General features: G+C 36.6%; 118 protein-coding genes, 1 pseudogene and 1 riboswitch (1 of these 120 cut by a window edge). Of the genes and pseudogenes, 34 read left to right on the plus strand and 85 right to left on the minus strand.

The annotated features are described in order from the left end of the window. A pseudogene (locus BK581_RS20245) lies at window positions 1-248 on the minus strand (helix-turn-helix domain-containing protein); the annotation flags it as partial. A 170-nt stretch (window positions 249-418) separates the two neighbouring features. Between BK581_RS20245 and BK581_RS02820 the strand changes: the two are divergent. After that, window positions 419-1132 (plus strand): class I SAM-dependent methyltransferase, encoded by a 714-nt coding sequence (locus tag BK581_RS02820; RefSeq protein WP_078576733.1) that lies wholly within the window; start codon window positions 419-421, stop codon window positions 1130-1132. Window positions 1133-1211: 79 nt separating this feature from the next. Here the strand turns inward: BK581_RS02820 and BK581_RS20410 are convergent, their stop codons facing one another. After that, on the minus strand, window positions 1212-1340 hold the full coding sequence (locus BK581_RS20410; protein ID WP_276327415.1) for a hypothetical protein: 129 nt from the start codon (window positions 1338-1340) through the stop codon (window positions 1212-1214). 159 nt (window positions 1341-1499) lie between these two features. On the opposite strand from BK581_RS20410, the gene BK581_RS02825 reads away from it, so the two are divergent. From BK581_RS02825 to BK581_RS02865, 9 genes are all read left to right on the plus strand, one after another. Then, window positions 1500-1778 carry a hypothetical protein gene (locus BK581_RS02825; RefSeq protein WP_078576734.1) on the plus strand — a complete coding sequence of 93 codons (279 nt, stop codon included), beginning with the start codon at window positions 1500-1502 and terminating at the stop codon, window positions 1776-1778. Between the two features lie 243 nt (window positions 1779-2021). Further along, window positions 2022-2303 carry an HPr family phosphocarrier protein gene (locus BK581_RS02830; RefSeq protein WP_078576735.1) on the plus strand — a complete coding sequence of 94 codons (282 nt, stop codon included), beginning with the start codon at window positions 2022-2024 and terminating at the stop codon, window positions 2301-2303. Window positions 2304-2610: 307 nt separating this feature from the next. After that, window positions 2611-3828, plus strand: coding sequence for an MFS transporter (locus tag BK581_RS02835; RefSeq protein WP_095995522.1), 1218 nt, complete (start codon window positions 2611-2613; stop codon window positions 3826-3828). Then, window positions 3794-4354, plus strand: coding sequence for a TetR/AcrR family transcriptional regulator (locus BK581_RS02840; RefSeq protein ID WP_078576736.1), 561 nt, complete (start codon window positions 3794-3796; stop codon window positions 4352-4354). Before BK581_RS02835 ends, BK581_RS02840 begins: the two co-directional genes overlap by 35 nt. Window positions 4355-4802: 448 nt before the next feature. Continuing rightward, window positions 4803-5615 (plus strand): adenosylmethionine decarboxylase, encoded by an 813-nt coding sequence (gene speD, locus BK581_RS02845; RefSeq protein ID WP_078576737.1) that lies wholly within the window; start codon window positions 4803-4805, stop codon window positions 5613-5615. 47 nt (window positions 5616-5662) lie between these two features. Beyond that, complete coding sequence (locus tag BK581_RS02850; RefSeq protein ID WP_078576738.1) at window positions 5663-6421, plus strand: Cof-type HAD-IIB family hydrolase; 759 nt, start codon at window positions 5663-5665, stop codon at window positions 6419-6421. 62 nt (window positions 6422-6483) lie between these two features. Continuing rightward, complete coding sequence (locus BK581_RS02855) at window positions 6484-7125, plus strand: M50 family metallopeptidase (RefSeq protein ID WP_169837504.1); 642 nt, start codon at window positions 6484-6486, stop codon at window positions 7123-7125. 127 nt (window positions 7126-7252) lie between these two features. Next, entirely contained in the window at window positions 7253-7666 is a 414-nt protein-coding gene (locus tag BK581_RS02860; protein ID WP_169837506.1) for a DUF2203 domain-containing protein, read from the plus strand. 119 nt (window positions 7667-7785) lie between these two features. Beyond that, entirely contained in the window at window positions 7786-8193 is a 408-nt protein-coding gene (locus tag BK581_RS02865) for a DUF4395 domain-containing protein (protein WP_078576741.1), read from the plus strand. A gap of 35 nt (window positions 8194-8228) precedes the next feature. On the opposite strand, the gene BK581_RS20415 is transcribed toward BK581_RS02865, so the two are convergent. After that, window positions 8229-9113 carry a peptidoglycan-binding protein gene (locus BK581_RS20415; protein ID WP_211273949.1) on the minus strand — a complete coding sequence of 295 codons (885 nt, stop codon included), beginning with the start codon at window positions 9111-9113 and terminating at the stop codon, window positions 8229-8231. Window positions 9114-9634: 521 nt separating this feature from the next. On the opposite strand from BK581_RS20415, the gene BK581_RS02875 reads away from it, so the two are divergent. Continuing rightward, window positions 9635-10393 carry a GTP pyrophosphokinase gene (locus BK581_RS02875; protein ID WP_078576743.1) on the plus strand — a complete coding sequence of 253 codons (759 nt, stop codon included), beginning with the start codon at window positions 9635-9637 and terminating at the stop codon, window positions 10391-10393. 46 nt (window positions 10394-10439) lie between these two features. After that, window positions 10440-10895: a DUF5392 family protein gene (locus BK581_RS02880; RefSeq protein WP_078576744.1), complete on the plus strand. Its 456-nt coding sequence runs from the start codon at window positions 10440-10442 to the stop codon at window positions 10893-10895. A gap of 123 nt (window positions 10896-11018) precedes the next feature. Here BK581_RS02880 and BK581_RS02885 read toward each other — a convergent pair whose 3' ends face one another. Then, on the minus strand, window positions 11019-11384 hold the full coding sequence (locus tag BK581_RS02885) for a DUF4183 domain-containing protein (protein ID WP_078576745.1): 366 nt from the start codon (window positions 11382-11384) through the stop codon (window positions 11019-11021). Window positions 11385-11705: 321 nt separating this feature from the next. Here BK581_RS02885 and BK581_RS02890 point away from each other — a divergent pair, with 321 nt between their 5' ends. After that, window positions 11706-11984, plus strand: coding sequence for a DUF4183 domain-containing protein (locus BK581_RS02890; RefSeq protein ID WP_078576746.1), 279 nt, complete (start codon window positions 11706-11708; stop codon window positions 11982-11984). A 550-nt stretch (window positions 11985-12534) separates the two neighbouring features. Here BK581_RS02890 and BK581_RS02895 read toward each other — a convergent pair. The 9 genes from BK581_RS02895 to BK581_RS02935 form a co-directional block, all read right to left on the minus strand. Then, the gene (locus BK581_RS02895; RefSeq protein WP_078576747.1) at window positions 12535-13677 is read right to left on the minus strand and encodes a Ger(x)C family spore germination protein; all 1143 of its coding nucleotides are present in this window, start codon (window positions 13675-13677) and stop codon (window positions 12535-12537) included. Then, entirely contained in the window at window positions 13670-14788 is a 1119-nt protein-coding gene (locus BK581_RS02900; protein WP_078576748.1) for a GerAB/ArcD/ProY family transporter, read from the minus strand. Before BK581_RS02900 ends, BK581_RS02895 begins: the two co-directional genes overlap by 8 nt. Before the next feature lie 36 nt (window positions 14789-14824). Then, a complete protein-coding gene (locus BK581_RS02905; protein WP_078576749.1) occupies window positions 14825-16231 on the minus strand; it encodes a spore germination protein in 1407 nt (468 codons plus the stop codon). Window positions 16232-16430: 199 nt separating this feature from the next. After that, window positions 16431-18893, minus strand: coding sequence for a DNA topoisomerase IV subunit A (gene parC / locus BK581_RS02910; RefSeq protein ID WP_078576750.1), 2463 nt, complete (start codon window positions 18891-18893; stop codon window positions 16431-16433). Window positions 18894-18896: 3 nt separating this feature from the next. Further along, entirely contained in the window at window positions 18897-20873 is a 1977-nt protein-coding gene (gene parE / locus BK581_RS02915) for a DNA topoisomerase IV subunit B (RefSeq protein ID WP_078576751.1), read from the minus strand. A gap of 309 nt (window positions 20874-21182) precedes the next feature. After that, window positions 21183-21593 carry a CoA-binding protein gene (locus BK581_RS02920; protein WP_078576752.1) on the minus strand — a complete coding sequence of 137 codons (411 nt, stop codon included), beginning with the start codon at window positions 21591-21593 and terminating at the stop codon, window positions 21183-21185. A gap of 20 nt (window positions 21594-21613) precedes the next feature. Beyond that, a complete protein-coding gene (locus BK581_RS02925) occupies window positions 21614-22036 on the minus strand; it encodes a universal stress protein (RefSeq protein ID WP_078576753.1) in 423 nt (140 codons plus the stop codon). Window positions 22037-22827: 791 nt separating this feature from the next. Next, window positions 22828-22896 (minus strand): YjcZ family sporulation protein, encoded by a 69-nt coding sequence (locus tag BK581_RS20545; RefSeq protein WP_078579832.1) that lies wholly within the window; start codon window positions 22894-22896, stop codon window positions 22828-22830. 195 nt (window positions 22897-23091) lie between these two features. Then, window positions 23092-23949 (minus strand): S1 family peptidase, encoded by an 858-nt coding sequence (locus tag BK581_RS02935; RefSeq protein WP_078576754.1) that lies wholly within the window; start codon window positions 23947-23949, stop codon window positions 23092-23094. A gap of 193 nt (window positions 23950-24142) precedes the next feature. Between BK581_RS02935 and BK581_RS02940 the strand changes: the two genes are divergently transcribed. Both BK581_RS02940 and BK581_RS02945 read left to right on the plus strand, forming a co-directional pair. Further along, complete coding sequence (locus tag BK581_RS02940; protein ID WP_078576755.1) at window positions 24143-24454, plus strand: hypothetical protein; 312 nt, start codon at window positions 24143-24145, stop codon at window positions 24452-24454. 23 nt (window positions 24455-24477) lie between these two features. Then, the gene (locus BK581_RS02945; RefSeq protein ID WP_078576756.1) at window positions 24478-24783 is read left to right on the plus strand and encodes a hypothetical protein; all 306 of its coding nucleotides are present in this window, start codon (window positions 24478-24480) and stop codon (window positions 24781-24783) included. A gap of 52 nt (window positions 24784-24835) precedes the next feature. On the opposite strand, the gene rlmN is transcribed toward BK581_RS02945, so the two are convergent. From rlmN to sda, 4 genes are all read right to left on the minus strand, one after another. After that, entirely contained in the window at window positions 24836-25918 is a 1083-nt protein-coding gene (rlmN, locus tag BK581_RS02950) for a dual-specificity RNA methyltransferase RlmN (protein ID WP_078576757.1), read from the minus strand. Window positions 25919-26172: 254 nt separating this feature from the next. Next, window positions 26173-27405 carry an arginine deiminase gene (locus tag BK581_RS02955; protein ID WP_078576758.1) on the minus strand — a complete coding sequence of 411 codons (1233 nt, stop codon included), beginning with the start codon at window positions 27403-27405 and terminating at the stop codon, window positions 26173-26175. Between the two features lie 207 nt (window positions 27406-27612). After that, window positions 27613-27786, minus strand: coding sequence for a YozQ family protein (locus tag BK581_RS02960; protein WP_078576759.1), 174 nt, complete (start codon window positions 27784-27786; stop codon window positions 27613-27615). Window positions 27787-27882: 96 nt separating this feature from the next. Further along, the gene (sda, locus tag BK581_RS02965) at window positions 27883-28089 is read right to left on the minus strand and encodes a sporulation histidine kinase inhibitor Sda (RefSeq protein WP_078576760.1); all 207 of its coding nucleotides are present in this window, start codon (window positions 28087-28089) and stop codon (window positions 27883-27885) included. Between the two features lie 22 nt (window positions 28090-28111). Then, window positions 28112-28194: riboswitch (cyclic di-GMP riboswitch) on the minus strand. Between the two features lie 625 nt (window positions 28195-28819). Between sda and BK581_RS02970 the strand changes: the two genes are divergently transcribed. Then, complete coding sequence (locus BK581_RS02970) at window positions 28820-29425, plus strand: 3'-5' exonuclease (protein WP_169837508.1); 606 nt, start codon at window positions 28820-28822, stop codon at window positions 29423-29425. 107 nt (window positions 29426-29532) lie between these two features. Continuing rightward, a complete protein-coding gene (locus BK581_RS02975) occupies window positions 29533-30015 on the plus strand; it encodes a glutathione peroxidase (protein ID WP_078576762.1) in 483 nt (160 codons plus the stop codon). Window positions 30016-30127: 112 nt separating this feature from the next. Here BK581_RS02975 and BK581_RS02980 read toward each other — a convergent pair whose 3' ends face one another. From BK581_RS02980 to BK581_RS03005, 6 genes are all read right to left on the minus strand, one after another. After that, complete coding sequence (locus BK581_RS02980; protein ID WP_078576763.1) at window positions 30128-31849, minus strand: DUF2207 domain-containing protein; 1722 nt, start codon at window positions 31847-31849, stop codon at window positions 30128-30130. A 273-nt stretch (window positions 31850-32122) separates the two neighbouring features. Beyond that, window positions 32123-32551: a bactofilin family protein gene (locus BK581_RS02985; RefSeq protein ID WP_078576764.1), complete on the minus strand. Its 429-nt coding sequence runs from the start codon at window positions 32549-32551 to the stop codon at window positions 32123-32125. Window positions 32552-32560: 9 nt separating this feature from the next. Beyond that, the gene (locus tag BK581_RS02990) at window positions 32561-33508 is read right to left on the minus strand and encodes a peptidoglycan DD-metalloendopeptidase family protein (protein WP_078576765.1); all 948 of its coding nucleotides are present in this window, start codon (window positions 33506-33508) and stop codon (window positions 32561-32563) included. 307 nt (window positions 33509-33815) lie between these two features. Continuing rightward, entirely contained in the window at window positions 33816-34943 is a 1128-nt protein-coding gene (locus BK581_RS02995; RefSeq protein WP_078576766.1) for an MGDG synthase family glycosyltransferase, read from the minus strand. A 391-nt stretch (window positions 34944-35334) separates the two neighbouring features. Beyond that, the gene (locus BK581_RS03000) at window positions 35335-36222 is read right to left on the minus strand and encodes a diacylglycerol/lipid kinase family protein (RefSeq protein ID WP_078576767.1); all 888 of its coding nucleotides are present in this window, start codon (window positions 36220-36222) and stop codon (window positions 35335-35337) included. Between the two features lie 30 nt (window positions 36223-36252). Beyond that, complete coding sequence (locus BK581_RS03005) at window positions 36253-36900, minus strand: lysophospholipid acyltransferase family protein (protein WP_078576768.1); 648 nt, start codon at window positions 36898-36900, stop codon at window positions 36253-36255. Window positions 36901-37020: 120 nt separating this feature from the next. On the opposite strand from BK581_RS03005, the gene BK581_RS03010 reads away from it, so the two are divergent. The 3 genes from BK581_RS03010 to BK581_RS03020 all read left to right on the plus strand — a co-directional run bounded on the left by BK581_RS03010 (window position 37021) and on the right by BK581_RS03020 (window position 39888). Further along, window positions 37021-38112, plus strand: a complete 1092-nt coding sequence (locus BK581_RS03010) for a class II aldolase/adducin family protein (RefSeq protein ID WP_078576769.1) — start codon at window positions 37021-37023, stop codon at window positions 38110-38112. Between the two features lie 35 nt (window positions 38113-38147). Next, the gene (locus BK581_RS03015; RefSeq protein ID WP_078576770.1) at window positions 38148-39377 is read left to right on the plus strand and encodes a zinc-dependent alcohol dehydrogenase; all 1230 of its coding nucleotides are present in this window, start codon (window positions 38148-38150) and stop codon (window positions 39375-39377) included. A gap of 313 nt (window positions 39378-39690) precedes the next feature. Then, window positions 39691-39888, plus strand: a complete 198-nt coding sequence (locus tag BK581_RS03020) for a cold-shock protein (protein ID WP_078576771.1) — start codon at window positions 39691-39693, stop codon at window positions 39886-39888. A gap of 390 nt (window positions 39889-40278) precedes the next feature. Here the strand turns inward: BK581_RS03020 and BK581_RS03025 are convergent, their stop codons facing one another. The 8 genes from BK581_RS03025 to BK581_RS03060 all read right to left on the minus strand — a co-directional run bounded on the left by BK581_RS03025 (window position 40279) and on the right by BK581_RS03060 (window position 45198). Further along, window positions 40279-40692: a VOC family protein gene (locus tag BK581_RS03025; protein ID WP_078576772.1), complete on the minus strand. Its 414-nt coding sequence runs from the start codon at window positions 40690-40692 to the stop codon at window positions 40279-40281. 3 nt (window positions 40693-40695) lie between these two features. After that, window positions 40696-41199, minus strand: coding sequence for a GNAT family N-acetyltransferase (locus tag BK581_RS03030; RefSeq protein ID WP_078576773.1), 504 nt, complete (start codon window positions 41197-41199; stop codon window positions 40696-40698). Between the two features lie 85 nt (window positions 41200-41284). Next, a complete protein-coding gene (fosM, locus tag BK581_RS03035) occupies window positions 41285-41707 on the minus strand; it encodes a FosM family fosfomycin resistance protein (RefSeq protein WP_078576774.1) in 423 nt (140 codons plus the stop codon). 420 nt (window positions 41708-42127) lie between these two features. Beyond that, window positions 42128-42490 (minus strand): VOC family protein, encoded by a 363-nt coding sequence (locus BK581_RS03040; RefSeq protein WP_078576775.1) that lies wholly within the window; start codon window positions 42488-42490, stop codon window positions 42128-42130. A gap of 174 nt (window positions 42491-42664) precedes the next feature. Further along, window positions 42665-43141: a GNAT family N-acetyltransferase gene (locus BK581_RS03045; RefSeq protein ID WP_078576776.1), complete on the minus strand. Its 477-nt coding sequence runs from the start codon at window positions 43139-43141 to the stop codon at window positions 42665-42667. Window positions 43142-43624: 483 nt separating this feature from the next. Continuing rightward, entirely contained in the window at window positions 43625-43978 is a 354-nt protein-coding gene (locus tag BK581_RS03050) for a VOC family protein (protein WP_078576777.1), read from the minus strand. 383 nt (window positions 43979-44361) lie between these two features. Further along, complete coding sequence (locus BK581_RS03055) at window positions 44362-44589, minus strand: hypothetical protein (RefSeq protein WP_078576778.1); 228 nt, start codon at window positions 44587-44589, stop codon at window positions 44362-44364. Between the two features lie 93 nt (window positions 44590-44682). Beyond that, a complete protein-coding gene (locus tag BK581_RS03060; RefSeq protein WP_078576779.1) occupies window positions 44683-45198 on the minus strand; it encodes a D-glycero-alpha-D-manno-heptose-1,7-bisphosphate 7-phosphatase in 516 nt (171 codons plus the stop codon). Window positions 45199-45493: 295 nt separating this feature from the next. Between BK581_RS03060 and BK581_RS03065 the strand changes: the two genes are divergently transcribed. Then, the gene (locus tag BK581_RS03065) at window positions 45494-46474 is read left to right on the plus strand and encodes a Gfo/Idh/MocA family protein (protein WP_078576780.1); all 981 of its coding nucleotides are present in this window, start codon (window positions 45494-45496) and stop codon (window positions 46472-46474) included. Between the two features lie 43 nt (window positions 46475-46517). Here the strand turns inward: BK581_RS03065 and BK581_RS20420 are convergent, their stop codons facing one another. The 10 genes from BK581_RS20420 to BK581_RS03110 form a co-directional block, all read right to left on the minus strand. After that, window positions 46518-46646 carry a hypothetical protein gene (locus BK581_RS20420; RefSeq protein ID WP_257821034.1) on the minus strand — a complete coding sequence of 43 codons (129 nt, stop codon included), beginning with the start codon at window positions 46644-46646 and terminating at the stop codon, window positions 46518-46520. A gap of 119 nt (window positions 46647-46765) precedes the next feature. Beyond that, the gene (locus tag BK581_RS03070; RefSeq protein ID WP_078576781.1) at window positions 46766-48001 is read right to left on the minus strand and encodes a DUF418 domain-containing protein; all 1236 of its coding nucleotides are present in this window, start codon (window positions 47999-48001) and stop codon (window positions 46766-46768) included. A 37-nt stretch (window positions 48002-48038) separates the two neighbouring features. Continuing rightward, window positions 48039-48761, minus strand: a complete 723-nt coding sequence (locus BK581_RS03075; protein WP_078576782.1) for an HAD family hydrolase — start codon at window positions 48759-48761, stop codon at window positions 48039-48041. 523 nt (window positions 48762-49284) lie between these two features. Then, window positions 49285-50556 carry a 2-oxoglutarate dehydrogenase complex dihydrolipoyllysine-residue succinyltransferase gene (gene odhB / locus BK581_RS03080; RefSeq protein ID WP_078576783.1) on the minus strand — a complete coding sequence of 424 codons (1272 nt, stop codon included), beginning with the start codon at window positions 50554-50556 and terminating at the stop codon, window positions 49285-49287. Continuing rightward, entirely contained in the window at window positions 50556-53414 is a 2859-nt protein-coding gene (locus BK581_RS03085) for a 2-oxoglutarate dehydrogenase E1 component (RefSeq protein ID WP_078576784.1), read from the minus strand. Before BK581_RS03085 ends, odhB begins: the two co-directional genes overlap by 1 nt. Window positions 53415-53719: 305 nt before the next feature. Next, complete coding sequence (locus BK581_RS03090) at window positions 53720-54880, minus strand: aminotransferase A (protein ID WP_078576785.1); 1161 nt, start codon at window positions 54878-54880, stop codon at window positions 53720-53722. Window positions 54881-55018: 138 nt separating this feature from the next. Next, window positions 55019-55534: a hypothetical protein gene (locus BK581_RS03095; protein WP_078576786.1), complete on the minus strand. Its 516-nt coding sequence runs from the start codon at window positions 55532-55534 to the stop codon at window positions 55019-55021. 26 nt (window positions 55535-55560) lie between these two features. Further along, window positions 55561-56742 (minus strand): alpha/beta hydrolase, encoded by a 1182-nt coding sequence (locus BK581_RS03100; protein WP_245828862.1) that lies wholly within the window; start codon window positions 56740-56742, stop codon window positions 55561-55563. Between the two features lie 271 nt (window positions 56743-57013). Then, entirely contained in the window at window positions 57014-58135 is a 1122-nt protein-coding gene (locus BK581_RS03105) for a D-alanyl-D-alanine carboxypeptidase family protein (RefSeq protein ID WP_078576787.1), read from the minus strand. A gap of 136 nt (window positions 58136-58271) precedes the next feature. After that, window positions 58272-58952, minus strand: a complete 681-nt coding sequence (locus BK581_RS03110; protein ID WP_169837510.1) for a DUF4397 domain-containing protein — start codon at window positions 58950-58952, stop codon at window positions 58272-58274. Window positions 58953-59094: 142 nt separating this feature from the next. Here BK581_RS03110 and BK581_RS03115 point away from each other — a divergent pair, with 142 nt between their 5' ends. Further along, the gene (locus tag BK581_RS03115) at window positions 59095-60783 is read left to right on the plus strand and encodes an ABC-ATPase domain-containing protein (protein WP_078576789.1); all 1689 of its coding nucleotides are present in this window, start codon (window positions 59095-59097) and stop codon (window positions 60781-60783) included. A 116-nt stretch (window positions 60784-60899) separates the two neighbouring features. Here BK581_RS03115 and msrB read toward each other — a convergent pair whose 3' ends face one another. The 6 genes from msrB to BK581_RS03145 all read right to left on the minus strand — a co-directional run bounded on the left by msrB (window position 60900) and on the right by BK581_RS03145 (window position 65872). Then, entirely contained in the window at window positions 60900-61328 is a 429-nt protein-coding gene (gene msrB, locus BK581_RS03120; RefSeq protein WP_078576790.1) for a peptide-methionine (R)-S-oxide reductase MsrB, read from the minus strand. Then, entirely contained in the window at window positions 61325-61864 is a 540-nt protein-coding gene (gene msrA, locus BK581_RS03125; RefSeq protein ID WP_078576791.1) for a peptide-methionine (S)-S-oxide reductase MsrA, read from the minus strand. The genes msrB and msrA overlap by 4 nt, the downstream gene beginning before the upstream one ends. Before the next feature lie 317 nt (window positions 61865-62181). Further along, window positions 62182-63075: a fructosamine kinase family protein gene (locus BK581_RS03130; protein WP_169837512.1), complete on the minus strand. Its 894-nt coding sequence runs from the start codon at window positions 63073-63075 to the stop codon at window positions 62182-62184. A gap of 226 nt (window positions 63076-63301) precedes the next feature. Then, on the minus strand, window positions 63302-64231 hold the full coding sequence (locus BK581_RS03135) for a dipeptidase (RefSeq protein WP_078576793.1): 930 nt from the start codon (window positions 64229-64231) through the stop codon (window positions 63302-63304). A gap of 21 nt (window positions 64232-64252) precedes the next feature. Beyond that, the gene (gene fumC / locus BK581_RS03140; protein ID WP_078576794.1) at window positions 64253-65641 is read right to left on the minus strand and encodes a class II fumarate hydratase; all 1389 of its coding nucleotides are present in this window, start codon (window positions 65639-65641) and stop codon (window positions 64253-64255) included. A gap of 42 nt (window positions 65642-65683) precedes the next feature. Next, on the minus strand, window positions 65684-65872 hold the full coding sequence (locus tag BK581_RS03145) for a hypothetical protein (RefSeq protein WP_078576795.1): 189 nt from the start codon (window positions 65870-65872) through the stop codon (window positions 65684-65686). Window positions 65873-66038: 166 nt separating this feature from the next. On the opposite strand from BK581_RS03145, the gene acsA reads away from it, so the two are divergent. Continuing rightward, window positions 66039-67754: an acetate--CoA ligase gene (gene acsA / locus BK581_RS03150; RefSeq protein WP_078576796.1), complete on the plus strand. Its 1716-nt coding sequence runs from the start codon at window positions 66039-66041 to the stop codon at window positions 67752-67754. A 202-nt stretch (window positions 67755-67956) separates the two neighbouring features. Here acsA and BK581_RS03155 read toward each other — a convergent pair whose 3' ends face one another. The 7 genes from BK581_RS03155 to BK581_RS03180 all read right to left on the minus strand — a co-directional run bounded on the left by BK581_RS03155 (window position 67957) and on the right by BK581_RS03180 (window position 76707). Next, a complete protein-coding gene (locus tag BK581_RS03155) occupies window positions 67957-69717 on the minus strand; it encodes a S8 family peptidase (RefSeq protein ID WP_078576797.1) in 1761 nt (586 codons plus the stop codon). 426 nt (window positions 69718-70143) lie between these two features. Further along, entirely contained in the window at window positions 70144-70692 is a 549-nt protein-coding gene (locus BK581_RS03160; RefSeq protein WP_095995523.1) for a DUF420 domain-containing protein, read from the minus strand. A 273-nt stretch (window positions 70693-70965) separates the two neighbouring features. After that, window positions 70966-72231: an L-lactate MFS transporter gene (locus BK581_RS03165; protein ID WP_078576799.1), complete on the minus strand. Its 1266-nt coding sequence runs from the start codon at window positions 72229-72231 to the stop codon at window positions 70966-70968. 625 nt (window positions 72232-72856) lie between these two features. After that, window positions 72857-73027, minus strand: coding sequence for a hypothetical protein (locus BK581_RS20010; RefSeq protein ID WP_169837514.1), 171 nt, complete (start codon window positions 73025-73027; stop codon window positions 72857-72859). 53 nt (window positions 73028-73080) lie between these two features. Next, window positions 73081-74301, minus strand: coding sequence for an MFS transporter (locus BK581_RS03170; protein WP_245828863.1), 1221 nt, complete (start codon window positions 74299-74301; stop codon window positions 73081-73083). Between the two features lie 469 nt (window positions 74302-74770). Next, window positions 74771-75631: a patatin-like phospholipase family protein gene (locus BK581_RS03175; RefSeq protein ID WP_078576800.1), complete on the minus strand. Its 861-nt coding sequence runs from the start codon at window positions 75629-75631 to the stop codon at window positions 74771-74773. A 224-nt stretch (window positions 75632-75855) separates the two neighbouring features. Further along, a complete protein-coding gene (locus tag BK581_RS03180) occupies window positions 75856-76707 on the minus strand; it encodes a DegV family protein (protein WP_078576801.1) in 852 nt (283 codons plus the stop codon). A gap of 218 nt (window positions 76708-76925) precedes the next feature. Between BK581_RS03180 and BK581_RS03185 the strand changes: the two genes are divergently transcribed. Together BK581_RS03185 and BK581_RS03190 are read left to right on the plus strand one after the other, a co-directional pair. Beyond that, the gene (locus tag BK581_RS03185) at window positions 76926-77576 is read left to right on the plus strand and encodes a deoxynucleoside kinase (protein WP_078576802.1); all 651 of its coding nucleotides are present in this window, start codon (window positions 76926-76928) and stop codon (window positions 77574-77576) included. Between the two features lie 22 nt (window positions 77577-77598). Then, complete coding sequence (locus tag BK581_RS03190) at window positions 77599-78270, plus strand: deoxynucleoside kinase (protein WP_078576803.1); 672 nt, start codon at window positions 77599-77601, stop codon at window positions 78268-78270. Window positions 78271-78373: 103 nt separating this feature from the next. On the opposite strand, the gene BK581_RS03195 is transcribed toward BK581_RS03190, so the two are convergent. The 4 genes from BK581_RS03195 to BK581_RS03210 all read right to left on the minus strand — a co-directional run bounded on the left by BK581_RS03195 (window position 78374) and on the right by BK581_RS03210 (window position 81234). Then, on the minus strand, window positions 78374-79279 hold the full coding sequence (locus tag BK581_RS03195; protein WP_078576804.1) for a hypothetical protein: 906 nt from the start codon (window positions 79277-79279) through the stop codon (window positions 78374-78376). A 485-nt stretch (window positions 79280-79764) separates the two neighbouring features. Continuing rightward, window positions 79765-80505 carry a twin-arginine translocase subunit TatC gene (gene tatC, locus BK581_RS03200; protein WP_078576805.1) on the minus strand — a complete coding sequence of 247 codons (741 nt, stop codon included), beginning with the start codon at window positions 80503-80505 and terminating at the stop codon, window positions 79765-79767. 75 nt (window positions 80506-80580) lie between these two features. After that, the gene (gene tatA / locus BK581_RS03205) at window positions 80581-80766 is read right to left on the minus strand and encodes a twin-arginine translocase TatA/TatE family subunit (RefSeq protein ID WP_078576806.1); all 186 of its coding nucleotides are present in this window, start codon (window positions 80764-80766) and stop codon (window positions 80581-80583) included. 96 nt (window positions 80767-80862) lie between these two features. Then, window positions 80863-81234, minus strand: coding sequence for a hypothetical protein (locus BK581_RS03210; RefSeq protein ID WP_078576807.1), 372 nt, complete (start codon window positions 81232-81234; stop codon window positions 80863-80865). A 499-nt stretch (window positions 81235-81733) separates the two neighbouring features. Here BK581_RS03210 and BK581_RS03215 point away from each other — a divergent pair, with 499 nt between their 5' ends. Next, complete coding sequence (locus BK581_RS03215; RefSeq protein WP_078576808.1) at window positions 81734-82786, plus strand: toxic anion resistance protein; 1053 nt, start codon at window positions 81734-81736, stop codon at window positions 82784-82786. 24 nt (window positions 82787-82810) lie between these two features. Beyond that, window positions 82811-83743 (plus strand): hypothetical protein, encoded by a 933-nt coding sequence (locus tag BK581_RS03220; protein ID WP_078576809.1) that lies wholly within the window; start codon window positions 82811-82813, stop codon window positions 83741-83743. An 85-nt stretch (window positions 83744-83828) separates the two neighbouring features. Here BK581_RS03220 and BK581_RS03225 read toward each other — a convergent pair whose 3' ends face one another. Further along, the gene (locus BK581_RS03225; protein WP_078576810.1) at window positions 83829-84581 is read right to left on the minus strand and encodes an anti-sigma factor domain-containing protein; all 753 of its coding nucleotides are present in this window, start codon (window positions 84579-84581) and stop codon (window positions 83829-83831) included. Then, window positions 84582-85322 carry an RNA polymerase sigma-I factor gene (gene sigI / locus BK581_RS03230; protein WP_095995524.1) on the minus strand — a complete coding sequence of 247 codons (741 nt, stop codon included), beginning with the start codon at window positions 85320-85322 and terminating at the stop codon, window positions 84582-84584. A 574-nt stretch (window positions 85323-85896) separates the two neighbouring features. Here sigI and BK581_RS03235 point away from each other — a divergent pair. Beyond that, the gene (locus tag BK581_RS03235; protein WP_169837516.1) at window positions 85897-86865 is read left to right on the plus strand and encodes a DUF2777 family protein; all 969 of its coding nucleotides are present in this window, start codon (window positions 85897-85899) and stop codon (window positions 86863-86865) included. A gap of 86 nt (window positions 86866-86951) precedes the next feature. Here BK581_RS03235 and BK581_RS03240 read toward each other — a convergent pair whose 3' ends face one another. The 4 genes from BK581_RS03240 to BK581_RS03255 form a co-directional block, all read right to left on the minus strand. Further along, entirely contained in the window at window positions 86952-88514 is a 1563-nt protein-coding gene (locus BK581_RS03240) for a PH domain-containing protein (protein WP_078576813.1), read from the minus strand. Continuing rightward, window positions 88507-88989: a PH domain-containing protein gene (locus BK581_RS03245; RefSeq protein WP_078576814.1), complete on the minus strand. Its 483-nt coding sequence runs from the start codon at window positions 88987-88989 to the stop codon at window positions 88507-88509. The genes BK581_RS03240 and BK581_RS03245 overlap by 8 nt, the downstream gene beginning before the upstream one ends. 39 nt (window positions 88990-89028) lie before the next feature. Next, entirely contained in the window at window positions 89029-89241 is a 213-nt protein-coding gene (locus BK581_RS03250) for a hypothetical protein (protein WP_078576815.1), read from the minus strand. Between the two features lie 175 nt (window positions 89242-89416). Next, on the minus strand, window positions 89417-90541 hold the full coding sequence (locus BK581_RS03255) for a conserved virulence factor C family protein (protein ID WP_078576816.1): 1125 nt from the start codon (window positions 90539-90541) through the stop codon (window positions 89417-89419). Window positions 90542-90683: 142 nt separating this feature from the next. Here BK581_RS03255 and BK581_RS03260 point away from each other — a divergent pair, with 142 nt between their 5' ends. Beyond that, window positions 90684-91415: a metallophosphoesterase family protein gene (locus BK581_RS03260; protein WP_078576817.1), complete on the plus strand. Its 732-nt coding sequence runs from the start codon at window positions 90684-90686 to the stop codon at window positions 91413-91415. Window positions 91416-91645: 230 nt separating this feature from the next. On the opposite strand, the gene BK581_RS03265 is transcribed toward BK581_RS03260, so the two are convergent. Then, window positions 91646-92062, minus strand: coding sequence for a TlpA disulfide reductase family protein (locus BK581_RS03265; RefSeq protein ID WP_078576818.1), 417 nt, complete (start codon window positions 92060-92062; stop codon window positions 91646-91648). A gap of 22 nt (window positions 92063-92084) precedes the next feature. Then, the gene (locus BK581_RS03270) at window positions 92085-92381 is read right to left on the minus strand and encodes a thioredoxin family protein (RefSeq protein ID WP_078576819.1); all 297 of its coding nucleotides are present in this window, start codon (window positions 92379-92381) and stop codon (window positions 92085-92087) included. A 182-nt stretch (window positions 92382-92563) separates the two neighbouring features. On the opposite strand from BK581_RS03270, the gene BK581_RS03275 reads away from it, so the two are divergent. Further along, window positions 92564-93808 carry a YeeE/YedE family protein gene (locus tag BK581_RS03275; RefSeq protein ID WP_078576820.1) on the plus strand — a complete coding sequence of 415 codons (1245 nt, stop codon included), beginning with the start codon at window positions 92564-92566 and terminating at the stop codon, window positions 93806-93808. A 182-nt stretch (window positions 93809-93990) separates the two neighbouring features. On the opposite strand, the gene BK581_RS03280 is transcribed toward BK581_RS03275, so the two are convergent. Further along, entirely contained in the window at window positions 93991-94185 is a 195-nt protein-coding gene (locus BK581_RS03280) for a hypothetical protein (RefSeq protein WP_078576821.1), read from the minus strand. A 52-nt stretch (window positions 94186-94237) separates the two neighbouring features. Continuing rightward, the gene (locus BK581_RS03285; protein WP_078576822.1) at window positions 94238-94810 is read right to left on the minus strand and encodes a cysteine hydrolase family protein; all 573 of its coding nucleotides are present in this window, start codon (window positions 94808-94810) and stop codon (window positions 94238-94240) included. Window positions 94811-94981: 171 nt separating this feature from the next. Here BK581_RS03285 and cbpA point away from each other — a divergent pair, with 171 nt between their 5' ends. Then, window positions 94982-95611: a cyclic di-AMP binding protein CbpA gene (gene cbpA / locus BK581_RS03290; protein ID WP_078576823.1), complete on the plus strand. Its 630-nt coding sequence runs from the start codon at window positions 94982-94984 to the stop codon at window positions 95609-95611. Between the two features lie 64 nt (window positions 95612-95675). Here cbpA and BK581_RS03295 read toward each other — a convergent pair whose 3' ends face one another. The 3 genes from BK581_RS03295 to BK581_RS03305 all read right to left on the minus strand — a co-directional run bounded on the left by BK581_RS03295 (window position 95676) and on the right by BK581_RS03305 (window position 97138). Beyond that, window positions 95676-96137, minus strand: a complete 462-nt coding sequence (locus BK581_RS03295; protein WP_078576824.1) for a TcaA NTF2-like domain-containing protein — start codon at window positions 96135-96137, stop codon at window positions 95676-95678. 68 nt (window positions 96138-96205) lie between these two features. After that, window positions 96206-96571, minus strand: coding sequence for a YppE family protein (locus BK581_RS03300; RefSeq protein WP_078576825.1), 366 nt, complete (start codon window positions 96569-96571; stop codon window positions 96206-96208). A gap of 42 nt (window positions 96572-96613) precedes the next feature. Then, window positions 96614-97138, minus strand: a complete 525-nt coding sequence (locus BK581_RS03305; RefSeq protein ID WP_078576826.1) for a helix-turn-helix domain-containing protein — start codon at window positions 97136-97138, stop codon at window positions 96614-96616. A 177-nt stretch (window positions 97139-97315) separates the two neighbouring features. Here BK581_RS03305 and BK581_RS20425 point away from each other — a divergent pair, with 177 nt between their 5' ends. Beyond that, on the plus strand, window positions 97316-97450 hold the full coding sequence (locus BK581_RS20425; protein WP_257821072.1) for a hypothetical protein: 135 nt from the start codon (window positions 97316-97318) through the stop codon (window positions 97448-97450). Window positions 97451-97606: 156 nt separating this feature from the next. Here BK581_RS20425 and BK581_RS03310 read toward each other — a convergent pair whose 3' ends face one another. Then, entirely contained in the window at window positions 97607-98578 is a 972-nt protein-coding gene (locus tag BK581_RS03310) for a DUF2515 family protein (RefSeq protein ID WP_169837517.1), read from the minus strand. Window positions 98579-98731: 153 nt separating this feature from the next. Here BK581_RS03310 and recU point away from each other — a divergent pair, with 153 nt between their 5' ends. Next, a complete protein-coding gene (gene recU, locus BK581_RS03315; RefSeq protein ID WP_078579835.1) occupies window positions 98732-99343 on the plus strand; it encodes a Holliday junction resolvase RecU in 612 nt (203 codons plus the stop codon). A 40-nt stretch (window positions 99344-99383) separates the two neighbouring features. Beyond that, a complete protein-coding gene (locus tag BK581_RS03320) occupies window positions 99384-101984 on the plus strand; it encodes a penicillin-binding protein 1A (RefSeq protein ID WP_078576828.1) in 2601 nt (866 codons plus the stop codon). Between the two features lie 297 nt (window positions 101985-102281). On the opposite strand, the gene BK581_RS03325 is transcribed toward BK581_RS03320, so the two are convergent. The 13 genes from BK581_RS03325 to BK581_RS03385 all read right to left on the minus strand — a co-directional run. Further along, window positions 102282-102800, minus strand: a complete 519-nt coding sequence (locus tag BK581_RS03325) for a YpoC family protein (protein WP_078576829.1) — start codon at window positions 102798-102800, stop codon at window positions 102282-102284. Next, complete coding sequence (gene nth / locus BK581_RS03330) at window positions 102797-103462, minus strand: endonuclease III (protein ID WP_078576830.1); 666 nt, start codon at window positions 103460-103462, stop codon at window positions 102797-102799. Before nth ends, BK581_RS03325 begins: the two co-directional genes overlap by 4 nt. 3 nt (window positions 103463-103465) lie before the next feature. Continuing rightward, entirely contained in the window at window positions 103466-104191 is a 726-nt protein-coding gene (locus tag BK581_RS03335) for a DnaD domain-containing protein (RefSeq protein ID WP_245828864.1), read from the minus strand. 324 nt (window positions 104192-104515) lie between these two features. Then, the gene (gene asnS / locus BK581_RS03340; protein ID WP_078576832.1) at window positions 104516-105805 is read right to left on the minus strand and encodes an asparagine--tRNA ligase; all 1290 of its coding nucleotides are present in this window, start codon (window positions 105803-105805) and stop codon (window positions 104516-104518) included. Between the two features lie 206 nt (window positions 105806-106011). Further along, complete coding sequence (locus BK581_RS03345) at window positions 106012-107193, minus strand: pyridoxal phosphate-dependent aminotransferase (RefSeq protein ID WP_078576833.1); 1182 nt, start codon at window positions 107191-107193, stop codon at window positions 106012-106014. Between the two features lie 42 nt (window positions 107194-107235). Further along, window positions 107236-107808 carry a cell wall elongation regulator TseB-like domain-containing protein gene (locus BK581_RS03350; RefSeq protein ID WP_078576834.1) on the minus strand — a complete coding sequence of 191 codons (573 nt, stop codon included), beginning with the start codon at window positions 107806-107808 and terminating at the stop codon, window positions 107236-107238. 10 nt (window positions 107809-107818) lie between these two features. After that, window positions 107819-107992: a YpmA family protein gene (locus BK581_RS03355; protein ID WP_078576835.1), complete on the minus strand. Its 174-nt coding sequence runs from the start codon at window positions 107990-107992 to the stop codon at window positions 107819-107821. A 76-nt stretch (window positions 107993-108068) separates the two neighbouring features. After that, the gene (locus BK581_RS03360) at window positions 108069-109373 is read right to left on the minus strand and encodes an amidohydrolase (protein WP_078576836.1); all 1305 of its coding nucleotides are present in this window, start codon (window positions 109371-109373) and stop codon (window positions 108069-108071) included. After that, complete coding sequence (dinG, locus tag BK581_RS03365) at window positions 109370-112225, minus strand: ATP-dependent DNA helicase DinG (RefSeq protein WP_169837520.1); 2856 nt, start codon at window positions 112223-112225, stop codon at window positions 109370-109372. Before dinG ends, BK581_RS03360 begins: the two co-directional genes overlap by 4 nt. Window positions 112226-112489: 264 nt before the next feature. Continuing rightward, window positions 112490-112873, minus strand: coding sequence for an aspartate 1-decarboxylase (gene panD, locus BK581_RS03370; RefSeq protein ID WP_078576838.1), 384 nt, complete (start codon window positions 112871-112873; stop codon window positions 112490-112492). A gap of 21 nt (window positions 112874-112894) precedes the next feature. Next, window positions 112895-113755, minus strand: a complete 861-nt coding sequence (panC, locus tag BK581_RS03375; protein WP_078579836.1) for a pantoate--beta-alanine ligase — start codon at window positions 113753-113755, stop codon at window positions 112895-112897. Next, entirely contained in the window at window positions 113755-114597 is an 843-nt protein-coding gene (panB, locus tag BK581_RS03380) for a 3-methyl-2-oxobutanoate hydroxymethyltransferase (RefSeq protein ID WP_078576839.1), read from the minus strand. Before panB ends, panC begins: the two co-directional genes overlap by 1 nt. 410 nt (window positions 114598-115007) lie before the next feature. Continuing rightward, a protein-coding gene (locus BK581_RS03385) for a biotin--[acetyl-CoA-carboxylase] ligase (RefSeq protein ID WP_078576840.1) crosses the window boundary here: on the minus strand, window positions 115008-115343 show its end. It continues 627 nt past the right edge of the window; only the last 336 of its 963 coding nucleotides appear in the window; its start codon lies beyond the right edge, outside the window; its stop codon occupies window positions 115008-115010.

Raw genomic sequence — 115343 nt, forward strand, 5'->3', positions numbered from 1 at the left:
TTTCTTTTTAACAGGTCAATTTCGCTCATATCCTCTGATCCTTTTCCATACTTATACTGCTTTCCAGCAGGTTGAGCTAATCGTTGTTCTTCTCCTTTTCTATACCATCTCATCCAAGTCTTAATCTGTGTTTTATTTTTAATGCCAAAGCGTGCCATCAATTCTTTATTCGTATACTCTCCTGTTAACTTTAATCGAATAACCTCTTTTTTTATTTCTTCTGGATAAACATTATTTTTTCGGCCCATAAGAAAAACACCTCCAAATTTGTCGTTAAGTTTATATACGACTATGGGGGTGTTTTTTCCTTGTCTCATTTAATTAGGTCACTCTATTTTTTCTCTCCGAAGGTTTTTTTCTTATAGGCGCACGTTTTTAGTTTATTCGGAATAACGTTACAGAAAGGAGGGAAACCCTGATGATGCATGTAACATATGTGGATATGCTCGCAGCCTTAGCCATCGATTCTGCTCATCCAGGTGGAGAAGCCATGACAGAGGAAATGATAGCTCATGAAGCTTTTGAAAAATCACATCGTTTGTTAGACATTGGATGTGGTACTGGTAAAACGGCTTATCGTTTAGCTAAAGCGCTTAATAGTCAAATTGATGCTGTAGATAATCATCCTAATATGGTCATGAAAGCCTCTAAACAGTTAGAAGACTTTTCGAATGTAACCGTTCATCAAGCATCCATTGAACATCTTCCTTTTCCTAACGCTGTATTTGACGGCATTATATCTGAGTCAGTATTCGCCTTTTGTGACACAAAAAAAGCTTTTAAGGAATGTTATCGAACATTAAAAAGTGGCGGCACATTGTATTTAAATGAAATGTGTTTAATACATCCAGTTGAACCTGCTGATTATGAAAAGATACAAACTTTTTACACCTTATCTGGCATACGCACAGTCAATGAATGGATTGATGAGGTGATACAAGCTGGATTTGTGAACACAGAGTTAATTGAGGCAAAAGAGATCGCGATGGTAGCTAATAAAACACCGTATGAAGTACAATTGACGCCAAATATCGATTTACATTACTTAGATATACTTGATGAGCATGAAAAACTCATAAAAAAATATAAAAATCATCTAGGCTATATCGTCATTCGGTGTCTAAAAGTGTGATGTGACCTATTTGCCGGTTATGGCTACCTCATACCTTCACACGTGGGGACTAGCTTTAACTCGCATACTGTAGTCAAGCTTAGGCTTGAGTTGGCTTTTTATAGCATTCTAACTGCTTAATTTTTCTGAAAGTAATCAGAGAAAAAGTGCTCGTAAGAATAAGTATTAATTCATGTTCTTCTCCTCTATTATCAGTAATCGATTTCACTAAAACGCCTCCCTTAACTGTAATGTTTTACTATTATAACGTGTTAGCTGTATTGTTTTTTCATATTCTTTCAATAAATTGAACGTCATCAGCCCAATCATCAAAAAAAGCAATGAATACACTATGTTAGACATCATTAAGAAGGAGGGCAATTAAAACATGGAAGAGAAGGTTAGTAAGAAGCAGACGCAACAGAAAGGTGAAAAGCTTACAGAAACACAACCCCTACAAGAAGAAAAAGAACAACCAATCTTACGAAGAGATCCTTGGTCAGACTTTCTGTTTGGTGCACGAGTTCCCTTACCTGAAGATAAACCACAGGAGGAAGTGCAGCCAACAAAATTGGAATCTGAGCAACCTAAATCTGAAGATGATAAGAGAAGTTCCGAAAAAAAGACAGATGATTCACCCACTCCTCCTCGCTTTTCATGGATATAAATAAGCTCCCATTCATAGGCTTAAATTAAGCTTGAGAAAATCATCTCAAGTTTAATTTTTTTGTAGGGAGGTACTCAAACCTGATATTAGAAAGATCATATAATAAAAGTATGCCATTGTATCGTACTTGATGTTAGTAACAAAAAAAGCGATAAATTATCTAACAAAATAACCCGTTAACGTTCGAATTGCTAGTAATATATTAGCCAACAGAACGCTATACGAGTCATAAGGAGGTTAACGATGAAACTCTCAAAGGACATTCAGCTTAATGAGCCATTTAACATGTCCAAAGTTTTAAAACTCGTCCAGCTATGTAGTACGTTTAGCAGTGATATTTATATTCACAAAAATATGACAGCTTATAACTCAAAATGCGTTCTTGGAACTGCTAACATCATTATCAGTATGAAGGAAAAAGATCATTTTTTTATCACTGCAGATGGCTCAGATGCAAAAGAAGCACTCGATCAAGTGGGAGCATTTTTTGAAAAAACAGGTGCAGAATCACCGGTCAAAGTGTAAAGACTTTCACTAATCATTAAGTGATGACGACCGGGATACATCCTAGTGATTAAGAAAGGCTCTCACGATTGTGAGAGTCATTTTTTCAAACCAAAATGAATTTTAATAAAAGGGCTTAGAATCCGATTATCACTACGATAATCGGATTTTTCAGTTCGATAAGGCAGTTTTTCCCTCGCTAACTGTCGTCATTCTGACGAAAGTCATATAAAAAAATAAAAATACAACGATATAAAACACTTTACATCTGACATAAGTCAGATATAATAAATGATGTATTCACATTATTTATTAGGAGGAAATACAAGTGACACATACAAATAATAAAATATGGACGTTATCATTCGTGTTTGTGGTAATCTCCAACTCATTGGTATTTATGATCTTCGAAATGTTATTACCTACCCTGCCGTTATTTGTTACCGAAATAGGAGGTGGAGCTAGTCAGGTTGGTTTAGTCACTGGTATATTCACACTATCAGCTATACTAACCCGACCATTTGCAGGCTTACTTGCAAGTAAAATAGATAAAAAATTCTTATTAGTTTTAGGGATTTTAATTAACGCCCTTGCAACAGGTGCCTATTATCTTTCAAGTGATATTAGTACGTTGTTAATTATTCGCTTAATGCACGGTGCGGGTTTTGGTCTCGTTACTACCTATTTCGCAACTCTTGCAGCTGAGATAGTACCTAAAGAACGTCGTGGAGAGGGAATTGGTTATTTTGGTGTAGGAGAGACGGTTGCAATATCCGTTGGTCCAATGCTAGGAATTATGACACTAGAACTTTATGACTTCCAAAGGTTATTTTTAGGGGGTATGGCGGTTTTACTATTAGCCGTTGTAATGGGCGTTTTCGTAAAAAGAGCACCAGAAGGTAAAAAATTAGACAAACAATCAAATGTTAAAGTGAAAATAATGGAAAGAAGAGTGTTTTACCCAGCCATTCTTATTTTTTTAGTAGGGATAGCTGCTGGTGGTATTATGTCATTTTTCTCATTATATGCTATTGAAAAGGACTTTTCTCAAGTGGGGTTATTTTTCTTTGTTATTGCATTAGCAAGCTTTATTATTCGGCTCATTTCCGGAAAACTTTTTGATTTATTCGGACCAACTATTATCTTAATTCCAGGGTCTATTTTTTCAATTATTGGTTTGAGTATATTATATGCAGCTAATAGCGATTTTACTTTCTTTATGGCTGCTACATTTTATGGTTTTGGTTTTGGTGCGCTATTACCTGCAATTCAAACTTGGTGCATAAATTTAGTAGATGAGCATGAACATGAAGATGCTATGGCAACTTTCTTTAACTTTTTCGATTTTGGTATAGGTGGAGGTTCTCTAATACTTGGTTTAGTGGCAGCAGCTACATCTTATCAAGCAATCTATATTGTGACCATATTAGTATATATTTTATTTTTTATGATGTATGTGGTTTACTTAATAGTGAAAAAGCAACAGCAACCTAAAGAGTTGGGAGGTCTATATGGCGAAAGAAAAAATCAAGCAAGTAGCCATTAAACATTTCTATAAATATGGGTATGAGGGAGTGAAGATGTCACAAATTGCAGAAGAGTCCGGTATAAGGAAACAATCGCTTTCTTACCATTATCCTTCGAAAAGAGAATTGTTTACAGACATTTATAGTGATGTTATAGAAGAAGAAATAGTGTTTACACAACAATATTTTAAAAATTTATCAAACATACCTTCAAAAGATATTCTTTATAGGTTCTTAAAGGATATGAAGCTACGAGCACACGATAAGCCAAATTCGTCTTTTTTACAAGTAGTTTCCTTTTCTACACCATTAGAAATTGAATCTTTTGTTTCTTCACATTATCTATTATATTTTAATTCTTTAAAAACAGAGATTAGAAAAGTTTTTGAGAAAGAACTATTCAACTATACACCTGATGAGTGTACGGTAAGTTTCCTTATATTATTCGATGGATTGATTATTCATTTGTTATATAATACTAAGCAATCCTTTGAGTATTCTCTAGATGTGGCATTTAAAATTTTCTGGAATAGCATACAAGGATAATGAAGTTGATTTTGCAAATTTTTTTACGGGCGATATATTCTTTATTTGAAAAGGTTGTCATTTTGACAGCCTTTTTTCTTACGTGTATCGAACATAAATCATAAAACGTCTTAGACAATGAATGTAAAATAATAATTGTAATATAAATTTTCTTATTATGTTCCTCTTATTTTTAGTTGATAGGCATATTAATTATCTTTATAATACTTTATAATTAATGGGTTAACTATAAAGATTCTCAACCATATAGGGCGTCTGTGGTGGACATAACTTAGGAAAAGTCAAACGCTATTTATAAAAGCATCGCACGTTTACTACCACCTATAAACGACCTGCTAAACGTTTAAATTACGAGAAAAAGTGAAACATACATAACAAACGAATGTCATTTATGGCATTTAATGATTTTACTATCCATACATAATCTTTATGAACGGGGAATGATCACATGAGTTTAACACCTGAAGAACGTATACAACTCCATGACTTTAATAATTTAACAAAGTCATTGAGCTTTAATATGTACGATGTTTGCTATACAAAAACGAAAGAGGAGCGGCAAGCATACATTAATTATATTGATGAGCAATATAATGCTGAGCGGTTAACTGAAATATTAAAGGATGTTGCCAGTATGATTGGTGCATATGTTTTGAATGTGGCGATGCAGGACTATGAACCGCAAGGAGCCAGTGTGACGATGCTTGTGGCAGAGGGGCCGGTAGAAGAAGCACCGAAGTCAGCTTTTGAAGAGTCTCCTGGGCCTTTACCTGAAGCGTCTGTATTACATCTCGATAAAAGTCATATTACTGTACATACTTATCCAGAGTATAATCCTGAAGATGGCATTAGCACGTTTCGAGCAGATATTGATGTATCTACCTGTGGCGAAATATCACCATTAAAAGCATTAAATTACTTAATCCACTCTTTTGATACTGATATTATGACGATTGATTACAAAGTTAGAGGGTTCACACGTGATGTTAAAGGTCACAAGTTATTTATTGACCATGATATTACATCCATTCAAAATTACATTCCTGAGACGGTCAAAAATGATTATCATATGATAGATGTCAACATCTATCAGGAGAATATTTTCCATACAAAATGTAAGCTAAAAGCTTTTAATTTAGATGATTATTTATTTGGCTATAAGAAAGAGGCGCTCACACAATCTGAACAAGAAGCAATCACACAAAAACTCCAGCATGAAATGGATGAAATTTATTACGGTAGAAACATGCCTCGAGCATAAAAAGTCGTATGCGCGCTAACTGGCGAAGCAAGGGAGTTGGATAGGTAATGTCGCTGAATAAAATACCTGAAATTAAACTAATCGCTCTAGATATGGATGGGACACTACTTAACGATGACCACCTCGTATCTGATCGTGTTCGGCAAGCGATTTACGAGGCACAAGCAAAAGGTATTCATGTCGTATTAAGTACTGGTAGGTCATTAGCTGCATGTGAGGAATATGCAAAAGACTTAAAGCTTACGTCGTATCTTATTACAGGTAACGGAAGTGAAATATGGCACGTTTCTGGGCAATTAGTTGAACGTAATTTATTAAAAACAGATCTTATTGAAATGTTATATAAACTTAAACATGAACATAGGGCAGATCATTGGGCCGCTTCCGTGGACCGTGTGTGGCGAAATGATATGCCGGATGATTTATTTAGTCGGGAATGGTTAAAGTTCGGTTTTCAAATTGAAGACGATACTGTTAGGCAGACACTTTTTGATTTATTATCACAACATGAGGAGCTTGAAGTGACCAATTCGAGTTTAACTAACATCGAAATAAATGCAGCTGGTGTCAACAAAGCTGTAGCTTTAGCCAAACTATGCAGTAAGCTTGATTGTCAAATGGAAAACACTTTAGCTATAGGAGACAGCTTAAACGACATGGCCATGATTAAAGAAGCTGGTATCGGTGTCGCAATGGAAAATGCACAGGATGCGTTAAAAAAAGAAGCTGATTGGGTAAGTAGCTCTAATAATGAAGATGGTGTAGCTAAAGCCATCTACCGCTTTGCTCTCAAACCAGTGAGTTGATGATGGTGACATCACACCTTGAGGTTTTCGTATGGATTTTTATTATTGGGTGTTTAACTTATATGCCTGTAATCGGCCCCTATTTCAAATTGTTTAATACGATGGTTCATGAAACTGGTCATGCAGTTGCAGCTATTGTGACAGGGGGGAAGGTCTCTAACATTTCGTTATATTCAAATACTGGTGGACTTGCGATAACCCGACATAGATCCTTATTTGGCCGACTCATAACTTTGTTGGCCGGTTACCCTGCTGCTTCCTTATTTAGCGTGCTGTTTTTGTACGCATTAGACAAAGAATGGATCATGCCAGCAGTTTTTACGTTAACAGCAATTCTCACTTATAATCTAATTTTTTGGGTAAGAAACTTAACTGGTTGGGTTTGGATCGTTTCTGTACTAAGTGTACTTTACTTTTTATACGCTAACAATTATTCACAATGGCTTGAGTGGCTTTTAACAATTATAGGTATAATGCTCTTAATTCAAGCTTTTTTAAGTACGTGGGTTCTTTTCACCTTAACGCTTAACCACAGAAATGAGACAGGGGACGCGGGACTGTTAGAAGACCTTACAAAGATTCCTTCCATCATATGGAGTACGTTGTTCCTTACCCAAGGCTTTGCGTGTTTCATTATAGGCATTTCTATATGGTTAGGCTATTCACCATTTATTTTCGTCAACTGGTTGATCCAACTGTTTTAGCCAAAAAATGAATCAATTTACCTCACAAGTGAAATTTTCACACAATTGTCAAAGGGTTTCATGTGCAAATGACTTTATTATAGCTTCCAAGTTTACTATACTTAGTAGTAACCGGGAGGTGAAAAAAATGTCGAATAAACATTTTACTGTAAAAGAAGCAAACAAACTGATCCCGCTTATAGAGGAAGAACTTTACCATCTAAAAAAACTACAATCTGAATTTGATCATAAATTACAGCACTTAAATAAAGTTAAATTACAGATGAAAGAGCATGTACAAACAGAGGTGAGTAGTCTATTTCTTATGGAAAGTGAGCTAGAATTCCTTGAGATCCAGGCTCAAATACATGTCACGAATATTAAAAACACAGGTGCACTGTTGAAAGGAATTGATCCAGGATTAGTTGATTTCCCTTCGATCAAAAATAATGAGACGATCCTTCTGTGCTGGAAGGAAGGGGAATCTGAGATTTCGTATTATCACTCTGAAACGGAAGGCTTCGCAGGGAGAAAACCGCTGTCAGACGACGATGAATCATAATGTGAGGGTAAATTTCAATTATACTGCAACAAGCTGTTGCAGTTTTTTGAATGATGAAAGGAAAAATTCATTACCAATTTAATATTTAGACTAAACAATGATAAAGATAGGTGAAACTCATGACAATTCCAAAACCATTAGTACAATTAAACCAACTATTCATATGCATATCCATCATTTTTTCCCTTATTATTTCTCCGTGGGTTTTGCTTGTGCCAATTAGTGTAGGGATCCTCACATTAGTGACGAAGCAAAATCCTATTATTCGAGCTGGTAAGATTTTTTTATCAAAGCCTGCTGAATCATATCCGCCAGAGGATAAAGATCAACAATTATTTAATCAATGGATTGCTACGATATGTTTAAGTGTCGCTTTTTTATTTTTCTTATTAGGTCAACAGGTTTTAACTGTTGTTTTTAGCTTGATGGTATTTATAGCAGCATTAACAGCTCTACTTGGGTATTGTATCGGATGTCAAATCAGGTATAAGTTGAAAATGTGGCAATACAAGCAGAATAATAAATGAGATGAATAGCTTACCTAACATTCGTCACCATTAGGTTAATTTTTGATTGTTACATCCACCATTTGTCGGCCAAATTTTAAGGCATCGTCTTTGTTAGGTATAAAAATATCAATTCGATTTCCTTTTATGGCGCCGCCAATATCTGCTGCTATTGCTTCACCGTATCCTTCCACATAAACTTTCGATCCAAGTGGAATAACCTGAGGGTCAACAGCAATCACTTTTTTAGCTGGATTGCTACGTAAATCTAATCCCGTATAAGTGATACCACTGCAGCCATCACAGTAAGCTGTATAGGCCGTAGCCTCCATTTGAATCGTTGTACCATGAGATTGAGTCTGCTTTTCCTCTTGTTGGTTGGAACGAGACGTGATTGTTCTCTTCTCTGGTTGTTGAAGTGCTGTGTGTAGGGCTCCATATGTTTTCGGTCCTGCTATTCCATCAACTTGAAGTTCATAATCGTCTTGAAAATGCTTAACAGCCTTATGCGTTAACTCTTCATAGTGACCATCTATAGGGCCATTATAGTAACCAAGCGTCTCTAGTTTACTTTGCAAATAAGTCACAACCCGCCCGTTATCTCCAAGTTTTAATTCTTGTAATGCCCCAAGTGTTTGCGGACCAGCTATGCCATCTTGCTGAATAAGACTAGCTTGCTGAAAAGTAATCACAGCTTGTTGGACCTCTTTTGTAAATTTCCCTTTATTAGAAATCGAGTCCAAAAACCCCTTATTAACTAGTAGCATTTGTAATTCATCAACTTGGTCACCCGCCATACCAATAGATAAATTTTCATCCCCAAGGAGCTGTCTATCTGCTGAAACTTCAATCGTTAGTGAGTCAAAACCGATAAAGCAAACTACCATTATGACGGTTAAGATGATCCCTCTTACAGAAGTTCTAGGCGTTTTTTTCATCATCAACATCCTTTCTGAAAATAAACTCTTTAAGCTCATCCATATGGACACATTCAGAAAAGAAGTACAGCTAAAAAATGTTTAAATTAGTTGCAATAAAAAAGTAATCAAATAATAAAACATAGACAGGCTTCATTGTCTTTCGTCTGAAATGAACTAAGTTACCAATTATGACCTCATAAATTGTAAGAACTTGCACCAATTTCATCATATAAAACCTACTTATAAAAACGATCCATGCAATCCTCTACATAAATCGTCTTTCACTAAAATCCTTAAAAACATTTTAATGATATCGTTTTATCTTTGTTTTGTTTTTCGTGTTGAAAATTTAATTGTGATAGTCACTTTTAAAAGAATTGTAGTCATAATAGCTTCGTTCATAATGAGTTCATAAACATTTATTATACTATATATAGAAATTATGATGCTTCATGTACTCTTAAGCAAAGGCCAATAGGGCAGGGGAAAGACGTTTAAAATATACTTATTTACCGATACTAATTTACAAGGGAGCCTGATTTATGGAGTTAACACGCGCGCTAGAAACGTTCGAACCGTCAAAACTAAAAGAATTAAAGATTGAACTGACACGATTTATGATGTTATATAAATTTGCATTAGATGAAATCAATACAAAGATTGATATTTTAAAACAAGAGTTTCATTATATCCATGACTACAATCCAATTGAACATGTCACGTCACGTGTGAAATCTCCAGAAAGTATTTTAAAGAAGGTTGAGAAAAAAGGCTACGAGCTTTCTCTTCCATCCATTAAAGAGAATATTAAAGACATTGCAGGCATCAGAATTACATGTTCTTTCGTCTCTGACATTTATGAATTAAGTGACATGCTTCAAAAACAGCAAGACATTAAAGTAATTGAAGTGAAGGACTATATTAGAGAACCTAAAGCAAATGGTTATCAAAGCTTACATTTAGTTTTAGAAATTCCTATCTTCATGTCGGACAGAGTTGAAAATGTGTGTGTTGAAGTACAGATACGTACAATTGCCATGGATTTTTGGGCTAGCTTAGAACACAAAATATATTACAAATATTATCAAACTGTTCCGCAAAATTTGATAGATGAATTAAAAGAAGCTGCTGAATCAGCGTCTCATTTAGATAGGAAAATGGAGCAAATCCACCAAAAAGTAAGTGAACTTAAGTTAGAGGAAGAACCTGAAAACAAACAGCCTGAACTTAAGATCGATAATGAAAAATTTAAGCTTCCTTACGCTTTACTCATACCTTTTATGAAAAAAATAAATGATTAGTATCTGTACTGTTTATGGACAGGACGATACGAAAGGAGAAAATGAGATGAATCCATTAAAAATGAAACTCGATCACACAACTTCTCAATATGTAAAAACTGAATTTGAAAAAATACAAACGACATTAGCGCCATATATTAAAAAAAGTAGCTTGTACACAATTATTTCTGTTCCGATACTCACTTTTTCGTTAATGAATTTATTTGTACTCATCGTAAATATGAGGGTTAGTGATCAAACAATGATACCCATTATTGGATTCGGAGTAGCAGCCGCATTCGGACTGGCACTTTTTAAAGAATCCATGTATCAAAGTAAAGAAATTTATCTCAAAAGTTTTGATTACATTACGAATAAAATTAAAAAGAATGATGAGCTACCAGATACTATAAAAGATCTCTATTTAAAAAGACTTCAAACGGAACCAGCTAACACGATGACAATTTATTATGAATTTTTACAGCAAGAGGAACGGATTAAAAAGATGGAAGGGTTACAGTAAGAGTGTATAAGAAAAGAGATAAGCGATTTGACTGCTTATCTCTTTTTAGATTAATCAAGAGGTAAAGGGTACGAAAAAAAGTATAAGACACGTTTATATCACATGTAAGACGATAGATAAAAGTTATACATAAACCGTGACGAATGAAAGGGTAATAGGGACATTTTTAGTAGGGATATCTGACAAAAAAATGAGCAACCCTTTTTTAATCTCATAAATATTTTTCGGCTGTAAAATCCCGTTTAAATAAAGATTAATGTAAGAGACCGTGTTTGGATCCAATATGCCTTTGTCTCCATATTTTTTTATTTCATCATCATTTGTATACTCAGACTTAACACCGTCAGCAACGGCAAAATAAAGATAATTTTTCACCTTAGCAATACGCTTCTGTTGAGGGGGAATCATGTTGATTTTTATATGAGATGTGGTTTTTACCCAATCATATACTCTGCTAGCTGAAACACTATGTTTATTAAAATGTCTCATTTTAACCCGTCCTCTTCAAAATTTATATGACTTTAAACCTCTCACAGACAAAGAGATTTAGCCATTGAATGCCACTAGCCCTAGTGATTACAAAGCTAAAAACAGTAAATAATAGGTTAGTTATATATAATATGATATATCAACCATTTCTGATACATTTAACCGCTTCTAAATTAAAAATAGTGCATATGTTTAGTTTTAAGAGAATTAGAGAGTCCTTAAAGAAACCCCGCTGTTGGAAAATGTGTTTATCTTCAATAGCATCTGCCAATACAAATTTAAGTATTTAAGCATTAACTATGTAATAAAGGAGGTGAAACAATGGCAATTATTAAACCGTTCTTAGATGCGCAAAGGTTTGCCGCAACGATTGGTGATGGTACGCCAGACGGCGATGATCTAGATTTTGTCTTTGCAGATACGACTCCAGATGCAGGTTTAACAGCTTTCCCCACAGTATTTGCCAGCTATAATCTTTACGTTAACGGTGTTCTTCAACTAGATGCTGAATCAACATTTGACGGAACAACATTAACGATTATTGATGGGAACTTACAAAATGCCGGTGTTCCCATTACGATTGAATTCTTAGTCAATTAGTTACTACTAAGATATTTACCTTTCTCGCATTTACTCGGAGGGAGGTTTTTTAGATTATTTATTATTCATAAAAGGGTGCCGACGTTCTAATATTAGTCTAAAAGACAACTCATTCAAAACGACCATTTTTATATTTATAACAGATAACTGCATTTTAAAAAGGAGATGCCATTTCAACATGAAAAGAGAGATGGAGAGATCTTTATATTAGGCAGACAGTTTCGAAGTCAAGAATGAACGTCAATCTATTGTAAAAACAGGATTAGGGATGGCTCAATTAAAGAAAGAGGATGCTTAGAAATGCTAAAACATGACTCCGAAACAATGAAGTCTAGTAGAATTGATTAAACTTACTTTAAAGCTAAATAAACCGGGAGGGAAGGATTAGAGCAATCACTCAAAGGATGTACAAGCAATCGTTCCTATAATTATATTATCTAGTTTACATAATATAAATTATAGGAACCAATAATATAAACTTCGTTTTAGTATCATAATTAAAGTATTCTTAATATTTTGAGACGAAATAAAAATCGACTGAAACATGTATTTATCTGCCGACCTTTATTTTATCTAGCATCCCTCGTTGACCAATTTTTTCAACTTCAAGATCAATATTTATAACAAACTCCGCAGTTGGCCATTCGTTATTAAGCCATTGTTCCTCATCAAAGTCTTCAGGTTCATCTATCCAGATTCTATGTCCGAAAAGCCACGGTTCTGTGCGGCTCTCCTGCATTTTATTTATCGTGTGTAAAATATCTTCTTTTACCACTTTTTTAACTTCTATCTTCAAAGCGTCTATTAATTCATCTGTCAGGTCAACACTTTCCGTTTTTAGATGAATAAATTCGATATTTCCATCTAGATCTAAGTTGAATTTTGGTGGTTGATGCTGTAATATACTAAAAATTAAATTCAAGTTTAAAGAAATAGAAACTTCTACGTTTTCTGCCTCATTTGTTGGGACTGGAACTGTTAATGTATAATTGATATGGCGTAACTGTTTCTCTTTTAACAATCGGCTAAATCCAGCCTCTTTTCCGTACAGGATATCGACCATCTTATCGCCTTTAAACACAGCAAAATCTTGAATCGTCAAATTATTTTCACTATATATAAGAGGAATTGTTGCAGATTTCGAGATCATATTCGTGTCACGTCGATATTCAAATAAACGTACGATGTCAGTCCGAGAAAGTTTTTGATCAGATTCAAAAAACCTTTCGATATATAACGAAGGCAAAAAAACGAGCTGTGACTCACTATTAAGAATAGCATCCACATCGGAAGCAATTAATAAGTGTACTTGGTTATCGATCGGTGAACGTCTATCAATGAAATCAATCACTTCATCTATGCCACCTTTAGCTAACCGTTCGCTAATAATGACTGTTTTAAGATGACCGAAAAATAACACGGTAGGTGTTTGTGCTTCTAAATCTGTTAAAGCCTCCCATAATGATGGGGCGCTCGTCGTAACTGTCACAAACTCAGAATGATCTATCTCCCCTTCTCCTTCCATTGGCCTCACAACAACAGGCATTTGCAGACTTAACTGAATCTCATCTTCATCTATTTTATCAATCCCCATGCCAAGAACGATTGTTCGTTGATCGATTTCTTTAGAGTCTTCTAAACACCCTGTCAAAAGAGTTATAAAAACCAATCCTAATACGATTTTCTTAACCATCAAATAGTTCTCCTTGTCTAGTGACGGGTCGTCTCACTAATAAATAAATACAGATCAGACTAGGGGTCACGACCGCGTAAAAATTCAAGTTCATAAAATAAAGAGAGGAGTCGAATTCTATGTACCCTGGCACAATAAATGATAAAGCTAAAAGGCCAGATACAATGGCTATTTTATTCACAATTTCAGTCTTTCTTGCTACAGGTATTAGTTTGACTAATAAATAATGAACAAACCAAAAATGAATAAGGGCGATTTTATAAAATGATAGTGTCCATATTGCAATAAAAACCATATCTATTCTTTGAAAAACCCCTTCCCAAGCGGCCGATGCCTGAATAAGTGATGTTAGTGGAGATAATAACACAAGTGCCTGCTCAAAGCCGAAAACACCGAGAACGAGCAAAGAGATGGTACTATAGGTGAACATAACTAATCCGATAGCACTACTCACGGTTTTAAACATTTTCTCAGGTTGTTTAATATATGTAATGAACCCTATAAGAGGTATTACCCCTGTAAACCGTGTAAGATCTGTCAGTGAACTATCTAAAAATGTCAAAATATCAGTGGACATCACTGGCCTCACATAAATAAGCCGAAAATCCTCTGTAAAAAATAAACTTACAACAGCAAGTATAATGATGATTTCAAATACAAAAAAGAGTACGAGAAAACGTGTTATGGGAACTATTCCATAGAGTAAACCTACTAAAACAACTAATAGAAAGAATAAACATAGGACAAACTCTGACGTATTATGTAATAAGAAACTTCTGACAATAAAAGCAAGTGCTTTGATGCCCCAACAGCACGCCATCACCGCATTAAAGAAAATATAACCTAAAACCGGATAATAGATAATTTTCCACGTATAGTGATTAAATAGATCAAGGATATCCGCGTTCTTGTGCTTATTTATGACGGTTTGTATAAGGAAAAAGACCCCTATCATAGGCAATCCTGCTACTATCACTTTTAACCAAGCACTTCTCACTTCCAAATGGGAAACATATGGAAGGAAAATTAATCCAAGAGTAATTGTCGAGGAGTATGTAAAAATAAATAACTCAGTTTTGCTGAACCGATACATAAGGTGATCATCATTCATATAGCTACCCCCTATCCCAACTCTACATATTTCAGGTTAAGATCGCGAATGGAAAAAAGTGCGAAGCTTCTTAAAATTAAAAGGTGATATAGGCTCTAAATAAGGCTTATCATGAGCTTTCAATTTACAAAGGTGTAAGAACGTAAGTCCGAAAAGTAATGAAAGTCCATATAATCCAAGACAAGAAGCTACAAGGACGTAAATATACCGCATAACCCGCCATGTAAAAACGAATTCCCAAGAAGGGATTACAAAAGTACATATAGCAGTAAAAGCAATCGTGACAACCATAATATTACTGACGATACCAGCTTCTGCAGCCGCTGTGCCAATAACGAGTCCCCCAACTATCCCGATCGTTTGACCAACAAAGCTCGGCAAACGAATACTCGCTTCTACTAAAACATCTAGTGCAAACAACATAAGTAAGGCTTCAATAGAAGCTGTTATAGGAATTTGTGAGCGTGACTGGGCAATGGTAAGTGTAAAAGTAGTCGGAATTAATTCAGGATGAAACGCTACAAGGGCTACGTAAAGGGCTGGTAAAGTCGTTCCGATAATCATACACAAAAGTCTTAAGACTCTTATGATTAATTTATTCCAGCTTACCGTAAATGAAGAGTCTTCAATGCTTCCTATTGTATCTAACAGCTGTACGGGTGTGACAATACAAAACGTATGATAACTGAGAAAAATCACAAATTTACCGTCAAGAAGACTTTCCCTTGCATGGTCTGGACGCTCTGTTAAAATGCTTTGTGGGAAAAGTGAATAAAAATCATGCTGGAAATGCCTTGCTAATTGTCCTAATGATGAAATTTCTTTGTTTTTTAAATGCTCTATTTTCTTATTTATAAACGATAGACTTGTTTCATCTATTAACGAATGAATATATGCTACTGCCACCTTCATCGTATTTTCTTTACCTGCAAAAGTTTCCACTGTATGAAGTTCGCAGTCTTTTAAATAATAGCGTAGAATGCCAATATTTTTATCAACACTTTCTACGAAGCCTATCTTAGGGCCCAAAACTTGATATTCTGTTGTTGGTTCTGCTACTTGCCTAGCCGGATCACTATTAATATTAAGTAAGTAAGGTGAGTGTGCGTTAATATGAATCAATACTTGACCATTTAATAAACCCTCTTTAATGTCATCTAAATTAAGGGGCAACGTGTGATTGGTTAAATTAACAATCGTCTCGTTAGGATCTATGGTGTTGCTTTGCTCTATCGATACAATCGATTTAGCCACTAGCTCATCTAGCAGTGTTATATCGACGAGGCCATTAAAATAATATAAATTAACTTCTGTCCCCTGTTCGGTATGACTAGTTCTTATTTGAAAGTCATACGCATTAGCAAACAAGTTTTTTAAATACGCTTTATAATCATCAACGTGTAAAGATAGCTGTGTTTCTTCATGCTGATTTTGCTTATCCAAACGAAATCACCTCTGTCCCTCTAGTATTGTTTGAAAAGAAGTAATTATACATGATAATTGCATTCAATTTAGTTTACATAATATAATTATTGTATACTTATTAGAAAGCCCAAAAACCCTCTAACTGTAAAGGTTCATTCTTACAGTTAGAGGGCATTATGCAACTGATTTGCTTTTAAAGTAGTAAGTTTCAGTATTATTAAGTATCCACTAGATCCATCGCTTCTGGTGTGGCATCATTCCCATTCTTCTCAAGCCATGCATCTGTAATGTCTCCAGACACACTCACATCGAAAAGGAAGGAGCCATTCGTATAACGATCATTTTGCCTAACCGAACTCGGGTTAATCGTTTCATGTGAACCGTCACTAGCTTCCACATGAATTTTATCAGTCGGCTGGACTAAAAAGACATTGTACACACGGTGAGGTGATTTCTTTAATTCTTTTAACATCACAACCCCTCGCTTAGCGCGAGATGTTTTTTCAAATGCATTTAAGCTCATTTTTTTATAAGCTGCTCGTTGCGTTATGAGCAGTATCGATGGCTTTTCTTCCACAGTAAACGATTGACAGCTCATGACTTTATCATCGGCTTTTAAGTTAATCGCTTTAACACCAGCAGTACGTTGGCCAGTGACGCTCACTTCTTCTTCACTAAACCATAAACCATATCCTAAATGTGTAGAGATAAAAACGTCCTGATTGCCATCTGTTAAACTAACATAAATAAGATCATCATCTTTTTTCAGCTTTACTGCCATTAATGCTTTTGAATGCCTTTGCGCTTTGTACTCACTTAAAACAGAGCGTTTTATCATCCCTTTTTTAGTGGCAAACATTAAATATCTCTCGTCAGTAAATTCTTTAACTGGTATAGCGTTAAGAATCTCATCCTCATTATCCATCGTTACAATATTGGCCACATGTTGGCCATTGTCTTTCCAACGGTTTTCTGGAAGTACGTGAACTGGTAAGTAAAGATAGGACCCTTTTTTTGTGAAAAGAAGCAATGTATCAGTTGTGTTCATTTCCATTGAGTATAATAAACGATCCGATTCCTTCATACCAGGTGGTTCACCGTTTGACGCAGTATAAGATCTAATACTCGATCGTTTAACATACCCTTCCCTCGTTACAGTGACCCGAACATCTTCAGATGGCACAACGACTTCAAGATTTATTTTTAGGTCCTCAATTTCCTCTTCAATCATTGTGCGACGATTATCGCTATACGTTTTCTTTATGCGACGTAACTCTTTTTTAATCTCACTAATTAAATTTTGATCAGTCGCTAATATACTTTCTAATTTTTCAATCGTGTCTTGTAATTCTTTAGCTTCTTGTTCTAACGTCGTAATATCCGTGTTCGTTAATCGGTAAAGCTGTAAATTAACGATTGCTTCACTTTGTGGTTCACTAAATTGATAGCGTTGTTGAAGTTGCTCTTTAGCATGACCTTTATCTTTTGATTCTCTAATTGTAGCAATAACGTCATCTAAGATAGAAATGGCTTTAATTAACCCTTCAACTATGTGAGCACGCGTTTTGGCTTTATTTAAATCAAAACGTGTTCTGCGCGTTACGACCTGTTTTTGGTGCTGAATATAGGCATCAAGCATTTCTTTTAATCCAAGAAGTTTCGGTGTTTTATTATAAATAGCGACCATATTGAAATTATAAGAGACTTGCAGATCAGTATTTTTGTATAAAAAGTGTAAAATACCTTGGGCATCTGCATCTTTTTTCAGTTCTACTACAATCCGTAATCCTGTTCGGTCTGTATCATCTCGTACCTCGGCTATGCCGTCAACTTTTTTGTCGAGACGTAGCTCGTCCATTTTTTTAACTAAATTCGCTTTGTTGACTTCATAAGGTATTTCAGTAATGATAAGTTGTTCTCGTCCACTTCTAACAGTCTCAATTGAGACCTTTCCTCGTAGAACGATCTTCCCTTTGCCTGTTTCATAAGCTTTTCTTAATCCCTCAATCCCTTGAATGATCCCACCTGTAGGGAAATCAGGGCCTTTAATATGCTGCATTAAATCATCGACTGTACAGTCAGGAGCACTCATCTGATGAATAGCTGCATCAATCACTTCTCCTAAATGATGGGGCGGGATATCAGTCGCATAACCACTGGAGATACCTGTTGATCCATTCACAAGGAGATTAGGATAGCTGGCTGGCATCACCACGGGTTCTTCTTGTGAATCGTCAAAGTTAGGCATGAAATCTACCGTATCTTTTTCAATATCTTGAAGTATTTCTGACGCAATTTTTGAAAGTCGGGCTTCTGTATAACGCATGGCAGCTGGAGGATCACCATCAATTGAGCCATTATTTCCGTGCATTTGCACGAGCAGGTGACGCATTTTCCAGTCTTGACTTTGTCGAATCATGGCCTCGTACACAGATGAGTCGCCGTGAGGGTGATAGTTACCAATGACATTACCGACTGTTTTGGCTGATTTTCTAAATGGTTTGTCCGCTGTATTTTTGTCAACGTGCATAGCATATAATATACGACGCTGTACAGGCTTTAATCCGTCTCTCGCGTCTGGTAAAGCTCGGTCTTGAATAATATATTTACTGTAACGGCCGAATCTGTCGCCAAGCACTTCTTCAAGCGGCAAATCCAGATAGCGTTCTTTCTCTTCCAAGGATTACTCCTCCTCTGTTACTTGCAAATTGTCGTTATCTAATATATTTGATTCTTCATCTAATCCAAACATAACATGACGCTCAATCCATTTACGGCGTGGTTCCACTTTATCTCCCATTAATGTAGAGACGTGTCTCTCCGCTCGAGCAATATCGTCGATGGTCACTCTTACCAATGTGCGAGTCTCAGGATCCATCGTTGTTTCCCAAAGTTGTGTAGCATCCATTTCTCCAAGTCCTTTATATCTTTGTATGATATAGCCTTTTCCAACATTGTTAATGGCCTTTTTTAACCCGTCTTCATCCCAAGCATACTCAACTTTTTCTTTTTTGCCACTTCCTTTGCTCACTTTATATAACGGTGGTAACGCAATGTACACGCGCCCGGCTTCAATTAGAGGCCTCATATACCGATAGAAAAAGGTCAAGAGAAGGACTTGGATATGGGCACCATCTGTATCAGCATCTGTCATAATCACAACTTTGTCATAGTTAATATTTGTGATATCAAAATCTGCTCCCACGTCTCCACCAATGGCGTAAATAATCGTTCGAATTTCTTCATTTTTCATAATGTCAGCTAATTTCGCTTTTTCAGTGTTGATCACTTTACCTCTCAATGGTAGGACGGCTTGGAATTTCCGGTCACGTCCTTGTTTCGCAGAACCACCAGCTGAATCACCCTCAACGAGGTAAAGTTCGTTTCTCGCAGGATTTTTTGATTGCGCTGGCGTCAGTTTACCGCTTAACATCGCATCTTTGCGTTTATTCTTTTTTCCACTTCTTGCGTCTTCACGTGCTTTTCGAGCTGCATCTCTCGCTTGAGCAGCTTTAATAGCTTTACGTATAAGATTATTACTAATTTCTGGATTTTCCTCTAAAAAGAAAGTCAGTTTCTCAGAAATAACATTGTCAACTGCTGAACGAGCTACTGGTGTGCCTAACTTCCCTTTTGTTTGCCCTTCAAACTGAAGTTTTTCTTCAGGAACTCTCACTGACACAATCGCTGTAAAGCCTTCACGAATATCGTTGCCATCTAAATTTTTATCCCGTTCTTTAAGTAATTGCAGCTTACGGGCGTGTTCATTGACAACACGTGTCACAGCAGCTTTGGCTCCTAATTCATGTGTACCGCCATCCTTGGTACGAACATTATTAACAAAGGAAATAGTGTTCTCTGTATAACCGTCGTTATATTGAAAGGCAAAGTCTACTTCTATATCTTCTTGTTCTCCTTGAAAAGATACAACTGGATGTAACGTTTCTTTATCTTCATTTAAATATGTGACAAATGCTTCAAGACCAGTATCAAATTGAAATTCATCTTTACTTGTTTCTTTATCAGGTCGCTCATCTATAAGGGTTATTTTAACGCTTTTTAGTAGAAATGCTGATTCTCTAAGTCGTTCAGCCAATGTGTCATAACTGTATGACGTTGTACTAAAGATAGTAGGATCCGGTTTAAAGTGAATAGTAGTTCCTGTCTTTTTAGTTGTTCCTACCTTTTCTAGCGTCGTAACTGGCTTCCCACCGTCCTCAAAACGTTGCGTATAGATCGTTCCACCACGGTGAATGGTAACCTCAAGCCATTCAGATAAAGCATTCACGACTGAGGCGCCAACACCATGTAAGCCACCACTTGTTTTGTAACCGCCTTGACCGAATTTACCACCGGCATGAAGAACTGTTAAAATGACCTCAGGAGTAGGTTTCCCTGTATGATGCATGCCTGTAGGTAAACCCCGCCCTTCATCCTTCACACTGATACTATCATCTTTATGTATTATAACAGTAATTGTTTGACCAAATCCTGCAAGAATTTCATCTACCGAATTATCGACTATTTCAAAAACAAGATGATGGAGACCGCGATGGTCAGTGCTACCAATATACATGCCTGGTCGCTTTCTTACTGCCTCCAGACCTTCTAATACTTGTATCGCATCATCATTGTAATCAAATGTTGGTTTAGTGGACACTGCTTTTTCCCCTTTCTATCGTAACCCGTCTTAAGCTATTATCTAACATACCATAACTGTTTAGGACTTTCGATAATCAGTTTTAAAAAACCTAAGCGGTGTTACTTACTTAAAATATATGGTTTATAGTGACTTTGTCAAATGCCTATGCCACATTTACGTAAGAAACACCCTTGTTTTTTTAGTGAAAAGTCCTGATTTTAATCATCGTAGTATTCTAATACATGTACTTTTTGGTATGTCATACTAAAATAATTTTCTTTGAACAAAAAAGAGGACGGCCAATTTAGCCGTCAATAGTTCGATCTATTATTTAATAAGGAGCGCATGCTCCACTTTTATACAACGGTCCATAATGACTGTTTTACCTGCTTCTTTTACAAGTTGACCTGCCTCTTCATGCCACAATCCTAATTGCGTCCAAAATACGTTGGCGTTTGTTAAAATTGTTTGTTCAGCAACTTCTTTCACAAATTCATAACGTCTAAATACATTGACGATGTCAATTTTGCCATCAATATCTGTCAGCTTATCCACAGCTTTTATACCGAAGACTTCGTCAATGTGAGGGTTAACTGGGATGATGTCATATCCATCTCTTAATAACGCTTCAGCTATTTGGTATGAAGTTCTTTCTGGGTTATCTGATAAACCAACGATGGCAATGCGCTCTGCTTCTTCTAGAATTGTTTTTATGACCTCTCTTGAAGGGTTGTTCAATGTATGACACTCCTTTTCAACTATTTTACGATAAGAACAGGACAAGGGACTCTTTTAGCAACTTTATGACTCACACTACCGAGTACCATTTGCTGGAACTGATTAAGTCCACGGCTACCAATCACCACTAAGTCATAGCTTTCTGTCGTTGCTTCTCTCACAATAGCAGTCCCTGGTTCCCCATATATATACTTCACATTTAAGGGGATATTTGCTAGAGTAACCTTTTCTTCAGTACTTGCTACTTGTGCTTTTCGATGTTCCGGCACGGTCCTACAAGGTATCTCGGTTTCAATCACTTCCGACCTCACTGGAATGTCGTCTATGACATGAATAAGCGTTACAACAGCATCTGGCGTCTTTCTGGCAATATCTATTGCTTTATCAGTCGCCCTTAACGAATGAGCTGACCCATCTCCAGCTAATAATATGCGTTTAAACATGGCTTTCCCCCCTGACCACTCATTATAACTCTATTATAGTCAATTAATGACTGATCGCCTATGCCATGTCAATAACAATTCCCCAATAACCGTGGTTTAGCAAGTTCATTTGTTGGAACTTTCTCTTTATATGTGGCTATATTTCTCGTTGCTCATTCACTTCCCACAGATCAAACACTTAGGTATGATACCTTCTAATTTGATTAGAATATGTTTGATCAGCTCGTTTTTGAATAAATCTACTTAGTTTTATTCACCTTTAAAGTCATAACTAAACGGCTTTATACTAATTTAGTGTCAACGTGATACAGATTATGAAGGCTTTTGACCTGCTAGTTTCGTGGTCATTCCAATTAGATCAAAATAAATATATGTTAGATTATGGTATACAATGATTTTTAAATGTTGTTAAGCATTAGGCCCCTATTGTCACAAGGGGGCCCGATCAACATTAAGCAAAAATAGACATGAAAAACCAAAAAACACGATGATGTTTGACTTAAATTATGTTGGTGATAACTAAAATTAACGATTTTTTCGATAGCTTTTTAAGCGATATAGGACAAATACAAACACTTACTGACTCAGTTGAACTTCTAGTTAAACAAAATTCGACCTCTTAAAAAGCAGCCATACTTGTATGACCGCTCTTTGATGGTAGGATTTTATTACAGATAACCGTCCATAAAACCCCTGCATTAATAACAGAGAGGAGAGAAAACGGTAATATTCTGATTGCCTCAACTACCAATCAGTGGGAGAAGAACGAAAACGCCCACTGATTGGTAATTTTATTTTCTGTAGGCCACACCAACAATAATTAAAAGGACAAACATGACGACCACCAACAAAAATAGCATAAGATCACCACCTATTCATGAAGTAACCCTTCACACTATTAATGTATGGTGAAAAATGCCTTATGATTGGACAAATGTTGTCTCAAGTAAAAATGTTTATCACACAGATAAACATCCCGGTTCAAAAGAGAGAGGAGAAATTCACTCAACTATCAATAAGAGAAGAGCGAAAACTTCCACTGATTTTGGACTGTATCAATAATCTACATATTCTGATAGTTCTTCTGTAGGTATAGCAAGACCGACTTTTCTAGTTGATCCATCGGTATCCTCTAATCGCGTTGTGGCATACACAATCCCTACAACTTTTCCGTCTTCTCTTATGACAGGACTTCCACTGCTCCCATGATAGATAGGGGCGTCTAGTACGAGCGATGAGCTGTTTTTGTTACCAAAATCAGTTGTTCCTGTTACCTTGCCTTGGTTAGCAATAAAATTAAAAAACAATGGGTTGCCTATGACATAAATTGACATACCTGCTACCCACTCTTCAGCAAAATCTAACACAGGATAACTAACGTCTGTTTCAATATGTAAGATAGCAACATCTCGTTCAGGATCAGTCTCAATAACATCAGCTGTATAACTAGCGCCATTTTCAAATGAAACGGTTGCTTGAGGATAATCACTTACAACATGTTCATTCGTCATAATATACCCATTCTCAGATATATAAAAGCCGGTGCCTTTACTATTACCAGACCTAATCACAACAACGGACTCTTTATACAGTTGCACGTCCTCATTATTAGATAATTCTTGAGAGACAGCAATGAATTCCATTGCTGGAAAATTAAACAGCTGCGGCCAGATGGCAAACACATTACTTAAGAGCGCCACCGTTATAAAAGCTGCTATCGTTATTTTTAGTCCCCGTCTAGGCTTCCTTGTCTGGCCTTCTTCCTCATCATCAGGATTAAAAAATTCTTCTTTAGTATAATAATGCTCTCCGTCAAAAAATAACTCTTCTTCTGGTTGATCGTTTAATTCCTCTTTATCTTTCTTTTGATCGCTTTTTGAAGCATCGTTATTACGGTCGTCAGTAATCGTCATCACCTCCTTTTTTAATAAAGTTTATCTCATATAAAATGTCGTTAAGAATTAATACGTAATTTTATCGTATCATAATTTGTTGCCAAAAGATCAACGCCCGCCTTTTTTTCATAATAGGAAAAAGAGAGGATTGTGATTATAGTGATATTCCTGTAAACTTTGTTGGGACGTATTAATCACAGGAGGATATTACATGACTAACACCACAACTGAAACCGACCATATACTACCGACTAAAAAAAATACCTATAACTTTAAAGCCATGATCGCGATAGCTTTAACCGTGACTACGCTCATTGTTGCAACAGTGAAATTTCCAGTGAGTTTGTTGTTAAGTTTTGTTGCCATTATTTTCTCAATCATTGCTTTAGTAGAATTAAGAACGCCGACACAAAAAGGAAAAGTTTTAGCAGTAGTAGCACTTGTTGTTAACTTACTTGTTTGGCTGGTCACCATTGGGCTGCTTGTGTATGGTTATTTTTTATACCAATCTATCCATAATTAGCCGATTTAAAAGGACTGAAAAACATGGAAACCCCTTCAGCAAAACAAGAACTAACGTCTTTAGATTCAAATCATCGTTCATTTAGTTTTATAGCCATTTTATCAGCTGGGATGTTAGTTTTTACTGCCTTTTCTTTCTATCAAGATTGGGATATAACTTTATTTTCCTTCGTGTTAACGATTATTTTGTCTCTTGTAGGTATAATGGACACAGTGGAAAAAAATAAAGTTGGCAAGCGACTCAGTTTACTAGTACTATTCCTTTGCTTAGTAGCGATCATTCTGCCTGTTATATTACTGATTTTCTTCACGATGGCAATCGGTCAATAAAAAACCGGGACGCCTACCTTTGCAGGGTAGAGTCCCGGTTTTTTACCGATTATTAACTTCTGGCTTTCGCTTTTTCGCGATCTTTTCTCATTTGTTTACTTCTTAATTGCCCACAGGCCGCATCAATATCAGAGCCTTGTTCATGCCGAACACCACATTGAATACCATTTTTCATCAAAATATCATAAAACGTGAGTATGGCCCCTTTTTGGCTTTGTTTGTATTGGATATATTCATCAACAGGGTTATAAGGAATCAAGTTAACATAAGTTAGCTTTTTCTTATCCTTAATAAGCTCTACTAATTGCTGTGCATGCTCTGGCTGATCATTCACACCATCCAGTAGAATATATTCAAATGTAATACGCCTGTTCCTCTTCTTTAAGTAATAATCAACTGCTTCCATGAGTTTTTCAATCGGCTGGGCTTTATTAATTTTCATAATTTGCGTGCGCAACTCATTATTTGGAGCATGTAAAGAAACTGCAAGGTTCACTTGAAAATCTTCATCTGCAAAGTCATATATCTTTTTAATAATTCCACTCGTAGAAACGGTAATATGTCGTGCACCAATAGCTAATCCTTTATCACTGTTCACGATCCGGAGGAAATTCATTAAATGAGTATAATTATCAAATGGTTCGCCGATTCCCATTACTACAATATGGCTAACACGTTCTCCTTTTCCTGTCTCATCCATACTATGTTGTACGTTCATAATTTGTTGGACAATTTCACCACTGGTTAAATCACGATCTTTAGACAATAAGCCACTTGCACAAAAACTACACCCAATATTACACCCTACTTGCGTTGTCACACAAACGGAAGCACCGTAATCAAAACGCATTAATACAGTTTCAATTAAATTACCATCACTTAGTTTGAATAGGAATTTTTCAGTGCCATCACTTGAAACTTGCTTTGAATGTAATTGAAGTGATTGAATCACAAAATGATTTTCAAGTAATTGAATACAGTCTTTTTTTAAATTCGTCATCTCATTAAATGAGGTAACACGCTTGATATATAACCAGTCCCACACTTGAGAAGCGCGGAATGGCTTTTCCCCTTTTTCTGTAAACCACTCTTTTAATTGGTCAAATGTTAAACCGTAAATCGATGGTTTCGTCATTTTAACCCCTCATTTCACTTTATTTATAATGATAGCTCTACCAATAATCTTAGTAGTTCAAACTGAGACATCTTTTATGTGAACGACTCATAAAATACGAGATCCTCTTTTTAAACCAACAGCTATTATCTCAATTTTCATCTCACAATTCAAGCAAGATTTGGTGTTACACGACAGCTTTATACTTATTTACACGATGCCTCTCGTTTTTAAGAACAATCATATATTAAAATGACGCATAGGGGAGGAATACATTACTTTCGTTTTAATGGCATCGTCATACAACGCGGTCCTCCACGACCTCTTGCTAATTCGGAACTGGGAACTTCAATCACATTAATCCCGTGCGCTCTTAACGTATCGTTTGTGACATAATTTCGATCATATGTGATGATTGTCCCTGGAGCAAGGGCAAATGTATTACTGCCGTCATTCCATTGTTCTCGTGCCGCTTCAATAGCTTGACCGTCTCCGACTGGTATAAGTGTCACCTCTTCAAGTGCAAGACATTCTTTAAGTGTTTTTGTTAAGTCATTTCTTTTTTCTACTTCGATCTCACCGTCTTTATTCTCTTGAAGGATGTAAATGTCCATTTCCGCGGCAATTTTCATCACAGTGGGATGAATCGTAAATTTGTCAATATCAACTTGTGTAAAAACGGTATCTAAATGCATAAAAGCTCTTTTTTTCGGTATTTGAATCGCAATTACTTTCTTAAAGCCTGTTTTCAGTGTTCTTAAATTTCTAAATAATTTTTCTATGGCATGGGGACTTGTACGTGCACTAATACCAATTGCTATAACATCCGGTGATAAGATGAGAATATCACCTGCTTCAATAGGAAAACCATCGTCCTTATCATAAATAATAGGTATATCTTTATTAACATAATCATGGGAATGTTTTACGATATATTTTAAGAATAGCGTCTCATTCTTGCGAGCCTTTTGGTCCATTAAATTTAAGGAAATAGACTCACCAATGATAGCTGCGGGGTCTCTAGTGAAATACATGTTTGGTAAAGGATCTAAATAAAACGGAAAATCATGATTAATCATCTCAGCCATCAAGTATTCCGATTTCACATCCACTTCATTTCTTCTAACGCCACTAATCACTGTTTCAACGAGTTCAGCAGGTGGTTTAGATACTAGAAATTCTTCTAAGCTATAATAAATACCGCTGTCATACCTCAAATGTTTTAATGAGGCATGAAGAAATTCAGTAATAAATTTTTTTCTGACATGTTCTTCTTTAAGCGCTTCCGTAGCCATATCTGTTAAATAGACGACCTCTGCCCCTTTTGATGATAAAGCTTTTACAAATTCATCGTGTTCACGTTGCGCAATTCTTAAATTAGGAATATCATCAAACAATAATTCTTCCATATACTCTGGGGATAGGTTTTCTATTTCTTTTCCGGGCCGATGCACAATCACTTTCTCTAACTCATTAATTTCTGAAAAAATCCTAAAGGGAGTTGTCATAAACTAATCTTCCTTTCTGACTTATCTAATTTTAAGAAATATACCTTAATTATACCCTCTTAACATTATTTGCGCGATAATCGTTAAATAACCTTCCGATAATGTTTTATTATAAACATCTTAAAACCAAAAATTACCTCCGCTATAAATGGAGGTAATAAAAGATAACAGTTAAGCTAAAAAAATGAGATTAAGATCAGTGAATCATTATTTGTTATTATCCGTTTTCTTATGATCGACTGTTCCAACGTTATAACTATCTTCCAGTTGTTCATGAACCGTTGACACACCACTAGAAAACTCATCCTTTTTTTTGTCATCTTCATAATGGAAGTGCCTATCCCCCACGACATGTCCTGTAAGGTTACTCTTTTTTCGCATAAAATCACCTTCCTTACTTGGTTTTATAACTAGTATGAAAGCAAGTAAAGAAAACTATGCGAACAGTTAGGAGAAAAGTAAACGGTATTTGTGACATTAACTGGAGTAATGAGTTTTACTTACCACATGGTTTATTTTACGACAATTAGGTGTTGTAGGTGTATGGCTTTTAGTATATATTTTTCTACTTTCTAATTCATTTTCAAGTATTTTAATGAATTCTGTTTCTAAGCCAAGTTCTTTCGCATGTGTATACACTTCCAATAATTGATCGCTATTTAAACGCTTAATTGATGAAGTCAATGTACAAACCTCCCCTTCTTTATTTACTCAGGTCGGTTGCACTAGCAGCTCCAAACTATTCAAGTGCCCAATTACAAATAGTTTTTCATCGCTCCCGTAAGTAGTATAAATCCCTTAATTTTATGCCTCTACTCACTAACTGTTCATATTAGTAATGCAAAAATATCCCAATATCAAAAGGTATTATATCATAGTTTATAGTAAATAAAATGTGATTTAACTTACTTTTTTATGAATTGGGGAAATATCGTCCAAAAGGATGAGAAATAACTTAAATATAGCCCCATTATTTTTGAATAATTAAGCCGTAGGGGTAGTCATAAGTCCCATTAAAAGGCATTTTTTATTATTAGAATATGTAAACTGTTACTTTTCACTATTACCTGGTTAATATAATACCAATTTTTAATAGATTTAGTTAACTGAATGAATGTCATAATCCAATGTCACGCTCCATATAACGAATATTATTGTAAATTAATAAAAAATGTCCGTTATTAAAAAAGAAAAACATGACTCAACTCGCATAAAAGGGTGTGACGTCGCTACGAACTTACCGTTATTAATATAGACAGTGTCTCTGTCATGATTCGGTGTCAAAGTAAACCAAGTTAGTGGTGTTCGGATAACACTATATGACCAATTCTAAGTCAGAATGTAATGTCCCCCTTTTATTTTGCCGATAGAGCTGATATTCTATAGGAAACGTATGTTCTTTAGGAGGCTTTTAATGAATTTTATAGCGATTGACTTTGAAACAGCTTCCAGGCAACGTGATAGTGCTTGCGCCATTGGACTAGTTCAAGTTATTGACGATTGTATTGTTGATGAAGTTTACACACTTATCAGACCGAGAAATTCATACTTTGATCCCTTTTGTGAGAGAGTCCATGGAATCACATGGGAGGATGTTAAGAACGCCCCATTATTTAGTGATGTTTGGTCTGATCTCGCTCATTACTTTGAAAATAGTTTAGTCGTAGCTCATAATGCTTCTTTTGATATAAGCGTTTTAAAGAGCTCCTTACAAGCTATTGGCTTGCCTTACCCTTCAATGCTATACAATTGTACCGTGGCTATTGCGAAAAAAACATGGCCTGAGTTTTACAATTTTAAGCTTAATACGATAGCAGCTGAATTAGATATGACATTTAATCATCACCATGCTCTTGAAGATGCCCAAGTAGCCGCACAAATCGTACTAAAAGCAGCTGAAATACATAATACTTTTGAAAACGACGCTTTCTTTGAAAAAATCAAGCTTTACAACGGTATCCTCTCACCTGGTCTTTCTCTGACGCCGGCCATGAATAAAAAGAAACAATTAGCAAAATGAAGACAATAATTATGTTCAAAGAAACGAAGCATGTTTCTTGCTAGATTAACCTCTCAAGTGATTAAATATAAATAGTGTAATAGTGTTTATTTAGGAGGAGCGCGCTAATGACAACAATTCATAATTTCACTGTACAAAAGCCTAATGGTGATGAGGTAAGTCTAGAGGAATATAAAGGTAAAGTTGTTCTCATTGTGAATACAGCGACGAAGTGTGGGCTGGCACCGCAATTTAAAGAATTACAAGCTCTTTATGAACAATATAAAGCTGATGGTTTAGAAGTATTAGGGTTTCCCTCTAATCAATTTATGAACCAAGAACCATTAGAGGATGATGAAATGGAATCTGCGTGCGAAATCAATTTCGGCGTTACCTTTCCATTATTTAAGAAAATTAACGTTAACGGCCCTTCAGCACATCCACTTTACAAACACCTGAAGGAAAAAGAAAAAGGGATGTTAAGTAAAGAAATAAAATGGAATTTCACTAAATTTCTTATTAATCGAGATGGTGAGGTTATTAAACGATATTCCCCTCAGACCTCCCCAAAAAAAATAGAAACTGATATAAATCAATTACTTCAATCTTAATATCCACTAAATGAGAATCGGATACTCGCACTAACTGAAACGGCCCATAATTGACGGGCCGCTTTTTTAAAGGAGATTTAAACCTTACATCGTTAGAAAGAAATGAAACTAATTAAAATGCGCCTGAACCTCCTCCGCCACCCCCAACTCCAGTTCCACCACCAATACTATTGTTTCCATTACTGTCTAAACCAGCAGATTCATTGGCAGATACAGTCCGTTTAAAGTCTTTGTTAATGGCCATACCGACCAGCATAAATGTGACTACTCCGTTCGATATATCTGAAGACGGTCCCTTTAAAGACAGCTTATTAATATTATCTAAATATGATTGAATCTCTTTAGCTATTTTCTCTACAGAATGATTGTGAACGCCTAAGCCAAATACGAAGGCTTTCATTTGTTTTTCTTGAGGCCATTTCTTCCAATCTTGCGTATTCATCTGTGATAGATGATTATAAAAACGATCCCAAGCTAAATGGACATACCAACCCTTCTCTGTTTTTGGGGTATAAAAAATTGTGAATCCTAAAATGAAGAGACTTATCACCACGGCGCTAATAGACGGGAAAATAAGTTTGTACATTAAACATGCAATCGCCAATCCAATCGGTAGTAAACTTGAAACAGCTAGTAAAGAGCGGAGCTTCCCCATTTTAACTGTTAGTTTCTTATCTTTTAGTTTATTAACGATAGCTTGTGTCCATGAAGTCTGCTTTTTTTCAAAATGGGTCCCGTTATCTTCAACAGTGTAATAGGCATTGAAGTCAGCTAACTTAAATATTTCTCCGTCTCCTATGTCATCAAATAGCCAAGATACTAATATTTTTTCGTCTTCTTCTAAATCTGTTCTGTCTTTCAACCGAAATGTGTTGCTCTCTAGTTGTTCCACTTTTTTAAGTCGCACGAGATCTAGCAAGGAAGCTGTTAACACTTCCGCTGTAACTGCATAGCGGTTATAAAAGACGATTGTTTCAGGCATGGTCATGTCTGTTACCGGTATTTCATCATTATTCTGCAAATAATTGACAGCTTGTTTTCTATGGTGATTCCCTTTTATAACAGTGAGAATAACGATAAAATATATAAGGCCTATTATCGGTAAGGCAATAAAAGCCGTATGTTTTATTATATGCTGCCGTGCAGCATATGTAGCAGCTTCATCGGCCCGCTCCTCTTGTTCACTCCTTATGTCTGTTTCCAGAAAGCCTTCTTTTGTAACAGATACTCCTGGGAAAAGTACTTTATCAAAAGCGACCCGTACATCACCATTTCTCCCTGACTTCACTTCCCCCATGCTAAAAATAACTGAGCCGTCTTCCTGAATAATTTCTGTGTTTTCTCCTTCATCATAGCCAATAGCTAATGTGTTAGCGCTTTTGTCTGGAGGATAGATAGCGATTGTTAGATCTTCATAAGTAGATTCATTAGTACTATCGAAAAAAGGCCAGTAAAATTCGACCATATCTTCATAAAAATCCATACCATTATCAATACGATAATGAATATCAATTTCAATTTTCTCGTTATGCCCATGGCGAGAAATATAGTGCTCTATATCATGCTTTGTGTCAATAGTTAAAGGTGTTCCGTTTTCGAAAGCTTCAATATCACGAATAGTTGTTCCTTTCTTAGGATTTAACGTTCTAATTATGCCATTAAATTCGTCCGTAAATGAGTATAAAAAAGTTTCTTCTACATACACACTACCGTCTTCTTGAATGTGTGCATGGATCACGACTTCCTCAATTGAATAGTCAGCTGCTTTTGCGATAGTAGGAAGACCGACTATAATCATGATAACTGCTGCATACGTTAAAATAAATTTATACATAAAACTCACCTCTTATAGTCATACGGTAGTTTCCACCAAAATGTTTCATATTCTCTAACAACAAGACATATCAAGCAGGACATTACCTCCCACTCTCCATTTTGAGCAGGGAGGTTTAAGGCTGGTTACCTGTGATAAACATGTCATATTGCCTGCTCCTTAATTCATTTATTTTAAAAGGCTAAACTTCTGAATAAGTTTCATATTTTAGCCTCATAAACTAACCGCCTTGTGTTGTCAGAACACAAGGCGGTTAGTTTATGATGTTAATATTTAAGATGAGGAATCACTTTTGGGTGCTTTCGCTTCTTCTATCTCTAGAACTTTAGAAGATTCTTCAGTGGATGATACGGTACCAGTCATAATACTTTCCCCGTGGAATCTCCCTTTTTCTTCAATAATAATCGTACTCATTTCAGCCTTGCCTTCCAATGAGCCAGTATCATAAATATGAATTTTGCCTTCAACTTTTACATTCCCTTTTACTGCCCCAGCTAAAAATAAATTACGAGCCTTTAAGTCGTTTTCAACACGACCTGTCTTCCCGATTGTAACATCTCCGTAACAAGTCACATCACCATCTACTTGGCCATCAATTCTGACGCTCGAATTAACGTCCAAACTTCCTTTAAACACGGTCTCTTCGCCAATTATCGTAGAAACTTCACTTAATTTTTTTTCATTTTTCTTATTTGAAAACATAGTGCCACCTCAACTTTCGTCTTCATCAATATCGTTTTCTTGCTGATGGAAGGTCATGTATTTATAAGGATCAATTAATTCACCATATCGCCTGATTTCATAGTGTAAATGAACACCTGTACTTCTTCCAGTTGTACCCATTCCGCCAATGAAATCTCCTTTTTTGACCTCATCACCGACAGAAACGTCCATTGAGTTTAAGTGAGCATATAGTGTCTCATATGTGTCACCATGACTTATCACAATCTTATTACCATAACCATCCTCTCGAACAGCTTCTGTCACAACACCGTCGGCGGCTGCATAAATCTCAGTGTCTAACGGAGCAGCTACATCTGTTCCAGAATGGAATCTTTTAGCCCCAGTAAACGGATCACTTCGATTACCGAACTCTGAAGAAATGCGTCCTTCAGCAGCCGGAAAATGAGTTGGTACCGTTCGTAATTGTTCCTCATATGCCACTAAAGCATCCACTGTACTTTCAAAGTCGTCCAATAGTTCTGGTAACTCTGAATGTATAGCAATTAAATCACTGTGTATATCTTGATTAAGAGAAGATATATCTGGATTCTCTTCAAATTCTAAACCCCCACTTCCATCTTCCTCAATTGTTTCAGAAGGGAGGTCTAAATCTAGGTCGTTCAAAAGCTCTTCAATTTGTTTAAATTCCTCCACTGTTTCTTGCACAGCCGTGGCTTCTTCATAAATAGCATGATTTTCATTGTTTAATTTGGCTATTTCCTCTTCCCGTTCGTCTAAGTCGTTTGTTAAAGCTGTATTTTCAATCCTTAAGTTATCGTATGCAATGGTTAGCATACCGAAAGAAACAATGACGATCGTTGCTAAACCTATAACACTATAAACAAACAACCTTTGAAATTTAAATTGTTTAATTGACGATTGGGGGCCAGAGGAGATCATCACAGTCCATGATTTTTTCTTCATTTTTTTTAGCAAACCTTTGCCCCGTTCTAGAAAAGTGGGGAGTCACCTCGCTTTCGATTCTTGCATGTTATCACACTAGTAAAAAATTATATCATTGTTAAACAAATGACAAAAGTTGTCGAAAGGAAAATTAACATTACTTTTCTATTACAAAAAAAGCTAAAGTCATGATCATTAAACTTATCTTTCTATTTTTAATCATAAATATATTTCTCTTTTAAGCTGTTGTAGTAGGTTTTAAACGCTTATCTATTTAAAAACGTGCTGTATGAAGCAGCACAAAAAATGTTACAAAAACATTACAGTAAAGTAACGTCCGCTACTTTACTGTTCGATGTGTTTTTTCGTACTCCTCTTGTAAAATACAAGAAATAATATGATGAGCCGCAAAGGGTCTTTTTAAGCTCCTTGCTCGTGTAATTAACCTTTCCCTCACATCATTCCGGTGCAAAACACGGTAAAGAGTCGTTGCTAATTCTTTATATGAGGCCACAGATACGGCTGCACCTTCATCAGTTAAATATTGGGCGTTTTGTTCTTCATGACCTGGCACTGAACGAAAAAGCACGATAGGTGTTTCACAAACGAGTGCCTCTGCCATCGTTACACCACCTGCTTTGGAGATGATCGTATCACTTGCTTTTAAAAACACGATAAACTGATCAGTAAAACCAACTATTTTAAGATCATGTTTACTTTTTTGTTTTAAAAGCTTCTTTTTTGCTTGAATATTTTCACCTACCATACAAATGATGTGAAGAACGTCATCCAATGAATCTAATTCCTTTAATATGCGGCTATAATTCGTTAGTCCTCTTCCACCTCCAGCAATCACAACTACTTTGTCTGTTAAAGGAATTCCTAATTTTTGTCTCGCTTCTTCTTTTGTTAAAGGAATCGTGTTATGAGCTAATATAGGGATACCAGTGGATGTGAAAAGTTGAGGTGCAATATCATTTTTTTTTGCAAATGTAGCAATCTCACATGAAGCGGTAAAATAACCGTCTATAGTCTCGCGTAAATAAGCCGGATGTAATACAAAATCTGTAATAACCGTGTAAAAAGGCATATTCAGGTTCTTTTTTTTAATCAAATTTGACAAAAAAGCTGTCACGAAAGGATGAGTCGAAATGATGAATGGACAGTTATCTTGATTCACGAGCCGATACAGTTGCGTTATATAAAGTCCAGAAAATTTGTCAAGTAGATGAAATAAGGGCACCTGTTCAGCATGAAAATACAGTTTTCTCCATACTGAGGGTTGCCATTTAATCATACTTAAATATGTATAAAGCATGAGATGGTGGAGGTAAGGGTTGAGCTCATAAAATGTATCAACTATTTTTGGGCTGTAACCTTGCTTTAAAAGCTCGGCATTTAAAGCCTTGGCAGCCTGCGTATGACCATTTCCTATTGAAGCAGAAAAAATTAGCGGCTTATCCTTCATTTTCTTACTTCCCTTCTCGTTCAGGAGTCTTTCCTTTTAACGTCTCATTTTTAGATCAATTTATACTTCTACCTCTTTCAAAAAGGAATTAGCCTATCTGCCTTAATAAAAGCTACATATTTTTTATTTTTTTTTTCATACTAACAATAAATTCCCCCTATCGAATAATGAGTTATCACTTTCAGGAAAGGAGACCTCTTATGAAGAATTACAATAAAAGGTTGAGATCGTCCTTAGAAAAAATAGTTTATTCGTTGTTTATCTACGAATATGATTACTTATTTGAAACGAAAAAAGCACCAAAGTTGTTACCGTAGTGCATAGAGGTTCTACAAGATAATACACCTATGTATTTGTGCTTCTTAATCTTATTCGAACGGGGGAATGGGGATTAAATAATATTTAACGCTTCTCTTTTGATCGTTGCCTTTACAGGACTAAACATCAATTGCTCGCCATCTGTATGGACGGGGACCGGCGGGTCAGATAGTACAGAGATTTGCTTTCCTTGGATCAGTGTAACATTCTTTTTAAGAACGGTATGATTACCTTTAAAAGCCTTTGGAAATACGCGAAGCAAGGACCACTTATTAAGACCATGTACAATACACACATTTAATAGACCATCATTAAATAAAGCATCAGGACAAATTGTTATTCCTCCCCCATATGATGGAGAATTTGCAATGGCAACTAGCCACACTTTTTCAAAGCTCATTTCTTTCCCATCTATTACTAACCTTACCGTGGTTGGTACATAACGAATTAACGTATCTAGTAAGCTCACTGTGTAAGATAAACCACCTAAGCGACACCAATTTAAAAACCTTTTATACACTGCTTTGTTTACAGTTGCGGCAACTTGTCCATCTAAGCCAATTCCAGTAACTGTTAAACAATAGCGTTTACCAAGATCTAGAATATCGATAGATTCTGGATCATTCATTAAAATACGCTCTAGTGCTTTAAAGGGATTCATTGGGATAGATAACGAGCGAGCAAAATCGTTTCCTGATCCGGTTGGAATAATACCTAGCGGAATCGGTTGAAAAACAAGGCCATTTACCACTTCATGTATCGTGCCATCTCCTCCTACCACAATGATAATGTCTACCTTCTCATGTAATAGATCTTTAACAAGTTTGGTAGCATGGTTAGGACTATTTGTAAAACGTGTAGTATAATCAATGTCTTTAAGTAATACGCTGCGCTCAACTTTCTTCCATACGCGTCTCCCTCTGCCATTTCCTGATAATTCATTCACAATAAACCCTAACATAGACAATCAACCTTCCTTTATAAAACATTTCTACACTTTTTTATCCATTTGCCAATTTGATTCAAGGTTTGTTCTATACTTGCCAGATAGTTGTTCACGATTTATGAGTGTGTGGGACACTTCCATAATGTATTCAGATATTTGGCTGTAGCTGTTTTTAAATGGACAGTCACTTAAATCAATGGGTTCTCCAATAATCACGGTAACTTTTCGCCTTAATAGGCGTCGTTTGTCATTTATTATTAATCCTATAGGTAGTACGGGAACACGTGCTTTTAATGCGAAAAAGGCGACACCATTTTTAGGTTTTCCTTTTCTGTCTTTTTTTACCCTCTTTCCTTCTGGGAAAATACCCACTACTTCCTTTCTTTCTAATAAAGTCAGTACTTTTCTAATTGGCCTAATAAGCATAAAAGCATTGCGATCAATAGAGATAGCATTCATTGCAGTAAAAAACCACGCCCCTATTTTAGTTCGAAATAATTCTTTTTTTGCCATAAAGTAAACGGGACTATCTAAAATGAGGCCAATTAAAATAGGATCAAGGCTACTTGTATGATTAGATGATACAATCAATGGCCCTTTCATTTCATGTAATTTATCTCCATTTTTTATGACAATGTTGTATCTAATCGGAATAAGGCATTTTGCTACATACTTTATAATTATATAAACCATGGTTATCTCCTTCTTATTTAGAATCTATGTATATTTTTTATCATTTCGAAAATAATATCCCTAAAACATGGTAAAAATTAATAATAATTACTAAACCATGTACAAGGAGGTTATAAAATTATGAGCACATTTACATGTACAGGCCAGCCAGCTAATCCCTTCTCTGAATGGATTATTGATGGCATCTCAGCTATTTTTCGTAAGAAAGGTTATGAATACAATGCAATACCTAAAGATGATACAAAACTTGCTTTTCATTTTGTCGATAGAGACTCCCCTAGACCTTACCGAAGAAAATCGCAAGCCACGTTTGTAGTATCAATTGTTGAATCAGATCATTTACCTAGAGAAATTCACAAAGAAGCTTATCCATATTTAGTAAGAAGTTTAGCTAATCACCTCATGTATGTTTGCTATGGTAAAGACAAAACACAGCTTTATTTTTTAACGCCTGAACAAGGAAATTACAGTATTACGATCGATACTAATGATAAAGATGATAAAATCTTTCAAAAAATATACGAGAGACTGGAACCCCTTGCTTCATCACAACTCGTGATTGATAATCATTTTTATGAAGATTTACCTGAACATCTCTGGAACGGTGATGCCATCACTAGGTCCCTTAGTAACGCTGGAAGAAAGTTAGATCAATTAAACTTATTACCTGCTCCTTTTCCGTTAGAGGATGTGCTGAGTGATCGAGATATACGCCATTTAAAGAAATTATATGGTATCGGAGGGTTAAGTTATGGAAATTTAAGTGCTAGACAGGAGGGAACTCGTTTTTGGATGAGTGCTAGTGGCATAGACAAATCAAACATGACGACTGTTGGGCAAGATTTCTTGTACATGACAGGCTTTGATGAGGAAAAAAAAGCGATGAAGGTGAGTGTTCCTCCTCATATTAAACCGAAAAGAGCATCTGTAGACGCTATCGAACATTGGATGATTTATAAAGAGCATCCTCAAGTAGGCGCGATCATTCATATCCATGCATGGATGAATGGCATAACTGCGACCGAGATTAATTATCCGTGTGGGACAGTTGAGTTGGCTACAACTGTTGCCAACCTAGTGAAAAATTCTCCCGACCCCTCACGAGCTGTCATTGGATTAAAGAATCACGGTCTTACAATTACGGGATTAAGTCTTGATGATATTTTTGAAAGGATTGAAGGAAAAATAATCCCCCAAGTACCGATGCAATAACGTTAGTAAATCTCATTATAAAGTGGTGATGGTCAATGAGAGCGATACAATTTGATTTAAGTTTGCCTAAATATACGTTTACCAAAGGACTTGGTCGACTTAATCGTTCCTTTTATACGAGAGGACCTTTCACCTCTTTAAATTTAAGGGACGTTGCCAAACCAGAATTACCAAATGACAGCTGGGTTGAAATCGAAGTTTTGTATTCTGGCATTTGTGGGAGTGACCTTAATTTAATTACATTAAAGGACAGTCCGTCTATGTCACCTTTTATTTCATTTCCTTTCACGCTAGGCCATGAAATTATTGGCACTGTCTCGCGCCTTGGAAATCGCGTTAGTCGCTTAAAGGTAGGCGATAGAGTTGTGATTGATCCTGTATTGTCATGTGAATCTAGAGGAATAACACCTCAATGTTCTCAATGTCAAAAAGGAAATGTTAACTTATGTTTAAGGGTTCAAGATGGCGCCATTTCACCAGGGCTCATGACAGGAACATGTAAAGACACTGGCGGTGGCTGGAGTCAATTTGCTGTTGCTCATGAAAGCCAATTAATCCCCGTTCCGGACTCAGTTTCCCATAAGAATGCAGTATTAGCTGAACCGTTCAGTTGTGCGTTGCATACCGTTTTGCAAATGCCACCTAAACCACATGATACTGTCTTTGTCATTGGAGGAGGCGTGATTGGCATATGTTTAATAGCTGCATTAAAAGCACTTGAATGTGAGTGTCGCATCGTCACACTCGTTAAGTACCCCTTCCAAGGAGAAACTGCCACATCATTTGGTGCTGATGAGGTGGTCTATTATTCTAAAGAAGATGATTATGTGACCAATGTTGCCGAAGTATTAAAGGCAGACGTATTTAAACCAGTCATTGGGGAACCGATTGTGCACGGAGGAGCTGATATTGTATATGATTGTGTTGGAAACGAAAGAAGTTTACATGACTCACTGCGTTTTGCTAAAAAAGCTGGAAAAGTGGGCCTGTTAGGCTTAGCAGGAAAGATAGCGAATTTAGATATGACGATGATCTGGTTGAACGAATTAGAGATAAAAGGGACATTTTCCTCTAAAGTTGAAGGAGTGAACGGCAAGAAAACACGAGCCATCCAGTTAGCTATAGACTTGATGGCTCTAAATAAAGTTGACCTTTCATCACTCATTACCCATTCATTTCAAATCACAGAATACAAACATGCTATAGATACAGCAATGAATAAAGGAAAGGAAGGCAGCATGAAAGTTTTATTAAAACCAAACTGACAAACACCGCCTTAAGTTCATTGTTCAACGTGTCGTGAAACAATAAAATGCTTATAAATTTTAGATTTAAAACGAGATAACATCATTCGATTAGGTATTGATACCTAGATAAAAAGTTCTATTTATAATAACCGTATATATTATTTTAGTTTTTAGTTTCATTATCGATTATTGTATGTTAATATAGGTATTACTGGTTGACGTTCGGATATGAGTGATAGAAGGAAACAAATGCTTTTCCTCTTGAATGATTAAATGAAGAGCTCAATATAGTAATAATCAGTGGGCGGGACCCACACAGGAGGAATTTTTTATGACACAAGGTACAGTAAAATGGTTTAACGCAGAAAAAGGTTTTGGATTTATCGAAGTTGAAGGTCAAGACGACGTTTTCGTTCACTTCTCAGCGATCCAAGGCGATGGCTTTAAAACACTTGAAGAAGGTCAAGCTGTTTCTTTTGACATCGAAGAAGGTCAACGTGGACCACAAGCTGCTAACGTACAAAAGTAATGATAAAAAAGCCCGGAATAACCGGGCTTTTTTATTTTCTCTCTATTTCCTTGTTATGCCATTACAGAGCCACATAAATGCCACTCCTTATGATTGCTTTTTATGTATCGATCACTTTCATACATCATTCATCTGATACATACCTCCTCCTCTAGCCCTTTTTAAACCTTGAGAATAAGAAGAGTCTCAACTTGATTGTTCAATAGGTTAGTCTCTTCTCTATGCGTATTACCCAACGTTTTTTAGAAAAAAGGTTAAAAATACATTGACCTATATGGGTTCATGTGATTAATGCTTCTACCAGATGTAGCTCAATCGTCCCTTATTCTGATAAGTGTATATTAGCCACGAATCGCGACTTTTTCGCAGAAATAAATCTGGTTTTTCCTTTTACTTTTGCTCTGTTGCAGTGGCTACTAGTTCAACCTTTATTCTATTAGGATCTTCGAAATAAACGGCATAATGAGAAAGCCCTCCTGCATAAGGGTGCTTATCTTTATATAAAATTGTGATGCCACGTTCTTTGAGAAGCGAGGTAAAGTCATCTATTTCTTCTTTTGTATCGAGATGAAAAGCTAGATGATTCACCCCTGTTCTACTCCGGTGATAACCAAACGGAAGGTGTTTTTCTCTCGTCTGTACAAATACAATGTAGGTCTCGTCTAACTTCCAACTTTGTCCCTTTTCCCATGACTGATAAACGCTGTATCCTAGTTTACTTAAAAACCATCCCCAAAAATAAAGGGATGTATGTAAATCCGCTACATTTAATTCTATATGATGAAGAAGTCCTTTTTTTCTCATCAGTTATCCCCTATCCCATTGAAAATGGATAAAATGAACATGATGTTTATTAAATAAAAAAGCTTGATCATCTTCTTTCACAATATAAAATTGATTTTTCTCAAGCACACGCTGTGAGGAGATATTATGGTTGGTCGTTTTTGCTTTTAAACATTTTAAAGGTATATCAGGTGTTGTTAGCAAAAATTGCTTTAATGCTTTTGAAGCTAGCCCTTGACCACAATAGTTCTCTCCAATTCGATACCCAATGTTGCCACATTCATTGTCGATATCGGTTATATTTAATCGTCCGACTAAATCATCTTGGTTATTCATGATGAGATAGTAATACGATTTCTTTCTGTTTTGTTCATCTATTAGCTGCTCTATTACCTTATTAAAAGTATGTTTCGTGTTATACGTTTCTGGTCTAGGCGGTACCATTGATTCAAAAAAATATTTGTTCTCTTTTTCAAAATAAAATAGTCTCTCCCGGTCATCCATAGTTAGTAATTTTAATGTTATCATGTTCTACTCCTTTGATCGTCCTATCACGTCAATAGACTTTTTTCGCATAACACGAACTTCAATCAGTGGGCGTTTTTAGGGGTGCTTATCTGTGATAAAATGTCATATGTGGCTTATCGCTTTTGTAATAATCTAACCTATCTTGTAAAGATCCAGTGTGAAACTCAAATTTGTGACCATCTGGATCTGTAAAGTATATTGATTTTTTATCACGTTCATCCCGTTTTCTCCCAGGTAATATGCACACATTCAACTGGTATAAACGGTGATACATTTTTTCATAGTCTTCTTCTGCAATTGTAAAAGCGATATGAGTGTAAGACTCTTTAATATCATTTCGTGGTATATGTTTTTCTTCATTTAACGCTAGCCAGATACCGTTTAAGTCAAAATAAGCAGTGCTACGACCTTTTACTAACAACTTAGCATCAAAAACCTTTTCATAAAAATGTATAGATGTCTCTAAATTAGAGACGGAAAAAAGAAAGTGGTTGATCCCTTTTATCACCGACTCCCGACTCCTTTATTAACTAGTTTTATATATCCATCTTATCATATTTTATACACTTACTGATAAACTTGCTAAGAAAGCGTTTGATTGCTTCCGTAAAGAGCTTTTTAATAAATTAAAAATAAAACTTTTCACTATGGATCTAGACATATGGATTGAGCTAGCGTGATAGGTCGTGCAAAAAATGACAGTGTGTTTGTTTTCTTCCTTGTACCTAAACATCTTGTGTTATTATCTTTTGATTGATAAGTGAAATTTCATTATTTGTCACTGAATATCTAACAAACGTCGCACTAGAGGTATTTTTAATCAAGTAAAAAACACTCCTGTTAAGCTTTTTTTATTTTTAAAATAAAATACACTAAATGATGACGAGACGCCGTATGATGCTACGACAAAAAAGGCAGTTATGTATAATCAACTTTCCCATTCAAGGAACTCTAATCGATTTCCAAAAGGGTCATTAACATAAAAGCGTTTGGCTGAAGGTAAGTTGTCATCGTGTTGAATCGTTATATGATGATCTTTAAAAACGTTTTCTATCTCCTTCAAAGATTCTACTTCAATTGCTGGATGAGCCTTCTTAGCTGGCGAAAACCCTTCTTCAACACCTATGTGCAAATGAATATCGTCATAGCGAAACCATGCTCCTCCACGCTTCTCAAGAGAACGGGGTTTTTTGACGATGTCAAAGCCGAGAATGCCATTATAAAAACGTATGGCCTCTTTTTCTGAGCCTACTGGCGCAGACAACTGAACATGATCAATTTTTTTGAACATCTTCTCAACTCCTTTAATCTTTTTTTATTATGAGAATGAACGAAAATGCCCACTGATTAAAGGGGCTTTTTTTATATCAAGGCATTAACTAGTCATTCCTTTTTACTGTAGATGTTCGCTTTCACACATGGGTTCCCATGCGGCACGTCACGTGAAATATCTCACCCCTATTTGTCAATTCACCGTTAACGACATGATCATTTGCTCTCCAATAGGTCCCATCTTTCGTTTGCCTGTATCTTCAAAGCCTGCCTTTATATAAAGGCTTTGTGCTGGGGTATTACGCATATTCACAGCAAGAACCACTTCTTCACATTGGTGGAAATGATCTGATATAAATAGGGGGAGTTGTTTCATTGCTTGTCTAGCTACTCCTATCCCTTGGTAAGCAGTGTCAATTGATAAAGAGGTAAGAAGAACGCTCCCTTGTTTCGACGAATACTCTTGTACTCTTAACCCATTATTTAAGAGAAAAAATCCCACAGGTTCTTCTTCATATGTAATAACTACTGGAAGCTGATCCGTTGTTAAGTTAGCTAATACTTTTATTGGTAATGACGTAAACACTAGTTGATTTTCCGATAAAGAGAATCGTGAAAGACGGGGATAAAAAGATGTATTATAAGGTACTAATTGTACAGGTAATGGCATGTCTGACTCCTTCTGAACGATAGTAGTAAACGTATAAATATTGTATCTAATGAATAGATGTAGCCCAGCGAACACGTCTAAAAGCCTGTTCGTCTTTCAAAAAAGTAATATAACTGTCGACATGACGCCATGCTTGCTTTTCTGGGGTTTGTTATTTTCTTTTGCTTAATGAGTGTGTGTCGTTGGTTGTTGATAACGCCAAAACTAAGAATCCCATTATAAAACATATGGCCTCTTTTTCTGATCCTACTGAATCAGACAACTGAAAATGAGCAATTTTTTTAAACATCTTCTCAACTCCTTTAGTCTTATGTGTTAAGCATACTTGATAGGAGTTAATAGCATTATTTTTTACTAAGGGATAGTATCAGGAAACTTATAACGTAAAGCAACAGTTATTACCTGTACTTTCAACCAATTCAATGCCAGGATATTTTCTTTTATTTTAAATAAAACTAGCGCTTACTGTTTAGTGAAAACAGCTTAACATTTGCACACCATCAAGTGATTCCCATAAGGATCTTTAAAATTAAAATAATGATTATGCTCAATTTCTGTTGTTATTTCAACATTCTTTCTTTTTAGAAACTCATAGGCAGCTTGGATATTGTTGGTATCAAAATGAAATAGCGGCGTTTTAAAAATATTTTCTTCTGAATAAATCTTACTATCTAATACAATTCCAGTTCCTGTCGTTGTTGGTATTATGAATAAATGTTCAAATAAAATCTCTCCTTCTGCCTTTAACCCGAAAATCTCACAATACCAATTTTTAGCTTCTTCAATGTCACGAACAGGAATAAAAACTGTTCCTATTTTGTTTAAAATAGCGCTCACAACGCACCCCCAAAGAATTAAATTAATTATCGATTTAATCTTCTTTATTGGACAATCCCTTCCCTAAAACAATTTTAATGCAGCATCATTTTATTTTTACGATTGTCCAATTATTCAGTTAATTAATTCACTATATCAATAGAGTGTCATAACCAATATTAATGCCATCCTTCTTACATTGCGTGATCGAGAGTATCAATAAGAAAGGTACAACCTAGCACATGCACCTAAAAGAAGGCTTAGAAAATTGGACATGTAAAGTCACTAACAGTTGATCGACGCGGTTACCACCTACCTTGTTTCGCAAAGAGGCGTAATATGTTACGTACGTCATTTGATGTCTCTTCCTCAACCGATAAACCATCCCTTTTAATGTAAGCTATTTAAAATGATGACTTGCTTTGTCTTTTAACGGTGATCGGCATCACAGATAAAATATTTTGTTTCTTAAAATGACGAATTTGTTTACGCAGATGGCAAAAACCAGTTACTGAATTATTTGTAATTTTGTGAATTGTAAGTGTTCGTTTTGTGACAAGGCCTTTATTAGACATATAAATCATTTCTACAGGAGAAGCAATCTCAACTGAACGCTTTAAAACCCCCTCCATAATAAAGCCCCCTTTAGTAATAAGATTTATATGTCTATTTTACAAACATACGTTCTTGTTTGCAAGTAAAATATTTGACTTCACATTCACATGTTATGGAATGAACATCATGACCTCTTTAATTGATGAGACTTGTGTAATATCTCCTTTTTTATATTCTTTATCTATCCCAATCCCAAAACCCTTCATATTAAGTGACTGTGCTAATAGCATATCTGCATCAGAATCACCAATCATCACGGACGTATTTAAATCTATCTGCGGGTATTTATCTACTGCCTGCATAATAAGACCCTTTCTAGGTTTTAGACATGAACACCCAGCATCACGCCTATGTGGACAATAAAAAATATCAAGAACGCAAATGCCCTTCTCCCCAAGCTTTTGCAACATTTTCTCCGTTATCTGTTCGTATTGTGCTTGTGTAATATATGCCTCTTCGATAAGGTATTGATTCGTCACTATAATAATGTCATATCCTTTTAACGTTAAAGTGTGTAGAACATTAATTGCTTCAGGTATAAATACAGGAGCTGTCACGGACGTCCATACTTCATCTGAATAATCTTCTATAATAGTGCCGTCTCGATCTAAAAAAGCCACTTTCATAGATGCCTTCCCCCCTCCCTCTTCATACAAAATGTGTCTAAAAGCAAATGATACAAACTTCATTATACTACGTAGTATAATGACATCCCTTTTTTCATGATCTGTCCTTTTTCCTTCATCACGAACATATACTATTTCTTAATGGTGATCATGTTTGTTTCACAAATTTCCAGTAGCTTAAAAACTATCGTATTAAAATTACGTTAAATTAAGTAAGTTATTTAATTGTTAAAAGGAATTGTGAACCTATATATAGAATTATGTCATGAGACCGAAGCGGAAAGGAGATTTACAGATGACTGATAAAGTAAGCTGGGGTATCCTTAGTACGGCCAATATTGCTAAAAAATCGATGGTTCCAGCGATACATGAAGCAGAAAATGCAGAGTTAGTCGGAGTAGCTAGTGAAAGTGGTAAAGCAAAGGAAACGGCAGAACAGTGGGGAGCACATAAGTATTATGAGTCATATGACGCCCTTCTTAATGATGACACCATCGATGCAGTTTATATTCCTTTACCTAATGCCTTACATAAAGAATGGGTTATAAAAGCCGCACAGCATAAAAAGCATGTGCTTGTAGAAAAACCTGCTGCAATAAACTCAGCAGACATTGTCGAAATGAATGAAGCGGCTAAAGAGAACCATATTTTTTGGATGGAAGCGTTTATGTATCAATTTCATCCGCAACATCAGTGCGTCAAATCATGGCTATCTGATGGCCGAATTGGAGATATTACGAGAATTAGGGCTTCCTTTTCATTTCCCCTTGAACTAGCAAGCAGTAATATTCGACTTAACAAGGATTTAGGTGGAGGAAGTTTATACGATGTTGGCTGTTACTGTGTTCACGTAAGTCGATTTCTTCTTGAAGAAGAGCCAATTAAGGTTTTTGCCACCGCAAGAAAACTTGCAAATTCAAACGTAGATGTAGCCACTTCTGCCATTTTAACATTTGAAAAAGTAGATGCTGTCATTGATTGTAGCTTTAACGAAGCTAAAGTTAACCGATATGAGGTCATCGGCACTAAAGGTAGTATTGAAGTCCCTTATGCCTTCAGACCTGACCACAATCCTGACGGTGGAAAAGGGGTTGTCATCTTAAAAAATGTTAATGGCGAATCAGTTGATTATCAATCTTTTGAAGCGAATCAGTTTACAGAACAAATAACACATTTTTCTCAATGTATTCTGTCACATAAAAGCCCTCACTATTCACCAGAGAACACCTATAATAACATGAAAGTTTTAGAAGCCTTATACAAGTCTCTAGGATAACCAAAAATGGAGGTTCGCGATTTTAATGCGCCTCCATTTTTGGTTATTTATCTCGCTTTTCCACTTCCCTATTGTGAGAAACTGGTCGTTCTTTCTCGTGATCAGGTATGCTTTCTACAGGTGTTTGATTATGTGTTAATGCTTTATTTTTGTTCGGATGACGTTTCCGCATACATACTTACCTCCTTTGATAGCCCTGTAAGTTATCATGAGCGTAGAAAAAGGTAAATATACATCGGCTTAAATAGTTAATAATAGGCAAGAGACTCTCTTATTTTAACACTTGAAGATTTACTTTGATCTCATCTTTAATGGCTGTATCCGACCATAAGTGAGGCTTCGCCAAGCCCATTCCGCCGGGCCAAATCTAAACCTTTTTAACCACATGTGACTCAAGATAATTTGGCCTGCAAATAAAATAATCGCTATGAATAGCCATATTAATGGACCTACTTCACCGAAAAGCCCTAATCCATAATTGTAGAAGATCAACGTGCAAACAATCGATTGACATAAGTAATTACTTAAGGCCATTCGACCCACAGCCTTAAGGGGTACAAATAATTTCCCCCATCCTTTTTGCACTAATAGAACTATCGTTGTCATATAAAAGAAACAAAGAGCAGGACCACTCACCATGGTTGAAGCTGTATAGGCTAATGAAGCGGCCATATTGTCTGGGCCTTGTGAAAAATAACTATATACGAACAGAATATTAACAGGAAATCCGATAATTAAACTCCATACCCAAACCTTTTGATAAAATGATAAATGCTCAGAAATGTTAGTATGTTTCTTTGTTTTTGCGATATACACTCCGAATAAAAACATACCGAGTACAATCGGCAGCATAAAAATATTACTAGAAAACATGAACCGATAATCAAATGCTCTTTGTGCGAAAATTTCTGAAATGGAACCTGAGCTATAAGCAGCAAATGCTTGCTCTGCCAGTTCTGTTCCGTAAGAGATCCCTTCTATATCGGCAGGAATCATGTCTCTTGCTGCATACATAAGAAATGCCAAAAAAGTAAAAAGAAGAGCTGGCAGTCCTATTAAACAAAAAGCCCATATAATGACCGTTTTTGGTTTCGCTTTATGAAATAATAACAAGAACACCCCTGTGATAGCATACAGCACTAAAATATCTCCATACCAGATCCCGAAAGCATGGATTAATCCAAAAATTAATAAGAAAAATAGGCGTTTTAAAAACAACCTCCGCGGATGTTTCGTTTTTTCAGCAGCTCTTTCTAAAAAAATAACAAAGCCGAGACCGAATAAAAAAGAAAACATCGTGAAAAATTTAGAAGTTGCAAAAAAATGAATGAACCCTTCTGCAAATATATGGTATCCTTCAGTCCATAAACGGTCATTCGCTAGTATAGAATAAATAAATGAGGAACCAAAAAAAGGCATGTTTGCGACGAGAATACCTAATAAAGCAAACCCTCTGATCATATCTAATTCATCTACACGTTCATGTACTGCTATTGGTTTAGAATATTTATCACTGTGATTCATCATTCAACGTCCCTCATTTCATCAATATCTATCTTCTGGGTTAACTGGAAAAGATACCTTGATCTCGTTTTAGCATGAGAAAGAAATCATCCAGACTCCCCTTAGCATCAATTGCATATTGAGGCTTGCCTCGGTCGATGACACACCCTTCTATAAGAAAGGTTTTCATTCCTGAAAGTGAAGCCGCCATATCCTCCTGCTTATCATTTCCGACCATCACACATTCACTAGGATGAACATCTAATTGTTGAGCAATAGACTCAAAATATTGTTTGTGAGGTTTGGTAAATGTACTTTCTTCATATACAGTCACTAGATCAAATGGTATATCACTAATACCGGCCCATTCTAATCGATGATGGATAGCTGCTTTAGGAAAAACTGGATTTGTTGCTACAGCTATCTTGTACTGCTTCTTTACTGCTTCTTCTACTATATGACGCGCAATAGGTTGACTATGACATAAGTAAGAAAAAGATGGAAAAGTCGTTATGTAAAATTCATCTAATTCTGGCCATATATCTTCTTTCTTTAGGCCTGTTTCCTTTAAAAAAACGGCTTCAAAGACTTTCTCATTTGTTATCGTTGAATTAGTGTCAGACATCATAGCTTTCGTGCCATTCCATAATGCTTTCGTAAATATATCTGGACTAACGATGTGTGACACCCTCGCTGCTAGTTCACTCATGTAAGTCGAGATAAATGCTTCCGTATCCATAGGAAGTAAAGTGCCATCCAAATCAAATAAAATCGCTTTTATCATGATAATAACTCCTATCTATAGTCAATAATTTGCTGAGTAGTATTCTTTTCTATTTGTATTATAAAAGTGCGTAAAAACGCTGCCCCCCATCTTTAAAGCTTTCCTTATGACCCATCACCATGAAACATAGGTGGGAAAATTATACATTCATTTATTATGGCTAAGAGTCTATGATTATAGTTTAACACCTTTTGGTAGATAATGTGAATCTCTTCTTACCCTTTTCTCTAGGACTGACACTTTTTTTCTTAGTTTGTCACTCTCAATAGGAGACAGCTGTTTTAGCTTGTCTCTTCCCATAAAACGAACCTTCAATCAGTGGACGTTTTCGGTCCTCTCCCACTGATTGAAGGTTGAGTGAAGCTGGAGATTAGCGATCTGTCTCCCCTAAATAGATTTTTTTCTCCTCTTCTATATTGAGGTGGCTGTTTTACAGACGGATATCTGTCATAAAAAAGTACGGAGAGTAAAGCTTCTCCGTACTTAGAAATAAGTTCATATAACAATTAACCGACTTGTAACATCAGCCTTCAAGTAAAAGAGACTCAGGATCTTCAATTAACTCTTTCACTTTAACTAGAAATCCAACAGCATCTTTACCGTCAATTATCCGATGATCGTAAGACAGAGCAATATACATCATCGGACGATTTTCAAATCGATCATTATCAATTGCAACAGGTCTCATTTGAATTTTATGCATACCTAATATGCCTACTTGTGGCGTGTTGAGAATAGGCGTTGACCATAATGAGCCAAAGACGCCTCCATTTGTAATAGTAAAAGAGCCCCCTTGCAATTCATTCAATGCTAGTTTTTTCTCATGTGCCTTCTCCGCTAATTGACCAATTTCTTTTTCAATTCCAGCAAAGTCAAGACGATCTGCATCTCTAACAACAGGGACAATAAGACCATCTTCCGTTGAAACCGCTACCCCAATATCATAGAATTTCTTAAGAATAATTTCATCGCCGTCAATTTCAGCATTAACATATGGGTATTTTTTCAAAGCGCCGATAACCGCTTTTGTAAAGAAGGACATAAATCCTAGCTTCACCCCGTTGTTTTCTAGAAACTTATCTTTTCGACGCTTTCTTAAATCCATTAAGTTTGTCATATCAACCTCATTAAAGGTTGTTAACATTGCAGCAGTTTGTTGTGCTTGCACAAGACGTTTAGCAATGGTCTGACGACGTCTAGACATTTTTATTCTCTCTACAGGCTTATTAGAATCTTGGCTAGGCGCTTTAGATTCAGACGAACCTAGTGATGGGGAACCACTCGTTTGGTTGCGGTTACTTTTATGTTCATCTATATCCTCTTTGCGAATTTTTCCTAATGGATCGCGCGGCTGTATATCATTTAACTTTATACCCTGCTCTCGCGCATATTTTCGCGTAGCCGGTGATGCTAGTGGTCGATGATGTTCATCAGAAAACTCATTCTCATCTTTGTTAGGAATGTGACCACTATTGTTATTTTCTTCCCCACTATTATCCAGGATCGTTTTTATTTGCTTTTCAGTACTTTGCCCCTTCGAACTTTCCTCTGCTTCTTTTGCATTTGTATTCATTCGAGCGATGACATCTCCAACTTTAACCGTTTCGCCAGGTTCAACGACAGCCTCCTCTAAGATGCCTGCTTCCTCAGCGGATATTTCCACGTTTACTTTGTCCGTTTCCAGTTCAACAATGTCTTCGCCTTTTTCCACGTAATCTCCTGGCTGCTTCAACCACTCTGCAACAGTACCTTCTGTAACGGATTCAGCTAATTCTGGTACTTTTATTTCTAGCATTATTCAGGACTCCCTTCCCGTTTACGCGTAATAGCTTCAGTTATAATCCTATTTTGCTCTTTCTTATGGACTTTTGGATCCCCTTCTGCAGGACTTGACCGGCGCTTTCTACCAATAAAACCAACACGCATGTTTTCGCTACGAAGATCTTGCAAATACGGAAAGATATAATGCCATGCTCCCATATTTTGTGGCTCTTCTTGTAACCAAATTAATTCTTTTAAGTTCGGATAGTGATCCATGACTTCTTTAATTTTCTTAGAAGGAAATGGATAAATTTCTTCAACTTTTATTACTTGTAGCCAATTAAGTTCTGCTACATTCTCTTTTATTTGCTCTTCTAATTCAACGGCTACTTTACCCGAGCAGAAAACAATCCTGTCAACCTCAGTTTTCTCGTTTCCAAGCTGATCGTTCACGAGAATAGTTTCAAATTTACCTTCGCTTAAGTCATAAGGTGAAGAGGCAACATTTTCATTCCTTAAGAGACTTTTAGGTGCCATAAGTACAAGAGGTCTGATTTCATTCTCTTTTAATAACTTAGACTGTCTTCGGAGGAGATGAAAATATTGACTTGCTCGCGTTAAATTTGCAACGTGCCAATTATTTTCAGCCGCTAAGGTTAAAAATCGTTCCATACGACCACTTGAATGTTCTGGCCCTTGTCCTTCATACCCGTGGGGCAATAAGAGTACCATTCCTGATTTCTGCCCCCACTTGGCTCTTCCGCTGGATAGAAACTGATCAAAAATAACTTGTGCACCGTTGGAGAAATCACCGTATTGCGCTTCCCAAATTGTTAATGTTTCTGGTGACTGTACGTTATAACCATACTCAAACCCTACACAAGCAGCCTCTGAAAGAGGACTGTTATGAATGGCAAAAGACGCTTTAGCAGTAGGTAACGTATGAAGAGGCGAGTAGATATCATTTGAATTATAATCATGTAATACGAGATGGCGTTGAGAAAAGGTGCCCCTTTCTGAATCTTGACCTGTCAATCTTATAGGTATGCCCTCTGATAGAATCGTTCCAAATGCCAACGTTTCAGCAAGTCCCCAGTCAATCTTCCCTTCATCCTTTAATGATGCCACACGCCGTTTTAATATTTTCTCTAGCTTCGGAAAAACATTAAACTTTTCTGGAAATATGAGCAAATCTTCATTTAACTTTCGTAATTGCTCGATAGGAACTTTTGTTTCTATTCCTTCAAGTGTGCTTCTCACATAAGCAGGAGGCGTCATGCTTTCATCAATAAACTTTCTTTTGTTTCGTTTTATCTTTTCGAAAAAGGCTTCTAATTTTGATGAGAACGTTTCTCTTATGTTAATCTTTTCTGCTTTTTCTATAAGCCCCCTGTCAATTAGCTCCTCAGCATAGCGTTCAAAAACAGTGGGGTGTTCCTTTATTTTTTTATACAATGAGGGTTGTGTTGCTAAAGGTTCATCCATCTCATTGTGTCCATACCGACGATAACCGATTAAATCAATAACAATATCCTTGTGAAATTCTCTTTGATACAGGTGGGCTAAATGTGCTGCTGCAATACAGGCTTCTGGGTCATCAGCATTAACATGGATAATTGGTATTTGATATCCTTTAGCTGGATCACTCGCATATTTCGTAGAGCGGGAATCACCACTCACTGTGGTAAAACCGATCATATTATTAGCAATTATATGAATCGTCCCCCCTGTTGAGTAGCCGTATAATTGGCTTAAATTTAACGTTTCTGCTACGATACCTTGACCTGGAAATGCTGCATCGCCATGAATTAATATTGGTAAGGCTTTATGTTTTGTCTGCTTTGGGTAACCAGGTTTTGAACGGTCCTCTTGAGCGGCTCTAGCAAATCCTTCTACGACAGGATTGACAAATTCCAAATGACTTGGATTATTAGCTAGCGTAATCGTTGCATCCGTTTGTCTTTCTTTAATGGCTCGATCAGCACCTAGATGATATTTAACATCTCCTGTCCAACCATAGTTAATACCTACGGAACCCTCTGAGGGCACTAAATCTTTATTAGGTGCATCATGAAATTCAGAAAAAATCATCTCGTATGGTTTGCCTAAAACATGGGCTAATACATTCAATCTACCCCGATGAGCCATACCTACCATAATTTTTTCTGTCCCATCTTCTACAGATTCTCTCACAATTTCATCGAGCATGGGAACCATGGTGTCCAATCCTTCGATGGAGAACCTTTTTTGTCCTTTAAATGTTTTATGGATAAAGTGTTCAAAACCTTCAACTTTGTTTAGACGTTTAAATAACGCTAGACGCTTTTCATCAGAAATTTCCGGTAAATAATCACGAGATTCCACTTTCTCAAACAACCATCGACGTTCTTCCATATCGTGCACTTGATTAAATTCAAATGCTAAACGTTTAGTATACGTTTCTTTCAAGTGCTCAAGTGCTTCTAACCCATTACTGAATGACTGGTGACTATTAGGAGAAATGAGTTGCGGAGGAATTTTCTTAATATCCTCTTCGGTTAGATCAAAATCTGCATACGTTAAAATTGAGGGTTTTTCTTCTAAATTAATAGGAGAAATATCTGCCATCAGATGTCCGTTCCTTCTAATCGAATCTGCCAACTTTATCGCCTGCATTGCTTTATAATAGCCATCTTGATCTCCTTGTGCTAAGGAACGAGGCTCATTAACAGTAGATTGCTTTAAATTAGCTTCTTCACTGTATGCTCCCCAATACTTGAAAAATTCCTTCAATTCATCTTCAACAGATTGAGGATTTTTTTCATATTCTTCGTACTTGTCAAGCATGTACCCTAAGTTAGGTCCATAAAATTGCGACCATCCTTCACTCAATCTGATAGATTGATTTTCCATGACTTTAACCTCCATTAACGAAATATGTACGCAACAACACTTTACAATGCACAGATAGGGTAAAAGCGTTTTCACAGTTATTTTATCACTATGTTTCCTAGACCTCAAAGGTTTGTTCTTATTCCATACTATTTAAATTGTCAAAGAACTTATATATATATGACTAATTCCCGTTCGAACTCAAATAAATCGTGGATTTTAATAGAGACATGTAAAAATTTTTAGTAGACAATAAATAAAAACTAACTAAAAAGTCCTATCATAAAAACCCAATTTTGCATGAAACAAAATTGAGTTTTTTAAGTTTAGTTCATCACTTTTATCCAAAAATTTCCCAATCGTAACAATGCTTCTTCAAGTTCGTGCAATGCATAAGCATAGGATAATCGAATATATCCTTCCCCAAATGATGAAAATGCGTCCCCTGGCACTACCGCTAATTTCTCTTCTTCTAACAATCTTAGAGCAAAGTCGAAAGAGGACAATCCTGAAGCCTTAATTGAAGGAAAAACATAAAAAGCCCCTTCTGGAATAATGACTGGTATCCCTATACTCTGTAAACGTTCTATAACAAACTCTAGGCGCTCTTTATACTGCTTCCTCATAAATTCACTATCCTGTGTTCCGTTTTTAACGGCCTCAATCGCAGCATATTGTGAAATAGAGCTTGCGCAGCTTACGTTGTATTGATGTACTTTAACAAGATGTTGTGTAATTGATGCTGGAGCAAAAACAAAGCCTACTCTCCACCCCGTCATAGCATGCGATTTACTTAGTCCATTGATCACAATGGTTTTATCTCTCATACCTTCCATTGTAGCTATAGATTGATGTGTCTTGTTGTAATTTAATTCTGAGTAAATTTCATCTGCCACTACAAAAACATCTATTTTCTGCAAATATTCTGCTAGGTTGGCTAATTCTTTTTCTGATAATACCGCCCCAGTTGGGTTGGACGGATAAGGTAAAATGATAGCTTTTACTTTTGGATCCATATGAGCTTTTAATTGGGAGACAGTAAGCTTAAAAGCAGAATGAGTCGTGTCTATAAAAATTGGTTCGGCACCACATAAGCGGATGATAGGTTCGTAAGCCGGATAAACAGGGGCCGGAATAAGGACACGATCTCCTGGTTCTAATATGGTTCTCATTGTCACATCTATTCCTTGTGAAGCCCCATTTGTTACAACAATTTCAGTTACAGGGTCATAATGTAATGCATATTTTTTAAATACATAGTCACATGCGTACTTTCTGAGTTCTAGTAATCCTGCATTAGGTGTATAGGTTGTTTTATTAGAATCTATCGCTTCTTTCGCAGCAGCCTTTACATGGTCTGGTGTGGGGAAATCAGGTTGACCTAGAGTTAATTGAACAGCGTCTGGAAAATCTTGTACCCGGTTAAAAAATTGGCGAATGCCTGATATTTGAATTGTTTTTACATTAGTATTTAGTTTTGCTTCCAACGTGGTGGCCCCCTATAGCATAGTAATTGTTTATTTTTAGGTGTCGCACTTAATTATACATTCCACCTTTTATCATTTTTTGTTTGATAATATTACAATTCGTCTTATAAAAAAGAGAAAGCATGTATGTAATAATGCTTAGAGTGGGTTTAATACTGATAAAAGAATAAGCGTTAATATAAAATAAAGGACGTATACGATGGCCGCCGCCAGGACTACACGCCAAAACCACTCAGTAAATGGGCGTATAACTCCGAATCTTTCCTTCATAATATTTAATGAAAACAAGGTAATGATTAAACCATATAACAGTAAATATAAAGTTTCAAGGAGAAGATGAGAGCCACCTAACATATCGGCTATAGAACCTGAAATTAATAAATAAATGTTAGCAAAAATCCCAGCCAATTTAGCCATAAATAGAACAATGAAGGTGGTTAATGTTAACCACCAAGCCCATTTTTTCTTAAGGAAAAGCCCAATACTAACAGGTATGAACAGAAGGAAAATACCATCAGATACTAAAGAAACTAAAATTCTCCCTGTAAATCCCCAATAAACTCCAATATACAAATAGTACCCGTAATAAATAACGCTAAAAATAAGTAAACTGATAGCAATTAAATTAATTAGAACTGTCAGCTTTCTCTTCATAGTTTAACTCCTTTATGTCACTTGGCTTAGGGCGTACTAAACAAATTTGCGCCAGACCTCCCGATTAGATATGCCGCTATAGCAAAAGCTTCGGTCTGGTCTCTCACTCTGTCAAACCCTTGTGGTGGTTGTCTAACTTGCAAGTTATAGGCATCTCCTATGTCTGCTGTGCCTTGGTTAACTTGCCGTAAAAAACTAGCAGTTTCTTGTAAGCCATACCTGCCACTTTGCATGACTTCGTAAAATGAAATAAATCCATGCATGACACCTCGATAACGTGTAGCTCTAACAGGCACATCGAATTCTGCCAGTCTTTCTGCGTATGCCTCTCCCTCATCTCTTAGTGGGTCAAATTCGGCTGTAATGATGAGGGTTGGAGGCAGATTGCTCAAATCTTCCGCCTGTAAAGGGGACGTATAAGGATGAGACCACATTAATTCGTCAGGCGTATATAAATCTCTCGCTAAATACATCACTTGTCTTGATAGCAGATAATAGCCACTATCGTAAATCTCTCTTGACTCTAAAGGGACATCCTGAAACGTCGTTAATGGATATAATAACACTTGCGCCGAAATTTCTGGTCCATGTCTATCACGTGCCATAAGCGTCATAACAGTCGCGATATTCCCGCCTGCACTATCCCCTACAACACTTAATCTTTCACGATCTCCATTGAACGAATCTGCATGCTCTACAGCCCATTCAATGGCTGAATAACTATCTTCAACAGCTGTAGGAAAAACGTAATCTGGTGCCAACCTGTAACTTGGTGCAATGACAATACTGTTGGTACGAGTAGCTAAAGACCGAATGATATTATCATGGGTCTCCAAACTACCATAACCTTCAATAAATGCCCCCCCATGGTAATACATAAGGATAGGGAAGGGTCCCTCCCCTTGTGGTCGATACATACGTACGGGAATCTGTACGCCTCCTTGAACAGGAATGACTAAATCTTCTCTAAGTAATGGGTTTCCCCCACTCCCCCCACCGGAAACGATCGCAGGTGGGCGTATATTTATGTCTAAACTAACAAGATTATTATTAATAGCATGGAGTACCACAGCCGTTTTAGCTGGAAGACGGCCTTCATCTGTCGTTTGCCATAAGTATACTGAAATCGAAATAATTATTAGCATACATGCTATTAAAATTGACGAGATTAAAATAACATGTTTAATTACAACCTTCGCCCATTTCACGGTGAACAAGCCTCCTGATAACGGCATTTCAAACGACATACATAGTCTAGCACGTTGATAAATTCACTAACTTCTTTTCTTAAAAGGACAAAGTGAATAGTGACACAGTTATAAAGCCAAACAATATATATGCCTTTAGTTTAACATCAGTAGGAATGTCTTTAAACAGTTAAAGATTCCTTAGAGACAAACAAAAGCTCAACAACTTATGCCCAATTGGAAAAAACGCCACCAATGATACATAAATTGCTGAGCCCACTATCTTAGCATTTTACACAAATAAAAAACCGGTTACAAACACCCAATCAAAGCTTAAGAAAGTAGCAAGTTTTCCTCTTTCAGAAGATAAGGTCTCCTTTTCAAGCGTTTCTTTACTTTCAATTTCGAGGGGGTCTAAACTATTCAACCCTAAAAGCCTGTTCCCACTTCCGTATATTCTTAGAAATCCATTGTTGGAAACATCATATGAAATGGGTTCATTTTTAAAAGTGGTCACACCGATCTTCTCAGGGTAAATAAACCCTGGCGTGATTAAACTGTCCTCAAAAGATACCCACTGAGTCTCATAATGCTTGAAGCTATAATCTAGAAGGCGTTCAGTATCCCGCATCCCAAGATTACTTGTGGCGCTGTTTAATGTCACAATAATTAATTCTGTGCCATCTTTTTCTGCTGCGGTTACAAGTGTAAATCCAGACTTTTCTACATAACCGTTTTTAATTCCAATGACGGTTTCTAACTGCCTTAATAGCGGATGGTGGTTATACAAAGTCGTTTCCCAACCTTCACCGATCCATTCATAAGATTCTGTCGCTACTAAATCACGAAATGATGTGTTTTTCATGGCATACGCACTAATTTTAGCCATATCACTAGCAGTAGTAACGTGTTCGTCGTTGAATAGCCCATGAGGATTAGTGAAGTGAGTTGAAGAAGTACCAACATGTTTTTTTACGAACTCGTTCATGTCTTTAGAAAATGCTTCTACTGAGCCGGCCATGTGTTCGGCAAGCGCAATAGCTGCATCGTTTCCTGAACTGACCATGAGCCCGTACAAAAGTTGCTGAACGGTAACTTCTTCATCTTCCAATAAATAAACCCTTGTGCCATCAGCGTTGACTGCTTCCTCACTGATGGTAACAGTCTCATCTAAATCTAGCGTTTCAATTGCCATTATAGCTGTAACAATTTTCGTTATACTAGCTGGGTACATCACCATATCTGCATTCTTTCCAATTAACTTTTCTCCACTATTCGCATCAACGACTACATATGCTTCACTATCAAGTGGTGTACTAAAACTTGACAAGGAAGAAGCGCTAGTAAAATGAGACGGCAAAAATAAGAAAGAGATAATAACTGAGATAATTAATAATCGTGAAACACCTTTCATTTAATCACCCAAATATTTATGATGGTGTTATCATAAACATTTTATTTAACAGGGACAAGTTGTTTTTTCTTACATTTCCATTACAATGCAAAGTTAAATTAAAATCATTCAGCCCACTTGTCCCTGTTTGGTAATACTAGTTATCTTGAGAAATAATCATGTCAAAGGCTGGATCACCTTTTAATAAACCTAATCCGATAATCGTATAATTCTTCCCATTTTTCAGTTCAACATTTGGTAAATTAAATATGGCTTTATCTTGTCCTTCTGGTTTAATGTCAAAGGAGTAATTTCCTTCAGGTAGTGTCTCATAAACACTTGCTTTCTTATATTCCAAAGCTTTCACTAAAGGGGTCTCTAATGAGAATACATCTATGGCAGGAGCATCTGGTGACAGATGAATCACTCTGACTTTTGCTTCACTTTCTGATGGTGACAACTCATCTTTAAATTCAAATAAGCTTATTTCTGAAGAATTTCCTCCCGCAGCAAATGTATAACCTTCACCACCCATCACTGTCACATTTTCTTCTAACACCGGATCACTATCATCAGGTTTACTTCCACTCGAATACAGTTTAATATCATAACTACCTTCTTCGACTGATAAGTATTCGCTGACATCCTTAAAGCCCATATCACTTATGATTTTATCTTTATTTACGTAAACGTCTACTGCTGAAGTGTTAGGTGACGCGTGAACAATCCGTAGTTTTGCCTCTTCAGCCTTTTCAGCTCCAGTAATAGCTGGGTAAATCGACGTGAACCCTAAGAGCATCACGAGAAAACTCAAACTTATTAACCACCGTGTCTTCATAACTTTCACTCCAATCGTTGTATTTAACACGGTTATGTTGCCCAGTACCTGTTTTGAATATGTATGCATTTTGTGTTTAATTTTGTATTAGGGAGGTTAATTAAAAAGAGGGATCAATACGTCATTTTTAAAGGAGATTATTATGGAACAGTTATCTAAACAATTAATAAAACTAGATGGAAAATCTTATCGAGCACTGAAGTCAATTCAAGGTGCATATGATGGAGATATGGTGACACTCTTTATTGACTATGTTCAAGGTGACCCATTTGCTGCACCATCTCGTGTCCGAGTTTTCATCCCCCACACCCATACAGATTTAAACCCATCTGATTATGTGAAGACTGACCAAATGATAGCTCTAAAACATTTTTTCGCTAAAGAGTGTCATAAACAACTACAGAATGTTAAAAACACTATCTCTGGTACAGGAAAAAGTGGGCTGATTTTCATTGACGTACCGGGACAAGAAGTCATCGATCGGACTGCAGTATTCATGACACCGAAGGGAATTGAATTTCGCCTCTCATGTGGATTACCAGCGCAAGGTCGAAGGATATTAGGACATCAGGCGAACACGTTACTAACATCGTTATTACCTAAGGTGATCATTAATACCGTTAAAAACTATGATCGAGAAAGTTTAAAAAAAGCTCTCATCCTAGCAAATGATCAAAAATACATTCGTTTAGAATTAAAAAAACGACAACTTGTCAGCTTTATTGCTAACAATTCTATTCTCCCTAGAAAGACTGGTGTTAGCCATAAACCGATGCTTACCCAAGATGCCGTTCCTTTTGAAAGTCCAGCTGAAGATGAAATCATCCTTAAATTACCGTCTGGCAAACAAATTCGGGGCATGGCCATAAAAAAAGGGGTTACCCTCATAACAGGGGGTGGCTATCATGGAAAAAGTACCTTATTACAAGCGATAGAAAAAGGGGTCTATAATCACGAGATAGGTGACGGAAGAGAATATGTCATCACAGATGAATCTGCAATAAAAATACGATCTGAAGATGGCAGAATGATTAAACATGTGAATATATCACCGTTTATTAATGATTTACCTTTTGGAAAGACGACGGAAGACTTTTCTTCTCAAAACGCCAGTGGCAGTACATCACAGGCGGCAAATATTATGGAAGCTTTGGAAATGGATACAACGTTATTACTAATTGACGAAGACACAAGTGCCACAAATTTCATGATTCGAGACGCCCGCATGCAACAGCTTGTCAGGAAAGACAAAGAACCTATTACACCTTTCATAGACCGTGTTCAAGACTTGTATACGGAAAAGGGAATTTCTTCAATTCTTGTTATAGGAGGCTCAGGAGATTATTTCGATGTAGCTGACGTCATTTATATGATGGAGGAATACAAACCATTTAATAAAACACGTGAAGCTAAAAAAATAGCTCAGGAGCTACTAACTCAACGTACCACAGAGATTTCTAAACCTTTCCAAACATTAAAACAGAAAAGAATGATTGATAAGCGAAGACTTTTTCAATTGTTTGATAAGAAAGAAAAGGTGGAGAGTAAAGGACTTCACAACATTAAAATAGGAAAAACGATAGTGGATCTTACTTATGTAGAGCAACTCGTCCATCAAAGTCAAACACAAGCTCTGGCATTAATGATTAAACAAATTATTAAACATTCAAAAGAGCCTTTAACCTTAAAAGACGCAATAAATGATGTTTATGAAAAACTTGAACAACAAGGTATTGATAGCCTCTCACCTTTCGCTGGACAACATCCTGGAGATTTTGCTTTACCTAGGAAACTTGAGCTTGCGGCCGCTATTAATCGCATTAGGCACTAACACAATAAGGTTAAGTCTAGGTTTTCTTTATATACTTTAACAAAAATCACCTTTTCACATTAATTGGCATTACATTTGAAAAGGTGATTTTCATGCAAACGTTTATAATAAGGCATTTAATTCTCAAAAAGACTTAGATAGTCTTCATAACCTTCTTCTTTCAATTTATCCTTAGGTATAAATTTTAAAGCTGCAGAGTTTATACAATACCTTAATCCATTTGGCTTTGGACCATCGTTAAACACATGACCCAAATGGGAATCACCCTGAGAGCTTCTAACTTCTGTACGGATCATATGATGACTCGTATCCGTTTTTTCTTTGATAGAAGCTTCATCAATCGGTTTTGTAAAACTTGGCCAGCCACAATTTGATTCGAATTTTTCTTTAGAAGTAAACAGTGGTTCACCTGACACAAGATCAACATATAATCCTTCCTCAAAAAAATTCCAATAAGAATTTTCAAAAGGAGGTTCAGTTCCATTTTCTTGTGTGACCTTATATTGAAGTGGCGTTAGCTTATCCTTTAAGTCATTCTTTTTCATGGTGTATCCCCCCAATAGGTTTTAATAAAAGCCTCTCTTCCACTACCTTTTTTATATAATTTATAATGAAATGAATTTTTCTTGTAATAATACTGATGATACTCTTCGGCAGGGAAAAATGGTTCAGCCGGTCTAATAACCGTGGTTATTTCACCATTAAATTTAGCACTGTTTTGTAGGTTTAGTTTTGACTTTTCTGCTAATTCCTTCTGATGATCATCGTGGTAAAAGATGGCTGTCGTGTAAGAGTGGCCTCTGTCATTAAATTGACCACCAGGGTCTGTAGGGTCTATTTGTCTCCAGAAAAGATCTAACAATTTTTCATAAGGAAAAACTTGTGAATCATACGTAATTTCTACCGCCTCTAGATGACCTGTTGTTTCTGAACAAACCTCTTTATACGTAGGATTAGGTGTATGACCACCCGTATAGCCTGAAACAACGGCCTCTATACCTGGCTGCTCGTCAAAAGGGGAAACCATGCACCAAAAACATCCCCCTGCAAAAGTTGCTTTTTTATAATTTCCTCTTGTCATGACTTAACCTCCTCGTACATCGCATTCACAAATTATCAGTTATTATAACATGAACATATGAGACTTAATTAAGATATGCTTAATTAATGCAATCTGAAGCATAGAAAAACTAAAAGCTTTAAAACAGTTTAACCGTTATTGACTAAAAAAAAGAATAGATTTATCGCAGATAAGCGTCCGCAAACATCGCAACAATTAGCAAGCAAAGATAAATCTATTTAGGTGGCAGCTAACGGCCGCTAATGCCCTGATTGAAGGTTCTTTTTATTAATTCCCTTATTGATCTAACGCATAAACGTTTAACTAAAAACAGGATTTTATAAGCTTGGGTCCCCTATATAATGGTGAAGTATACTATCAATTTGAGAGCCATACCTTTCACCAAATGTGTTTAGGTGAACAAGTAAATAAAACAATTGGTAAAGGGGCCTTCGTCCAGGATATTCCTGATCCAATGGTAATTGTGCGTTATACACACTATAGAACAGTTCGTTAAATCCTCCAAACAATTCAGTATACGCTATATCCATTTCCCTGTGGCCAAATAAAATAGATGGATCAATAAGGTAAATCTTGTTTTCTGAATTACTTAACCAATTACCCGACCATAAATCGCCATGAAGCAGTCTAGGCGTCACAGTTGTTGTGGGAATCCACTCGTGTAAACGCGCTAGTAAGTGATCCATCATTTTACGCCTTTTAAGAGGCATTTTACCGTTTCTAACAGCTAATTCTGTTTGCGCTAGTAAACGTTTTGATGCATAGAAATCACACCAATTTTCACGCCATTCGTTATGTTGAAGAATGGTTCCGATGTATGTATCTTTATTATATCCAAATGCCGTATGAGTCACACGATGCAAGTTAGCAATACAGTTTGCTAGCATTTCTTGGTATTTGCCTTGGCGTGGTTCAGGGGCTATCCACTTCATCACCAAACCGCTTCTTTTACCACATCTTGTATCAATATTGAATACGCCATACGCTTCTGGAACGGAAATATTTGCTTCAAGATGAATAAATTCCAAAGACTCCTTTTCGATAATAAAAAAATCTGGGGACATCTTCTCATGGCTCTTTATAAAATAATCGTAGTTATTTGTCTTAACATAAAACGCTTCATTAATGTCACCTCCAGAAACATGTTGAATATCTCTAATAGAAGCATCACAGCCCGTTTGAAGTAACGCCTCCTTAATCCATGATATCAATTGCAAAACATCCTTTCTTCTTAAAATACGCCATTCAGTCAGAAACTGATTTACGCTTAGCTGTAAATCTTTATGACTAACATCATCATGAAATAATCTCAATTTTGTGTAATATAAATAACGAGATTGTGACAAAACTCAGTGAATAAGAATGGCTCTCACTTATATGTGGGAGCCATTTTTAAATTCATATTTTGTTATGTTAGATTGCTTGTCAAAAATACACTCACTTATCCTCTGGCAAATGGTTCAACATATTTTGGTAAGCAAATCCTCGTACTTCTTTCTCTGTGAAATAGTTTAACAATTCATTAATAAGCGCCTGATACTTACCTGCATGTTCCAATCCGTGGATATAGGTTGAAATACCATCAAAATCTGAGCCAAAAGCTAAATGGTCTACACCACCGATTGAACACAAATGATCAATATGTCTGATTAGATCAGTCATTTGAACTGAATCATTACTTCTAACAAAAGGAGGATTAAACACCATACCGATTAGGCCATTTTTTCTAAAAATTTCTTCTGCTTGTTTGTCATTTAGATTTCTTCTGTGAGGGTACACTGTGTATGAATTTGAATGAGTAGCAATCGGATAATCCGCTAATGCCACAGTATCCCAAAATGATCTAATAGACAGGTGTGATAAATCAGTCCAAACTTTATTTTCATTATTCAACTTGACAACTTCTGCACCTAACTGTGTTAGCCCTGCCCCTCGAGGCTCACCACATCCATCTGCACATAAATTAGCGTTATTCCACGTTAAACCAATCGACTTAACACCTAATTCATAAAATGTACGTAATTTCATGAGGTCATTTCCAAAGGCGTCAGCTCCTTCTAAAGAAAGCATGGCACCGATTTCAGTTGGCGCTAATGACTTTATATCTTGCCATTTAGTAATTTTCTTAATGGTTTCGTGCTTCCCAACCACTTCACTATGAAAATAATCGATTTGCTGTAAAGCTGTGCGATACTTTTCATCTGAAGGGATGTGAGGATCCACAAATACAGCAAAGACTTGTAAAGCTACATGACCATCAGATAGATTTGTTTTCGTTACGTCTAACGCTTCATCACTTGTAAAATCCACGGCGTGCCCATTATATAACTTCAATAAAGCGTCACAATGCAAGTCAAAAACCTTCATGGATCACCTCCATCTTTTGGATCACTCAGTAGGCCTTACCATCTTTTCCAGATCGATATACTCATCAAACTGCTCTTCTGTTAAATAGCCTAATTCAATGGCGGTCTCTTTTAAAGTCGAATTATTTTCGTAAGCTGTCTTAGCAATTGTTGCCGCTTTTTCATACCCAATATAAGGATTTAACGCTGTTACTAACATTAATGAATTTTTCACATGTTTCTCAATGATCTCTTCGTTTACTTCGATCCCAGCAACACATTTATGATTAAATGAATCCATCGCATCACTTAATAATCGCACAGACTGAAGGAAGTTATAAATAATGACTGGTTTAAAAACATTTAATTCAAAGTTCCCTTGACTCGCTGCAAAACCAATTGTGGCATCATTGCCAAACACTTGGGATACAACCATCGTCAGTGCCTCAGATTGTGTTGGATTTACTTTCCCTGGCATAATTGAACTTCCAGGTTCATTAGCAGGGATTGTAATTTCTCCAATACCTGAGCGAGGACCACTAGCAAGCCATCTGACATCGTTGGCTATTTTCATTAAATCTGCTGCTAAGCCTTTAATCGCTCCATGAACATAAACAATTTCATCATGGCTAGTCAGTGCATGGAATTTATTATCCGATGAGTAGAAGGTATCTCCTGTGATACGAGAAATTTCCTCAGCTGTATAGTTACCAAATTGAGGGTGAGCATTAATACCAGTTCCTACCGCTGTCCCACCAATCGCAAGATGACGAAGCTGTTCTGAAGATTGGGTAATCAGTTCCTCTGATTTTTTTAACATAAACGCCCAACCGCTCATTTCTTGTCCTAGCGTTAATGGTGTAGCATCTTGTAAATGGGTACGACCTATTTTTATAATAGTTTCAAACGCATCAGCCTTGTTCTCCACCGTTTTTCTAAGACGTTTTAATGATGGAATGAGCCGTTCCTTTACCTCGCTTAATGCGGCAATATGCATAGCTGTTGGAAAAGTATCGTTTGAACTCTGAGACCGATTCACATCGTCGTTTGGGTGCACTCGCGTATCACTACCGGCTTCCACAAACTTTTCGTTTGCTCTATAGGCGACAACTTCATTCATATTCATATTTGATTGCGTGCCACTCCCCGTTTGCCAAACAACTAAAGGGAAATGCTCATACGCTCCCTCTTCTCGCAATTCACGGCACACAGCTTGAATCATCTCACTTTTCTCTTTTTCAATCTTATGTAGTCTTAGATTGGCTGCTGCTGTGGCTTCCTTTAAAATAGCAAAGGATTCCACAACTTCTTTTGGCATCTGCTCCCACCCAATTTTAAAATTCTCCAAACTTCTTTGCGTTTGTGCCCCCCACCATTTCGTAGCTGGGACTTTTACTTCACCTAATGTGTCTTTTTCAATACGATAACTCACGGAAATTCCTCCTTCTTAATTATAAGATAGAAATTTTAAAAACTAACAACCTACTGTTATAAGTTGCCAGGGTTTAACAAGTAGAATCGTATTCAGTGTAAGTGCTTCTGACACAACATATATTATCAACATAATTAATCCAATTGTAATAACTATTCGGAAGATAGCCCCAACAATCCGCAAGAGGATAATGCCAATAACAATCAAAATCAAAATTGTCAGTATATCCATAACTATTCACTCCTCTTTACTATAAGTTAACGTTACTTCTCTTTTAAAAAAAAATCAAGAATGAGTGACGCTTTCACATTTTTTTATAAATCTAGCTCGGCCATCGTTTGAAATTTCAAAATATTACGTTTATGATAACTATATATTCTTTTTGGAGGTGGCTATTATGACCATTTTGCAGCCGAAAAAGGGTCGCTATCAATTGCAGGATTATGATAAGACTAAAAGAACATTTGAATGGGATATGGTACAAGACCAATTTACTTGGTCCACAACAGGAAAAATAAACGCTGCATATGAATGTATTGATCGTCATGTAAAAGAAGGAAAAGGTTCAAAATCCGCACTCTTATATAGCGACAGTCACCGAGATGAATCTTATACATTTGATGAAATGAAGAATGCGACCAACCAGGCCGCACACATGTTTCGTAGATTACAAGTCAAAAAAGGAGATAGAGTTTTTATTTTTATGCCACGCTCCCCCGAACTTTACATCACTTTACTTGGTGCTATTAAAGTTGGAGCGGTTGTAGGTCCTTTATTTGAGGCATTTATGAAGGAAGCTGTAAAAAGTCGACTTGAAGATAGCGAAGCAAAAGTTATTGTGACAACAAACGCTCTTCTTCCACGTATCCCCACCCATGAGTTACCTTTTTTAGAGACAATTATTTTAATAGATGGTGATGAAACGCTTACGCCTCCTTATTATTCCTTCAAGAAAGAAATGAAAGCGTCTTCAGATGATGATTCTGCAATCGAATGGATGGACTTAGAAGATGGCCTTATCCTGCATTACACATCTGGGTCCACTGGAAAACCAAAAGGGGTCTACCATGTTCATAAAGCGATGGTTCAACATTATCAGACAGCAAAGTGGGTACTAGATTTACGTGATGATGATATTTACTGGTGTACAGCTGACCCTGGTTGGGTAACAGGAACATCATATGGTATTTTTGGTCCTTGGTTGAATGGTATTACAAATGTGATTCGTGGAGGTCGTTTTTCACCAGATGATTGGTATAAAACGATTGAAAAATACAATGTTACAGTATGGTACAGTGCACCAACAGCGTTTCGAATGTTGATGGCTGCACCAAAAGAAACGATTGAAAAATATAATTTAAGCTCTCTTAGACACATTTTAAGTGTCGGTGAACCGTTAAATCCAGAGGTTGTAAAATGGGGCTGGGATGTGTTCCAGCATAGAATCCACGATACATGGTGGATGACTGAAACGGGAGCTATGCTTATTTGTAATTATTTAAGTGAACCTATTAAACCTGGATCAATGGGCAAGCCCATACCAGGTATTAAGGCGGCTATTATTGATAATGAAGGAAATGAATTGCCACCTAATGAAATGGGACACTTAGCAATTAAGACGGGCTGGCCATCGCAAATGAGGCGAATTTGGAACAATGAAGAGAAATTTAGTGAGTATTTTTCAATCCCTGGCTGGTATGTTTCCGGTGACACAGCTTACAAAGATAAGGATGGCTATTTTTGGTTTCAAGGTAGAAATGACGATGTGATTATGACGGCAGGAGAACGGGTCGGTCCGTTTGAGATTGAGAGCAAACTTGTGGAACATCCTGCAGTTGCTGAGGCTGGCGTCATTGGAAAACCTGATGATGTGAGGGGGCATATTATTAAAGCTTTTATCGCTTTAAAATCAGGCTATGAACCATCAGATGAATTAAAAGACAATATTCAAACCTTTATAAAATCAGAGTTAGCAGGTCATGCCTCACCAAAAGAAATTGAATTTAAAGAAAAATTACCGAAAACGCGAAGTGGTAAAATTATGAGACGGGTGTTAAAGGCATGGGAACTAAACGAACCTACCGGTGATCTTTCAACGATTGATGATGATTAATATGTCTTACTTATTCAACAAATGGAGGAGGAACGGGGTCTTAGCTCCGTCCTCTCCATTCAGGTTTATTAAGTGAGTGATTATTTAGGAAACGAATACTGTAAAAAACAACATGACTTTCTTTTTATCGGATCTCTTTTCTTTGTGTTTTGGTACGTATTCATAATCGAAAAATAAAAACCCTCACCCATCCCCTGAGTTTTTACTTTTCCAGCAAACGACTGGCATCTATCTTTCCGTATCCGTAATAAGGGTCAACGCCGTCTGGGCCTAAATCCGTCGCTGAAAGACGTATTTTGTCATAAACCTCTTCATTGGTAAGCTCTGGCTGAGCAGACCGAAGTAGAGCTACAAGACCAGATACGTGAGGAGCTGCCATCGATGTCCCGCTCATCATAACATATTGATTATTCATAAATGTGCTTGGAATATGTTCACCAGGCGCTGTCACATCTACATGGTGACCAAAATTTGAAAAAAAGCTTCTTTCAGAGTTTTCGTTTATAGAACCGACAGCAAGTACTTCTTCATAGGCTGCTGGATACATTGGCGTATCCACATTCTCATTGCCAGTAGCTGCGATTAAGGCCACATCATGATCATACGCATATTTAACAGCTTCATACATCACCTCTGAATGGTGTTCATCACCTAAGCTCAAATTAATGACTTTAGCACCATTATCTGTAGCCCACCGTATGCCATCTGCAATCGCAAAGGCATTACCTATCGCATCTGCATCAAGTACTTTAACTGCTAATAAAGGAGAATCCCATGTAATCCCTGCAATACCAAAGTTATTATTTGTTACTGCTCCAATAATACCTGCCACGTGGGTACCGTGCCCGTTCTCATCCGCAAACGCTTTATTATTTTCAAATGCATTAAATCCATCATGAATGCGATCTTGGATATCAGTGTGCTCAGCATCTATTCCACTATCAAGTACAGCAGTGATAACCTCTTCTTCTCCCGTCGTTTCAAACCACGCGTTTTCTAGTTCCATCTGTTTTAAGTTCCATTGATAATTGTCATAAAATTCATCATTAGGCAATGCTGAATTCGTTTGTTTTTCAAATGTGTAGTTAGGTTCCATATAAATCACTGCTTCATCTTCTTCCCAATTTCTCATTAAGTCAAAAGCATCTGTTGTCAAATCCCTTACAACAGCAGTCTGTCCCATTTTATCAATGACATAAACATCGTGGGCTTCTGCCCATTCTTCAATATTTTCTTCCTCTTTTAACATTACAATGACTTCACCTTTTTTGTATTCGTCTTTCATTTTTCTTTCCTCATCCGAACTCATGAATAACGTCCAGTCAAGCCCTGAAACTTCTTTTTTGACAAGTGTTTCATCACCATCTAATTCCTCATCAGAAAATGTCACATCTTTGTCCGTATGTCCAATGACAAAGTTACCTTGTGAATCAGCTAAGGTTGCTAAATCTTTAACAAAACCTTCAATGAATGTCATATCTACTTCTGCAACTAAAGCTTTTTGATGCCGCTCTATACCCATTAAAAATTTTTGAATTCCGTTTTCTTCATAAGGTTTAGAATAACGCCACTCATCATGACTGGTTTTAGATGTGGTTAATTTCTCCATAGGATTAGCTGGCACTGTCCCAACTTTAAACAATTCATCATTTGTCTCCAAATCGATTTGAGCCATGCCATCAATATGACGATGAGCTGTAATTTCCTGTTTAAGTGAGTCATTGATATTTGTATCATGTTTTTCTGAGAGTCGCATCATATCATTTTTGATTTGTTGTATAAAAAGATCTATGGTTAGAGTTAAATCTTCTGCCTGCTGTTCATTAAATGCTTTTTGCTGAGAAAGTACTTCTTCCTGGCCAGGGTAGGCCTGATGGTTTATGTGCGCTGAACGAAACCATATGCCAATTAATATAAGCAATGCAAAACTAAAAAAGACGCTCAGTCTAAAAATCCCTTTCATCGCAATCCGCCCTCTTTTCACTTCAAATGTTTATTTTAGATTATCCAATTGTGTGAAAAGATATTATTAAATCGCTTCTGTTATATATGCCATGGATTTCAATCTACAGAATTAAGTTGCATTTGCTTTCATGTTGATAAGTCACTTTTTCAAAATGTGCTATATCAAAAACAGAAAATATTGAGCCCTTTAACTTAATTGTGCAGAATGTCAATAAGCCAATCAATCGTTAGCGGTATGAGTGGATATCGCTAACGATGATCTAATTGTCACATACTGAAGTAGTAATGACGTGGAATTTATTAATATGTGGGATACAACATCTCAGCTTACGCACAAAGAAAAATGGATAAACGTTAGCTGGGATAACTAATCCTAGTTAACGTTTATCCATTCAATATAAAAAGCGTCTGTTCCTTCCTATCACTAGAAGGTGTAATACGGAGAAATCATCATATAAACAAGAACACCTGTTGCACTTACATAGAGCCATAATGGCATGGTCCAATGGACCCATTTGCGATGGACAGGACGCATATCTTTATAACCGGTAAAAAAGCTCATTAAAGCCAATGGTACGATGACAGCAGCTAAGATAATATGGGTAATCAAAATAAAATAATAAAATACAGCTACTAACCCTGTTCCACCATAAGGCGTTGATTCCGTCATAAAATGAAAAATAACATACGAAACAAGAAAAATAGAAGTTGTCGTAAACGCTGCGTATATAAACTTTGTATGAAGCGTAATATTTCTTTTCATGATAGCAAGTAACGCAAATAATAAAAAAATAAACGTAAATGAATTCATAACAGCATTTAATAAAGGAAGCTGTGTCACCCAAAATGGTATGTCCCCTAAATATCCTGGAATGCCAGATAGAACCACAATTAGAAAATTAATAACAATAGTTAATACTATGACTGTTCTCACGTGGTGCTTAACTATAGTTTGCCAAACACTTTTAATCATTCTCATCCCCTTCTCCAATGACAGAAGTTCTATAAATATCCATTACTGTATAGTAAAATGATAAGGTCAAACTTTATAACTTCCCCTTACAAAAGCGGCCGCCATTAAGTGTATTTCACAAAATTTCATAACAATACACAGTATACAATGATTTCACGTCACAGAAAAGAAAAAAATACTATTCGAAAAGAATAGTATCATTAATTTAAAGCACCCAAGCTTTTTGTCTCTATAGCAAAAGTCTGTAATAGTATGTTTATAGGATATAGTATTTTATGCGTACTTCGCTTCTACTTTTTTTACATGCTTTTCCTCAGTTATTTGCTTAATATTTTTTATCATAGCAATTGATGTGACAAGGGCAACCAATAGTAAACCTGCAAATATATAAAAAGTAAGATCATAGCTGTTTGTCGTTTCTTTAACAAATGAAACGACCATTGGACCAACTACACCTGCAAGTGACCAAGAAGTTAACAGTAACCCATGAATAGCTCCTAGCTGCTTCGTACCAAAAAGATCTCCGATAAATGCAGGAAGGGCTGCGAATCCTCCACCATATATTGAAATAACAACAAAAACTAACAGTTGAAATAGAATAATGTTTGAGGCAAAAGGAAGTATAAGGAAAGCAACTAACTGAATCATAAAGAAGATTGTATAGACGCGAGCACGACCAATATAATCAGAAGCCGAGGCCCACAAAATACGCCCTCCTCCATTAAATAATCCCATTATCCCAACCATACTAGCAGCTGCAATTGCTGTCATACCTACTTTATCTTGTGCCATGGGTGACGCGACGGAAATGATCATAAGACCAACTGAAATGTTAATAAACATCATGACCCATAGCATCCAAAAGCGTTTTGTTTTCAATGCTTCATTGGCTGTTAATTGAGCCAAATCTTCCTTGACCGGTTTCATGTTCTGTTTTTCTTTATTTATCATAGTATCTGGTTTCCATCCTTCAGGGGGACGTGCAATGTATAGAGCACCAGAAACCATTAAGATGAAAAACGTGACTCCCATTATAAAAAAAGTATTTGCAATCCCCGCTGCTCCAATCAAATTTGCAGCTACTGGACTAGAAATTAACGCACCTGCACCAAAACCAAAAACAGCCATTCCAGTAGCAAGACCTCTGCGGTCAGGAAACCATTTTACTAGTGTCGAAACAGGAGAAATATAGCCGAGACCAAGTCCCATTCCTCCTATCACACCATACGTCACTAAGAAAAGCGGTAATGATTCTAGTGATACAGCCAAGCCAGAACCTATAATACCACTAGAAAAAAGGACTGCAGCTAACAATGCTGCTTTTCTCGGCCCTTTTTTCTCTACAAATGGACCAAAGAAAGCCGCAGATACTCCTAAAAAGAAAATAGCAATTGTGAATGCCAAAGATACTTGCGTCTGCTCCCACCCTAGTTCATTAGACATAGGATATTGAAACACACTATATGCATAAGCCGATCCAATTGATAAATGAATAGCAATTGCTGATAAAGCAATCAACCATCGATTTTTAGATTTCATTTAAAAACCACCTTTCAGCCACAAAGTCTATACCCTACTACCTACTTTATATAAGTATACGCTACTTTTAAATGGCTTTGTTATTCTTTTCACAAAATCCCCGATTCTTTTCAACAAATTTATGACAGTGCTTACAGAACTATTTACGCCTTTGGTTTCACAATAAGAATGAATTTTTGAAATATCTAGTAAAAGAGCTGTTTTACTTTTTCCGAACACCTTTTTATAATCCTATATTTATCGCAAATCGTCATACTTTACTTTAACTATTTGAATGAATGTCCTAATTCAGCACAAAGTATTAACATTCGAATAATGACTGGAACCTTCACTTCAGACGAAAGCTTTCCCGAGAACTTGTCTTTAAGGAATAACCGTCTTTGCCGTCACTTTTTATCACTGATAAGCGTCCGTAAAAGTCCCTACTCAAAATAGAGAGAAGAGTATCTATTAATATCCTGATCGAAGGTTCGTTTTATCATCCGTCTATTAAATAAAATTCAAGACATATTTTTCGTGTTATTGCTTTAAAGACATCATTATGAAATCGACTCATCTATTAGAAAATATAAAAATGTCCTAAAAGTCACTATACTGTAGACTTTTAGGACATCCCTCTCAAGCGTTAAAGTTTAGATGATGTCATCTTATTTATTTTTTCATTACGCATACTTTGCTCCATTTTTTCTAACAAAGTACTGATTTCCTTTTTATTTTTCTTGCTACCAAACAATTTTAATTTTTCTTTTCTCAGAAGTGTTATTAGCAACTTCTTTTCTTTTTTCGTTAAAACCATACTGGATCCTCCCTTTTCTCAATCCAGCCATTACGCTGTTTATTTTATTTCCCCTATCCATTCATACGTAAACGTCTTTTATTTCGAAGCTTGGCTCCTTCATGACGTAAAATAAAATATAGCATCAAAGCTGCTAGAAAAAATAAACAGGTGGAAACATAAAAAACAGAGGATATTCCAAAAAATCCAGCCACTATCCCCCCACAAACAGGACCTAAAACATTCCCTAAAAATCTAAAACTCTGATTATAACCAAGTACCTCCCCTTGCATAGATAAAGGGACTGTCTGCCTGATATAGGCGGTGGCACATGGAATAATACCACCTATAGCCATTCCAAATAAAAATCTAAGCCCAATAAGCTGCCAAATTGACGACACAAGTGCTTGCGGTAAAAAGAAAATCCCAGAAATTAGTAAGCAGACAAGTAAGATTTTTTGATGCCCAATGCGATCTCCTTGAACACCCCAAAATCGTGTAGCAGTCAAATTACCTAAACCTGTAACAGAAAAAGCCATGCCAGCTAAAAAGGCGATATTTTCTGCGTTGGTAAACTGGCCAACATACAAAGCAAGCTGTGGTTGAATACTAAAATTTGCAACTTGGACGATTAAAGAGGCAATCATCACCATAATAAGGACTTTATCTGCATAAACAAATTGAAGGACTTCTTTCATACTCCTTTTCCTATCTAAAGACCTATCTTCTTTTACTTGAACTTCCTTAATGCCAAACAAGACTAAGGTGGCAGCAATACTGATCACACTTCCTGTAATAAGAAAAGTGTAAGTAAAACCAACAGAATCAGCGAGTAAGCCACCTAACAATGGCCCAAAGAGGCCGCCAGATACTGTCCCCATTTGCAATGTTCCAAGCACTTTCCCAGCATTTTCTCTCGTTGTTTGCGCGGCAATTAACGCCATTGACGTGGGAATAAAACCGGTTACGATCCCCATAAACAGTCTTAGAAAAAAAAGACCACTTACAGTCTCGACATAACTCATTAAAAACATCGAAAAAGCGATACCATATCCTGTGAATAATAGTATTTTTTTTCGACCGAATTTATCACCAAAGCGTCCCCACAGAGGCGAAACTAAGAAAGCGACTAAAAATGTTATCCCAAAAATAAATCCCGACCACCGTTGAACATAAGTTGGTGAATAGGAACCAAACGTTTCAATATACATTGATAAAAAAGGCAACACCATCGTAGCACTAGCGGACACAAAGAAATTAGCTATCCACATGATGACTAAATTACGTTTTTTCATGGTTAATCATCTACACTTTCCGCAAATACTTCGACTCTCTAAGTATTTATTATATCTTATTTTATGAAAAAATGAAAATAACTTAACTATTACCTCATATCAAAAACCCTCTCTAACGTAATGGTAAGAAGAGGGTGAAAAAACGAATAATAATTATAAGGGCCAATAAAATGTCTAAATATCGTCTAGTAAGTGGAAGTCGCAGTTGAATGTTCGACACGAGCAATAACCATGATACATAGTGTATATAACGTTTTTTTTAAAAGGACTTGCATAATCAAGACGATGACTAACAGAGGATCAGCAAGATCAAAAGATCTCATAAGACAAAGGATTTATCCCATCATTTAGTGCAGACGATCCCGGAGAAAAAAGCCTCCGTCTTAGCGAGAAATCACTTTATTAGTGAAATTACACTATAAATATACCAATTCAAATTTCACAAGTAGCCCTCAGCTCCTCTGCCTATTTAGAGTTGAAGAAAATGCTTTAATTCCTCAAGACGTTCAGCTGCTTGTTTATAACCATGATTATACAACGCTTCTAATCTATCTTTACGCCTTTCAGTACGACTTACGCTTTGTAAATTCAATGGTCTAAACACGAAAGCTTTACCTTCTTGTTCAAGCTTATCAACTGTTGCCAATGTCTGATTATAAACAGTTGACCGTTCTTTAACCACGTCTACTAAACCTGGATATTGTTTATATTTTCGAGAAAAATACCACATACCGCGTTTCGCAGGTTTTTTAACATAACCTCTGCATTGCGTTAAAATTATAATGTGCTTCTCATTTCCTGCTTTAATCGATTGCTTGACAGGAATGGGATCGCTTATACCTCCATCAAGTAGTATACGGTTTTTGTAGGTAACCACAGGAGCTACAAATGGTAATGATGAAGAGGCCCGTAAAACTTTGTTGAACTCTTCTTTAATTTCTGTTTTCTCATAATACACAGTTTCTCCCGTACGACAATCAGTCACCCCTACATAAAATTTTTGTTTAGATTGAAAGAAACGATAGTAATCAAAAGGGTTTTCTTTGTTAGGTATTTGCTCGAATATGAGATCCATATTAAATAATTCACCTGAACGGAAAAGCCTCTTATAAGAAATATAATCGGGATGATTGGCATATTCTACTGTAATGGCTTTATTTCTTCCTGGTTGACGTGACACATATGAAGCAGCGTTACAAGCACCAGCAGAAACCCCAACAATATAGGGAAAGTGGATGTCGTTATCCATAAAAAATTCAAGAATACCACCTGTAAATACACCTCTCATCCCCCCTCCTTCTAAAACTAATCCAGTTTTATCCAACGTCATTTCATCCTCCTTATCATCTATAAGGCTTATTGTAACGAAATGATAATCTTAGCTCAATTCAGGACACTCAAAGAGAAATTAAATTCTCTACCTGAAGGCTACTATTTATCACCTCTGCCAATTCACACACCACACAGGCCCTCAATCCCTTCTACCGACTTTGAGGGTAAAAGCTACAAAAAAAGCTGACATAAAGTCAGCTTAAAATAGTTTAATATGCTTTATTACTTTTCATCAAAATAGTACATTAAAGCTAGAGCTCCAGGCCCTGTATGTGTACTCACAATAGGCGTTGTTTCAATGATGGAAATATCCTCGAACCCAGATACTTCCTTAATTGCTTCTTTTACTTGTCTAGCAAGATCTTGTGCTTCTACTTGGGCAATACCGATTCCTTTTACAATTTTTCCTGCTGCTTCCTCTTGAAACTTTTTCTTCATAAAATTAATCATTTGTAAATGTGTTCTCACTTTAGTAACAGGTGTATAAACACCATCTTCTAACGAGGCGATCGGCTTAATTTTAAGTAACGATCCTACGAGAGCACGTCCTCTCCCTATGCGACCACCTTTTAATAAATACTCAAGTGTATCAACCATAATATATAATGAACTGTTCTTTCTCACGTCATTTAATCGTTCAATAATTTCTTCAACATTTTTCCCTTCATTTGCAAGACGTGCAGCTTCCTTAACCTGAAAGCTCAATGCTATGGAGATAAATTGAGAATCCACTACCGTGACATCAGCTTCAGTCATGTCAGCTGCTGTGCGAGCTGAGGCAACCGTCCCACTCATACCACTTGTCATGTGGATTGAAATAATTGACGAGCCATCTTTACCAAGCTCATCGTAAACTTCTAAAAAAGAACCTGCAGAAGGCTGTGAACTTTGGGGAATGTCTTTAGAATTAACTAACAATTCAACAAATTCACTAGATGTAACGTCCACACCATCGAGATAGGATTTCCCATCTACTGTGACTGAGAGAGGAACAATCGTTATTCCTAATTCTTCTATGGCTTCCTTAGGTATATCTAATGTTGAATCTGTTACAATTTTCACCTTTTTACTCACGTGAGCACCCCTTTAGACTACAAAATACTGAATCAATCATACTATATATCCTTCTCGTTGTTAAGTATTGTCTTGAAAGATTAAAAAGAAATATTGCCAATCCCCTGACTCATCATAGTGACTCCCATACATCTTTCTTAATACTAAATAAATTTTATGGTAGAATATAAATTGCTTGTTTTTTAATTTATTAACGTGTTATAAGGAGGGTCCGAGTATTGAGCCACCAGTTTGATGCTCCATTCATCGCCATTGAAGGTCCTATCGGTGTTGGGAAAACATCATTGGCGACGAAGTTAGCTGATCATTATAATTATTATATTTTAAAGGAAATTGTTGATGAGAATCCTTTTCTTTCAAAATTTTATGAAGATATTGAGGAATGGAGCTTTCAAACAGAAATGTTCTTTCTCTGTAATCGATTTAAACAATTGGAAGATACATATGAGCGATTTTTAGCAAAAGGTCACCCCGTTATTAGTGATTATCATATTTTTAAAAATCATTTATTCGCAAAACAAACATTAAAATCCCATCATTTTGATAAATATGATCGTATCTACAACATTTTGACTGACGATCTCCCTAAACCGAATATTATCATTTATTTGAATGCTAGTCTCTCTACTTTAATGGATAGAATAAAACGCCGTGGTAGAGAAATGGAGCAGTCAATGGAACCTGACTATTTACAGCAATTATCTGCAGATTATAAGCAATTCATGAAAGAACATTCCCGTGTGTATCCTGACATTCCGATCATTTCAATAAATGGAGATAGCATGGATTTTGTAGAACGGCCTGATGATTTTCTACGTATCCTTGACCAAGTTGATGTGGCGTTAAAACAAAAAAGAGCATTATTTTAAATAGATTGAATGGAGTGCAAATATGACAAAATTGACTCACAATGTTCCTCCTGGAGCTCTCATTACATTAGCAGGTACTGTCGGTGTTGGGAAATCAACGCTAACTAATGTGTTGTCAGAAGCTTTAGGCTTTAAAGCAGCTTTTGAAAAAGTAGATGGTAACCCTTATCTTGAAGATTACTACAGTGATTTTAAAAAATGGTCGTTTCATTTACAGATATATTTCCTTGCAGAAAGGTACAAGCAACAAAAGAAAATGCATGAAGAAGGTTTAGGTTATGTCCAAGATAGAAGTATCTATGAGGATGTAGGTATTTTTGCAAAACTTCAATATGATCAAGGAAATATGTCAGATAGAGATTATGATACGTATCGGTCTTTATTCGAAGCAATGGTCATGTCTCCCTATTTCCCCAAGCCAGACGTCCTTATATATATTGATGGTCATTTCGATAGTATTATGAAACGTATTCATAGGCGTGGACGTGATATGGAAATCAACACAGATATTGCTTTTTGGGAAAATTTATATGACAGATATAGCCAGTGGATTTCTGAATTTAAAGAGGCGCCAATTCTTCACCTTGACATCGATCATTATGATTGCCATGATCCCTACTCTGTAAAAACCATTGTAAAGGGTATTGAACAATTAAAAAACGATGATCAATTAACTTACTTAAAACTCACATAATAAATCTTTTTTCAACAAAATTAAGAGAGTGTCTCACTTTTTCGTAGCCGATGAGACACTCTCTATTTTTATTACCTATCCAATATGAACTTTCAAAATCCCTTTACCAATTAGACATGCTAAGTTTACTCTTCACGAGTTCCTCCTCTTTATGCGTTTCATCTGGTACATAAAACAGATGGACGAGAATGATGGCATGAATATACATAATTAAGGTTTCTTCTATAAATAGTGGAAATCTAAAACCAAGTGGCCAGTGCACATTAAAAATAAATGGCTGAAAGGCCAAAATGATAAATAACGGAAACCCAAACCAAAACAAAAGCGATGTTTTAGAACCCTTCCAGAATGCAAATAAAGGTTGGAACCCAACCACCATAACAAGTGCATGAGTTAGCATAGAAACATACTTCACATCTTCAGCATGATGTGACATTTTCAAAATGTTAGCGTATCGACCGTTATAATATGGCTCTATAAATGGTGTAAGCATACTGTTTATTAAATAATGTGCTATAAATAATAAAAAGATTGCGTAGATACATTTAAGAAGCCACTTTGAAATGTGTTGATGACTAAAGTAGTTTTTTATTCTTTTCGTGTAACTTTCTGCTCCTTTTCCGTAGTATCTAAAAATAAGTACTGTAAAAGATGTGATAACTAACGTATAAACTATGACGTCGACTATTGCTTTAGGTTGCACATTAATTTGTGCTACAAGGCTTTCTAAAAGTTGAAGACTTCCTGTCATTATAAACAAATAGAAAAATAAACTAATCCCTTTAGCCTTTTGTGAAAGGTACAGTTGATCAAATAACAAGCTAACATAAAAAATCATCACAATGAGGTATAAAAATAAAATAAGGTACCTTTCATAAGACGCTTCTGTAAGAATAGGCAGCTTGATTGCAGTCAAGTTAATGATAATGCTAAGAACAATAATACACACAAAAGACACAAGGAGGCTTTTTAACAGCCTATTCAGCATATTTTTCGGCTGTAAAGTCATCTAACTTCCCCCTCATTAAAAATTTCTACTGGTATAGTATTATTTTCTTATAAAAATAGCCATTTTGAGCTTTATTTAATGGCGATATCTTGAAAATACTATGACGATTGTGTGCAACATAGCTCCTTGATCGTTTAATTCAAGACCACATTTTATCGTTAGCCTATTTCCTAGGTTGGCACAACCAATATTAATGTTTGTTACACTAGAAGGGTGTGCTGTTTCGTTTTTTTGATTGTGAACGTAGTTTTTTCTCTTACGTCTCTACTCGCTTCAATCTTCATTCTGTTAAAAATGCAAAATCAGCTACTTCTTCAATCCGTTTTTCTCCACAAACAGAGATAATGCCTAAGATAAGCTAGTTATATCGAAAATCATCGGTAAAGTTTAGTGGCATAAACATAAAGAGAGGCACTCATCCCAATATTGAGATGAGTGCCTCTCTATTTTCCAATAAAAAGGGTTTATAAATAACTAGCTAGCTGCTACTTAACAACCGGTGTGTTTTCATTTTGTTCTCGTTTAAGTCGTCGCCTGTAAATAATAGCTGATAGGTTGATGCTTATTTCATATAGCAAAATTAAAGGAATTATCACGAGCACATCAGAAATAAAATCCGGTGGTGAAATGACGACACTCACGACAACAATAGCAAAATAAGCATATTTTCGATTTTTCTTCATGGCTGCCGGCGTCATCATCCCCACACTTGTTAAAAACATAATAACAAGAGGCATTTCAAACAAAATACTAAACGGCACTGTCATCCTTAGAACAAATTGAAAGTACTTATCTGCAGTTAGCATAATTTCAAACGTCCCTGTACCTAACTCTAATAAAAAATTAAGTACGAGTGGCATAACAACAAAATAACCGAAAGCTAATCCGCCAATAAATAATAAAAAAGAAGCAGGTATGTATAAAGCAGTAACTTTTCTTTCTTTAACTGTTAACGCAGGCTTTACAAAAAGCCAGATTTGAAGCACCACCACAGGTACAGTTAAGGCAAGAGCAATGACCGCTGCCAACGAAAAATATATAACCACAATATCTAAAGGGCCTAACACAGCTAGAGGCATATCTAACCCATGTGTGAACCAACCATATATGTCTCTGATAAAAATGAACACACTTATAAATATCAAAAGGAAAGCAGTGAGTATAATTAAAATTCGTTTACGCAATTCTTCTAAATGGTCAAGAACATTCATATTTTCTTCTGTCATACTGGACTCTCCTTAAATACGACAAAGATGTCAGATAGATCTCACCTCACATCTCTCTACAATCTACTCTCATGACTAATCGTTTTTACGATCATGATTTGTCTCGTCATCTTCTTTAGTTAGCTCTTTTGTGGAATTTTTAAATTCTTTGAGTGTTTGTCCCATTGCTTTACCGATTTCAGGTAATTTTTTCGGTCCAAAAATAACTAAAGCGATGACCAATATTAATAAAAGGCTAGGGATGCCAATATTAGATAACATACAATTAAAACCCCTCTCGACAGAATTTCTTACTCTCTGTCTATTATAAGGGGTTTTAACGTATTTTACTATGGACATGTTAAAATCATTTTAAAATTACTTACTTATAGAGAATCCTTCTAATAACTCATCGATAGGAACTCCTTTTCCATAACCGATACCGTCACCTTCTCTAACCGTGACATCTACAGTGCTTACAGATTTACCGGTAAAGTTCCATTCATCAATCACATCATTTGACTCTTCTGCACTATCTTCAATTGTGGTAACTTCATCCTTTTCAATCTCTTCAACGATTATTTCATCATCTTCAACAACACCGTAAGATGGCATTTCTAACGCTTCATCCGCCTCTTCAATTGCTTCAGAATTGGAAGCACTATCGCTACTAAACATAAATGATAATAATACTCCCCATACAGAAACCATTAGAACGCTCAATACACCTAAGGTAAGCCATTTTTTCATTGTCATCACTCTTTCTCACATATTCTCTCTTAATAGCATTTTATTGTACGTAATTAATCAACTATAAAGTGTATAATTCATTTCTTTAGTTAAACATGACTTAATACATTAACAACAACTTTTATACTACACTCTATGACTACTCTTATATCTTTTGTATCATATAAGTTAAGCATAGTTCAAGGTGAAATTCTTTCTAAATAGTCATTAAGTTACTTGTTAACGCTATCATTCGTTGATGTATAAGTATAAAATAAAAATTAGGACTTTATACCTTATCCACTGAGTTGATAGGTAATACTACCTGATGTCTACCAAACATTTTGTTAGCACTATCTGATTTAGTCTATTTTGATCAGTTTGTGAAGTTCAATTGTGTCATTCGTTTGATACCTGTATAATTTAGGGTAGTGATAGTATATAATTGAAACTTTAATGCGTTTAACTCGTAAATAATGTGATAAGGTGACTCTTCCTCAAAAAAATGGAGGTATATATTATGAATGATAATAATAAATTTGATTCTACTGAAAATGACACAAACTTGACACCGTTACAATCATCAAGACAAGAGTCTGACCATACCAGTACAGAGACAGAGCAAAATATCCATGATATTTTAAACTCGATCGGTAAGCTTGGCGCCCAAGAACAAGAGAAAGCTGGTGAATCTCTTGAAGCATTAAAACGCCCTGTCAGCGATATGATGAATGAACCAAACCACGATTTACCTGAACAGCTTTCAAAATTAAAAGAAGTAGTTGGTGAACTTGAACCTAATTATTTACAAGAAGGACGATTCAAGCAATTTCTAACAAAATTGATCCGTCGAAGCCCCGTTGAGAAATATGCTCAAAAATATCAATCCATTGAGAGTGAAGTAGAGACTATTATTGAGGCTTTATTACACGGAAAAGATCGCTTACAAGAAGACACAGTTATGCTCCATCAATTAAAAGGGGTTGCTCGAGAAAGAATCAAAGGATTAAACGAACAAATACAAGTTGGTAAAGAACTGAATATCATGCTTGAGAAGGAATTAGCAAAGGAAGAGTGGCAAGAAGATCCTACCCCTATACAAAAAGGACAACAGAAAGTTTTAACAAGAGTTAAAAATATGCAACAGGCCGTACTTGTTCTCCAACAATCATTAGCTTCTGTCGATATTATTGTTGAGAACAATGAAAAATTAGAAGAAGCTATTTTTAATGCGATCACTATGACAAAAAACATTATTACAGTGACTGCTTCCATTCAATTATCTCTCAGCAATCAGAAAAAAGTCATTGATGCTGTCCAGAATGTTAACAAAACAACGGAATCCATGTTACTTAATAACGCAGAAATGCTTAAATCCAATACTGAAGAAACACTAAAAACCCTTGAAGAACCGGCTGTAGCGATGGAAACTTTCAAAAAAGCATACGAGGATGTATATTCAGCTATCGAGATGACTGAACAATCCAATGAACGAATTATTGAATCAAGTAAAAAATTTATTACTGAAATGGAGCAGCTTAATGATCAAATGGAACGTAAGCTGTTAAATTAGAAAGGTAAATGCGGGGTGAAACGAGTGAACTGGCGTGAAAGATTGTGGGAGCAAAATTGGCTTCTTCCTCTCCTTCCTAACTATATGAAACCTTTAAATGAGCCGGCTTTAATGAACGAACACACAAAAGAATTCGTTTATGAGGCAGAAGAATTTATATCAGATCTTGCTGCGCTGACAGAGCTCCCCCGCTTAAATAAAACATTTAAGCGTAGTATTCAGGGTTTTAGTTTTAAAATAAAAATTAAGCAAAAGAAAATTCATGCTGAATTCCTGGATACGAATAAATCGTCCTCAACGATTAAAAAAAGAGTTTACATTACAAGCTATCGAAAAAATGTAAAAATGGAAAACGGCTTTGGCAAAATTATCGATTCTACCATTTACTATCAGTATAATGGTAAAACCATTGTCAGAAACATTAGAAAACATCCTTTTTTTCAATCCTTATTCCACCATATTCATAGACTGGATTTATCACTATCAGGAGAAAATATAAAGCTTGAAGAAATAAAAAATCAAACTAACTTTACTCAAGAACAACAGCTTTCTCCTGCAACAGATGACAAGTCACAAATAAAAGCACTTCTTTCGTCTGCTGAGCATACGTTTGACTATTATAAAGAAATTAATTTGACAACAGAAAAGGCTTTACAAGAACTCCTTCGCGAACTACGACGGTGCGGAGAGGAGTATCACTTATTAGACATAGAAGAAAAACACCACATGAAACGCATGATTCAACATGACTTGCCCAATTTACTTAAAACCTATGACTCGCTAAATGCCTCACAAAAACAAGAAAAATACGAAGAAACAGTGCGAACGATTAAACAAATGGCATCTTACTTGCAACGTCAAGCAAATGATTTACAATCGACCAGAATGGATCGCATGAATCATCTGTTAAAACTAAATGAACTCAGATACAACTCAGAAGACCAGTCAAACAGTTAAAGTTTCACACTATACGAGACACAAAAACAGCCCCCATTTTTAAGAAGTGAGGGGGCTGTTTTTGTTATGTTATCTATTTTAGGTGCTATTTAATAACGGTCACATCCGTTAGCTCCTCTAATGGAACCCCCGTTAAATCAATAAGCTCGTTAACTGAATATTGCTCACTTAATGAATCATCAAACACATCTTGATTATAATATGATAATAGCAACATCTTAAGAGGAGAAACCGCTTGTTTTCTCGCTTTTTCCACTAATTCATCCTCTACATAAACAGAATAAATCGATAACCCCATCTCATTTGATAAGTCAGACGACCAATCCCCTATTTGATTTGTTATGACAGGATCATTAAAAGCACGTGGAGATGTTAAATAAACGGAGCTTGTGTCGTTTAATATTCCTTGTTCATATCCCTCTTCTAGAATAATGTTCGTGGCACGACTAACATTCATTCCTTTAAAAGAGGCATCGATATCTGCTAATAACGTTTCACCTTCTCTATCATAGCTTGACGTGTATAACACTTCATATTCTTCATTTACAGCCATTTCAATACTTGGATTCATATCAAGTAAAATAATCCCGTGAACTTTTGAAGGTTGGACTAGAGGCCATAATGGCAGGAACAATAATAGAATAAGCGTAAATGCTAAAGGCATACTATATAGCTTTTTATCCACTATACGATAAAAGGAATATAAAGGAAAAGAAGAAAATTCTACTTCTTCCCCTACATGTGCATGTTCGTCAGGTTTGGCACGAATAAATTCACCGTCTTTTGTCATGACGACAATGTGCCTGTTCCTGACTTCCATCACGACCCCTTTTTTCATTTATAACCACTCCCTCAAATAATCCTTCAAGTACTTATAATCTTCGAGAAGCACAATAACAAGAGCGATAATATATTTTCTATTTCTCTCTATTGTTTTTCTACTCATGGTCATGTATTTCATAAGCTGTTTAACTGGCAAACGTTTCTTAAGCATCAGTGAGGAGAGAACCTCTTCTTCTTGAATAATGATTTTTGCAATATTCACCATATTCATTCTAGCATCTTGATGTTTCGGACATTGATCTGCTACTTCAGTTAAGCTGATACCAAATGTATGCAACTTACTCTTAAAATGATTGATTTCTTCACGTCTTAAATCATTTTCAAGTTGTTTATAGTAGTCTTGAAATGAAGCTGAAATCTCTGCAACGTTTTCCATATTTTCTTTGTCATCTTCCTTAAAGTCAAAAGAGAGCGACGTTCTTCTACGTTGTTCCATTCGTATGTAATCAATAACACGTCGCCTAATAACAAGGTTGGCAAAGGATAAAAACGAACTCCCTTTATCTGATGAATATTGATGAATGGCTTCGCTAAAGGCAATTAAAGCGATACTAAACTCATCATCAGTATCTGGGTTAATAAACCTTTTACACACTCCTGCTGTCACTTTTCTTATAAATGGAATATATTGATTAATGAATTCACTTTCTTGTTCAACATTACCTGACTGTATTAATTCGATTGTATTATTTATTTGCTCATTATAATCTGGCTTAGCTAAAAGACGCTTTAGCACAGGAAACACCCCGCATGTGTTCAAAATTATTATTCGGCCCTACCCTTTTTTTTAAGGGGGGCATTTAAACATCATAACGATTAATTATTTATCTGACAGGGGACGTTTCTCCTAACTATCAATTACATTTTAATGTTAGGCGCTTTACAAACGGATGACGATTCACTACAATAATAGCAATATTGTGTGGTTAGAGGGACAAAAATCCTTGCTATATATATCATGAAACGGTGTCGAAAGAACTGTAACACTTGTAATATACTGTTAACAATTAGATATAAGAACTATGACTAATGGCATGTAAGCCTTTTTGTAAGTTTCCTCCATCCTCTTAATGAGGGCATGGTTTTGTTAGTTTGTTACAGTCAGAACAGTAAATATTAAAGCTTTTACGCAAATAACACATGAAAATTCATGATATGCTCATGTTTTTAGATTGATGGCTTCATCAGTTAGATAGTATACTATGAAGAGATATCTCTTTGAGCGTAAAATTACACAAGCAAAGTATTGCTAACATCATGCCGATCATTGTGTAAACATAGGGATGAATGAAATTAGGAGTGGAATTAATATGAATAGACAAGAAGCTAAGGCAATGATTGGAAAATATATTGCGGTCAATGAAGGTAATAAAGGAACGTATGTGGGACAATTATTAGACGTTATGACCCCTCCACAATCCACGTGGGAAGGAATTGTTCGTATAACTGGCGTATTAACAATCCCCTCTTTAGATGGTAGTGATACACTTGACACTATTAATTTGCTTTTTGATGAAAATGAAAAGATTAAAGTTTCTGGCCGTAAACTTACACCTTTAGATAAACCGTTTAATGGCTCCTTTAACGAATCATTTGCAATTGCTCTTAAAGAAGCATGGGATATAGCTCAAGATGAAAATAGTCATTATGAGAAAAGGATGTCATTTTTACAACAAGAATTAAGAAAATTAAATGCTGAGCATCTCATTTATGAGAATGCTTTCGTCTATTATCAATTAGTCAAAAAAGGAAGAAAGCTTTACATTTATGATGAAAAGAAACGTGAATCCCTCTCATTAGAAGGGTGTCCGTTTGAATTTGAAATAAAAGTGAATAATGAGTGGGAAACAGCTTATTACAAAAAAGGATTTACGTTTGAAACGATATCACACGATAAAATTGAATTAAAACACGGCTCTACCGTGAGACTCAATAAAGCACAGTTTGACCCCTACAAAATTTTACTAAATGAGTTAGATGAACCTTCGTTAAATGCACTAGAACGTGGATTAGAAAAACTAGGAATTGAACATGAAAATTCAGTATATTGCCATAACTCTCTACTAATTCATTTGCTTAGTTCATTTAACCAATCATTCTTTTCAGGCGTTAATTTTATCTCTTATGCCACAGAAACAAATCAATATGTCGTTCAACATCATTATGAAAGAACGATGCGTGATGATGAGGCTGACATTACCTTTGACAGATTTGAATTTACTTCTGATAAAGGAGAAAGAGTCTTAACAACTTATGCAACACAATTATCGAATGATTAAACCGTTAATTTTACTTTCACTATAATAAAATAATAAATGGAAAAATAAAACATCAGATCTCATCGACGAGGCCTGATGTTTTTTTATTATTCTCTTTTCATCTCTTCATACGAATACCATCCATAGCTTTTTTCCATCTGTTCATGACTAACATGACGCATTGTAAAAGTTTTTCCAAGCACCGTTGTTAATACTGAGACACTTAATGTATGAAGATTGTCTAGCTTCTGCAAAGGATGTTGAGAAGAACTCATATCCTGAATTCTCTTCTTTGGTAAATAAACTTCTGTCTTAGCGATTGTTCGTGTTTTTAAACAAAGCATATACTCGTTATGACAGATACCTGCCGTTTTAAACTGGGCAAATCCAATACTAGCTCCAACTATCGGTAACACAAAAGCGAGCCACCCATATGGCAAATAATAAGTTGTTACTGCGGCTACAATTAGGCTAGGAATAGCTAATCTGATCATGTAGCGTCTCAAACTTTCTTTAGGAAGGCTTTCATAATTAGGAGAAATGGCAAACTCAGGTACCGTCTGTTCTAATATATATTTTACTTCGTTGCGTTTACACAAAGGGACTAAAATCGTAGACAAATCTTCGTCTTTCGTACCTCCGCCTGCACTTTCAACATAAATAGAAACGACATTGAACAGTTGTCGCATAGGGCTCTGAACAAGTCTCACACCGGTTATTCTAGCTGCATTTAATGTCAACTGCCTTTGTTCGAGCACGCCTCGAGAAATATGGATATCGTTTCCTTGTTTCTTTAAAATAAAATAACCATATTTCAACATCGTTCCGACTAACGTAAACAACCATGCTGTAAATAGAATCACTAAAAGTAAAGAGGCAATTAAAAGAATACTGGAATGAACGAACCATCCAATCACGTGATCTAATAACCATTCTGGAAGTAATTGTGGGAGCTGTGATACAACTGCTGCCAAAAAGGTTGCAGCGATACCAACCCCACTAGACGTTAACGCGGCCAAAATCAAACGTCTCGTTCCAAGCTCCCATTTAAAATCTACTTGTTCTTCTACCTCTTCCCTTTCCTCAATCAGATCATCACTCACTATTGTTTGAGAGGTCACATTGTGACTGTCATGCTCCTCATCAGGGACAAACATACTCTCGTCCTCAGCGTGGGGAAATGTTGCTATATGTTGCTCATGCTCCATAGTATGACTAATAGGCGTGGTTTTCTTTTTTAATAACTGTTTTTTTATTCTTTGAGCTTCTTCTCTTTTTAATGCTACAAGACTAAACTCTGGCTCACTACCACCGCCAGCAGTTTCAATACGGAGCTCCACGAGACGAAACAATCTCTGAATAATGTTCGCGTTTATATCTATGCTCTGGATACGTTCTTTCCTTATAAATCGATTTTTGCGAAAAATAAGGCCCTTTTTTATTAACAGCTCCTCCTCTTGAAGGTTATAGTAAAATTTCCACCAACTAACAAATCCACTATACAGAGCTATGAATAAAATTGCCGAAAAAAAGATGAGATAAAATAAGGATGTGTACGCCTGAGTCTGACCAAAAATAAGTACGGCAATGAGAGAAACAACGATTTCTTTAAGGCTACTAAGAAAACTAATAAAAATAGCAGCAGGATGTTGTCTTTTCCAACTATTCATCAGGATCAGCTTCCCTTGCTAACTGAGCAATATGGTCTCTTAGCATATCTGCCTTTTCCAACGTAAGCCCAGGTATTTCATGAACAGTTGCAGCTGTCGATATAGTAACACTAGCTAAACGATAGTAGCGGAATAACGGACCTTGTTTTGTATCCACATGTTGAACCCGAATCATAGGAATAATGACGCGTCTTAGAATAAATACGCCGTACATTAATTCAATCTCATTCTCATAAATCTTGTAACGCCACCGATTCCATTGTAGTTTTTGGATAATAAAAATGTTTATAAGAGCAAAAAGAAAGGCCAGCACAGCTAAGGCGTATGTTGGCCATATGGGAAGGAAAGTCCATATACGACTTAGCCCCCAATAGATTAATGGCAATAAACCATAAAAAACAGAACCGAACGCAGATGTTATTTTCCAGACCTTCAAGGTCTTTAAATCTAATGGCTGATCTGGCTTAGGTCTCATCGCTGTAAAACTCCTTTTATGTAAATAACATGACTATCATTATTCATCGTCTTCATTTACATAGATAATGGTAACCCCTTGTTCTTCTAGATAAGCTAACACTGCCTTATTTAGCTCATCATCTCTTAATAATCCTAAAGAAGGAGCTAACTCCAATTCTTCTAGATGACCATTCTCTGCATCTTCAATTAGCTCAATTATTTCTGTCATACCTTTCTTTTCTAAAACAGCTGTCAATTCGTCACGTGTCATATAAGTCCTCCTCACTTATCTATGATAGTTGTATGCTACCATAGTCAGCAGGTATTTTCCATTTATTATAACGTCTTTTCATGACCATTACGAGCAAAAAAGCATTGACAGGAACACCCCTATCAATGCTATACATATGAAGTTCTACAATATTTAACAATACGGTATTAAGATGTTACTGGTCAAACACTTCAGTCATTTGTTTCCAGACAGACCCTTTAGCTTCTTCGCCACCTTCTATTCTAGCGAGGGCAAGTTTGGCTTGCATACTAACTTCGAACTCTGAATCCTCTTGAGCCTCTTTTAAAGCTGGAACTGCCCGTTCATCTCCCACTTCATACAAATACATAGCAGCTCTCCAACGTACAAGTTTTGACGGATCTTTCAGAGATTTTATCATGGCAGGAATAGCGGTTGTACTTCCGATATCCGACATGGCATCTCCCGCTGTTCTTCTCACTGTGACTGTTTTATCCTCTAATGCTCTTTCTAAATATGGCATAACTTTTTCATCTTCTATCATACCTATATAAACCGTTGCCAATCGTCTGATGGACGCTTTCTCATCATTTAATGCCTTCTCAAGCACAGGAAGGTCTTCTATTTTTGGGTTCATTTGTTCAAGAATAGCAAATCGCTTTTTCCAGTCATCTTCATCAAGCATCTCTTCTGTCACTTTTAACCACTGTCGAGTTGGTTTTTCTAACGCTGAACTGTCGGTAGCTTTATCTGCATTCCTTACTAGCTCTTCTAATCGAGCCTCTGTATAAGTTGCCTGGAGTTCTTCCGCTACTTCATTCGCTACTTGATTAAGTTCTCCATACCGTGGACGCTGCTCTTTCCACTTCCTAAGCAGTACAACATTGTCATCTTCTTTAGTCGCTTTATTTACAGCACTAACAAAACGTTCTGGTAAACCGACTCTCACTTCTTGTTCCCCATCTGATACTTTTACTTGCATAGGAATGCCTTTAAACTCTTGGACATTTACCGTGACTTCACCGAAATGCTCGTCGACTGAATTTTCTTCTATCTCTTCTGAATGTTCGCCAAAAACATGACGCACTTTCGGCAAAATTGCCTTCCAATCAACTTTTGGCGTACGCTCCACAGCAATGAAATCTGCTACATGGTAAACCCCTTTTACACCTTCAATGTCCAAAATTTCTTTCACGAACTGCGGTGCATCTTGTTTTTGTTTTAATGTATAGTTATTGGCTTTTCCTTGAGGAAGTGCCTCATTTAATGTGAACTTCATGGTATTCGGACTCGGTGTAGGTTCAACTGCAATAATTTTCATGGTTATACCCCTTTCTACTATGTGCGCCTTGTTTATTTTATCGTATCATAAAACTATGAATGAACCCAACGGACGTGCCTGTTCAATTACATAGATCTTTGTTAAAGTAAAGTCATCATCATATTTAGGAGGAGAAAACGTAATGAAACTTGCTTTAATTTCTGATATTCACGGAAATGCAGAAGCGTTAAAATCTGTTCTTAACGATCTTTCAATTGTTGGCGCAACACATGTTGCTGTTTTGGGCGATCTCTCTTTCCGTGGACCACAACCGAAAGAATGCCTTGATTTAATCAGAGAGTTGCAAGCTAAAGTGATTAAGGGGAATGCAGATGAGTGGATTGTTCGGGGGATAAAAAAAGGTGAAGTACCAGAACCGGCCTTTGAGATGATGCGACAGGAGCAAGCCTGGGCTAAAGAGCAATTGACAGAGGAAGACCTTAATTATCTATCTACACTCCCTGAAACACTTGAGCTCCCTTTATCTAATAAAGAACAATTATATGCTTGTCACGCCACCCCTAGTAGTTTATTCGATGTTATTTCAAATGAAGCTGACAATGACTCGTTTTCTGTATACACAAAGGCAAATAATCGAGCCACTTATTATGCTTATGGCCATATTCACTTACCATTTTTACGAGCATTTTCTGAGAAAAAAATAATGAATACTGGTAGTGTAGGTCTTCCTTTTGATGGTGATGTAAGAGCATCGTATATAGTGCTAGATAGTACTCATAACGATATTAACATTCAATTTCGCAGAGTTAGCTATGATGTAGAAAAAGCTTGCCATGCTTTAGATGAGACTAACTATCCAGAAACCGCTAAAAAAGTAGTGAAAAAAATTTATACGACTGGCTCAAAACCTTAACCGTGAAGCTAGGACATACTAATTAAGTTTCAAGAACATTTGTGTGGGAGGGATAGACCAAACAATCTGATTTATACCTCTCCACGATATCATTTCCCCTTACTCTTATCACATAGTTTCGTTTATATAACGAACCTTCAATCAGAACATTAGCGTCCGTTAGCTCTCCTCTCTATGTTGAACCGAGCGATTTACGGACGCTTATCTGTGATAAATCATGAACAAACATTTTATATAACATGCCCTATCTTCTCAATCATTTGGGCCAACGTTGCTTTATCATGAAAAGTAGCTGTTATGATGTGCTGTTTATTTAACAAAAAAGTTGTTGGAACTGACATACACTGGAACTGATCATATACTTTTGTCCCTTCGTCTTTTAGAGCAGGGAATGTAAAGTGATTATCTTGATAATACTTTTCTCCTGCCCCTTTTTTATGTTCTCTGCCGGTTACATTTATCATTAAAAGCACAAAGTCATCTGTTTTGATCTCATTGTATAACAATTGTTTATAACCTAAGTCCCTTTGACTGTCAGGACACCATGAAACCCAAAATGTTAAAAGAATGGCCTTTCCTTTAAAATCATTTAATGACATATGATGATGAGAATTTAGGTCTTTTAATGTAAACATAGGTGCTTTCATACTTACTTTCCCTCCTCAATTGTTAATGAGTAGATATAAATTCAAATACATTAGAAACAGATTCGAATGCATATAATTTCTTTATAGGCTTCCCTTCCACAATTTTCACGAGACATGGGACACTTTCAATTCCCCATAATTGCGCATCATTTTTTAAATAATTTAAATCTAATTCATATATAAAACTCTCTCCATAAGCCTTTTCAGCTAACTCTATAAATGTCCGAGCTAGCTGACATGTCCCACACAGAGGTGTATATAAATAAATCCATTTAGTCCTTTCCGTGTTTAGCTCCCCATTGTGCTTAAGTGTAATCACGTTATCTTTCCTTTCATATTAGTCCATTTTTAAGTAATTCATTACCATAAGCTTGACCTTCGTTTACTTGATTCTATTATAACTTATACATCTAGCAAGGTGTTTTTCTTTACAAAAAACCTGATGTTAGATTAATATCTTATAGTAATTCCTATTATATCTATCAAATTAGAGGTGATTCAATGGTTAGTCAAGCAACATCAAGAGAACAGAGAAAGGTTTCCTTAATACCCCTTCCTCCTATGCAAACACGTCCATTTTTTCTCGGCGTCGGGCTGTTTATTATGCTCCTCATTATCAGTCAATTCATCGCCGGGACACAGATGGCCCTTTTATCTGGCTTAGGCCTTCTATTAGGCTTTACACTTTTTCATGCAAGGTTTGGTTTTACATCAGCTTTTCGTCGATTATTAACTGTAGGAAATGGTGAAGCAATACGAGCACATATGGTTATGCTTGCTGTAGCAGTGACTTTGTTTGCCCCCATACTTCATTTTGGCGTCGGTTTTTTTGGAGAAAGTCCTACCGGGTTTGTTTCTCCTGTGGGAACGAGTGTTATTGTTGGCTCATTTTTATTCGGAATAGGCATGCAGCTCGGTAATGGATGTGCATCCGGAACATTATTTTCTCTAGGTAGTGGGCGCTCTTCTATGATTATTGTGTTGATCAGCTTTATTATTGGATCAGTATTTGGAGCATGGCATTTCGAATTTTGGACAGAAACTATGCCGAATTGGGAAGGGATCTCCCTTGCTACTCATACGGGATTAGGTTATTTTGGAGCCTGGACTTTACAAATGTTAATTTTTTCCTTCATTTTTGTGCTGACGTATGTTATTTCTAAAAGAAAAAAAGCGCCTAAAATGGCACCTTTACCGACTGCCACAGGGATAAAGCGAGTCATTAGAGGCTCTTGGCCTATTTTAATCGCCGCAGTTCTTTTAGCTGTTCTTAATGCCGCAACGTTAATGTTACGTGGTCAACCGTGGGGAATTACAGGCGCGTTTGCCCTTTGGGGGTCTAAAATTGCCCAATTTATTGGAATTGATGTGGCATCATGGGGGTATTGGCAAGGTGCCCGTGCCTCATCGCTCGATCAATCCATCTTCTTCGATTCCACTTCTGTTATGAACTTTGGCCTTATAATTGGTGCTTTCATGGCAACAACTGCTGGAGGATTGTTTAGCTTTAAGAAAAAGATTCCATTAAAACTCATTTTGGCCTCCGTAATCGGCGGACTTCTCATGGGTTATGGCGCGAGGCTAGCGTTTGGTTGTAATATTGGTGCTTACTTTGGCGGCATTGCCTCCTTTAGTGTCCACGGGTGGATTTGGATGATTTTTGCCTTATTAGGCTCTCTTTTGGCAATAAAATGTCGTCCATTCTTCGGACTTCAAAATCCTAAAAAAGAAGATACTTTCTGTTAACTCCATTAAATAAGGTCTTCATCATTGTAGGTTATACTGCTGGTTGCTACGCTAAAACTTTCAACTATAAAGTGAGTAAAATACTTTTAAGAAAACTGGATGTATATCAACTCATGAAAGTATCCGCCGACAAATAGATCGGCGGATACTAATTTGCTTTTTAAAATAAGCTTTTAAGACAACTACTTATTTCTTTCCATTTGTGTTTCAGACCATTTATATAGCTCTTCAGCAAACTGATTCACGTCTACATCAAACGGATAACCTATTTTAAATTCTTCCTTTTCATTAGAGTTTAACCTCATGTAGGTATTTTTTAATTCTTGACTCATATGCGCCACTTCTTCAAGTTTTTTTCTAATAATTTGTATTTCCATGGCTATATCCCTCCTACATGTCCCTTTCCCCACTTTGCTTTTTTAAATCTGACTATTTCACTTCAACCCATTTTTCTACAACTTTTGCACCAATCGTGTTGGCGAAGTGTTGAAGAGCCCATTCATGCCCTGTGGGATCAAAGCTCTCTACGGCGTCTTGATGGACAATAATATTAAACCCTTTATTATAAGCATCCACAGCTGTATGTAATACACAAATATCTGTGCATACACCTACGAGGTGAATGTCTTGTATACCTCTTTCACGTAATTTTAGTTCAAGATCAGTGCCAGCGAAAGCACTATATCGGGTTTTATCCATCCAATAGTAATGCTCTTTTTCCTTTGAAGGAAGTTCTTCTACGAATTGCCCTAATAACCCATACAATTTACGGCCTTTTGTGCCTCTTATATTATGAGCAGGGAACAAAGCGGTTTCAGGGTGATAAGAATCATCTTCGTCATGGGCATCAACAGCAAACACAATAAAATCATCTGTATCCATAAACAATTGCGTTAATTGTGTGATCCTTTTTTCAATTGCCTGTCCCCTCTCACCGCACGTCAGTTTACCATCATCTGCAACAAAATCATTTGTGTAGTCGATCACTATCAATGCTTTCATAACTATTCCTCCCCATTCATATACATCTAAAGTTGTTATTTCCATTGTACCATGACCAACCTAAATAAGCGCTGATGGTCGTTTGATAAAATTTAGAATTTTGTTTTTATTCTGATTATAATCGTATATAATTAATTTTAAGATTGAAGCAAAGGAGTGTTCGGCAACGTTATGAAAATCAAGTATAATGTCATCCCAAAAGAAAATGTTCGTTACTGCGACACCACATTCACTATTAAAGAAGCGGCAAAAACACTTGAAGACAGCGGTTTTCGCTGCATACCAGTTCTTGATGATACCGGTAATTATTTCAAAGGGAATATCTACATTCAACACATTTATCGTGCTATTGTAAAGGATACTGTTAAATGGGAGGATTCTATAACAAAATTGATTCATGACGAAAGGGTCCATATTGAAGAACAAGCATCGTTTTTTCGTATTTTTTCACGTATTAAACGATATCCTTATTTGGCAGTGCTGAATGCTGAACATCAATTTGCTGGCATTTTAACTCATGCTAACGTGATGGAGATACTGGAAGATTCGTGGGGAATACAATCTGGTAGATACACCTTAACAGTCTCTACTCATGAATATCAGGGGGCCTTAAGCAATATTGTGGCAAGTATCAAAAAGTTCACAAATATTCAAAGTTTAATGACATTAGATAATGAAAGCACTTTTTTCAGAAGGGTGATTATCACTTTACCGGAAAGCACGACAAATGACATACTACAAAACATGATTAATCATTTAGAAACTGAAGGCTTTCGTGTTTTTGATGTTGAAAAGATATAATGAGTTCTTTACTAAAACCTATTGTGTCGCAAGCTACCACAATAGGTTTTATATTCAGTCTTCTTTAACCCTCTTTATCTTCTTCAGTTCGTTCAATAGCAGTAATACGATAACCATCACTTCCTTCAGAGATATAAAACTGTCGTTGGCGTAACTCTGTAAATGATGACTCAAATTGTTCTACTGTGACCTCCTCTTCCCAACGAACTCTATATTCCTCAAATTGATTCTGTTCTACATGAATATTAAGAGCTTCATCGAATCTTTCTATTTTTCTCTCACCTATTAATTGTTGATGTTGTCTTCTTTCCATATGGTAAACATGACTATTTCCTACAAAAAAAGGCTCCATTAATGAGAAAGATTGGCTCTCTAGGCTTTCTTCCCAAGCTTCTTTATACTCATACATAAAGGCTATAAGTGATTCTTTATCAGCTTTGTTTTCTAAATCTGCCCATATCTCTTCTTCATCACAAGCAGTTAAAAACATAAGGATAACTAACCATCCAACTATAAACTTTTTCACGTCACGACCCCTTCTTTATCACTATTATCTCATGAGAAAAAGTAGCGCCTTTCTTTCAGGCAACTACTTTAAGAATCTGATTTTTCCACAAGGGACAATGTATACTCAATTGATTTATACTGCTCCATGATCTTTTTTTTCTTAGCATCCTTTTGAAAACACGTGACAGCAAGGATTTCGAAATTGTCTTCTAGCTGATCAATTTGTTCAGCATGTAAATAAGAGGGGCGTTCCTTCCCAATCCACTTTAAGACCATGGGTTTCCAACTTTTGAGTGCGTTTTTGATTTTATCTGCAAAAGGTTTCACATCATGAAAGAAGTCAGCCTCTTTTTCTGTCTGTGCAAATGTATGGTAAAGATGATAAGCCTGTTCATTCAATACCTTTAATTTATTTGTATCTTTCATTAGTTGTTCTATTTCTTCGTTAGACATATGTTAGTCACCTCATGGACATTGTAACAAATAAAGAAAAGCTTAGAAACTAAAAATACCTGCTAACCGTCTTTTTTTCCCAGACGATTCATTTAGAGCTGCCGATGATGTACTTTTATTAACTAATTGATCTTCCAGGATGTTAATTCGTGTGGATAACTGAGTAATGATTTGGTTTAATTCATTGATTTCCTTCCGTTGATGGAGAATTTGATATTCAACAACATCATCAGCTTTGTTACGCACCTTTCTCTCTAACTGATCCAGTTGGTTCAATAATTCTTCCATTTTCTTTTCCACCTGTATGGCGGGAATCATCGCCACTTTTTTACTTTGAGTACCTACCTTATCTTCTTCCACCAAACACACTTCACTCAATTTTTTCCCCTGTTTCATCTGTGCATTAATAATTTTTAATTGATCATATGTCTCGTTCGGCATCTCAAAATGACCGTTAGAATTCACCTTATGAGCTAGATTAAAATACTTTATCCAACGCTGAACAGTTGACGGGTTCACATGAATAGCTTTGGCAATTTCTCTCGTTTTCCAACTTTTTTTCCCCATAGTAATCGCTCCTTATTTCTTAGTTACTCAACTGTTCGCTCTCCCGATTAAAATCCCCTTTCAACTTGACAAAACTAGTTCACATTCGGCAAAGAAAGAACAATACGGATAAAATCAGCCTCGTATCATTTTATTTATGAAGCGCACACTACAAAATAACGAGGAGGAGGTGATTTTATGTCAAAAAAACAATCAAATCAGTCAAGAGAACAAAAAGAAAAGTCGAATCACTCATACCAACAGGATCAGTCGTCGGATTTTAAATCTCAACCGGATAAAAAATTGAAAGGGCCAGACAAACCCTCAACCTAATAACCCTTTATAATATGAGCTGTCTCGGAAGTTTTAACTTTTGCAGACAGCTTCTCTATGTTTTAATACCTTTCTAAAACCCTTGGATACCAACTATTAAACGATCGGACCAGTTAACATTTTGTTTACTTCAGATATGACTGAATGACTTCTGTTTTAACTATTGTTAAGCTTTCTTTTCACATGAGCTACTAATTGAGCTGCCATCAGCATTTGATGGTGTTTTTTAGCATACCATTTAGTAAGATCATATTGGACAGGTCGTTTCACGTGACGATGTAACGCTTTATTGGGTTTATACCTTGTATCGTTTGACCAATCTATTCTATGTTTATCATCATGCCATATATAAGGGAAAGTTACTCTAAGTGGTAAGCTTCTTTCACCTGAGAGGTGACTACGTATATCAATTAGTCTGCTCCCTGTATACGGCACCGTTTTAAAGTAATGATAAATCTCCTTTTTACAGGGAGATTGAAATAATAACCATGAGAGCTGATTTCCGAGCTTAATTCGTTCTGTCACACTCGTAAAGTCTTTCACTGTACAGCCATATAAACGCGTCATATAACCAGGGAATAAAACGACATTAAAATGCAGCGTCTCCTGCCATTTAAAAATGGATGTTTGAAAGACTGTTTTCTTAAAGGGATTGCTCTGTACAATAGGATTGTCAATAACATGTTGTTCATTGATGATGAGAGCATATAGTAATCGATTGATGTCGCGATAATACCAAAAATATTCCCACTCTCGCATCATCCAGTGTGAGACTGAAAAGGCAGGTAAAAGATAAAATAAGGGACGCTTCATATCATTTGAAAGCCGATAAATCATTAACTGAGGGTAGGCATCAGAAAATATTAACCAGTTTGCCCGTTCATAAGTTATAAATAGTCGCCTTCGCCATTCTTTTGATAATAACGTCCTATAAGGCTTACTCGTTAAATCTGTCATGGACCAGCCTGCATTTCGTGAAACCATATGAGCTAAGTAAGCCCATCGTATCTCTGGATTGGCCATAAAAAAGTTAGCATACGCTGCCGTTCTCGAAATATTGTCTTGATTATATTTAAAGGTGACCTGTTGAATAAAATCGATAGTCTGTTGACTAAACTGGCAGTTCACATCCATCCTCCTTCAAATTAACTGGCGTTGGTTTTATCATGCCATCTCAACTGAAACTTACTCTTTTAATTCAATTAGTCTATTTTAAAAATATCATGATATGGTATGATATAGTGATCCGAAACAGTATATTTTAGAAGGACGCTGATGAAGATGAGTATTCGTTACCCCAACGGAAAAAAATTTGAGAAAAAGCGAATCTTTTCCGGCCAAAAGAACGTCAATAATAAAGATGACCGTTTTAGTAATCGCGGAATGTCTCTTGAAGAAGATATCAATGAAACAAACGATTATTACAGGGCACATCAAATAGCAGTGATTCACAAAAAACCTACACCGCTACAAATTGTAAAAGTAAACTACCCGAAACGGAGTGCTGCTGTTGTCACTGAAGCCTACTTTAAAAAGCCTTCTACAACAGATTACAACGGTGTTTTTCAAGGGAGATATATTGATTTTGAAGCTAAAGAAACACGAAATAAAACAAGTTTCCCGTTGAAAAATTTTCATGAACACCAAATACAACATATGAAAGAAGTGATGCAACACAATGGTATTGCATTTGCCCTATTAAAATTTTCCCTACTTGACGAAGTTTATCTCTTAGAAGCTCATGAACTGATGTCGTTTTATGATAAGCAAGACACAAATCGAAAATCTATTCCGAAAAAAGAAATAGAAGAGCGCGGCCATTTGATTCCATTCGGTTATCATCCGCGAATTGATTACCTTAAAATAATAGATAAAATGATAGATCGATGCTAACCTGTTTTCAGACTTGCACAGATTGAAAGGAAGATGACTCATGTCTGATAAAATGTCTAGACAAGAGCGCAGAAAAGCGCAAACGAATAAAACAACGAAAAATAAATCAACTAGCAAAAGTAAACCTCGTAAAGGTTTAGTTAAAAAGATACTAACAGCTACTGCTGTCATGATGTTAGTCATGTTTGTAGTAGGTGCTATTGCAGTCGTTGCCATTGTAAGCAACGCACCTGAACTTGATGAAGATAAATTAACGCTTGCTTTAATCCCTGAGATTTATGATATGAACGATGAATTAATCACCACACTTAGTGCCGCTGAAAATCGACGTATGGCCAATATTGACGACGTACCAGATGTCTTAATAGATGCGGTTATATCTGTAGAAGATGCTCGTTTTTATGATCACTTCGGTGTGGACCTCCGTCGAGTTGGGGGAGCCATCCGTGCAAATATTACAGGTGGATTTGGCTCAGAAGGGGCCAGTACAATTACACAACAAGTCGTTAGAAACTTATTCTTAGAATTTGATAAAACGTTGTCGCGAAAATTGCAAGAGCAATACTTAGCGATTAAGCTTGAACAAAAGTATACGAAAGATCAAATACTTGAAATGTATTTAAATGCGATCTATTTCTCTGATTCGCGTTATGGCGTCGTTGAAGCTGCTAATTACTATTTCAGTAAAGATTTAGATGAGTTGACAATTGAGGATGCCGCTTTATTGGCTGGTATACCACAACGCCCTAACGCTCATAATCCGTTAGATAATCCAGAGGCAGCTGAAAATCGGCGTAACACAGTTATCCAACGGATGCTTTCTAACGATAAGATTACTGAAGAAGAAGCGGAAGCAGCTATGGCTATCTCAGTTGAAGACCAGCTGAACCCAAGTGAAGACCGTGAAACGACCCCATATCTATCTTACATTAACCAAGTATACGCAGAAGTGGATAACATCGAAGGCATTGAAGCTAGCGATATTTATACAGGTGGATTAAAAATTTATACAAACCTTGATACTGACTTACAAACGCATGTGGAGCATGTCATGCAATCGGATGATGTCATTAATTTTCCTGATGAAATGTTTCAAGCAGGTATTACGTTAATGGAAACACAGACCGGTGAAGTCCGGGCAATTGGTGGCATGCGTGAACCAGCTGAAGGTGTCCTATCTTGGAATTGGGCGACAAAACCACGACGTCAAGCAGGCTCATCCATTAAACCTATTTTAGATTATGGTCCAGCCATTAATGAGTTACAATGGTCAACTTATCATCAAATTGTGGATGAGGAATACTATTACTCTGATGGATCGACGCCAGTTCGTAACTTTAGTCGCACATTCCGTGGCTCTGTGTCAATGCGAGAAGCGCTCAGAGACTCGTTAAACGTCCCGGCCGTTAAAGCTATTCAAGAAGTCGGCTTAGATAATGCTCAAGACTTCGGGCAAAGTCTCGGCCTGCCAATTGATGAGATCTATGAATCATCAGCCCTTGGTACGAATGAAGTGTCTTCATATCAAATGACAGGTGCGTATGCTGCTTTCGGTAATGGGGGTGAGTATAATGAGCCTTTCACAGTACGAAAAGTAGAATTCCCTGATGGCCGTGTCATTGACTTAACACCTGAGCCGGAACAAGTCATGGAAGATTACACCGCTTTTATGATCTCAGATATGTTAAAAGATGTTGTAGAATCAGGAACAGGAACAGCCGCGCAAATTTCTGGACTTCCGATAGCTGGTAAAACAGGCTCAAGTAACTTCGATGATGATGAACGAGAACGACATAATATTCCTAGCTCAGCTATAAAGGACGGTTGGTTTGTCGGTTATACAACAGAGCTCACAGCCGGCGTATGGACCGGGTACGATACACCGGCTGATGGTCAAATTATTATGGACAATAACGAACACCAAATATCACGGGATATCTTCCGAGAAGTAATGAGTTATGCACATGAAGGTCGAGAAACATCCGATTTTGTGCAACCTGATTCCGTTGTCGAAGTAGCAATTGAACGTGCAACTGGTAAACTACCAAGTGATTTCACACCTGATAGTGAAATTATTAGAGAATATTTTGTACGGGGAACTGAGCCAACAGACGTTTCTCAAGAATTTGAAGAAGCGCAAGGTATTGAAAACCTTTCAGCCACTTATGATGAAGAAGCTCATGCTATTAACATTGATTGGAGTTATCCTGAAGACGATTATAGCTTCAGATTAGAAGTTCAAACAGGTGGTAGCGGTGATTATTCCTTAGTAGATATAACAAATGATACGCAATATACTTTATCCAATCCAGAGTATGGTGAAACTTATTCTATTCGTGTGACGGCTATCGCTGATGATAACGATGACTTATCAAGCGACCCGGCGACTGTAAGTATAACCATCCCGGAAGAGGAAGAAGACGAAGAAGAACTAGATGAAGACAATGAACTAAACGAAGAAAATGAAAATGAGAATGAACAAAATGAAAATGAAGAGAACTTACCTGATAATGGATCTGATGAGAATAATTCTTCTGATAATGGTGATGAGCAAGAGGAAGATCCAAACAATGAAGAAGACAATTCAGAAGATGAAACAGAGCAAGAAAACTCTCCTGCTAGCTCCGAATCTAATGGATAAACCATTAATAAATACTTTTAAAAGAGGTGCCTGTCTATTGGCCCCTCTTTCTTCTTTTTGACTCGGATAATCATGATGTATTCTTACACATACATAAAAAAAGACGCCCCATTGTAAAAAACGCGGCGGAACTTCTGAACTTGAATGATAAAAGATAAAATAGCATCGCCTGTCCCTATTAGCCATTCATCACTAGTAAGGAAATCTTTTTGTGAGAATTAAGGTTTATCTATATATCTAATGAATCGTTTTGGAATGCTTTGTAACATCACATCTATTCCAGTCACTTGTTAATGACTATGAGAGATAAACAGCCCATTTTTTCTCTGACTCTTCAATCAATTGACGCAAAGTGGTAAAGGCATGATAATGATCAATCGAATTAAAGACAAATGATAGACGCTCAGACAGATTAACAGGCGCATATAACTCATGTGTAAGAGCTTTATAATCATCGACTAAATGCGTTAAAGGCTTTTGTTTCACCCATTGCATCATTTGCAAATATGAGGCTGTATACTGTTGCATAAGAGGTTTTGCAGCTGCACGATTGCGCTTCTCAAAACATTTAATCAAATCTAATTCTCCTTTATTGTTCCATTTATCTAAAAACTTTTGAATAGAAGTAGCGGGATACAGCCATGGAGAAGTAGCAGAAGTTTCAATTTGTAAATACGCTAAAATATCTTCATAGAACCAATAAGAGGAATCATGGCTATCTTTTAAAAATTCACATGTGTCATCGATCATCATTTTATCGTTTATCTCATAAAAAGGTCTCATAATAAACACTTGTGGAACTGTTACAGTAGTCATTCCCCCACCACAATTCCCTTTTTCTTAAGTCGCTTTTTCCCTTCACGACACAACGCCACGAGCGGACAGGCCATACAATTTGGTGATTGGGCTTTACAGTGATAACGACCAAAGAAAATGAGTCTATGATGTGTAACCGACCATTCGTCTTTTGGGACTTTTTTCATGAGTGTTTTTTCTACTTCTAACACAGAATCTTTCCAGCGACAGATCCCTAATCGTTTGCTTACACGTTCCACATGGGTGTCGACAGCAATCGCTGGTTCGTTAAATGCCACAGATGCCACGACATTAGCTGTCTTTCTCCCTACTCCAGCCAATTTAATTAATTCGTCTCGCTCTCGTGGAACTTCACCATTGTAGTCTTCAATTAATGACTGCGCAAGCTTTTTAATATTTTTTGCTTTACTTCTAAAGAGGCCGATGGAACGAATATCATTTTCTAATTCTTCAAGAGGAACTTCTGCATAATCTTCAGGTGTTTTATATTTTTCAAATAGCGCTGGTGTTACTTTATTAACCAATGCATCTGTCGCTTGAGCAGAAAGGACGACTGCAATCGTTAATTCGAATGGGTTCGAGTGTGTCAACTCACACTCTGCTTCTGGAAACATGTCACCCATTGTCTTTAAGACAAATTCTACTTGACTCTTAGTTAACATACGTTAGTTGCTCCCTCCTTCCAGCCAATTATACCCTGGATGCTTTTTCTCTCTTTTAGTCTCTGACGATCTAGAAAATTGACGATTTGATTGATGGTTCCTTATATTTTCTCCATGGCTTTTCGCTTGTTCGATTGTTTTAACCCCGTTCTTTTTCCAGTCGAATAAAATACGATCAATATAACGAAAGTTTAGTTTAGACGACACCACAGCTTCCCTTAGTGCGGCTTCAATAATAAACGGTTCATGTCCGTCATCATCTAACCACATAGATATCATCTCCATTTCCATAGGAGATAAAGGCCTTGCAAACTCCTCTTCAAATCTCTGAAATAGTTTACCTTCTTGTAATTGTTTATCTTCTTTTACTTCATGTTGTGATTGTTCATTTAAATGCATTTGAAGCTTCTCGAACAAGGGTGCGATAGAGATCATTTCAGAAATTTTATTGTCAGTCCCTTTAGACTCAACAATTTCTATAAATCGCTTTGATAATAGTTCTTTTAATTGATGGGCGCAATCGTTTGAGGTGATCGTCATTCTTTCAACAAGGTTATCAGGTGTAGGGAAGTCATTACCTTCTTGATGAAATTGTCGAATATGAATTAGAATTAAGAATTGCTCATCTGTTAAACCGAGCTGTTTGTAATATTTAAATAACAAGCCTGGTAATGTAAAAGGTGGTTCAGATAATAATTTAAAAACATGCTGGTTTTCCAAGCGTGTCACCTACTTTCTTCTATGTCTAGCAACAAAATAAGAGGGTGTTTCAAAAGAGGTCATCACACTTTTGAAACACCACTCCCCACCAGCAAACTATCATTTTAATGCCATGAGTATTATAACATAATAAATGGTTCAACGTTTTCCGTTTCAGTCCTAAACCACCTATTTAACCTGTTTATCACAGATAACCGTTCGTAAAGCTCCCTACTCCAAATAGACAGGAGAGCTACATCTATTTAGGTGTGAGCTAACGGTCGGTAATGTCCTGATTGACTCAACTAACAATCAGTGGGGTATCGTCCTTTTCCCACTGATTGATAATTTGTTTTATGGATATAAACGGTTTAATAAACGTGGGAACGGAATCGTTTCTCTTACATGTTCTGTTCCACTTATCCATCCAACTGTTCTCTCGAGGCCTAGTCCAAATCCTGAATGCGGTACTGAACCGTATTTTCGTAGGTCTAAATACCATCTGTAGGCATCTTCAGATAAATTATGTTCGTCATATCTTTGTTTAAGAAGCTCTTCATCATCGATTCGTTGACTTCCGCCGATAATTTCCCCGTATCCTTCTGGTGCAATTAAATCAGCACATAATACGACGTCATCTCTCTCAGGATGAGGTTTCATGTAAAAAGCTTTAATGTCTTTCGGATAGTTTGTAATAAAAACAGGCTTGTCATACTTTTCTGCAATCGCTGTTTCATGAGGTGCACCAAAGTCTTCTCCCCACTTAATGTCATAATCTTCTTGTTGTAAAAATTCAATCGCTTCATCATAACTGATTCTTGGAAATGGTGCTTTAACATTTTCTAATTTACTTGTGTCTCGTTCAAGTGCCTCTAGCTCTAATTTACAATTCGCTAGGACAGACTGAACAATAAAGCTAACGTAAGATTCTTGCAATGCTAGACTTTCCTCATGGTCCATAAACGCCATTTCAGGTTCTATCATCCAAAATTCAATTAAATGACGTCGTGTTTTTGATTTTTCTGCACGGAATGTAGGGCCAAAGGAAAATACTTTCCCGAGGGCCATAGCAGCAGCTTCCATATATAACTGGCCACTTTGAGATAGGTAGGCATCTTCATCAAAGTATTTCGTATGAAATAAGTTTGTCGTTCCTTCTGCTGAACTCCCAGTTAAAATTGGAGGGTCTACTTTAACAAACCCATTGTCGTTGAAGAATTCATATGTAGCACGGATAATCTCGTTTCTGATTTTCATAATCGCATGCTGTCGTTTAGAACGAAGCCATAGATGGCGGTGATCCATGAGAAATTCGGTTCCATGTTCCTTAGGGGTAATTGGATAATCAGTTGCTTCATGAATCACTTCAAAGCTCTCAACAGTTAATTCAAATCCTGATGGTGCTCTATCATCTTCTCTCACCGTTCCAGTTACGTACAGAGAGCTTTCTTGAGTTAACTCTTTAGCCTGTTTAAACACCTCTTCCCCAACTTCAGCTTTCACGAGAACGCCCTGAATAAAACCAGTTCCATCACGAAGTTGAAGAAAAGCAATCTTACCACTTGAACGTTTATTTGCTAGCCACGTACCTATAGTGACAGTTTGTCCTACATACTGCCCTACTTCTGAAATAGTTGTTTTCACACTGATACCTCCAAAAGTCTCTTCATATCATTCATGTGTTGCCGTTAATATTATACCTGTCAGTGAAAAAGGAAGTCAATGACATAGACAGGGCACCTGATCGATGACTACCAAGTGCCTGCGGGATGTTGTTGCCTGCGGGATGTTGTGCATGTCTAATACGTCACCTTAATGACTAATATAAGAAGCATGGTCTTTCATGTTAATCAAGCGTATTTTTCAACAAATGCCTTAATTCGTTTCAGTGCCTCTTCGAATTGATCAAGGCTTGTAGCATAAGACAGTCTAATATTATCAGGAGCACCAAATCCACTCCCTGGAACTACTGCCACTTTTTCTTCTTCAAGTAGCGCTTTTACCCACTCATCTGTCGTGTTAAATGGACTACTTGCTACAGCTTCTTTTACATTAGGGAAAAGGTAGAAGGCTCCTTGCGGTTTTACGCAAGAAAATCCTGATATAGCTGTTAGTTTATCATAAACGGTATTTAGTCGCTCTTCAAACGCTTTGCGCATCGTTTCAACTGAACCATCATCCTCTGTATAAGCAGCAATGGCTCCATATTGAGACATAACAGCTGGATTAGACGTCGTATGACTAGCTACGTTCGACATTCGCTTTATAATCTCCTTGTTCCCTGCCGTATAGCCAATTCGCCATCCCGTCATGGAATGAGATTTCGAGACACCGTTTATAATTAATGTCTGCTCCTTTAATGCGTCAGATAGCTGAGCAATGGATACGTGCTGCTTCCCTTCATAGATAAGTTTCTCATAAATTTCGTCAGAAACAATTAAGATATTATGTTCTAAACAGAACTCACCTATTGCTTTAAGTTCATCTTCTTCATACATGACACCAGTAGGATTACTAGGAGAATTTAAAATTAATGCTTTCGTTTTTTCCGTCACCACTTCTTTTAATTGATTAACCGTTATTTTAAACTGAGACGCCTCTTTACCTTCAACAAAAACTGGTTTCCCACCAGCTATCTTGACTTGTTCTGGATAACTTACCCAATAAGGAGAAGGAATGATGACTTCTTCATTTTCTAACAAAATGGTTTGAAAAAGTAAGGAAAGTGAGTGCTTTGCACCGCTCGTTACAATAATTTCATCGATTTCATACTGAATACCTTGATCTTTTTTAAATTTCTCACTTATCGCTTTTTTAAGATCAGGTAAACCTGCAGCTGGCGTATATTTCGTGTGACCCTCAACCATCGATTGATAACTGGCTTCAATAATGTATGCCGGAGTGTTGAAATCGGGCTCCCCAGCTCCAAGTCCTATGACATCATGCCCTTCCGCTTTCAATGCCTTTGCTTTTGCAGTAATGGCTAATGTAGAGGATGGTGTTATTGATGTGACACGTGGTGAGAATTCCATCTGAAATCGCTCCTTCTATCGTGAATTTTAGTATTACCCGCTTTAAGGATTAAATTGATAATGTCGAATATATGTCCCATCTTCAAATCTAATATAGTAAAAAGAGTGGCGGTCAGACGTATCGATGTAACTAATTTCATAGACGGGAGTTGACCCAGCCATTCCTAGCTTAACTGAATTTACTTTTTTTATGTCAAGCTCTGATTGCGCAATCTCTAGTGCTTCTTCTCTAGTTAGACCTTCAGAGTGTAACCTTGTTTTAATAGTAGGTGTACGCTCTTCCTCGTTTTCATTTTCTTCCTCATTGTCAGATGCTTCATCACTATTATTAGTGTCAAGGTTGTCTTTATCTTCGTCTTCTTCCGTTAGTTCCTCAACCCATATGTATATCTCTTCACCAGCGCTATTAATCCCATCAATGACTTGATAAGAACGGCGCCCGTGATAATATTGCACATCGATTACTTCTTCTAAGTCTACTTCTTCCCTAGCAATTGCCACCGCTTGATCCTCCCTTAACGTTAACGGATCCATTGTGACATTGTAAATATAAATAGAGAAGGCTACTATACCGATAACAACCATCACCGATATAGCTATTATCCACGCTTTCATGCATCATCACTCACGTTTCATAAATTGTGAAAATCATCTTTTGATTATTGGTCTCATCTACCGCCAAACCAAACATAAGGTCTCTCTTTTTAAGTGTACGATTCAATGAATTAACTATTTTATATAGGTCATCACTGCGTTCAACCGCCACTGAAGCTAACTGTTTGTTGCCTGCTAACCCCATCTTTCTGTCCTCCTCGTACCATTCCTTTAAAACCTATGATTTTAATTTTATCATAATTAAGGGATCATGTTTGTGTCTATATGAACTTTTTTGCTAATAAATTCGCATTAAATAAAAGCTTCTCCTCATCAAACAGTTGTAATTCCTCATTTTCATAAACAGGTGAACCATTGATGAAAACATCTGTCACATCACTACCTTTACAGCTGTAAACTAAATGAGACATGATGGTCCCCTCATTATTTGGAGTGAGGTGTGGGGTTGCTGGATTAATTAAAATAAAATCTGCTTGATATCCTGGCGCAATAACACCTGTATTTTCAATCTGTAAAGACGTTGCTCCTTGAGAAGTTGCCATCTTCAATATATCAAACGCATTTGTGACTGTAGGGTCTTCATTGACCCCTTTATGAAGTAATGCAGCCATCCTCATTTCTTCAAATAAATCTAAATTATTATTGCTTGCCGTAGAATCAGTCCCTAAGCTCACTGTAATACCTAACGCATGAAATTGCTTTAATGGCGCAATGCCAGACCCAAGCTTAAGGTTGCTAATGGGATTATGCGATATAGCTGCTTCAGCCTCTTTAATAATTGTCAGTTCAGTCTCGTCAACATGAACCGCATGAGCTAGTAGAACTGGATGCTCAAATATCCCGAGCTCTTTAAGGTGAAGGATTGGCCGAATACCATACTCGCTCACATGCTTATCTACTTCGTTTCGAGTCTCTGATACGTGCGTATGAATCATCATGTGATGTTTACCAGCTGTCTCAGCCACGCGTTTTAAAAAGGCAGGAGGACATGTGTAAGGGGCATGCGGCGACAAAGCAATAAAGACTCGTCCTTCTCCTTCTCCGTGATAATTTTTAAAAAAAGTCGTACTTTCTGCCAGCTTTTTCTCTTGTTCGGCTTGGGAACATTGTCCAATCATCCCTCTACACAAAACAGCTCTAAGATTTTTCTCAATGACGATTTCAGCTATGTCTGACATATGCAAATGATACATGTCTAAAAAAGTCGTTGTTCCTGATTTTATCATTTCCATCATCGCTACCTGTACAGCAGTTAAAACTGTTTCATGGTCAAACTGAGCTTCATTGGGCCACATGACTTGTTTTAACCACGTCATTAATGGCATATCATCTCCTGCTCCTCTTAAGAGAGCACTTCCTAAATGACCATGTGTGTTAACTAACCCAGGCATTAACCATTTACCTTTACCATCTAAGATTCGACTAGCTGTTTGTTGTTCTTCTTCTGTTGGACTCCCTTTCGCTACCTTTGTAAATTTATGATCTTCAATAACGACATAGCCTTGAAAGATATCATCGCGTTGTTCAAGGGTTATAATGGTCACTGAGTGGATGATAAGAGTCATGTATTCTCACTCCTATTCTCGTTTTCTTGTAGGTCATTAAACCAGTCAGTCATATGATCTTCTAATACATCCATTGACTCTTGAATAAAAGGAATCTCTTTTGGTAGCGAATTTATGAATGATTTCCCATATCGTGTTGTCACAAGTCGCCGATCTAACACGATGACAACACCTTTATCAGTAGAACGTCTAATTAAACGACCAAACCCTTGCTTAAACCTTATCACTGCCTGGGGCAATGCCAGTTTCATAAAAGGAGAGTCACCTTGCTCTTTCAATGAATCTGATCGCTTTTTAAAAACAGGGTCGTTAGGAGGACTAAATGGTAATCTAGCCATTAAGATACAACTTAAATCACTACCTGGAATGTCGACACCTTCCCAAAAGCTACTCGTTCCTAATAAAATCGATTGCTCAAATTGTTGGAAGTTTTTAGTTAATTTTGAGCGACTCTTTGTATGAATGCCTTGAGCAACAATCATAAACGAATCGTCCAGCATATCTTTCAAATGAGCATAAGTGCGTTTTAACATATCATAAGAGGTAAATAAAACGAGCATTTTACCTTTCGTCACTTGGGCCGTTCGATAGATTTGTAAAGCAGCTGCTTCGATATAGGCTTCTTCACCGGCATCTTGTATAAGCGGCATGTCTTCAGGAACCATTAAGGCCACTTGATCTGACCAAGAAAAAGGTGATGCGACTTGCTTTGTTTTTACTGGAAAATCTTCAAGTCCAAGCCGCTGGATCATGTAATTAAATTTGTTGTTAACGGTCAAGGTTGCTGATGTCAAAATGATTCGTTTTTTATGAGTAAAGAAATCATCAGCTAGCCGGTCAGCTACAGTGATAGGTGAGCTTTGAATAGAAATGGACTGCTTAGGTCCTCTCGTTTCCACTTCAAGCCAGTACACATCACTCTCTTGTGGCTGAAGAATCAAGTGATTAAATGCCATATATTGACTTTCTATTTGATATAAAATTGAATGTAACCATTCGCGCTCTCTTCGTTGTTCATTTGTCGGATGAACCTCATCTTGCTCAAATGCATCATCTATTTTTTGGATAATGTCATGAATCGTTATTAATAACGCCTTAAATAAGTGCTCACATCTGGCAGCTGTCTCCCTTACATTTAGCCATTTTTGGTCAGACAGTTCGATGATTTTAGATAACCGGCCTGTTTCATTTTTACCTGCCGTTCCCCGTGTAACGTAGTGGTTCATTTGAATAAAGAGATCATTCCATTCTTGCTTAAAATCCGTTGAAACACGTGCGATATTTTCAGCTTTCTCTTGCATATATTCAGGTGCAAGTTTCATTATGGCCTCAGGTAGCCATTCGACTTTATCACGGCTAGTAACATCATTTAACACTTGGGTAATCGTTAAATAATCCAGTTTTTCACCTAATTGTCTCGTGGCCGTTTCTTCAAGATGGTGTGCCTCATCAACGATTAATGTGGCGTATTTAGGAATAACTTGATGATCAGCAACCATATCAGTAAACAAGAGCGAGTGATTTGTAATGATTAAATCGGCCTGTTTCGCTTTCTTTTTTGCTCGCTGATAATAACAGCGAGTAAACCATGGACACGATGGATTAGCGCATGATTTAGCATCACTCGCTATTTCATACCAAAAACGCGTATTGCCTGAAGCAAGATTTAACTCTTCTACATCACCTGAATCTGTCATGGTAAGCCAAACTAAAATTTGTGCCTTTGACAAAGTTCGATCGTAAGACGGCATTGGATCTTTATGCAAAAGGTTTTCAAACTTTTGCAAGCAGAGATAATGCCCCCGTCCTTTTAACAAAGCAGTTTTGATTGAGAAAGGTAACACTTTTTTTAACGTAGATAGTTCATTTTTTAATAGCTGATCTTGTAATTGTATCGTTTCGGTGCTAATCACGACCTGTTCATTTGACCTTTTCGCAAAAATGGCGGCAGGGATAAGGTAGCCCAATGTTTTCCCTGTACCTGTACCAGCTTCAATGAGTCCAATACTATCCTCTTTAAAAACTTTATCTATAAATCGTATCATGTCAATTTGACCTTCTCGAAGTTCATAAGCAGGCATTTTATCTGCCATACTCATGTCATTCATTAAAGTTTGATGGAGAAGTGTGTCAACTGTTGGAACGACTTCACTCGTTTCTACATCCTCTTCTTCGTCTATCAGCCTTTGTTTTTTAAAAGCTAGCCCTCGATACGTATCAATCTCTTCAGTAAAATGAGGGTGGCCCGTTTTTTTTGCGATAAGCTCACTAAGCCACGCACCTAGATCACTTTTTAAGGCAGGAGTTAATTTCTCAAGCTGTTGTAAAGTGAGTAAAGGCAATGTTTCAAACGTTTGAAATATCTCCATGAGTAATAAGGCAGTGGCATTAGCATCACTATCAGCACGATGAGGTGTAGTATGAGCCATATCAAACCGCTCAGATAATTCGGATAAACGAAAACTGTCTTCTGTAGGAAATGCAATGCGGGCTAACTCTACTGTATCTAATAAAGGTCCCTGAAAAGGTGTATACCCAGCATGTATTAATTCGTCATTAATAAAATTTAAATCAAACTCTACATTGTGAGCCACGAAATAAGCCCCTTCTAAAGCTTGTAAAAGTGTAGGTGCAATTGAATCAAATGTCGGGGCGTGCACCACATGTTCATCAGTAATGTTAGTCAACGTTTTTATAAAAGGCGGTATAGCCCTATCTGGATTTAGATAGGTCGCATAATTGTCCGTAATTTCCCCATTTTCAACAACAGCATAAGCTAATTGAATAATTCGGTCGCCCTTTGAAAAAGCAACCCCTGTCGTTTCAACATCTAAAACAACAAAACGCGTCATCGTCATTTACCTTCTTTCTAAGGACGGTCATTTTAATCATCTCAATACATATAATGTGATGTCCTGTCTTATTGTAGCATGCACAAGGCCGCGAAGCACCCATTTCCATCAGAGAAATGGCCTCGATGCATACAAACGAACCTTCAATCAGTGGGTGTTTTACGGACGCTTATTTGTGATAAACCAGACTAACCAATTCTATAACTCTTATAAGCCATTAAAAACTCTCTTAACATGCTATAAGCTGTTAAGAGAGTTTTTTAATTATTTAATCGTCGCTTCTGGTTCAGTCCCCAGTATGTCTAGAATATCGTTTTGATCATTCAAAATAGCAACAGTAGGGACATGTTTATGAGCTTCCCTCTCTTCCATCCACTTATACGACATAATAATAACTTTATCTCCTGGTTGAACGTAACGGGCCGCAGCGCCATTTAAACAGATGGTTTTTGAGCCAGGAGTTCCAGCTATAATATACGTTTCAAGGCGAGCACCATTATTGTTGTTAACAACGTGAACTTTTTCATTCTCTAACATGCCAACTGCATTTAAAAGATCGCTATCAATCGTAATACTTCCAATGTAATTTAAGTTTGCTTCTGTGACTGTTGCCCGGTGAATTTTACCACTCATCATTTCACGATACATATGATTATCTCTCCTTATTATTTAAATAGGAAATTGTTCCCACATAACATTATCAATAAGTCTCACTTGTTCATAGTGAACAGCAGTAGCCAGTATAACACTTCCTGTTAGTGCACCTGGACGTATTAGTTCCGGGAATTTTAGACATGTAATGTAATCAATTCGCCCCAACTTCAAGTCCCTTTTCAGCGCTTGTTTCACCCAGTCCTCAAGCCCAGCCACCGTCTTAAAATGTCCTTGTAACGCCTTGTTTTTTGCTTCAGCAAGTGTTTTATAAATGTGAGGAGCTTCCTGCCTTTCCATATGTGATAAATTGACGTTACGCGAACTCATTGCCAACCCATCTTTTTCTCTTACAGTAGGGACAGGCACGATGGTAAGATTTAAATGATAATCAGCTACCATTTGCTTTATAATAGCCACCTGCTGAGCATCTTTCATTCCAAAATAAGCGATGTCAGGTTCAATAATGTTAAATAGTTTCATAACGACTGTAGCTACCCCATCAAAGTGGCCAGGTCTACTTGAACCACACAGAATATCTGCTCCTCTTTGCACAATCATTTTAATACTCATAGTGTCAGGATACATCTCAGCTGCAGTAGGGGTGAATAACTGGTGAACACCATGCTGCTCTGCTAGATGTAAATCTTTTTCTAAGTCTTTAGGATAACTATCAAAATCCTCATTTTCACCAAACTGAAGTGGATTTACGAAGATACTCATTATCACAACATCTACCTGTTGTTTCGCTTTTTCTACGAGTTGTAAATGCCCATCATGCAAAAAACCCATTGTGGGTACAAAACCAATCGTTTTTCCATCTGCCTTTAATTGCGCAACTTCCTCTTTCATCCGGGCAATATTTTTAATGTGTTTTATCACGTTATATCACCTTTACCGTAGAGGTGTGACACACTCGTTTCTAGCGGCTGAAAGACATGTGCTTGTTCAGGGAAATGTCTTTTTTTCACATCATAACTGAACTGACTGATGGCGTTTTTTACTATTTCATTTATATCGGCATACTGTTTTACAAATTTCGGTACATGACCGTCATTATATCCGATAATATCGTGGTAAACGAGCACTTGACCATCAGTAAATCTCCCGGCGCCTATACCGATAACAGGAATAGTTAATAACTGAGAAATTTGTTGAGCTAATGATTCAGGGACACATTCAAGGACAAGCATACATGCACCTGCTTCTTCTGTTTTAATCGCATCGTTTTTTAACCTTTCAGCATCCCTTTCTTGTTTCCCTTGAACATGGTAGCCGCCAAATACACCTACTGATTGGGGAGTTAAACCTAAATGATTGACAACAGGAACGCCAGCATCAACAAGATATTTCGTGTAAGTAAGGACATCGCCGTTCCCCTCCATTTTAATAGCATGGGTCCCTGCTTCTTGAACTAATCTTCGAGCATGCTTTATCGTCTCTGAACGTGACGAATGATACGTGAGAAAGGGCATGTCAGTTATAATAAATGTCTCACGAGCGCCTCGTTTAACTGCTTTCGTATGATGCACCATATCATCCAGTGTGACAGGTACTGTGGATTCATAGCCTAATACGACCATTCCGAGGGAATCTCCAACAAGTAAACAATCTACACCTGCAGTTTCAGCTATCCCCGCTGCTGGCGCATCGTACGCTGTTACCATAACAATTTGCTCGCCATTTTTTTTCATCTTTTTAAAGTCTTTTGTCGTTTTCATTCTCCTACTCCTTTCAATTTGAAAGGGAAAGAAGGATACCATTTGAACAAGCTGCCATTTTTACGTTATTCCTTCCCCTAATAATAGGTGAAAAAATGACTAACTAAGACAGCTACTCAATGAAAAAACCTTCTCGATTGGAGAGAAGGTTACTTTGAGCTTATCAGGAACACGGGAAAAGACACCAGCAAGATCTAATGCTGGACGGCCCTACTTACCATGTCACTGTTTCTTGTTCAACCCTCTGTCCCCGTCCGCGCTGGATCAAGGCAGCCATTCATTTTAGTTGTACTTACACTTCATGGTACAGCTCGTAACCGATACTGTCCTGTCTTTATTATAAAGCAATTTGGAAAAGACGCCAAGCGTCTCATACATTACGCTATGACGTCATCACGATTATTTCTCTGTTAATGTAAATCTATATCAGCCGAATATATTTTATGTACCTTGCCAGCTTCATCTTCTAACAGTAAGACACCTTCGTTATCAATACCTAATGCTATTCCTTCAATTACAGTTGTCGCAGTTCTTGCACTTATCTTCTTTCCAGTTGACGAAGCATGCGCTTCCCATAAAGGTTTAATTATAGTGAAGCCATCATCTAAATAAAGCTGGTAAAGTTTAGTGAATTCATCTAATATCCCCCCTATTAGCTGGGAACGATCATAGGTTTTACCTGTTTCAATAAAAAGGGAAGTAGCTATATCCGTTAATGGGTCAGGAAATTGCTTATGGTTTACATT

This window comes from Salipaludibacillus agaradhaerens, assembly GCF_002019735.1.
Taxonomy (GTDB): Bacteria; Bacillota; Bacilli; order Bacillales; family Salisediminibacteriaceae; genus Salipaludibacillus; species Salipaludibacillus agaradhaerens.

Excerpts from the sequence above, each read along its gene's own strand:
- BK581_RS02820 (WP_078576733.1), top strand. The coding sequence starts at position 419 with ATGATGCATGTAACATATGTGGATATGCTCGCAGCCTTAGCCATCGAT.
- BK581_RS02825 (WP_078576734.1), top strand. The coding sequence starts at position 1,500 with ATGGAAGAGAAGGTTAGTAAGAAGCAGACGCAACAGAAAGGTGAAAAG.
- BK581_RS02830 (WP_078576735.1), top strand. The coding sequence starts at position 2,022 with ATGAAACTCTCAAAGGACATTCAGCTTAATGAGCCATTTAACATGTCC.
- BK581_RS02840 (WP_078576736.1), top strand. The coding sequence starts at position 3,794 with ATGGCGAAAGAAAAAATCAAGCAAGTAGCCATTAAACATTTCTATAAA.
- speD (WP_078576737.1), top strand. The coding sequence starts at position 4,803 with ATGAGTTTAACACCTGAAGAACGTATACAACTCCATGACTTTAATAAT.
- BK581_RS02850 (WP_078576738.1), top strand. The coding sequence starts at position 5,663 with ATGTCGCTGAATAAAATACCTGAAATTAAACTAATCGCTCTAGATATG.
- BK581_RS02855 (WP_169837504.1), top strand. The coding sequence starts at position 6,484 with ATGCCTGTAATCGGCCCCTATTTCAAATTGTTTAATACGATGGTTCAT.
- BK581_RS02860 (WP_169837506.1), top strand. The coding sequence starts at position 7,253 with ATGTCGAATAAACATTTTACTGTAAAAGAAGCAAACAAACTGATCCCG.
- BK581_RS02865 (WP_078576741.1), top strand. The coding sequence starts at position 7,786 with ATGACAATTCCAAAACCATTAGTACAATTAAACCAACTATTCATATGC.
- BK581_RS20415 (WP_211273949.1), bottom strand. The coding sequence starts at position 9,113 with ATGATGAAAAAAACGCCTAGAACTTCTGTAAGAGGGATCATCTTAACC.
- BK581_RS02875 (WP_078576743.1), top strand. The coding sequence starts at position 9,635 with ATGGAGTTAACACGCGCGCTAGAAACGTTCGAACCGTCAAAACTAAAA.
- BK581_RS02880 (WP_078576744.1), top strand. The coding sequence starts at position 10,440 with ATGAATCCATTAAAAATGAAACTCGATCACACAACTTCTCAATATGTA.
- BK581_RS02885 (WP_078576745.1), bottom strand. The coding sequence starts at position 11,384 with ATGAGACATTTTAATAAACATAGTGTTTCAGCTAGCAGAGTATATGAT.
- BK581_RS02890 (WP_078576746.1), top strand. The coding sequence starts at position 11,706 with ATGGCAATTATTAAACCGTTCTTAGATGCGCAAAGGTTTGCCGCAACG.
- BK581_RS02895 (WP_078576747.1), bottom strand. The coding sequence starts at position 13,677 with ATGGTTAAGAAAATCGTATTAGGATTGGTTTTTATAACTCTTTTGACA.
- BK581_RS02900 (WP_078576748.1), bottom strand. The coding sequence starts at position 14,788 with ATGAATGATGATCACCTTATGTATCGGTTCAGCAAAACTGAGTTATTT.
- BK581_RS02925 (WP_078576753.1), bottom strand. The coding sequence starts at position 22,036 with ATGTTTAAACGCATATTATTAGCTGGAGATGGGTCAGCTCATTCGTTA.
- BK581_RS02935 (WP_078576754.1), bottom strand. The coding sequence starts at position 23,949 with ATGACGATTACTGACGACCGTAATAACGATGCTTCAAAAAGCGATCAA.
- BK581_RS02940 (WP_078576755.1), top strand. The coding sequence starts at position 24,143 with ATGACTAACACCACAACTGAAACCGACCATATACTACCGACTAAAAAA.
- BK581_RS02945 (WP_078576756.1), top strand. The coding sequence starts at position 24,478 with ATGGAAACCCCTTCAGCAAAACAAGAACTAACGTCTTTAGATTCAAAT.
- rlmN (WP_078576757.1), bottom strand. The coding sequence starts at position 25,918 with ATGACGAAACCATCGATTTACGGTTTAACATTTGACCAATTAAAAGAG.
- BK581_RS02955 (WP_078576758.1), bottom strand. The coding sequence starts at position 27,405 with ATGACAACTCCCTTTAGGATTTTTTCAGAAATTAATGAGTTAGAGAAA.
- BK581_RS02960 (WP_078576759.1), bottom strand. The coding sequence starts at position 27,786 with ATGCGAAAAAAGAGTAACCTTACAGGACATGTCGTGGGGGATAGGCAC.
- BK581_RS02970 (WP_169837508.1), top strand. The coding sequence starts at position 28,820 with ATGAATTTTATAGCGATTGACTTTGAAACAGCTTCCAGGCAACGTGAT.
- BK581_RS02975 (WP_078576762.1), top strand. The coding sequence starts at position 29,533 with ATGACAACAATTCATAATTTCACTGTACAAAAGCCTAATGGTGATGAG.
- BK581_RS02980 (WP_078576763.1), bottom strand. The coding sequence starts at position 31,849 with ATGTATAAATTTATTTTAACGTATGCAGCAGTTATCATGATTATAGTC.
- BK581_RS02985 (WP_078576764.1), bottom strand. The coding sequence starts at position 32,551 with ATGTTTTCAAATAAGAAAAATGAAAAAAAATTAAGTGAAGTTTCTACG.
- BK581_RS02995 (WP_078576766.1), bottom strand. The coding sequence starts at position 34,943 with ATGAAGGATAAGCCGCTAATTTTTTCTGCTTCAATAGGAAATGGTCAT.
- BK581_RS03000 (WP_078576767.1), bottom strand. The coding sequence starts at position 36,222 with ATGTTAGGGTTTATTGTGAATGAATTATCAGGAAATGGCAGAGGGAGA.
- BK581_RS03005 (WP_078576768.1), bottom strand. The coding sequence starts at position 36,900 with ATGGTTTATATAATTATAAAGTATGTAGCAAAATGCCTTATTCCGATT.
- BK581_RS03010 (WP_078576769.1), top strand. The coding sequence starts at position 37,021 with ATGAGCACATTTACATGTACAGGCCAGCCAGCTAATCCCTTCTCTGAA.
- BK581_RS03015 (WP_078576770.1), top strand. The coding sequence starts at position 38,148 with ATGAGAGCGATACAATTTGATTTAAGTTTGCCTAAATATACGTTTACC.
- BK581_RS03020 (WP_078576771.1), top strand. The coding sequence starts at position 39,691 with ATGACACAAGGTACAGTAAAATGGTTTAACGCAGAAAAAGGTTTTGGA.
- BK581_RS03025 (WP_078576772.1), bottom strand. The coding sequence starts at position 40,692 with ATGAGAAAAAAAGGACTTCTTCATCATATAGAATTAAATGTAGCGGAT.
- BK581_RS03030 (WP_078576773.1), bottom strand. The coding sequence starts at position 41,199 with ATGATAACATTAAAATTACTAACTATGGATGACCGGGAGAGACTATTT.
- BK581_RS03040 (WP_078576775.1), bottom strand. The coding sequence starts at position 42,490 with ATGTTCAAAAAAATTGATCATGTTCAGTTGTCTGCGCCAGTAGGCTCA.
- BK581_RS03045 (WP_078576776.1), bottom strand. The coding sequence starts at position 43,141 with ATGCCATTACCTGTACAATTAGTACCTTATAATACATCTTTTTATCCC.
- BK581_RS03055 (WP_078576778.1), bottom strand. The coding sequence starts at position 44,589 with ATGGAGGGGGTTTTAAAGCGTTCAGTTGAGATTGCTTCTCCTGTAGAA.
- BK581_RS03060 (WP_078576779.1), bottom strand. The coding sequence starts at position 45,198 with ATGAAAGTGGCTTTTTTAGATCGAGACGGCACTATTATAGAAGATTAT.
- BK581_RS03065 (WP_078576780.1), top strand. The coding sequence starts at position 45,494 with ATGACTGATAAAGTAAGCTGGGGTATCCTTAGTACGGCCAATATTGCT.
- BK581_RS20420 (WP_257821034.1), bottom strand. The coding sequence starts at position 46,646 with ATGCGGAAACGTCATCCGAACAAAAATAAAGCATTAACACATAATCAA.
- BK581_RS03070 (WP_078576781.1), bottom strand. The coding sequence starts at position 48,001 with ATGATGAATCACAGTGATAAATATTCTAAACCAATAGCAGTACATGAA.
- BK581_RS03075 (WP_078576782.1), bottom strand. The coding sequence starts at position 48,761 with ATGATAAAAGCGATTTTATTTGATTTGGATGGCACTTTACTTCCTATG.
- odhB (WP_078576783.1), bottom strand. The coding sequence starts at position 50,556 with ATGCTAGAAATAAAAGTACCAGAATTAGCTGAATCCGTTACAGAAGGT.
- BK581_RS03085 (WP_078576784.1), bottom strand. The coding sequence starts at position 53,414 with ATGGAAAATCAATCTATCAGATTGAGTGAAGGATGGTCGCAATTTTAT.
- BK581_RS03095 (WP_078576786.1), bottom strand. The coding sequence starts at position 55,534 with ATGAAGAGAAAGCTGACAGTTCTAATTAATTTAATTGCTATCAGTTTA.
- BK581_RS03105 (WP_078576787.1), bottom strand. The coding sequence starts at position 58,135 with ATGAAAGGTGTTTCACGATTATTAATTATCTCAGTTATTATCTCTTTC.
- BK581_RS03110 (WP_169837510.1), bottom strand. The coding sequence starts at position 58,952 with ATGAAGACACGGTGGTTAATAAGTTTGAGTTTTCTCGTGATGCTCTTA.
- BK581_RS03115 (WP_078576789.1), top strand. The coding sequence starts at position 59,095 with ATGGAACAGTTATCTAAACAATTAATAAAACTAGATGGAAAATCTTAT.
- msrB (WP_078576790.1), bottom strand. The coding sequence starts at position 61,328 with ATGAAAAAGAATGACTTAAAGGATAAGCTAACGCCACTTCAATATAAG.
- msrA (WP_078576791.1), bottom strand. The coding sequence starts at position 61,864 with ATGACAAGAGGAAATTATAAAAAAGCAACTTTTGCAGGGGGATGTTTT.
- BK581_RS03135 (WP_078576793.1), bottom strand. The coding sequence starts at position 64,231 with ATGAAGGTTTTTGACTTGCATTGTGACGCTTTATTGAAGTTATATAAT.
- BK581_RS03145 (WP_078576795.1), bottom strand. The coding sequence starts at position 65,872 with ATGGATATACTGACAATTTTGATTTTGATTGTTATTGGCATTATCCTC.
- acsA (WP_078576796.1), top strand. The coding sequence starts at position 66,039 with ATGACCATTTTGCAGCCGAAAAAGGGTCGCTATCAATTGCAGGATTAT.
- BK581_RS03155 (WP_078576797.1), bottom strand. The coding sequence starts at position 69,717 with ATGAAAGGGATTTTTAGACTGAGCGTCTTTTTTAGTTTTGCATTGCTT.
- BK581_RS03160 (WP_095995523.1), bottom strand. The coding sequence starts at position 70,692 with ATGATTAAAAGTGTTTGGCAAACTATAGTTAAGCACCACGTGAGAACA.
- BK581_RS03165 (WP_078576799.1), bottom strand. The coding sequence starts at position 72,231 with ATGAAATCTAAAAATCGATGGTTGATTGCTTTATCAGCAATTGCTATT.
- BK581_RS20010 (WP_169837514.1), bottom strand. The coding sequence starts at position 73,027 with ATGGTTTTAACGAAAAAAGAAAAGAAGTTGCTAATAACACTTCTGAGA.
- BK581_RS03170 (WP_245828863.1), bottom strand. The coding sequence starts at position 74,301 with ATGAAAAAACGTAATTTAGTCATCATGTGGATAGCTAATTTCTTTGTG.
- BK581_RS03175 (WP_078576800.1), bottom strand. The coding sequence starts at position 75,631 with ATGACGTTGGATAAAACTGGATTAGTTTTAGAAGGAGGGGGGATGAGA.
- BK581_RS03190 (WP_078576803.1), top strand. The coding sequence starts at position 77,599 with ATGACAAAATTGACTCACAATGTTCCTCCTGGAGCTCTCATTACATTA.
- BK581_RS03195 (WP_078576804.1), bottom strand. The coding sequence starts at position 79,279 with ATGACTTTACAGCCGAAAAATATGCTGAATAGGCTGTTAAAAAGCCTC.
- tatC (WP_078576805.1), bottom strand. The coding sequence starts at position 80,505 with ATGACAGAAGAAAATATGAATGTTCTTGACCATTTAGAAGAATTGCGT.
- tatA (WP_078576806.1), bottom strand. The coding sequence starts at position 80,766 with ATGTTATCTAATATTGGCATCCCTAGCCTTTTATTAATATTGGTCATC.
- BK581_RS03210 (WP_078576807.1), bottom strand. The coding sequence starts at position 81,234 with ATGAAAAAATGGCTTACCTTAGGTGTATTGAGCGTTCTAATGGTTTCT.
- BK581_RS03215 (WP_078576808.1), top strand. The coding sequence starts at position 81,734 with ATGAATGATAATAATAAATTTGATTCTACTGAAAATGACACAAACTTG.
- BK581_RS03225 (WP_078576810.1), bottom strand. The coding sequence starts at position 84,581 with ATGAAAAAAGGGGTCGTGATGGAAGTCAGGAACAGGCACATTGTCGTC.
- BK581_RS03235 (WP_169837516.1), top strand. The coding sequence starts at position 85,897 with ATGAATAGACAAGAAGCTAAGGCAATGATTGGAAAATATATTGCGGTC.
- BK581_RS03240 (WP_078576813.1), bottom strand. The coding sequence starts at position 88,514 with ATGAATAGTTGGAAAAGACAACATCCTGCTGCTATTTTTATTAGTTTT.
- BK581_RS03245 (WP_078576814.1), bottom strand. The coding sequence starts at position 88,989 with ATGAGACCTAAGCCAGATCAGCCATTAGATTTAAAGACCTTGAAGGTC.
- BK581_RS03250 (WP_078576815.1), bottom strand. The coding sequence starts at position 89,241 with ATGACACGTGACGAATTGACAGCTGTTTTAGAAAAGAAAGGTATGACA.
- BK581_RS03255 (WP_078576816.1), bottom strand. The coding sequence starts at position 90,541 with ATGAAAATTATTGCAGTTGAACCTACACCGAGTCCGAATACCATGAAG.
- BK581_RS03260 (WP_078576817.1), top strand. The coding sequence starts at position 90,684 with ATGAAACTTGCTTTAATTTCTGATATTCACGGAAATGCAGAAGCGTTA.
- BK581_RS03265 (WP_078576818.1), bottom strand. The coding sequence starts at position 92,062 with ATGAAAGCACCTATGTTTACATTAAAAGACCTAAATTCTCATCATCAT.
- BK581_RS03275 (WP_078576820.1), top strand. The coding sequence starts at position 92,564 with ATGGTTAGTCAAGCAACATCAAGAGAACAGAGAAAGGTTTCCTTAATA.
- BK581_RS03280 (WP_078576821.1), bottom strand. The coding sequence starts at position 94,185 with ATGGAAATACAAATTATTAGAAAAAAACTTGAAGAAGTGGCGCATATG.
- BK581_RS03285 (WP_078576822.1), bottom strand. The coding sequence starts at position 94,810 with ATGAAAGCATTGATAGTGATCGACTACACAAATGATTTTGTTGCAGAT.
- cbpA (WP_078576823.1), top strand. The coding sequence starts at position 94,982 with ATGAAAATCAAGTATAATGTCATCCCAAAAGAAAATGTTCGTTACTGC.
- BK581_RS03300 (WP_078576825.1), bottom strand. The coding sequence starts at position 96,571 with ATGTCTAACGAAGAAATAGAACAACTAATGAAAGATACAAATAAATTA.
- BK581_RS03305 (WP_078576826.1), bottom strand. The coding sequence starts at position 97,138 with ATGGGGAAAAAAAGTTGGAAAACGAGAGAAATTGCCAAAGCTATTCAT.
- BK581_RS20425 (WP_257821072.1), top strand. The coding sequence starts at position 97,316 with ATGTCAAAAAAACAATCAAATCAGTCAAGAGAACAAAAAGAAAAGTCG.
- recU (WP_078579835.1), top strand. The coding sequence starts at position 98,732 with ATGAGTATTCGTTACCCCAACGGAAAAAAATTTGAGAAAAAGCGAATC.
- BK581_RS03320 (WP_078576828.1), top strand. The coding sequence starts at position 99,384 with ATGTCTGATAAAATGTCTAGACAAGAGCGCAGAAAAGCGCAAACGAAT.
- BK581_RS03325 (WP_078576829.1), bottom strand. The coding sequence starts at position 102,800 with ATGACTACTGTAACAGTTCCACAAGTGTTTATTATGAGACCTTTTTAT.
- nth (WP_078576830.1), bottom strand. The coding sequence starts at position 103,462 with ATGTTAACTAAGAGTCAAGTAGAATTTGTCTTAAAGACAATGGGTGAC.
- BK581_RS03345 (WP_078576833.1), bottom strand. The coding sequence starts at position 107,193 with ATGGAATTCTCACCACGTGTCACATCAATAACACCATCCTCTACATTA.
- BK581_RS03350 (WP_078576834.1), bottom strand. The coding sequence starts at position 107,808 with ATGAAAGCGTGGATAATAGCTATATCGGTGATGGTTGTTATCGGTATA.
- BK581_RS03355 (WP_078576835.1), bottom strand. The coding sequence starts at position 107,992 with ATGGGGTTAGCAGGCAACAAACAGTTAGCTTCAGTGGCGGTTGAACGC.
- BK581_RS03360 (WP_078576836.1), bottom strand. The coding sequence starts at position 109,373 with ATGACTCTTATCATCCACTCAGTGACCATTATAACCCTTGAACAACGC.
- dinG (WP_169837520.1), bottom strand. The coding sequence starts at position 112,225 with ATGACGCGTTTTGTTGTTTTAGATGTTGAAACGACAGGGGTTGCTTTT.
- panD (WP_078576838.1), bottom strand. The coding sequence starts at position 112,873 with ATGTATCGTGAAATGATGAGTGGTAAAATTCACCGGGCAACAGTCACA.
- panB (WP_078576839.1), bottom strand. The coding sequence starts at position 114,597 with ATGAAAACGACAAAAGACTTTAAAAAGATGAAAAAAAATGGCGAGCAA.